Genomic DNA, 115,343 nt, shown 5'->3' on the forward strand with positions numbered 1-115,343 from the left:
AATACTTTCTTTTGAAACACCTTTACTTTGAAGAATAGAAGCCAATTGATTCGCTTTCTTATTCAATTCTCTATATGTCAAAGATTGATCATTACAAACAACAGCAATTTGATCTGGAGTTTTTAATACTTGCGCTTCAAACAAATCTTGAAATGATTGAAACAAGTCTATGCCCGTTTGAAAAGTATTCAATCCTTCTAACAACTCTTTTTCTTCTTCTGCAATAATACAAATATCTTTCAATGCCAAATTCGGATTTTGTGAAACTTGCTTTAAAACATAACAATACGAATTGGCAAACTGTTGCAAAGAAGAGAATGAACGGGACTTACAAGAAATTTGAAATTCAAATTCATTATGTATTTCATTCCATTTTCTTCGTATCCATAGGGCTAAATTATTCTCTGCGTATTCTTCTAGCGAATTTTCATTATGTAATCCTTCCATCCCGATTACAATTTGAAAAGGAGTTAAATTGTGTTTAACTAATAATTCAGAGAGCGGATACTCCTGATTTTCATACCCGAATAAAGTCGTTTGTTCAATCTCATTTACTAATTGTTTAAAGGTGTGATGCGGATGGATTTCACTTCCTAAAGGAATCAACTTATTAAGATTCTCACTTTGTTCAAGATTCTTTTCAATTATAGGAATACCAATAGTAATTCTTTCTTGATCTGTATAATGTGCCAAACAAACCCTTAAAGCGGCTTGAAACCAGCTAAATAATAATAAATCTTGAGACTTACTTATTTTTTGTATACTTTTACTAAATTCTACATTTACTATGACTTGAACGTACTCACAAGGTGTTTCTTTATTTAGTTGGTAATCGCTATTAAATTTAAATACAGAAAAATCGAGAATCTCGGAAGATAATTGCTCCTTCCAAAACGCTTCTACTTCTTTATTTTCATGAATTGAACTTCGATCTTTAATGTGCATTTTTATCTTTATCCCCCTAATATTCATTTCTTCTACTCGTTAATTTTTAAGCCAACTTCAAGCCCATGGAGAAACACTTGATGATTATCCAAACATAAAAATTGCTGAATATCTTCAAATTTCATATGACCAACTGAACAAACCCCTAAATTTAATGTTTCAGCAACCATATTTAAGGTAGCAGTGATAATGCCTGACTCAATACAAGCAAATAAATATCCATCTGAACCGTATTTCGGGATGGAAGCGTTCGCATTATAAACCAAATAAACTGAGAAGGCAGATTGAGTAAATAAATCCTGATTAATTAACTCATGATCACTTTTGATTACTTGATCAATGCTGTTTACAATCACAAGACTATTTTTTGATGGGTTATAATAATAAAATCCAGCTTTCATACCCTCTATACGTTTTGGTTTTACATAAACAAAGATATCAATGGGATAGAGCCCGCCTGCACTTGCGTAATGATAGTATATTTTTTCTTCCCTAACCTGTTTTAGAGTTGATAAGAATCGGGAAAATTCCGAAAAACTAATATGTTTTTCCATATCAAATTGACGACAAGATCTACGTTCCTTAATTATAGTAGGTAGCTCATTTGTTGTTTCAAGTTGAATTTCGGTCGACCGTGCAGCAACGTGCATGCGATTTAATTGTTCACTCATATACTTATCTAACTTTTCTTTAGAAAAGCGAATCTGGTTGCTATATGGATTTGAAAAAATCTTTTCTTGTGAAGAAAATACTTCTCTTGGGTGTAATATGTTACTTACTAACACACGATTTTTTATCATGAGCTCTATGTTTTTTTGTGTCTCTTCTACATTTCCTAATGAAAAGCGCTCTACTAGTTCACTGATTTTCACACCTTTTTGAGCCATAAAATAAAGATCAGGAAACCACTCAGACAGAATACCTGTAAATCTCATTTCCCCTATCAAAACTTCATTATGCAACTTCTCCCAATGCTTAATCGGAGACCAGTAATAAATTTTCTCGCTCATATAACCCTCCATAAACGTTTAACTTATTTTTGAAATGCAATTTTCTAATCTTCAAATTTTTTTAAAATTCCGTTCCTTGTCTCATAGTGATTATAAATACATGCACTTTAACGAAACTTGAAAATAATGAAATAACTTTTTCTTCATTAAAATTTTTTATTTCATCATAAAAAATGATTTTTTTTTGGATATTTCACATCCTTTCCCATAGTAATCCTATAAGGTATAAACCATTTATAACATTGAGAATATTCATGTATTTCCAATGTGAAATTATTGTAATGGATTGGAGAGCGGTTGAATATAGTTATTAAATCAAATAATGTTGAGAAAGTTTTATTTATTATATTGATAAAATTTTATGATGTAATTTATTACAAATAGATTAAGAAAAGAGTTTTAAATTTTTCTTAATCAGTTAGTGTGAAAATATCACATACTATTACATAGAATCGAGTTACTTACATTTCATATTCAAAATAGAGAAAAGACACCTTGAATGGTGTCTTTTCTCTATTTTAATTCCATATACTTTTTACGCCTTTGTTATTTTTAAACGATTTGTAGGAATTAATACAACTCGAACATCTAGTTCGTTATATGTTCGAATATATAATAAACATTATCTGAATTACGAATGTATTTCAGATAATTTTATAAATAAACTCAAAGATATCTTCTTCTCCTACTGCCACAAAAGAAATAATCTATTGCTTATTTCTTTTGTTAAATTGTAATATAATTACAGTATGTGAAATTATATTACATTAACTTTAAAAACGAAGTGAGAATAATCTTCACTTCGCTTTTTTCATTTGCAATCCTTATTAAATTTGCTCAATGCAGTATTTATTTCCACATTCTTCGCTTTTATTTAATCGGTTTCTCTGTTTTTAAGACAAATGAACTTAATGCAGGAACTTTAATTTTATTGTCATGGACAACATAAAGTGGTTTACTTCCCGCCTGCTTGCTGTCTACTAGTACTTTCCAAGGCCCTTTCGATGGAAGTGTTATTTCAACAGCTTCTCTATTTGCATTGTGAGCCACTGTAAAGTATTCATTTTTATTCCCCTCTATTGTATAAGCTACAGTATTTTTCGGAGCATCAATAAATGATACGTGTGTTTTTATTTGCTCTGCAGATGTCATTCGAAAAGCTGAGTACTTTTTGCGTAATTCTATTAAACCCTTCATATAATCTACTTCATTATTAAACGTTGCACGGCGCAGCCAATCCATCTGGTTAATTGAATCTGGAGATTTGTAACTATTATGATCACCGTATTTCGTCCGCATAAACTCTTGCCCTGCATGTAAAAATGGAATTCCTTGTGATGTTAATAAAATTGAAGAAGACAATTTGTGCATTTGTTTTCGCACTTCTTCACTGTCACCTGAATTAGTTAACTCAAGTTTATCCCATAATGTATGATTGTCATGTGCTTCCACATAAGTTAATACCTGTTCCGGATCTTGATAGGTAGACGAATTTGTATCGTAGTCAATACCTGCCGTAATACCTTTTTTAATACGATCTTCCATGTTTTCCTTTCCATTTATAAAACCATTTTCCTTTTCCTCAAATACACTACCTTTCAACCCATCACGTATATTATCGTTAAAATGAGCAATCCCTTTCATTTTCTCTGCATTTTTTTGATTTGCTTTCAGCTCAGCTGCAAGAGGTGTATTTAAATCCCATCCTTCTCCGTGTAGTATAATAGAAGGGTCAATTTGATTAACAGCTTTACGTATTTCATTCATCGTTTCATAATCATGAATACCCATTAAATCAAAACGGAATCCATCTAAATTGTATTCTTTTGCCCAATATGTGACGGAATCTATCATAAATTTCCTCATCATTTTTCTTTCTGAAGCAGTATCATTTCCTACTCCAGTTCCATTTGCAAATGTTCCATCTTCATTGTAACGATAATAATAACCTGGAACTAACTTATGGAAATTAGATTCAGCAGCGTTATACATATGGTTATATACTACATCCATTACCACACGAAGATTATTATCATGTAGTATTTGAACCATTTGCTTTAATTCAGTTATTCGAACAGTTGGCTCATAAGGATTTGTAGAATAGGAGCCTTCTGGAACGTTGAAATTTTTAGGGTCATATCCCCAGTTATATTGCGGTTCATTTAAAGTCTCTTCATTTACTGAAGCATAATCAAATATCGGTAAAAACTGAACGTGAGTAACACCTAGATCCTTTATATGATCAAGTCCTGTTTTTACACCTTCTGGCCCTTTTGTTCCTTTTTCTATTACACCTAAATACTTCCCTTTCTGTTTAATACCACTTTCAGGTTGGATGGAAAGATCACGTACATGTAACTCATAAATAATAGCATCTTCCGGATTTTTAAATTTTGGCTTTTTGTTTGCTTTCCATTTTTTCGGATTTGTTTCTTCTAAATCAACAACCGCACCTTTATCTCCATTTACAGAAGCAGCACGTGCATACGGATCAACTGCTTCAGTCCACTTATCACCAATTTTGACCTTATACGTATAAAAGAGCCCTTTTTGGTTCCCTTTTAGTTCTGCTGTCCAAGTTCCCTTTTCACCTTGTTGCATGTTTATTTCAGTACCTATTTTATCGTTCCATTTTTTATATGTAACTAACTTCGCTTCACTTGCAGTAGGAGCCCATACACGGAACTTTGTATGTTGCGCGGTATATGTATTCCCTAAATCGTTACCACTATAATAAAATAAATTATCAAATTCCTCGCTACGAATGACTTTACCAATTTCAGTATTCGTATCAGCTAAGTTTTCTATTTTAAGTTTGTATGTTTGTTTTAAATCAATTTTCTGTTCCGTAATTATTTTAACCTTATTAGTAATATCTCCACTGTTTGTATCATAAGGAGTAATATTTTTAATTTTAATGCCTTCAATTTCAATTTTCTTTTCCTTAATATTAAACGGGACATTAGTCGTTACAGTAATTTCATTGAAACTATCAATAGTTGCTTTTTGAATTGAGAGATCCGATGAAGGCTTAGAGTTATATACTTTTTCATCACCCGAAAGAATCCATACTTCAGCACGACCGTCCTTTATATTTTCAATCCAACGATCCCCACCATCTTTTTCCCATTCATTTGTTCGAACTATAAATCCTACACGATTATAGTCACCGTCTATTTTTATCTTAGCGTATTTTCCAAATTCATCTTCACCAGTAAATTCATAAGATGTACCATTTGCATTTTCTCCCCATAACCAAAGATTCCAGTCTTTTGTATTTCCAAGCTTTTCTTTGTAATGAATGATAATTTCAGTTGTTTTCGAATTTGAAACTGCCTTCACACTCTGAAAGGAGAAAACAGATGATAACATAATGATTAAAGTAAGTAATAAAACTGTTTTATTAATTAATCTTTTTGTAATTTGCACCACATACACCCTTTCTTCAAATATTACTAACGATTTATTATGCTTACACTGAATAACACTGCTTAAATTAATCTAGAAATCTCTTTTACTTCACCTCCATATTGGCTATTTTCACGTATGTATTTCAATGACCTTTTAATACGAAAGCGTTTGCATTAATGCTTAAAAAAATAGATTTGTTTATGCCTTCATATATTTGTAAATACTAAAAGATCAGGGAAATCATTTTAAAGCAATCGTTTGTTATCGCTTTCATTTTATAGACTTTCTATCAAGAGGTCAATATATTATTAATTTTCTGTTTTTATACACTTTAAACCTTATTTATTTGTCGCTACTTCTTAAAGAGAAAGCGCCTCATTATTGCTTAGTCAGTTTATTTTCAATAATACATTGCTACGTAAAAAAACAGCTAATATCCTTAAAATGATATTAGCTGTTTTTTCATAATGTATTAATATATGAATGAAAACTATATTTCTAAATTACTTAATTTTTGCTGCATCAAATGCTTTTTGAACTGCTTGAACTTCAGCTGTATTCGCACCATATTTATTAGTTGCCACTCGAATACATGCTGATTTCAATTCCTTGAAATTAGAAGTCATGTTTAACTCATCTGTATTTGCATAATAGAAAATATCAAACATTTTATCTTCACCAATTCCTTTAACAGTTACTCCGTTATGAGTTCCGCCTTTCGCAATGAGATACGCAACTTTATTAATAATACTTGAATTAAAATGAACACCGCCTTGATCCCATCCATTAAAATCGTTAAATTCACTGTAATCATCTGGATAAGGTACTCCTAGTGAAGATGGAACAGAAGCTGGGTTTTCCATATCACGGAAAACAGATCCCGTTTGTTCTCCCATTGTCCAGTTAAATTTTCCATTATTTACGTATTTCTCAATAGATGTTCCCATAATATCAGATAGCGCCTCATTAATCGCACCAGATTCCCCGAAATATTCAAGGTTAGATTCGCTAGAAGTAACAGCGTGTGTAAATTCATGTCCAGCTACGTCATATGCTTTAACAATAGGATCCCCATATACAAGCATACTTCCATTATTAGCACTTAATGCATTCTGCCAATTTTTCGGATCATTCGTCTCTTCAGAATCCCAAGCGTGTACAACTGAAACTACCTTTTGTCCCTTATTATCAAAGCTATTACGCTTGTATTTATCTTTATAAAAATCAAATACTTTTGTTGCTAAGTAATGAGCACTTACTGCTTTTGGATCGTTAAATGTTGCCGAAGTACTAGTCGCTAATGTACCAGGATAATAGCTTTCTTCTTTAGTAATATCTCTGTAATTCACATCATATGTTTCAATTCCTTGCCCTCTTGTATAATCAGCAAGAGCATATTTACCATTACTTTGTTTAGAGATACCAAATGAACGAGAAATACCTAAATCATCTTTTCCTGTTCCGGTTAATGATGTAAGACTGCTTTGTTTACTTTTCTTTAAAGCTCCAACTAGTTTGTCACTGGCTTTTAAGTTAGATTCTTGTACCATATTTTTTAACATATCACCATTTTGTGCATTTACTAAATAAGTACCAGAAACATAGTTTGGTGTTGCAGCTTCAAAGGTAACTTGGTATGCATTTTTTGCTTGTCCATTATTTTCATCAACAAAAATAACCTCTTTAACTTCTGGCTCAGTAATAAACTTGATATCGTTCCCGTACTTCGTATAAATAAATTGTTTTGCTTCATCTTTTGATAGATTAATAGGTTTTTTCAATTCTTCTTGTTTTAAATTTTGCGCGCTATCACCTGAAACACTTTTAATAACACCATTATTATCTACGTGTGCAGTTAATTGATGACCATATACTTCTTTTCCTTCGTATGTTTGCTGCATACGTACAAGTGTAGTTCCATCATACGAACCACGTTTTTGAAGGACTTTATAATCTACTCCTGCTTCTCCATTGACTTGTTTTTGGGACAGAGCTTGCTCTGTTTTCTCCTTAAGTGCATCCTTTACTACATTTTCTGGTGCCTTTTGTGACGGTTGTGTAAGTTCACCCGAACGGAACGATTCCTCCTGAATTTGAACTTGTAACTGATCTGTTTCCTCTGCATGACCTACCCCATATGGTGCCACAGCTGTTAAAGCTAATCCTGTTGTTAATGCTACCTTAGTTAATGTCTTTGTGTTTTTCATTATTTCACCTCGTATAATTTTTGAAATAGAAAGCTTGTACAAAGTATACTGTCTATTTCTGTCGGAAAAAAGAGAAAATACACAATTTATGTAACATTATGCAAAATTACATAAATTGTGGTCAATATTATAAATAATGAACGGAACACATATGAACATTAATTTGAATAAAAAAGAGTCCTTTTAGGCGCTCATCCAATTGGTTAATTATCTATATTCATTCTAATAAAAGTGCACTTACATCTAAATAACAACATAAAAACCCACTCTTTACTATTAAGAGTGGGTTTAATGTTATTAAAATAACAATTACTATAAGAAACCTTATAATTTATATTTTTTTAGTAATCCTACTAAGTTTTTTGTAAAATTCACCTTTTGTTTTTATATGCTTAAACTGATTTGGATTAATATTTGCTTTTTGTGAGAGTGCTACAATCTCTTCTTTTGTAATTGAATCTTTCGTATTTATAGATGCTATATTTGTGTATTTTCCGTCTTCTGTTTTTGGAATTTCTAAAATCCCTTTATTCACAAGATCAACTACAGCCTTATGCTCTGAAGAATGTAAATCTACACCAGTAATTTTCCAATTATGCATAACTTTCGGTGTGTATACACCGTTCTTTACCTCTTTTAAATATGTAATAGCAAGGTTACGAATGGTTCCACCTGTTTCTCCAAATGCATTCTCTTGTTTAGATGACCAAATTTGTTCAAACTTACGCCCCTCTAAAGCTCCCCCTTTTGCCTGAAGAGCCTCCATTCTATATGCATTCATTCCCAGCGTCATAACATCGCTCATTTTGATTGGTTTGTTTGTACGAATAGAGCGTAAATTTGTAATTCTGCTTCCGTATGGTTTTGTTAAGTCAATTTCGTATTTTACGCCTCCAAAGAAATCGTTCGTACTGTATTTAGATGCACGGCGGGTTTTATCAAAGCTAACGGTTACATCTCCGGCACGAGATGAGTTAAAATATCCTGCTGCCCATTCCATATAGTCTTTTAAATCTTTTCCAGAAATCTTATATACTGTAATTTCTCCCAAGGCATATTGGTAATTGTACGCAATATCTTTTTTCTTAATAGGACCTGTATCCAAACGGGCATAATCATTATCAATTTGATGGGCTACTACATCTGCTTTACTGTAGTAGAGCATGACTTCATGAAAGAAATCTGATAAAGGTGTTTCTTGAATCTGAACACTTGGAATACCCTTTATTTCATTTTCAGGAACAAGATTTCTATCCTTTAATTGAGCGACTACAACATTTGCATCTCCTCTCGCATATTCGTGAAAAGGTGTTAGTGTTTCTTCAAGTGTAGGATCAGATAATATCGTTGTTCCATCAGCATTTTTTACAGGTATAGCGGTAGCAGTTTTATCTTTTAAAACCAACTTCCCATCTTGCTTTGTAAAAGTAAGGTCAATACGTGAAATATGTGTTCCATATTTATCTGGCTCTGTAATAATTACGCCATTTACAACTTCTTTTTTTACAAGTTTATGCATGTGAGCCGCAAAAATAGCGCTTAGTTCCGGACAAGCATTTGCAATATCTTGAACACCAGTACCAGGGATACCATTCTCATTTTCTAATCCCATATGCATAACTCCTACCATTACATCTACTTTACCTTCTAATTCCTTAATTGCCTTTTTCGTCTCTTCTACCGGATTTTTCACCACTAAACCATCTAAGTGATCTGTCCCTTTTTCAAAATCACTAATCATTGGTGTATTCATACCAATAATCCCAACTCTAATTCCATCTTTTTCTACAATTGTATATGCAGGAAGAAAGCGCTCTCCATTTTGCTTGTAAATATTTCCTGCTAACGTTTTTCCCTTATATTGCTCACTAACTTTTTTCAATGTATCTAATCCAAAGTTGAATTCATGATTTCCAAATGCCCAGGCATCATACCCCATTGTATTCATCGCTACCATCATTGGCGATTGTGGCTTATCGTTGAATAATTCTACTGAGTTTCCTTGAATTGTATCCCCGGCATCTACTAATATGGTATTTGGATTTTCTTGACGGACCTTCTTTATAACCGTATAAAGCTGCGTCAAACTTCCACTCATATTTGCTCCATCAAGCGCATAATCCCAAGGCATAAATCTACCATGAATATCTGCAGTACCTAACAATGTAATATTAACTTCAGATTCCTCAGCCTTAGAGATAGATGGTTTGACTATTACTGCCGTTCCAAGCAGTAATAGAATTACAAAGTAACATACATAGTTCTTCCATTTCATTTTTTGCATAATAATAATATTTCTCCCCTTTTTGTACTTTCATAAAGTTGCTTGAACTTTAAAAATGTAACTTATTATTCAGGAAACTTCAACTACAAAAGATAATTTTGAAGGTGGTTCTGTTGCAAAAATAAAGAGAATAAATTGCATACATCCCCTAACAGAATTGTATTTTATCGTTTTCTGACAGAATACTCCTTCCTTAAGCGTGTGAAGTGTACTTTCAAAATAAGAACATATCATTTATCATTATTTCAATTTATTAAAACGGGCATATACAATATGTTATGATGATTAATTTTTTGAATTTCGTTGCTGATTTATTTCCTTCTAAATAAAACACTTTCAAAAAAAATAACCCCGCTCTTCATTTAAGACGGGGTTACACTTATACAGAAAATCGGATAGTTTCATATTTTCTTAAGCTTATTGGTCACTTTCAACTAATTTCATTCTATTTTTGTTTTCTTCTGAATCAATATGAATCAACCATTTTCCTTGTTTATAATACGTATCAATAACTAGGGAATAATTTTTACTTTTCAATTTCACAAAGCAATTTTATCTCTTTGATTTGTAACATATGACGCTGTTCATGCAAATAGATCAGTTCTATCCACTGATCAAGGGGCAATTCTCCAAGAGCTGGATGCATCACTGATTTTTTCGCTAATACAGACTCATCTTCTATTGTACTCAGGAAACGAATCAATTCTTTTCTTGATTCGTTTAGCATATTGAGCATTTGCTCCACTTCAAATGGTTCTATACTTGGTTCAATCATTTCTGGAGCTATAAACTTTTTCGTTCTATCTAATAAAATAGTATGAATTTCTTTACGCACATTTTGGGTACTATCTAACTTTTTTAACCCTGAGGAAATAACTGTTATCACTCTCTCATCTAATAAAACTAAATGATGACAAACTTGTGCAATACTCCATTTATCCTTATCTGGTTTCCTATTAAATTGAGCATCACTCAACAAAGAAATTTCCTCAACTAATTGATTTCTCGTTTCATAAAACTTTTCATTTACAAATGTATCCATGCGGATTCTCCTTTCATTGCAACCTACATACTTAAATTTCTACGCTAAAAATATTATCTTCGAAAACAGATTTTCTTTCACTACTATTCCAATTTCATTTTAAAGCCACAAATGAAGTTATTTGTTTTTTTGTATGTTTTTAATTGGCACAAATAAATCAACCTTTAACTTTCCTTCTAGATCTTCAGCAACATTATTTAAGCAAAACTCTAAATTATCTCTATCATAATCTGCACCATACTCACTATTTAGTAGCCACTCTGCATACATGTATTGATACGCTTCACTTAATTTATGAGGTTCATCATAGAACTGGTATAGACCATATGTACCTCCATCTAATCTTTTAAATTGCACGTCATGATACTTTTCTTTATCGAAGTTTTCAGGAATCGTAACACATGCATCATGCCGGCACTTATGACTTGCAACAAGTTCAGGATTATCTAATGATATTCCGATAAATGATTGCTCTGGTGGATACAGTTTATTTTCAATTGACCAGTTCAGTAACTTCCCCCAGTGATCTTGCGGTTCAAAGTAGCTACCAGTTCGTCTTATATACGCTACTTCTAATGGTGGTAATTTTTTTATAACAACTTTCATTTATATCTTCTCCCCTATAAATATGTACACTGTTTAATTAGCTTTTTTTTACATTTATTCCTTCTTAAATTAAAAGAATTCTCTAATCATATAAAGTGAAACTTTAATCAGCGGGAGATGAATTTTAATTGAAATATAATTGATTACTATTACTACTACTAAAGTAGTATGTACTTTCATACTTTTATTTGATTTTACATTCTTTTTAAATCGATATATTAATTGTAAGAAAATAAAAAGGTGGAGGATTTTAATTGATTAAAGGAATATACGAAGCGCATTTACCAGTATAATGTCCTATCAATTTATCATTAAATAAATGTAAAAAATGGCCCTATTTATTCATTTTTAATGCGTATGTATGTACATTTGTTAATTTATTCGATATATTATGGGTATTGAATGATTACGTAAAGTGTAAAGGTCGCTTATATAACACCTTATATTTTTATATCCGTGAAAACTACAAAGTGTATGAAAATCCATTTGTCAAATGAATTTAGTGCGGAAGGAGGTTTGTGGTTACTTCATAGGGTATAATAATCAGTTTTTACTGATAAAAATATAGGAGGCGACATAATGTTTCGTACGATTTCAAATTTCATGAGAGTAGCTGAGATAAGAAGGAAAATCCTTTTTACACTAGCGATGTTAATCGTTTTTCGAATTGGCACGTTTATTCCAGTTCCTCATACTAACGCAGAGGTATTAAAAGTACAAGATCAAGCTAACGTTCTAGGTATGTTAAACGTATTTGGTGGAGGAGCATTGCAACATTTCTCAATCTTTGCTGTAGGTATTACACCATATATTACAGCTTCCATCATAGTACAATTACTACAAATGGATGTTATACCTAAGTTTTCGGAATGGGCAAAGCAAGGAGAAATGGGCCGTAAGAAATCAGCTCAATTCACTCGATACTTTACAATCATTCTCGCATTCATACAGGCCATCGGAATGTCTTATGGCTTTAATAATATAGCAGGTGGACAATTAATAACAGATCAAAGCTGGACTACATACTTATTTATTGCGACAGTTTTAACTGCAGGTACTGCATTTTTACTTTGGTTAGGCGAACAAATTACCGCTAACGGAGTTGGTAATGGTATTTCGATGATTATCTTCGCAGGTCTCGTTGCCGCGATTCCAAATGTTGCAAATCAAATTTATTTACAACAATTCCAAAATGCTGGCGATCAGCTATTTATGCACATAATAAAAATTGTTTTAATTGGACTCGTAATTTTAGCGATAGTTGTTGGTGTTATTTACATTCAACAAGCTGTACGTAAAATACCGATCCAATATGCAAAAGCTGTTTCAGGAAACAATCAATATCAAGGAGCAAAAAACACTCATTTACCGCTTAAAGTAAATAGTGCTGGTGTTATACCAGTTATCTTTGCTTCTGCATTTTTAATGACGCCGCGTACAATTGCGCAGCTCTTCCCTGATTCAAGCGTATCAAAATGGTTAGTTGCAAATCTTGATTTCGCACATCCAATTGGAATGACACTTTATGTCGGTCTTATCGTTGCTTTCACATACTTCTACGCATTTATTCAAGTAAATCCTGAACAAATGGCTGAGAATTTGAAAAAGCAAAATGGATATGTTCCTGGTATTCGTCCTGGTAAAGCAACTGAACAATATGTAACTAAAATTTTATACCGTTTAACATTTATTGGTGCAATTTTCTTAGGTGCAATTTCTATATTACCGCTCGTATTCACGAAAATTGCTACGTTACCACCTTCTGCTCAAATTGGTGGTACAAGCTTACTTATCATTGTCGGTGTAGCACTAGAAACTATGAAGACGTTAGAAAGCCAGCTTGTAAAACGTCATTATAAAGGCTTTATTAAAAAAGTGAATTAATTATCAAAAACACAGTTGGTTATTTTTCCAACTGTGTTTTTGATTTTATCAGTCCTGTAATATACAGGGCTGTTGCTTTATTAAACTACATCTCCTTCTCTAATAACCGCCCTTTTTTGAAATAAGTCCGTAGTGTTGAACGATTGGCCAAAAATACACCAATCAATATAAGACAAGCTCCCATTCCCATTGTAGGATTTAAGGGTTCTCCTAATACGATATAACCTACGATAATTGCTATTAATGGTGATACATATAACCACGTCGATGGAAATACTGGGTTTGTTTTTGATAAGAGCCAGTAATATAATCCGTGTCCACCGATCGATCCGATAAATATGAGATATAAAATAGGCCATTGTACACTCCATGAAGTTAATACAGTTACATTTGGTTGTTCTACAATAATAGATGCGATTAATAGTAAAATCCCTCCATAAAACATTTGAATTCCGTTAATAAGAAATGGTGATACATTTGATAAATCTGAAAGTATTTCTTTCGAACGAATAGAGCCTATTCCGTAAAATAACTCTCCTATAACTAAAACAATACAAGCAATACTCCATATGAAACTTACTTGTTGATGCATTCCTGGTAAAGAAACAAATATAACACCTATTAGTGCAATAACTAAGGCAACGAGTTGTTCCTTTTGTAATTTCTCCCTATTCCTCTTTGCTTGTATTAATAAAATCATCATTGGTCCCGTAGCAGAAAGAACAGCAGCTAATCCCGAAGAAATATATTGTTCTGACCAATATAAACTTGCGAATGTCATAAATGTTAAACAAAATCCAGCATACATAATACGTTTTGAAAATATATGTGGCATAATTTCTTTTCGCTTTAATTTAAAAATAATCATAAGGATTATACCCGCTAAAAAGAAGCGAATTCCTGCTGAAAACAACGGTGGCGCCCCTGCTTCAATTCCAATTTTAATCGTTAAAAATGTTGTCCCGAAAATAATACATACTAAAATGTAATTAAAAATGACCATTTTACTTCCTCCTTTTTACTCTTAAAATGAGTATAGAGGCTATGGTGTATAACAGTGTATCGGTACATATAACAGTTACTTCAAGTTGTAGTTGATTCCCTATATATTTTTCGCTTTAATTAAATTAAAAAGAAAAATAGGTGAACCTATGAAGATTGTATTGCGTAAAGAATCAAACATACCGTATTACAAGCAAATATATATGCAAATTGTTGAAAGAGTACAAAGTGGTATGCTTTCACATGGTGAATCCCTTCCTTCTTTACGTTGTATGGCCACAGATTTACAAATCAATGTATTAACTGTTCGTAAAGCTTATAAACAGTTAGAAACAAAAGGGTATATACGCATCGAACAAGGAAAAGGTGCTTACATATATAAACGTGTAAAGAAAGATTTCAAACCGATACCGTATAAATGGCAACAATCAAGATCTATTAATGTTATGCGTTCTCAATATGCAATGAATAAACACCGTAAATATTATGATTTTTCACAAGCAATTCTGTATCCCCGTCTGTTACCAAATCCATTTTTGGCAGACGAAATGCATAAATTGCTAGATAAAAATCCGATGTTGTTAGCAACATATGGGCCAGTTCAAGGCGATTATGAATTGCGAGTTGAAATAGCAAATTACTTAAATGAACACCAGAAATTAGTGACGGACCCATCTCAATTATTAATTACAAGCGGAGCACAACAAGGAATTGATTTAATTGCTCAAACATTATTAAAACCTGGAGATACTGTATTAGTAGAAAGTCCGTGTTACAGTGCCGCGCTTGATGTTTTCATCAATAAAGGTGTTCAAATCATTCCTGTTTCTCTTGATAATCATGGAGTTCGCTCCGACTTAATTGATGATATTTGTCAAAGTAAAAATCCCGTTTTATTGTATACGAATCCGACCTTCCAAAACCCGACAGGTACAGTAATGAGTAAAGAACGAAGAATGGAACTTATAGAACTAGCGGAGCTATATCAATTTTTTATCATTGAAGATGATTCTTTCGGAGAAATATATTTTGAAGATGCTGTAGTACCACCTCCAATCAAAAGTTTTGATAAGGATGGCCACGTAATATATATAAAAGGATTTAGTAAAACGTTAGCACCAGGATTGCGTATTGCAGCACTTATTGCCGGTGGCCCTATTTTTGAATGGCTATATGCAGTGAAAGGTTCGATGGATATCGGTAGTCCTTTATTAACACAAAAGGCACTTCTACCGTTTTTACGTGCGGAACGTATGAAAAATCATTTAGAAAAATTACGAACAGCTTTACAAATGAGACGTGATTTAACAATTGATATATTATCGCCATTAAAAGAACTAAACTTTGAAATACCAAATGGCGGTTTTAATTTATGGGTGACACTGCCTGATTCGATAGATCCCTTTACCTTATTACAAAAAGCAAATGAAGTAGATGTCTCTTTTTTACCAGGAACAGCTTGTCTATTAAATTACGAAACAAATGATAACCAATTAAGAATTAGCTATTCAATGTTAAACGAGAAAGATATGGAAATTGGATTAGAGAAATTACACGATACAATACGAAACAGTATTTGTTAGAAGTAATATCACAATAGCCAACAATAAATAATACCCGCAAATGAAAATGTATAGTATGGGATATTATCTATTGTTGAGCTTTTTCGTTATTCAAATCTAGTTACTCTATAAGCTGTAATCTTTATTATCATTCCACTTTAACTACAATCTTTCCTCTAACATGTTGTCCTTCACTCAAAATATGAGCTTCTCGAACTCCTGCTTCATTAAATGGCACCACTTTACTTATGATTGGTTTGATTTTTCCGTTTACAATTAAAGCTGATAATTCTTCTAATTGTTTTCCATTTGGTTTTAGCCATAAAAATCCTGATTTTATTCCTTCTACTTTTTGTAGTGGTTCATGAACAATGGAAACTAGAACACCACCAGGTTTAATAATTCGAAAACTTTTTTCTTGCACTTCGCCACCTATTGTATCTAACACAATATCAAAATCTGATACTAGTTCTTCAAATTTATCTTTTTTATAATCAATAACGAGATCCGCTCCTAAAGACTGTAAAAATTCTTTATTTTTACTACTAGCAGTCGTGGCAACAAAAGCTCCAAATGATTTTGCGATTTGGATTGCCAAACTTCCAACGCCACCAGCTCCAGCATGAATGAATACACGGTCATTTTCTTTTATTTTTGCGTAATCTACAAGACTTTGCCACGCTGTAAGTCCTGCAAGAGGAATAGAAGCTGCTTCTTCGTAACTAATATTATTAGGCATATGTGATACTAAATCTAATTGTACTGCAATGAATTCAGCATAAGAGCCGCTTCCTATATTTTCAGGTTTCGTAAACACTTTATCTCCTATATTGAAGCACTCTACATCTTCTCCAACTTCTTCAATAACTCCAGCTACATCTAATCCTAAAGTGATTGGAAATGAAAAGCGTAACTGTACTTGTAAGTCACCTTTTCTTATTTTCCAATCAACTGGATTAACAGATGTTGCATGAATACGTATTAATACCTCATTATTCTTAACAATCGGTTTTAAAACTTGTCTTTCTTTTAATTCTTCAACACTACCATATTGATCAATAACAATTGCTTTCATTTCCTCTCCTCCTTGCTGTTTATTTTAATAACATACAATTATTTCTCAAAATTTTTTGCCTTGAATTACCATATACTTATTTTTGGGGGTAATTATGCAAAAAGCATTATAAATTAAAACTTTAATCATTCCTCACCAATCGGGCTCTTACTGCCCGGCAAATAGCGGGATGAATTTCAAAAAGAATCTTACACACATCTTAGAATTATTCAAAACTGTATTATTAATTAAATTCAAAAGAAATGGGGCTAACTTTATGAGTGAAAAGATATTTAAAATAAACGGTATTGATATATGTACAGAAAGCTTCGGTAACTCTAATGATCCCGCTATTTTATTAATTATGGGAGCTACTTGTTCAATGATATATTGGGATGAAGAATTTTGTGAACAGTTGGCGAACACAGGGAAATTTGTTATTCGCTTTGATAACCGCGATGTTGGACGCTCTGTTACATATGAACCTGGCACTTCAAATTATTCAGTAACAGATATGGCTGAAGATGCAATCGGGGTATTAGACGCTTATCATATTGATAAAGCCCATCTTTTTGGTATGTCATTAGGTGGTATGATTGCTCAAATTGCCGCTGTAAAACATCCCGAAAGAATTTTGACGCTAACTTTACTAGCGACTAGTGTAATAGGATCTGATAATAATACTCGCGATTTACCCCCAATGGATGAAAGGATTTTAACACATCATGTAAAGAGCGCAAGTATAGATTGGACAAATAAAAATGATGTGGCAGAATATTTAGTTTCAGGATCTCGTCTATTATGTGGATCAGAACGAATATTTGATGAAAATAGAGTTTATACACAAGTAAAACAAGAAATAGAACGCGCAAACAATTTATTAAGTATGTTTAATCACGCTTTACTTCAAGGTGATGATGCATATGAAGGTGTACTTCACTCCATACAAGCACCAACATTGGTTATTCACGGAACAGACGATACAGCACTCCCATTTGAACATGGCCTCGCACTAATTGATGAAATTCCAAACTCAGTACTATTAACTCTTAAAGGGGCAGGTCATGAAAATCATCCAAATGATTGGGAAAGCATAATTACTGCCGTTTCTAAACATACATCTGAAATTTAGACAAACAAATAATTAACAGAATGGGCACAAATTGCATTGTGCCCATTCCATTTACAAACAAAAACCCATCACTGTATTCGTATGTATAGTGATGGGACTTCTTATATTTTTCTATGTTTAAAAAAATGGACAATCTAATTGATCAACAGATTCCCATAATTTTTTTTTTGCATTTTCGGTGGATGTATTTGCTTCTAGTGTCATGTTTTTAAAAGGGTTTACTTCGACTTTTAATAAGGATGAAGGCTCCACATATAATGAGAAAACATGGCTGCTTGGTAAAGCTTTTGAAACGTCAATATCTCCTACTTGTTTAAATAATTGCTGCGCAGCAAAAAAGAAGAAATTAGTTGGATTTGATTGTTTATTCAGCCACGCAAGCATTTCAGGTGATACCGATTTATGAATATTGATTTTTACTCGATCACCACGTTTATATCGCCTAGATCGCATACTTCCACCAACTAACTTATCGTTAAGTTTGTAAATCCTAACTCTTTTTGCTTATGCTCTCTATATTTTGGCGAACAAGTATAAACTAATAATCCTCGTGCATTTGTAAATAACGGATTATCTACAAAGATTACATTTTTGAGTCGTCCTTTTTGCTTTAAAATCATTTTTAAACTGTTTTTAATAATTACTGCACCCCCGCCATAAATAAACACGTATGGATCGTCTTTCATATCATCAATTTTATTTATAATATCTGTTGCAACACGTGCTGCTAAACCTAATAGCGCTGGCTGTGATTCCTCAACTAATAAGGTATTTCTCGGATGCTTATCATTTAAATAAATTTGATTGAATTCTGTAATACTATCAATCGTCTTAGTTGGATACTTCCGGTTCCATCTCGTAATGATTTGTAGTAACGTCTCTTTTACACCATAAGATAAACCTTTACTTAGTTGCGGACGGAAATTTACCCCTAATGAAACGACTTCTTCTGTCGTCCCTGCACCAATATCAAAAGAGAGTAGAGTTTTATCTACAAAATCAATTTCAGAAACTTGATTTTGCTCACATTCTATTTTATGTTTCACAACATTTCCTTCTTCATCGTATACAATGCCCCACGTCCCAGAAGCACCCTCAGGCAGGCATTTACAATACTCAATTGAAACATTAATTGTCACATCGCGTCCGTTCGGATAATGGAAAATAACCTTATGATTTCCCATATAACGTTTTGCATTTTCAGCAGCTATTTCTTGTGTAATAAGCTGCATAGGAAGAGCGACAGATAAATCATATCGAATATTAATATGGCTAGAAGTTGGACTTTGACGCATAGCGCTTACCGCCAAACCTGATAGTATTGTAATAACCATTAACTCATCCGTTGACTTATTTGATTTCTTCTCTACCTCAGTACCTTTTAATTGATCTTGAATGACTTTTTCTCCAACGATGTATCGTACATTATTTAGCATTAACGATGGCGAACTTATAGTCACATCAATGTGGTTTTCTAATTCAGATAATGAAACATCTACCTCGTCTAAGAGTCCTGTAGGCTCACCTATATATAAAGAATAAATACTCGGAATAAAAATAGGGTCTTGCCCTTTCACCATTAACTTCAAACCGTTGTTTCCTGCATCTGCACCAGCTTTTAAAAGTATAGACATAACTACCCCCTAAATTAATCTGACATCCCTTCCAAATATATGCGAGCCCATTCTTTTACATTCAAATGTATTGTAATTTTTTATTTATCATAAAACCAAAATATTGCATACTTACATATTATATGTAAAAAGTATTTGACATGATGCTTTTCCAATTTTATACTTATATTTGTAAAGAGTTTTTTACAATCGAGGGGGGCAATTATTTATTGAATACTAAAAAAACTATTTTTATAATCATTGTTTTAGCATTAATTGCAATACTAGTACATGGCACATATAAATACATCACTGAAGGTTCTATTTTGGGTGGTACGATTTTTGCTATCTCGTTAATACTTAGTAATTTAATTAATCACATTACTTGGGGAGATCCCCACGGTGTATCAGAAGAAAGTCAAGATGAAATGGGCCAACAAATTACATATAAAAGCTTTAAAATTGCGTATTTTGTGCTTGTAGTTGTAATGTTCCTTTTATTAATCTTCTCCGAAGGATTTTCTATGGGGGCTAATTTAGATGGCGTTAAAAACCTCCCTCTGTTCATCGCAATTTGCTCTTCATTCTTTATTTATCCTATTGTCGAACTCATAGTTGCAAAACAATATAAGTAAAAAGATGAGGTTTTCTACATGTAGAAAACCTCATCTTTTTATATTTACATACTCTCTACAATTGCTTTTAATTTATTCACAGTACGCCAATTCCTAACTGTAGCTGGTGTATGTAACTTCTGAAACTGGTTCATTAATTTAGAATTTCGAATGCTATTTTTGAAAAACAAATAAGCAACCTTCTCATCTATATAGCAATCTTCAAGTTCACTTTTAAATGTAAGCAATTGACTACTTTCCTCTTCAGAAAGTACATTAGCTAAAAAAGCAACATGAACACTTTCTCCTTCTAACAATGAATGAACTTCATACGGACATTGTTTAATAATATTTATAAATTCACCATATGTTCTTAGCATGACTGGAACATCGAAATCAAATTCATTTTTTATTTCAGATTGTATTCGGTCCTTTAGAAAGTTTATATCTTCCTCAGATTCGAACACGATATTACCACTTTGTATATATGTTTTCACTTGTTTTAACCCTATTGATTCAAACACTCGTTTTAAATCAGCCATTTTGATTACTTTATGTCCACCGACATTGATTCCTCTTAGTAATGCAATATAAAGTGTCATATTATTCCCCTCACAATAAAATAAACTTATCAATTGAATCAATTTTCCCACTCATATTTCTCGGATATTTGTTTTAATTCTTCTAACATATCATGAATAGATAATACCTCAAATAAAATAATAGACTCACTTGAAAAATGGTGATGATAATGATTTGGTTTATAATCTTTTAAATCATTTTTATAACTCCAAAATTGCTTGTCTAATTCAGCAATAAGTTTCAAATGTTCCTCATCAATTTCATTACAACGTTTTCTCAATATAGCAATTATAGAATGAATTGTTCGTTGTAATATTTCCCTTTCACTTTGTGACCAGTCACAAGTCTCAATTGACACTCGAGCTAAATTATCTATATGGTAAATGATTTGCTGTAATATATGAAGTTGGTTCTGCATGGTTAAAAAGCTTCTCATTTCCTTCTTTGTATGTTGATGATATTTCCAATCTTTCTGCTCATATTGAACAAATTGTATCGCCTTATGCAATAATACAGTCAATTTAGATAAACCCTGAGCGGTCTCCTTTTTCATACCTTTTCCTGCAACTAATGCAGTAATCCATTCTTCCATAATATTTGCTGTTTTAGCAAATAGATCCTCTGTACATCCAAAAATCGTTTTCGTGTAGTGTGGTGGGAAAATGAAAAAATTCACTAAAGTAGATACTATAATACCAGTAGATGTAGTAGCTGAACGAATTAAAAATGCAGTGAAATAATGATCTGCCGTAATTGGAATCATAGCTACAGCAGTTAAAGTTGCGACTAATGTTCCCGCATGTAACCTTAGTTTTTGACATGTAACGATCGTAAACATCGCAGCTAATGCATAAGAAATTGCTTGATGACCTAAGAAAAATGTGAACGTCATGGCATATGCCGATCCAATTGTTGAGGCCGGAAAGCGAATAAGCCCTTTTTTTATTGAGTCTGTTGCAGTTGGTTCAATTGTAACAATTGCTGTTATTACAGCAAAAATAGTTGGAATGTTAAAAAATTCACAAACTAACACTGTAAGAAAAACTGCAATCCCAGTTTTAATGACTCTTCCCCCAACGATATTCCATTTTCTATCTTGATTCATTTTTTATATCCTTCATTTCTGTTTCATTTTATATACATATATTATATATTACTAAAATAAAAAAACCTACTACGTGAATATTCAAGAGTAAGTTTTCTATATCATTATTTCATTATAGGTAAATGCATTATTATTTGTTGGCCAATTGGTCCCATTCTTCTAAAACCTTTATCCTCGAAGCCCACTTTTGCATATAAATTTTGTGCAGGAATATTTCTTTCATTCACAGCAAGTACAACTTCATTTTTTATTGGAAAATAGCGTTTTACAAACTCTTCTAATAATAACAATGACTTTTTAGCGAATCCTTTTCTTTGTCTATTGTGATTAATAGAAAATGACGTTAAAAGTAAAGCATCCTCATTATCTGTGAACTCCTTTACTCTATCTCCCGTTTCCAATGCGAAAAGACCCACCGGTACGCCATTGTAATCTAAAATAACAATCACATTTTTTGTACGATCACTTTTTGCTTTTTCCAGTAATGCGCTTGGATCTGTTGTAAACTGAACTTGTTCACTTGGTAAAGTAAATGTTTGTATAACTTCTTTATATTTCTCCTTATACGGAACTAATTGAATTTCCCCTGTGTGTATGTTCATGCTAAACTCTCCCATTTTTTAGCTTATTAACTTATACCTTGCTGTGCTTTTGAATGCACTCTTCCATCTAAAAAGGTAATTTCAACAAATGAATTTGGATTGTTTCCTTTCCAAGCAAAAATTTGTTTAATTTGTGTAGAATGTTCTACCCCTTCTTCTATAAGTAAATCCCCTTCAAAACCAATTAAATCTTTCACTTCTGTATAAGTCATTCCTTCATTTATGTTCGAGAAATGATTTATATTGATAGATTCTTTCTGTTGCCTTTCCATCACAGTAGAAGAAGTTGCTGTTTGATTTTTCACTTCTTTTCTCTTTTCACACGCTGTCATACTGAAACCTAAGCATAAACTAAACAATATACATGCGCTTTTTTTCATCATAACAGTTGTCCCTCCCATCATAATTAAACCATATATTCCCTTAAAAATAAACTGAATATTTAATATTATAGTTAAAAACCTCGCACAATTAAGTACGAGGCTAATTTCATTTATTCAAATGATTATTTGATTGATCATCCTGTTCTTTTCTTAACTCTTGTTCTTCATCTTTTGGTAATTGTTTATCATTATCTTTAATTGGATTCGTTTCTCGATTTTCAATCATATCATTTGGAACTTGTGGCATTACTCGTCCCACAATAGCCGCTAATTCATCTAGTATACCTTCACCTGTTTTTCCTTTTTTAATTTGCTTTCCGATTTGTTTGAGGCGTTCATACGTATCAACATCTGCTACAACGACTGCATTAGCACCGTCAGGGTCATTTTTTAAACTTTCTGCAACAGAATATTTAATTGATTCAACACGAGTTCGATCAAGTTTTGCTTTTACGTCTATACCTACAATAGCATATTTTCCAACAACGACCGCTGTCGCATCATTCACACCTGGCACACTTGCTGCTAAAGATGCTAAATGATCTGCCGCTTTTTCATTTGGCTTATTTGATTTATTCGTATAATTAACATTTTTCATTGAAACATTTTTTTGTTCCGGCTTTTCGTTTGGGTTTTCTTTTGTTCCAATACTGCATCCAGTTATAACGAAGCAAAGCATTAATATATATATTAGAGTTTTCATTATTTTCACCACTTCACTTTTAAGGTTTAATCATAAATTTTTTCAACAGCTTGCATTTTCTTTACCTTTTCCTCGGCCCCGCTATTAGCATTAATGAATATTTGGTACGTATCTTTTCCTAAAGTACCTACAAATTCATAGCAAAGTACTTCATTATGCAAATCATTAACTACTACAGCTTTACGTTCTTCCATTACTTTTACATCCGGATTGATTTTCTTTCTTGCTTCTGCTGCAGTTAGCTTTGCCGATGGAACTGTTCGTTTTTGATGTGACGCTAAATATTCTTTTGCGGAGAACCCTACGATAGAACCGTCATCTAAAGCAATTTTCATTTGGATTGCTTCTGGATAAATTCGTACTCCATTTTCATTTACTACATACGTAAATACACCAACATTATCATATTGAGAGCTATCATAAAGCTCCATATTATTAAACTTATGGTCCTTTAAAAATTTTAAACCTTTACTACCTGCATCGTTTAAACTAACTTTCTGTTCTTTAATTTCGCGGTTATTCATAACCCAAATTGGATATCCGCCTTTTCCGGTAATATCCATATAGAACTCATTGTTCGTTGCTTCATCTTTAATTTTCACACTATAGAAGGATTCTTTCGCACCTTTTCCACTTTTCTCTACATCTACTTTTTCATTTCCTTTTAAATTTAAAAACGATTTGGCAATTTTCGCCGCTTCATCTTTAGAAATTGCCTTTCCTTCCGCTTCAAATCCGCCTTTTTTATTTTTTTGCGCACTTGTAAAGGTCGGTCCGAAGTTTGTAGAAGAATATGATGTTACGTTTTTCTCTACAGTTTTCAATCCATCAATAATTGTGTTATCTGCTGGATCACGATTTGATGCAAGTGCCATTTCTACATCCATCCAGCGTAAATTATTTTTCAAAACAAGATGTTGTACTTTTCTTAGTTCATCTTGTATATTTCCTGCATTTGAATATAAAGTTTGTAGCGTTTTATATTCTTGCTCATTTAACGGCTCTTTTTCTAAATCACGAATGGCTGCACGGTAACTGAAATCACCGATATTCGCTAAAAATTCTTCCGTTTTATTAAATGGCATTAATGTTAAAGGAAGTTGTCCAACATCTGAGCGAGCTTCAGATGTTAAACGCCATACATCCGCTAATGCAGGTGATAAAGATGATCGTGAATTCATCGCAAGTGTTGTGCCAATTTTATCGTGTAATAAATCGACTTCGTATGCTAAATCATGGAATGCACGTTGATAGCTATTTTCCGCTCGAATTAAAACCGCATTTTTCTCTTGGTGCTCTTTATAGCCCCAATAGCCTGTTCCTACTACACCGACTGTTAATAATACAATGATAATACCTCGTAACATTGTCCCACCTCCGCTCTATTTACAGAAAATATGTTTACCGATTTTTTTAATTTGTGGACGAGTCCAAATCCATTTACTAGTCGCAGTATCTGGATTGAAATAATATAAAGCATTTCCTGTTGGATCCCATCCGTTAATCGCATCTAAAACTGCTTTTTTTGCTGTTTCATTTGGCGTTAAATATATTTGTCCATCGGCTACTGCTGTAAATGCTCTAGGCTCAAAGATTACACCTGAAACAGTATTTGGGAATGACGCACTTGTAACACGATTCAAAATAACGGCAGCTACTGCAACTTGTCCTAAATACGGTTCACCACGTGATTCGCCGTATACTGCGTTTGCCATAAGCTGAATATCATTTTGAGAATAACCGTTCGGAACATTTGTCCCTTTATTTTGAGGTGGTTTATTCTCTTGTGCAGTTCCGCCGCTATTTCCTTTATTCGTTGTTGTCCCTTTATTAGCAGTTGACTTGTCATACTTCGTTGCCTTCACGAGCATTTGCTTCGTTTTAGCTCCAGCTAAACCATCAACGGGTAATCCGAATTTCTCTTGAAAATTCCGAAGTGCCCAGTATGTACCCCATCCGAAAACACCATCCACTTTTCCCGTATAAAATCCGTTATATTTCAAACGAGATTGCAGTTCAATGACATCTTCGCCAGATGCTCCTCTTTGAATAACTTGATTAGAAAAAGCTTCTACATTCTTTAGTTGTATACTACTGACCATTAAAGACAGTCCTATGAACGCAAGTAAAACTGCTATTTTAAAAATAGCTTTTTGGCGCATAATTTTCCCTCCTTAATTACGGAAATGATTTCTTGGTTATGTTTTGTAAAAGCCTCGCTTTTATGTAAAGAAGACAAAAAAATCCAAACTAATATCGTTGAAAAAATATGTAAACAATATAAAAAAAGGATGAAAGGAGTTCATCATGAAGAAATCGTTAAAACGTGTCGCACTCGTCATTCTGTTCCTAACAACATGTTCAAATATATATACAGACTCATCAATTGTTCATGCGCAGCCGCCGTATGCCAAATGGGGTAAACTTGCCGTAGAAAAGACGAAAGAACAATACCCAAAAGCAGAAATTATTGACTATCTTCATATAGGTAGAAAACCAAAAACAGTTCAAATAACTGTTGAAAAATTTAAATTGTGGTTACGTGAAGATGGAAAAGAATATGGTGTTTTTGTTGATGTAGAATTTGAAACGAAGACGGAGAAATTTATAAAGTTGTCGTTTCAGAAGACGAGTAGATAAAGTGAAACCCCACTGTTAAAAATGGAAACAGTGGGGTTCCTTGCATTTCTAAAATTCTTTCCTAAAGTTTCGATTCCCTAAAAATCTTACCAATATACAAATAGCGCCAATTACTACAGCTATCCCTATACTATATAAAAGTACTTTACCATATCCACCTATTCTCGGATCTAAAAACGGATATGGATACCAATTCACGATTGGACCACGTATTAAGCTATATACAACGTAAAAGCACGGGAATAAGAGCCAACTTGCAGCTTGTTTCCAAGTGATTTTCTTAATAGGTGGATTTAAAATCCAATCTAAAAGCATTGCAATCGGCATGATATAATGTAGCACAGTATTTACCCATGGTATTGCCGTTTGAAGTGACTCTTCTAACCCTCTTAGTAACAAAAAATAAACGAGTCCTGTCGTAAGTATGTATACCGTTGCCGCACCACGAAGTATACTAAACTGTTCTGAGCGACCAAATGTAGCTGTTCCGATACTGCTTAAAAGGAGAATACATGCAACTAAAATGTTACTTTCAATAGTGAAGAAACTAAAAAAGTTAACTGGATTAAACGGCTTCACTTGTGCCCTAATTATGAATTGCGTAATAATGGCGCTACACACTAGAAGACTTAAACATAATCTAAATAAAGATAAAATTTTTTCATCCTTCATACATTCCCTCCTTTTCTTATATATAATTAGAATTTCCCTGTACATGCTCAATAAATAGTTTTAATGGAACAAGCCCACGTTTTGGCATATGACTACTTATAATAGCTACTATTTCTAACTGAGGAATGATAACGATGTATTGTCCGCCGTATCCCATAGCAAAATATATACAATACGGTATGTGAAATCTTCCGTTATCTAATACCCACCAGTGATATCCATATGCACCGACATGTTCATATGTTTCAAATAGAGCCCTACTTGACTCTTCTAACCATTTCGCTGATACAATTTCTTTTTCATTCCAATATCCATTTTGCAAACATAACTTTCCTAATTTTAATAAATCGGTAGATTTCATTTTCATACCGAAGCCGCCGACATATATACCTTGCGGATCTTGTTGCCACTCGTATTCGTTAATTTCTAATGGATCAAATAAATATTTCTTTGCAAACCGCTCTGTCGACATTCCAGTAGCTTCTTGAATAATATAGCTCAGTAAATGAGAAGAACCTGAATTATAATTCATTTTTGTAGCAGGTTCTTCAATTATTGGCTTTTCTAATATGTACTGTACCCAGTTCTCTGATTCTACAAAGTCATTTGGGAATACTACTCCATTTCCAAACTCTTTCCAATCCTCACCAGTAGTCATTGTTAATAAGTGATAAAGCGTCAAATCATGTTTTTCCCCAGGTACATTTTCAATCCACTCTGTAATCGGTGTATGTATATCATTTATATAGCTCTTATCAAGAGCAATACCAATTAATAAAGATCCAATACTTTTTGTAATCGAATTTATTTTATATAATTTATTTGCACATTCAGGTGTTTTATAGTACTCAGTTGTTAATTCCCCTTTTTGATAAACAAGAAATGTATTCACTTTTTTCTTTTCGAATTTATTTTCTAGTTGCTTGAAATCCAAAAACTTTACCTCCATTTAAATAGTTACTCCATTTATTATATCTTGTTCCTTCATTTTAAACATAATTGTGCTCAAATAAAAATAAACCTGTCAGTCATAATGAACTGACAGGTTTATTTTTATAATTTCGTACGAACATTCCACAGCTCTGGGAAGAATTGTTGATCAAGTACTCGTTTTAAATAAGAAACACCGGAGGATCCACCTGTTCCCATTTTATGTCCAATAATTCGTTCTACTGTTTTCATATGACGAAAACGCCATTGTTGTAGCCAGTCTTCAATATCAATCAATTTTTCAGCAAGCTGATATAAATTCCAATATTTTTTCACATCCGCATATACTTCTAACCACGCTGCTTCTACTGTTGCATCTTCTTCATAAGGTTGCGTAATATCACGGTTTAACACATCTTTATGAATAGGGAATCCTTCTTTTACTAATGCTTGAATCGCGACATCATATAGACTTGGTGCATGTAGCGCTTTATGAAGTCGTGCATGTAATTCTGGATCCTTTTCATAAATTTTTAATGCGTGTGGCGTTTTATAGCCAAGTGCATACTCAATCATACGATATTGATACGATTGAAAACCTGAAGCTTGACCGAGTGAATCACGAAACTCAATATATTCTGATGGTGTTAATGTCGCAAGAATATCCCAAGATTGAATAATTTGAGACTGAATTTTTGATACACGTGCTAACATTTTAAAAGCTGGTTGTAATTTATCTTGTTTAATAGATTCAATCGCCGCATTTAGCTCATGTAAAATGAGCTTCATCCAAAGCTCACTTGCTTGGTGAATAACGATAAATAACATTTCATCATGATGGTCCGATAATCTTTTTTGAGAAGATAGTAAACTATCTAATTGTAAATACTCCCCATACGTCATATTCTCTTTAAAATCCGTATGAATCCCTTTTTCCATAATTACTTTTTCATTTTCTTTCATATTAGCCAAACGCCCCTTTTATATGATTCTACTTATATTGGTCTAATAACGGCTCGAACTGGACTTCCATCTGCATCAGTTAATGCAAGTGGTAATGCAATAAGTTCATAATCACCGTCTGCTACATGATCTAGTACGACATTTTCTAAAATATGAATTCCATGTTTAAATAATTGATGATGTGCTGCTAATTCTTTATCATCTAGCGGATCAACTGATGGTACATCTACTCCGATTAAACGAATACCTTTCTCTGAAAGAAAAGGTGCTATGTCTGCACGTAAATGAGGGATCACATCTGGAAATTCTTCAGCTTTTCCATGTGAAGATGTACGTAATAATAATCGTTCTACACCTTCTAAATGAAAGCTTTCTAATTCCTTTTTCCCGATGCTTTCAAAATTAGAAACGTCAATAATCCGTGCTGGACCAACATAAACTTGAACATCTAAATCTAATACTTTCTTTCCATCATTATCAAAATGAAATGGTGCATCAATATGAGTGCCTGTATGAATACTCATCGTTAACTTTCCGACATTTACCGAGCCACTTTCTTCTTTTGACCATGAAACTTCATACGAGAACGGTGTGTCTCCTGGCCACGTTGCAATATTATTATTTAGCGGTTGTGAAATATCAATCCACTCTGATGTTTTCATATTTATGCCACAACCTCTCGCTTATTTTCAAACTGCTTATACTCTTCATTTTTCATAATTTTCTTTAATATTTGTACAGATTTCCACACTTCTTCGTATGTGTTATATAAAGCGACCGGCGCAAGTCTCACCCCATTTGGCGCTCTAAAATCTGGAATTACTCCATTTGCTTTTAGTGCTTTACATATACGTGCTGCTTCTGCATGCTCTAAATAAATGTGCCCGCCTCGTTTTTCATCCTCTAATGGATTTCCAATTGTAAATTCGAAATCTTTTAATTCATGTTCAATTAAATTCAGCATGTACCTCGTAATATGTAAAGATTTCTCACGTAAACGCTCAATACCAGCATCTTTGAAAATTTCAAGTGAACCAATTAATGGTGCTGTACTTAAAACGTGAGGTGTACCAATTTGATAAGCACCTGCATGATCAGCGGCTGTTAATGTATGCTCCATATCAAACTGCTTATCTTTTCTAGAACTAAACCATCCAGACAACCCTGGTAGTCTATTAAAATGTTTATTATTTACATAAATTCCTGCAACGCCACCCGGTCCTGCATTTAAATATTTATAATTGCACCAAACAGCAAAATCGACATCCCAATCTTTGAAATGATGCGGAATAGATCCTATTGAATGGCATAAATCAAATCCAATGTGAATGCCGCGTTTATGAGCTTCCGTTGTTAAACGTTTCATATCCAGAATTTGACCACTTCTATATAAAACAGAAGGTAATAAAATTAAAGCGATATCATCTTCCATCGCATAAATAATATCTTCTTCTGAAAGTGTTCTACCATCTCGGCTTTTCACTCTTACTAAATGCTCCTCTGGATCTAATCCTTTTAAACGAATTTGACTTTGAAGTGCATAAATATCTGATGGGAAAGTTAATTCATCCGCAAGTATTTTTGTACGTATTCCTTTTGGTTCGTAAAACGTCGCAATAACTTGGTGTATATTTGTAGTTGTAGAACCGGTTACAATAGTTTCTTCCGGTAAAGCACCAATAAGAGGGGCTGTAAGTTTACCTAATTTCTCTGAAAGGAAAAACCACGGGTGCTCACCTTCTGTCCAGCCGTCAATGCCATACTCTTTCCACGAATCTAGCAACGTAAGTAATGATTTCTCTGCTCTTTTTGAAAGTAGTCCTAATGAGTTTCCATCTAAATATATCGTTCCTTCTTTTTTATAGAATTCAGTTTGAAAATCTTTCAGTTCATCATGTTTATCACATTCAAGCGCATATTCATAATTCGGTTGAAATGGTTCTTTATACATGGTGTCACCTTCTCTTAATTTTCTTTTTATTCTAACTAATTGAAATATATCACCTCAATTGATACGACGTCAATGATATTATGTCAGTTGACTTTATATATGAATTTCTTTTACAATACAGTTATATTTTCAGATATTTCAGTATAAAGAGGTGATTCTTTGAAAAACAGTACCCTTTCATCAAGAAAACACCGCTCCTTAGAAACGAAGAAAAAACTATTACACTCTGGTTACACTATTTTTATAAATAACGGATTTCAAAAAACGACAATTACACAAATTATTAAACATGCAGAAACTGGTTACGGAACAGCATATGTATACTTTAAAAACAAAGATGATCTCCTCACCGTTTTAATGGAAGATGTTATGAATCAATTTTATGATATTGCCAAGCGCTCCTTTTTGCCTCAAACGAAGGAAGAAGCACATAAAATGATTCAAAATCAAGTTAGAGCATTTCTACAACTAGCAAAGAAAGAACGAGCTATTTTACAAGTTGTAGAAGAAGCAATCGGATTATCAAAAGAGATACGTCAAAAATGGGACGAGATACGGGAACGCTTCATAAACAATATTACGCAGGATATTACATACTCTCAAGAAAGTGGATTAGCACAGCCTGAATTAAATAAAGAAATTGTAGCACGTGCTTGGTTCGCAATGAATGAGATGTTTCTTTGGGCAATTGTGAAAAATGATAAAAAATTTGAGTTAGAAGAGATAGTACATACATTGACGGAGATGTATACGACGGGGTTATATAAATAGCACACCTGCAATAAATACGGTGTGCTATTTTACATCTATAAAAATATATTATCTGGGTATGGTAGTGCTAAAGTAGGCTTTTCAGAAAATGAGAAATATTGTAGTTTTAAAGATTCACCATCTATCGATTTCAGTTTTCCACTAGTAATTTCACATTCAAACACAACAACAATATATTCTACTTGATTGCCATTCGGATATATATGACGGAACCTTTCCCCTCCAAATACCCCTTTTTGTTTTTTTACTTGCACTTTCAAACCCGTTTCTTCCCACACTTCACGAACTACCGCTTCTTCTGGAGTTTCTCCAGGCTCAATTGCTCCAGCTGGCAAACTCCAGTATTCTCCACCAGGATATTGAAATAAGATTTTCCCTTGCTCATTTTTAATAACAGCAGCTACACTCGGTATTAGAATTAGTTCATGGCCTAATTGCTCACGAATTTTTTTATAATATAGCGACATTGACATACAATTCTCTCCTAACCTATTAATAACTGTATTTTCTGATATTAATTGTATAATATTCTTAATACAAACTACTATATAGAAAGGATAAGAACATGTCACAAGAAAAACTTGTAAACAAGTTTCTATCGTTTTTAGGTGCTACAAAACAACCTACTAGCTTAAAGTTTTTAAATGAGCTTATTAAAGCTCATCAAGAAAAGGTAAAGTGGGAAACTCTTACTAAAATAATTGACTGGGAAAAAAGTAATGAAACAGAGGATTATTTTCCTTACATTGAGACATACATAAACCGTATTACAACAAAAGGTTTGGGCGGTACTTGTTGGACACACTCAATTGGATTCCATTGGTTACTATCCAATCTTGATTTTGATGTTCATTATATGTATGTATATGGATCCTGGACATTTATGTTTACGAGTTAATTTAGAGCAACCTTATTATGTCGATGTTGGTTACTGTGCGCCTTTATTCCAAGCTTATCCACTTTATGAAGCATTTCAAGTAAGTAATGTAAGAGAAACTTTCACTTGTGAAGTCTCAAATAATAGGATTAAAATTGCTAGAAATCCAGGTCCAGCAAAAATCTTACATACAGATCCAATACATTTATCAAGTATGAAAGAACTCATTACAAAGTCTAATGATTGGCGTATATCTCCTGTATTAAAGAAAATTCAGATTTTCGGTTATATCGATGGCATTCCGACTTCTATTAATAATAATGTTTTAAAACAATATTCCCAAGGTAAGAAAATAGAACAAAGCCTTACATTTTCTGAACTTAATTATTGGATAACAGAAAGATTTTGTATTAATTAAGAAATATGTGAAAGAGCTATTGAGATTTTCAATGAAAAATCTTCAAATAGAATATTACAAACAAGTTCTTTAATATCTTTAGGCTGAGGTAATTATCTTTTTAAAATATTTTAGTAGTGGCCATAAAGCATACTCCTTATGATCTACATAACTAACAACATCCCATTTTAACTTTTCATTAATTTCACTCATAAGTTGGGGTATTACTACTTCACCATATTTTTTAAAACATTCATGAGTTCCTTCGTAATTTTAAAATAAAGTTTGATTAAAAATATCGTGTTAACCCGTATTCTATGGTAAATAAAAAGAATCCATTTTGAAAAAGATTGATCAAAATGGATTCTTATCCAGCAGGTTTATGTTTTGGTTTTATAAAAAAGTTTGATCATTTTCTATCAATGAAAACAATTAATTGACTATTTTTATTATGAAAAGGTCGGAGCAGGAAATTCATCAATTTTGATACGAAGTAAACTATAAGGTTTCTGTCGTAAGTCTTTTCCATAATGAAATCTAGGCTGTCGATGTAATTGGTTCACAATGACATACAAATATTGATCCGGACCAATTGAAAAAGTATCCGGCCACAAAATTCTCGGATCATGTGCGATAGCTTCCATTATGCCATTTGGCAATATCTTACGGATACTGTTGTTTTCATAATCTCCAGCATAAACAGCTCCCTTTGCATCGGTGATCATTCCATCAGACGCACCTTTTTCTCCCCAATACTCCACATGATAAGGTAAATTCATGTCCGGTATCGTTCTGTCTCTCAAGGCTTCTGTTGAGATCGAGAACAAATGCCGACTGGTTAGTGGAGCAAAAAATAATATCTTTCCATCGGGAGAAATCGCAAGACTATCAGACGCCAACCTAAATGGAGAAGTTGAACCGTCTTTGTTTCGATTCATTAAAATTTGACCTTCTACTTTCGGTAAAAAATAGGGATCGGGTGAAGTTGAATTTGCTCCATTTAACCGTCTAAACGCGTTTCCATTTGATAAATCTACGACGATAATAGCTCCTGGTCCTCTTGAAGAAGAATCCGTTATATAGGCATAACCTGCTTTTCCAACACGAAAATCAAAACGGACATCATTCAGATAAGTTGTAGGCAGGACAACATCTTCTGTAAAGGTATATACTTTTCTTATTGTATTGGTTTCTAAATCAACAGCGACTAATTTTGCCCCCCCTTTAATAGGTTCAGAAAAATTGGGTGCCGCTGTATCTAATATCCAAAGCGTTCCCCTTCCATCAGCAACTACACTTTGGACACTGATGAAAGTCATTGGGATATTCTCGGGGTTAACCAAATTGGTTTGTAAATTAGGATAAGGCTGCAATTTATCCTCAAAAATTTCCGCCACCGTAAATTTAACATCGTCTCCCCATTTCGGAAAGCAAATGAAAATACGACCGGTTTCTGAAACAGTAACACCTGTAGGCATAGCCCCATAAAATGCATAAACTAGTTCTAAATTACCGAAATATTTTTCACTAGGTAACATAGGTTTCATAATATCCTCCTCAAGCATTCAAACGGGATATCTCCTATATATGATTTATATTTTTTCTAGTGCATGTTTCTTAATAAGTTTTTCTATACGAAAAGATGATTGAATTGATTGTTTTCGAAATTTAATAAGTCTGTCAGAAGAAAGGAAACATTTTAATTTAAAGGTCTCCAGATGAAGTAGAATTCAATTAGCAGGTAGCGAAGTTCAACATTCCCGAATCAACGTTAAGCTGGTATAAAAATGGGGAAATTTCCCCATTTAAATTTGTGAAAAAATGTACTTAAGCTAAACTGCCCGTTAGTTTAAGTGTAACACTTCACAAACAATCTTTTGAGTATTCTTATTATTCCTGTTTCCTCAACACTCTGGCCCTTTAATTGAACAATACAACTGAAATTTAAGGGGCAAAAGAAAAATCTTATATTAATACAGGGTTTTATCAATCTTTTTTATAAATTATCAAACTTTATTTCAAATCAATACCACACTTTATTCCATGTTCCATGAGTGACTAACGGGTGCTTTGAACAAGAAAATAAAGGTGAGTACATATTATACATGACTAATATGCGCTCACCTTTATTTTTTTAGGATTTTTAGCTTTTAGGTCTTGATAATAATTTTTAGTGGTTTTATTAACAATTTATATTTAGTAAAATTGCTTTTTATGAATTTAATATAAGTCCAAAGAATTTCCTGGTCAATATAATAACGTATATCAGCACACTTTTTCTTTATTTATTCTACTTACAATTCCAACTATAAATTTATATTCAATCCTCCTCTTCTTAGTTTTTTTAAACCCTTCTTTCGTATCAAAAATAAAACACGTTTTCCGAAACCAAATTCGTACATATAAAGACTCAAAATAAATAGGTTTTATAATTCCTCGTTCCTCAAATTCAGTTCCATCTTTATTTTCAGTTTCTGTTCGAACGAACCACCTATTTCCGAAGCCAATTTCAATATACTTCACATAAGTCCCCCTTTCGGAAATTAATTTCTAACTGTTCTATTATTTCCCCGGTAAGCGCACATTCCGACAGAACATGAGCCCACAAAGAAAAAGTAGATTACAAAAATCTACTTTATAACTTATATTTTTGCATTCGTTTATAAAATGTACTACGGGGTACATCTAATAGTTTTGCAGCTAATGAAACATTTCCGTTTGTCTTTTGTAATGCTTCAATCATGCTATCACGCTGTATTTTTTCACGAAAATTCAATGTATGTTCGGTTTTATTTTCAACTTGTAACTCAAGTTGTTGTTGATTTCCCATCATTGTTTGTATCAAAAGAGCGACTTGTTTTTCGCATATTTCCCGTCCTTGCGACAAAATGTAAATGCGTTCTAATGCATTTACTAGTTCTCGAATATTTCCGGGCCATGTATGTTGTAAAAATTGATTGCAAATACTCTTCGGAAATACAACATTCCAATTCTTCTGTTCGCAAAAGTGTTGTATAAAATATGGGATATCCTCTTTTCTTTCTATTAACGATGGAACATATAACGGATAAACGTGCAAACGATAATATAAATCTTGACGGAATTTCCCTTCTTCTACTAACCGTAGTAAATCTTTATGTGTGGCAGTAATAATACGAATATTTACTGGTACCTCTTTTGAACTTCCTATTGGAGTTATTGTACGTTCTTGTAAAACACGCAATAATGCTACTTGCATCTCTGGTGGTACTTCACCAATTTCATCTAAAAATAATGTTCCTCCATTCGCTTGTTCAAATTTCCCTTTATATCCTTGACGTCGCGCACCTGTAAATGCACCTTCAGCATAACCGAACAATTCACTTTCTATTAATTCTTTAGGCAAAGAACCGCAGTTAACAGCTATAAAGGGCCCGTCTTTTCTTGGACTATTTTCATGAATCGCTCTCGCGACATATTCCTTTCCCACTCCTGTCTCACCACATACATACACACTAGCATCAGTCGGTGAAACAAGCTTAATTTCTTCTAGTGTGTGTTGAAATGCTCTGCTTGTCCCAGTAACTCCTGGAAAAGTAATTCCTTTTATAAATGTGAGAGCAGAATATGTATTCATTTGTTCGTTTTCCTTTAAATACATACATTTCCCAATCATTCTTTCATTACTATATACTGGTATCTCTAATTTAGTTTCTAATCCATGGTGCATTAACTCTTCAAGTTTCATTCTTGACCAATCATTTATTCGTTCACGAACGCTCTTACTCGCAGAAACGATAACATCACGATGATTACAAATAACTACTTGTTCATCACTATCAATGACATCTAAAAAACGATGAATTAAGTGTAATTCATTTTGATGAACTCTTATGCTACATTCACGTTCTATCGCATGTGCAATTGAAGTTACCATACCGAGCATATATGGATGCGAAAATTCAATTGGACAGGAGAAATCTAGAACACCAATTAATTTCCCGTCATCATTATGAATGGGAGCAGCCGCACAACTCCAGCTATGAGATACCACGGAGTAATGTTCAGTACCACTTATCATAATAGCTTCTTCAATTTCTAGCGCTGTTCCTATTGCGTTTGTCCCCACAGCTGCTTCCGTCCATTTTACACCTTCAATAAAATTAATATGTTTCGCTCGCTTTAACGTTTGTTTATTTCCACTTAACGATAGAACATAACCATCTGGATCGATTAATAATGCCATCATTTGTAGTTCATCAATGGTTTTTCTCATATTTTGTATTTGAGGGATTGCGATATCTAGGAAGATTTCACTCTTTTTCTTTTGATCTTGAAAAAAAATAGAAGACAAAATTTTCTGACCTTTATTCATGTGAGGATTCACATTTGCTTGTTTACATCGATGCCATGACTCTGAAATTCTTTCGTTTATACGGTTCGAATCAAGGACTCCTTCATTAATAAACTTTTTCCATGTATGTAAGTAAAACGGTGAAGCTAACATTGTATCATCTCCCTATTCATTGTTTTGGAGATCTGTAAAAACATACTTTTATTATAAAACTGAATAAAAGCGTTTTCAATAAAACTAGAAAGACGACACAAATATGTTAATAATTTGAATATTTTAATGCACTTCTTTATTCTTTTTTAGTAGCACTATATTTTGTATAATGGAAGCAAAGAAAATACATAACCAAAACCACTTTTGTGGATTACCGTTTATAAAGAAAACAATCACGGCTATTGCAAATAAAATAGTGGATGCTAAACTAAAATATAATTTTGTTTTCATTCCTATTATCCCTCACCCCTCTATTACTTTACAGTACATACTAACTCTTCATTTTTCATCTCTACTATGTACTCCTGTAAAACATATTCTTTCCCGCCATGGTTTTCATACCATTCATGTATTCTTCTAATATGCCTCTCGTCACTTCTAATTTTCGATTCTATTTCTTTATACTGTTCATAACTATCATATTCCCATATGGCAAATACTTCAGACGTACCATTCTTATTATCTTTCATCCAGCGTCCTATTAGCTTAGAACCATGCTTTAATTGATTAGGTAAGTTCGTGTTATTGAAATGATCATTAAATACTTCTATGAATTCATTTTTCACTACATAGTACTTCCTTCTGTAAAACATACTTCTTCACCTCTTTTATGAAAAGTATCAGTAAACCTTCCCATCACTACCGTATTATAATACTTTCCGTCCGATAGTCTTTTGTCATTTTTCAAAACGCCTTCTACTTCAAAACCTAATTTTTTATAAAGATGAATAGCTTTCTCGTTTGTCTCTAATACTTGTAAAGATATTTTATTTACTGCATTTTCGTCAGCCCATTTAATAGATTGTTGTAATAGGCTCTTACCCATTTTATATCCCCAAAACTCTTTTAAAATGCAAACGCCAAACTCCACTTTATGAGATAATCTCTTAAAATTTGATCCTTCACACCTTGAAAATCCAACGATTCGATTGTGCACTTCTGCAACTAAAAAGAGATTCTTCGTCTCTTCACTATCTGTTTTTATTATTTTTTGAAATCCTAGATTATCTATAAATCCCTCTCCAGCATCTCTATCCATATTTTCAGTTTCTCCATCAATCTGAACTCTAATTTTCGATAACTGGTCAGCATCTTTCTCAGCTGCAGAACGAATTGTATAAGTTAATCCATTTATATGAAACTCTTGCTCTTTTACAATCATGTCAAACTCCTTTCAAATGAATATAATGGCGCTATTACAACTTGTTTACCTTGTTTCTCAAAGTCCTGAACAGTTTCTTTACTAGCCTCTTCGTCAGTTATAATAATGTCAATTTTTTTTAGAGACTCTCCTCTTATAAAACAATCTATTCCAAGTTTATTATGCGGAACTAAACAAATATTTCTTCTAGCAATTTCACTTACTCTTTTACTAAAATAAGCAACTTCAGGTGTTGCGGTACTAATACCTTGTAATGAAATGCCTCCACCTGTAGAAAAATACAGATCAATAGAAAATCTACTTATCAATTCAGAGGCAAGTGTATCAGTAATATTCCCTGAAGGTTTTACTTTTCCGCCAATTAAATACGTATCAATATTCTTATATTCTCGTAGATAACCAGCTATTTCTATAGAATTCGTAATAACCGTAAATGATACTTCCGGTAAATATTTCAGCATCGCATTATGAACGGAAGCCCCACCAATAAAAATTGAATCACCTTCTTGTATATAAGATACCGCAACTCTTGCAATTGTGTCCTCATATATTGAGCTATCACTATAACGTTTAGTTGGTTCCGCAGCTAAGTTTCTCACTCGCGTAAGCTCAATTGCACCTCCGTGCGTTCTTTTTAATAAACCATCCTTTTCCATAATAGACAAATCTCTTCTTATAGAATCAATAGACATATCAAATCTTTCCGCAAGATCCTTTGCTATTACTCTTCCATCTGTATTAAGTAGTTCTAAAATTTTCTCTCGACGTTCTTCAGTAAACATGTTATCACCACCGTTATTGAAGGTTCAGAAACTTAAACTTTATTTTAATTATATGCATGCCTCTTCCGTTTTACAATATTTTCAATTCTTATTTATTCTGTTTTATACAGTCTTCTCCCTCTTTCTATCCTGTTAACTTGACAACCAAATAAATGTATATCTGTATATTACGCAAAAATACTTCCATTTACCTTCCTATTGATGTAAAATTATTCCTATGTTTTACTTTTTAATACAGAAAGGGATTACTATGAAATCATTAATCAAAACGACATGTACAGCATTATTATTTACTGGAATATTAACAGGATGTAATAGTAATACTACATCAAAACAAGAAAAGAGCGCTCTCGAAAAGAATGCAATGCACTATGGAGAAATAGTTAAAAATGAATACTATAGAGCGACAGTTGAGAATGCAAAGTTTGAAAAAATAGACAAAGAGCGGCGCCTTACTACTCGTGTTATGATTAATAATGTTCGAGACGATGGACAAACTATTGATCTTTCGGAAATAAAATATTTCATACAAGATGAAAAAACTGGTGAGAAATATGAAGGTGAAGCTCATCCGATAGATGACGAGCACTATAAAAATGTTCCACACGAATTCTCTTTAACTACTGACATTGTGTTTGAACTGAAAACTTCACCAAAAGATTTAAATAATATGTATTTATACATAGATAGCAAAGCTGCGCCGTTAACAAATACATATTGGAAGCTTGATAATTTAGTATCTAAATAGAAAGACCAGTCTTATACGACTGGTCTTTTTACATTTATACATTTAACACTTTCATTAACACTTATATTAATTTTCTAATAACAACTTGAATAACATCAGCTAAACCAGTGTGCCCTTTCCCTTCAACTCGCTCTTGTTCTCCATTAAAGAAATGAATTACCTTATGTTCTTCACACCAAGTAAGGATATCAATTGGATCATACAGCATATCAACATCTTTTGGTCCACCAGTACTATAGTTTATTTGTTTTTTTGAGTAAACTTCAAACATAATTAATCCACCAGGTTTTATCGTTTGTATCATTTTATCTAATATCATTTTTTTATAATCATCATGAAAATGTCCAAATACCATAATTGCCGCATCATATTCATTTTCTGGCAAACTATCAGCTAATAAATCTACTTTTTTTGTATGCACGTTTACGTTATGCTTCTCTGCCAATTTTTTTGTCTTTTCTAATCCATCTTCCGAATAATCAATAGCTGTTACTTCGTTCCCTTGTCTTGCTAGAAATACAGCATTTCTACCTTCTCCCTCCGCAAATGCTATTACTTTATTGTGATTTGCTAAACGAAATGCTTGTTCTTTAATAAATGTATTAGGTTCTTCCCCGTAAAAATATTCATCTGATTTATATCGATCATTCCAAAAATTATTCATCATCTTCTCTCCTTCTTCATATCATTTTCTAACTACAATTAAAGATATTAAAGAGCCTTTTTATCCTTAATTAATTTAAAAATAAAAGCAGATTAAAAATCCACTTTTATTTTTTTCGCAAGATCTACGATTTTTTGATTTCTTAACTCTTCTTCCATTTTCTCTTCTGCTGCGAGCATTGCCTCATTAATTAAACATCCAGGTTTGTCATGTAAACAACAGTCAAACAATGATGTTTTGCCTTCAATTGCATGTATAATATCTAAAAATGAAATATCTTCCCAATTCTTACTAAGCGAGTAACCGCCCTTTGGACCAGATGATGAGTGTATCATCCCTTCCTTCGTCAACTTAGTTAGTATTTTAGACAAGTACGTTGGTGAAACATTTTGCATTTCTGCTAATTGGTGAACACTAACTAACTTATTTGGTGTGGCCTTTGCCAGAAAAAGCATTGTATGAAGAGCATAATTTGTAGCTTTAGAATATTTCATAGTACAGCTCCTATTGTAGACTTCATGTATCTACAATAACTTTATTTTTTTATTATGTCAAACGTTTGTAATACTCCATACAACATTATTTCTTCACAAGTAATACATCTGCTGCGCAAATCGTCACTTCTCTAAATGGAGAGTCAAATAAAACACCTAGTTCAAAACCATCTTCAGTAAGAGCTATTTCATGATATAGCCACCAAGAACTGTCAAAGCTTTCCTGCACAGAACACTTTGTTACTCCTATAAAGGTTACTTCAAGTTTATCAAATTCACTAAAAGTACCACTGCAATCTAATACGATAGACAAAGTATCTTCTGAATCTCTCTTTATTACTTTAATTACACTATCGTGTAGTGATGTCTTGTGTAACTGAGCGACATTTGACGGAAGTTTTTTCTCAATGGAATTAAAATATTCTACGTATGATTGATCTAATTGTGCCATTCTTTTCTCATAATCTGTTGTCCACTCTTGCATAAGTTTTTTCAGTTCACCTGATGGGTATTCTGAATTAATTTTTATGTTTTGTATAATTGAGTATATCGATTCAGGAAGGAATTTTAATAAATCTATTTTCCTTTCCTCTATTTCTTCCTTTAAACTTTGTATATCCATTTCCGACCATTCTTTTATAGACTCTATAAAACTTACAAATTCTAAAACTTGCATTTTTTTATACCATTCTCTTGTAAAATATTTCAATGACACCTCTCCTAAAATATCTTTACATCCAGTAAAAGCAATACATCCACTTATTATATCATTCCAATAACCATTTTTTCTAAAGAAATAATGTAAAAATGTAAATATTCCGCCTATTATTTCTAAAACTTCAGAATATTTACAAAAGTATAAAATTAGAATACATTTTAGCTGTACAAGATTCACCTGTACAAAAATTCAAACAAAAAGGGATGGTTATATGTTGAAGAAATTAGTAGCAGGGACATTAGTAGCTGGTTTTGCATTAACTGGAGGACTAGGTGCAGTAAGTGCTGAGGAAAAAAGTAACACAATTAAGTCATTTGATTATTTAAAAGTGGATGAACAAAATGTTAATTCATTTGCAAAATTAAGTGATCAGGATAAGAAAGATATCCAAATTACTATGGTATTACCAGAGCAAAATGAAAATGGAGATTGGCTAGCTTATGGTTTTACTAGCCGTGAAACATTGGATGCGTATATTGCAAAGGATAAAAAAGCAATTAAAAATAATATTAATCCTTTAGGTAGCGGTGCTGGTAGTACTGATTTTTACGAACATAAAGATAAAGGTGGTCAATATATTTACTGGAGCAGCGGCTTTAAAAACTTACCATCTAGCTGGAATGACAGAATTTCTTCTGTAAGTACAGCGTCACCTTCTGCAAGTTATTCAACGACACTTTGGGAGCACACTTCAACACAAGGATATGGAAAAGGTGTTATATTTAAACACGCTGATTGGTATGGTAAAACTGCTAATTTAGCTCCTGATTGGAACGATATTACTTCAGCGATTGAAATTAAAAAATAATAAGATATTCTATTAATAAAAAATCAAACCACTATTCTCTTATTTGTTTAGAGAATAGTGGTTTATTATATTTCCATTTAAGCATGTACAGCATGTCCTACCGCTTGCATTAACGCTTCATGAATTGCTTCTGATAAAGTAGGGTGTGCTGCAATATAATCTCTCATTATATCAGCGGTAACTTCTGTATGAATCATTATGGTTCCTTGACCAATAAGTTCAGTTGCATGAGGACCGATAATAGAAATCCCTACAATTTCTTGGTATTTAGGTTCTACAATGACTTTTACTTTACCTACTTGTTCTCCTAAAATAAGAGCTTTTCCGTTCGCTGTAAAAGGAAATTCTCCGATGAGAATATCACCATATTGTTCTCTTGCACCTTTTTCACTTAACCCGACACTAGCTATTTCTGGAGCTGTGTATATACAACGGGGCACAGCGTGATAATTTACTTTCACGTCTTCTCCGCTTGCGTGTAATGCTGCTGTCGTTCCTTCATGGAAGGCAACGTGAGCAAGCTGAATTCCACCGATCACATCACCAGCTGCGTAAATATGCGATACGTTCGTTTGCATATGTTCATTCACAGCAATCCCTTTATTTGAAAACTGAACCCCTGCCTTTTCTAATCCTAATTGTTGCACTCGTGGTTTTCTTCCTACAGAAACAAGAACAAATTCTGGAGTTACTTCGTGAGTAATTCCCTCGTATTCAAATGAAGCTTGCTTCTTATAGTTATTTAAACCTTTTAAAACTGCTCCCGTAAAAATTTTCACCCCATCTTTTTCTAATTTCTCTCTTAAAGTATTCGCGATATCTTCATCTTCACCAGGTATTAATTGCGGTGCCATTTCAACTATCGATACTTTTGTGCCAAGTCTACTATAAATGCTTGCAAACTCGCATCCTATTACACCACCACCAACGATTAACAATGAAGATGGTACACTCTCAAGAGACATGGCATGGCTACTATTTAAAATCCATTTTCCATCAAACGGAGCGAATAGTAATTCTGTAGGTTCGGAACCAGCTGCGATAATAAAGCTCTCTCCATCAACTACTTCTTCTTTATTTCCTTGTACAACTCGCATACGATGATCCGTTTCGAATTTCGCTGTTCCTTTTACAACTTTAATTTTATTTTTCTTCATTAAATATTGTATTCCTTGGACGAGTTGCATTACGATTTGTGATTTCCTCGCCTGTATTTGATCCCAATCAATTGATATACTTCCTGTATTAAGCGTAACCCCATAATCATTCGCTTTTCTCACAATGTCATGTACTTCAGCACTTTCTAACAGTGATTTCGTCGGCATACACCCAACATTTAAACATGTTCCGCCAAGGTCAGCTTCATCAATAAGAGTGACATCTTTGCCATTTTGAGCCGCGGTAATTGCTGCTACATAGCCAGCAGGTCCGCCCCCAATAACAACTAATTTACTCATTCTCTCACCTTCTCTTTATAAAAGAATTGTTATAGGTTCTTCTAAATAATGTTTAATTGTGCGTAAAAATGCAGCTGCTGGTGCACCGTCTAATACACGATGATCGAATGTTAAACTTAAAGGTAACATACTTCCTTTTCTTAATTTTTTCCCTTTAAATACAGGAACATGTTCAATTGCACCTACACCTAAAATACCAGTTTCAGGTGTATTTAATACCGGTGTGAAATATTCAATACCAAAGCTACCTAAATTACTAATTGTAAATGTCGTTCCGTGCATATCATCACTACTTAAGCTACCTGCTCGTGCCTTTTGTGCCACATTCTTAATCTCTTTAGACAACTCTACTAAAGATAAATTATTTGCAAAGCGAATAGCTGGAACGACTAACCCTTTTTCTAATGCGACTGCCATGCCTAAATGCACATGTTCAAATTGATGAATTGCATCATCTATATAAGCGCTGTTCATTTCTTTATGCTCTCCAAGTGCTAATACAACAGCATGCGAGACGAAATCCGTAATAGTTAATTTATTATCATATCTTTTTTGTACAACTTCCGCTATTTCTTTATGTAAAGCAACTAAATCTGTTACATCTACTTTCATCGTTAACGTTAATTGTGCGCTATTTTGTAAGCTTGCGTGCATACGATTTGCGATTGCTTTACGCATACCAGTAACAGGAATCGCTTTACTTTCTTCTCGTTCAGATATTTCCGGAACGTTTACTCTTACCTCAAGTGCTTTTAATACATCTGCCTTTGTAATCCTTCCGCCAGGACCTGTACCAACTAATGCCTTGATATTCAGATTTTCAGACTTTGCAATTTTCTTGGCTACAGGTGAAATTTTAATTCTTTGCTTCGATACTTCTTTCCCATTTGCTTCTTGATTTTGTACATTTTGTACTTCTATATTAGATGTTTTTTCTTCTACAACATGTGTGCTTTCCTGCATTTCTACCTTTTCATTCGGTTTACCGATGTAGCAAATTACAGTACCGGGCGGCACTCCTTCATCTTCACTTACAGCTATATCAAGTACCGTACCATCAGCTGGCGCTTCAATTTCCGTTTCAATTTTTTCTGAATTAATACTAGCAATTAGTTCTCCCTTTGCTACATTATCGCCTGCTTTAATATTCCAGCTCGTAATAATACCTTCTTTCATCGCCATACCTAACTTCGGCATTACAACTTCTACAGCCATGTCTCTCTCTCCCTTCTCATCGTTTTATTACACATGTAATAAAGATTGGTCTCCGATCATTTCTGATACAGTTTCAATTACTTTTTCTGGTGTTGGCAAATACAACTTTTCAAGTGGTGGTGAGAACGGAACAGGTGTATGTGGTGCTGTAATTCGTTTAATAGGTGCATCTAACAAATCAAAACCTTTATCCGCTACAATTGCCGCAATATCTGTTGCAATACTACATCTAGGATTCGCTTCGTCAATGACGATAAGACGATTTGTTTTTTCAACAGATGATAAAATAGTATCTTCATCAAGTGGTGATAAAGATCGTGGATCAATTACTTCTACTTCAAGCCCCTTTTTCGATAATTGCTTTGCAGCTGCAAGCGCTGTATGAACTTGCTTTCCGATTGCGACAATTGTTACATCAGAACCTTCCCGTTTAATATCTGCTTTTCCTAATGGAATTGTATAGTATCCTTCTGGCACTTCACCTTTCATATTGTAAAGTGTTTTATCCTCAAAGAAGATTACTGGATCATCATCTTCAATTGCCGCTAATAATAAGCCTTTTGCATCATACGGTGTGGAAGGAACAACAACTTTAATACCTGGTATGCTCGTAAATAATGCGTACAAACTTTGTGAATGTTGAGCTGCTGCACTAAAACCAGCGCCATGCATCGTACGTACTGTAACGGGTACTTTTGCTTTACCTCCAAACATATAACGGAATTTCGCACCTTGGTTTAATACTTGGTCAAGACAACTACCGATAAAATCATTAAACATTAACTCAGCTATCGGACGTAACCCAGTTGCAGCAGCTGCCATCGCAGCTCCCATATAACCCGCTTCAGAAATTGGTGTATCCAATATACGATTTCGGCCAAACTCTTGTACAAGTCCTTTCGTAACACCAAGAACACCACCCCAAGCTTCATCATCTTGCAGGTGATCAACTTGTGCACCGCCTGCAACATCTTCACCTATTAAAATTACATTTTCATCATGACGCATTGAGATTTTCATCGCTTCATTAATTGCAGTTGACATACTTACTGTTCTAGTCATAATTTTTCACCCTCCTCTTATTTGTAAGAAACGTATACATCTTTTAATAATTCTTCATCGTCTGGGTATGGACTATTTTCACTAAATTCAATGGATCTTTGTACTGCATCATCTACTGCTTTTTCCATATCAACAAGTTCAGATTCTGTTAATAAACCTTCATGAATTAAATGCTTACGGAAATTCACAATTGCATCTTTTTCGTTTAAATGTTCTTCTTTTTCTTCTGATGTTTTATATGTTTGCGCTTCACCTTCGAAATGACCATAATTACGATATGTCATACATTCAATAATTGTTGGACCATCACCATTACGCGCACGTTCAACTGCTTCTGCAGCAGCTTTATATACAGCTAGAAGATCTTTTCCATCTACTTGAACACCTGGAATATTATAAGCTTTTGCGCGATCAGCGATAGAATCACAACTTGAAGCATATTCAAATGTAGTTGCTTCACCGTAACCGTTATTTTCTGCAATAAAAATAACTGGTAACTTCCAAATCGCCGCTAAATTAACCCCTTCATGGAATGTTCCTTCATTATTTGCTCCGTCACCGAAGAAGCAAACACTTACATCTTTTGTTCCTTTATATTTAGCTGTTAATGCTGAACCGCAAGCAAGTGGGAAACCCCCGCCTACAATGCCATTCGCACCAAGCATTCCTTTATCCAAATCGGCAATATGCATGGAACCGCCTTTACCTTTACATAATCCTGTCGCTTTCCCGAAAAGTTCAGCCATCATACCATTTAAATCACAACCTTTTGCGATACAATGTCCATGACCTCTATGTGTACTTGTAATACTGTCACTATCCGTTAAGTGGGCACATACACCAACTGCTACCGCTTCTTCACCTGCGTATAAATGAACGAAACCTGGCAAAACGCCTTGCGCGAACAATTCATGCACCTTATCTTCAAACTTACGAATTTCTAACATTTTTTCGTACATCCAATGAGCTTGTTCTTTCGTAATTTCATTCCCTTTACTTTCAGTTGTTTTTAACATGTCCAGCCCTCCTATTTTCTTGTTCGTCTTTTATATTGCAAGTATTGTGCCAATTTCGAATCCTTGTTTTAATAGGTTTTCTCTATCTTTTAACAATAAAAAAGTGGACAAAATGAGACGTTTGTCTCGTTTTGTCCACCTTTGTTCCCTTAATAAGAGAATTGTTACTTTATTCATTATCAAAGCTCTTCTGTAATTTTCGGATGTAAATAATTTGACCAATATGATATGCATTATGAGTTGTTACATTCGCTAGCACTTCCCACCACTTTGCAGAAACAGGAAATCCCACTACATCACTTTCAACCTTTTCTTCATTTATGAGATTTTGCCATTGTAACAGTTTTTCTAGTAGTTTTTCCCGTAATTCATCGAAAGTTTGATTATCTGAGAGCATAAAACTTTTGTTATTATCTCCTATAGCGGGTACTGCATTCACATTTGATTCTTTATACCTAGTTTGCCACGTAGAGTTCCAATACAGTAAATGTTGTACGATTTCAGCTATACTATTACTCTCTTCATTCGGTTTCCAGAAAGCTTCCCTCTCAGATAAATCCTTAACTGCATCTGAAAATGGCATATACCAACTGGGATCATTTGCATTCGCTAATAGCTGATCTGCTAATACATCTTTTACATGGACCATTTTTCTTCCCTCATTTCATTATCATATTAATATACACTACTCTATATACGCTGATTCCCTATGATCCCCTTTTTTTACATACAAATTGATTTCATACTAAATGTAAGAATAATAGATTTTCTTATCATAACTCGTTATGATAAAAGAAAAAGAAAGCTGGCGGAAAATGAATAAAAAAATCGCAATAATTACAGGAGCCTCAAGTGGATTTGGACTATTAACTACACTCGAACTCGCAAAAAAAGATTATTTAGTTATCGCTACAATGCGAAACCTAGAAAAACAAGGAACCTTACTATCCCAAGTTACTCAACTTAACTTACAGCACAATATAAAAGTTCAACAATTAGATGTAACAGATCAAAATTCTATACATAATTTCCAATTGTTTTTAAAAGAAATTAATAGAATAGATCTCCTTATAAATAACGCAGGATATGCAAATGGGGGCTTTTTAGAAGAAATCCCAGTAGACGAATATCGAAAGCAATTTGAAACGAACCTTTTTGGAGCTATATCAATTACCCAGCTTGTTTTACCATATATGAGAAAACAAAGAAGTGGAAAAATCATTAATATAAGCAGCATTAGCGGCCAAGTTGGATTCCCTGGTTTATCTCCTTATGTATCTTCAAAATATGCATTAGAAGGCTGGAGTGAATCGCTTCGCTTAGAATTAAAACCTTTCGGAATAGATGTCGCTTTAATTGAACCTGGTTCTTACAATACAAATATATGGGAGGTTGGTAAACAACTAGCTGAAAACCAATCTGATACAACATCTCCTTACAAAGAATATATGGATAAAATACAAAAACATATTAATAGCGGTAGTGATACATTTGGTAATCCGATAGATGTTGCTAATAAAATCGTTGAAATTGCTGAAACAAAGCGTACTACTTTACGATATCCTATTGGAAAAGGTGTAAAATTTATGATCTTTACGAAGAAGATTCTTCCTTGGAGATTGTGGGAACACCTTGTTTTGAGAAGCTTTAAGAAGATGTAATAAACTTTTTGAAAACTATTTTGAAAGAGGTGCTAATTAAATGTTAGGTTTACCGTATGGGAAAGTGTTTTTAGTGCCGTGGACTGAAGAATGGGAAATTGAGTTTATGAAAGAGAAACAAATCATTGAGGAACAAATTGGCGAACATATTTTAGCGATACACCATATTGGTAGTACTTCTATTCCATATTTAAGTGCAAAGCCAATTATTGATATAGCAATTGAATTAGAAAATTATACGGACGGTATACATTTTATTAAAAAGTTAGAACTACTAAACTATAAATATAGAAAAGAAGTATTACCCGAAAGATACTATTTTAATAAAAGTGAACCAAGAACTCATCAAATTCATATATATGAACAAGGGAATACATATTTAATAGAACAATTACAATTTCGTGATTACTTAAAAGACAATAAAACTGCACGCATGCAGTATGAACAGTTAAAAATTCAACTTTCACAAGCTAATCCTACTGATAAACATAAGTATGCAGAGGATAAAACTAATTTCATTACATCTATATTAACTAAAATAAATGCTTAAATAAACAAGAAACCATTTAGTAGTAAATGGTTTCTTGCTTATTAGTTATTTCATTATTTGTACTATCAAATTTTTATTATACAGCAGGTGGAAAGAAGTAAAATAGTATCGAAGTCATAAAAATAAACGTGAATACCCCAATTACCGAAAATATATATTCTTTCGATTCTTTATCATACTTCCATTCCATCAATGCTCTTAAGATTAACGTCCCACCTAAATAAGTAAAAATGACATAAGCGATATTAACACTTTCAAATTTAAAGATAAATATAAAGCTAGTTATTAAATAAATAAAAAGTAGTCCTATTTCCAATTTTTTATGTAAACTATTTACATGTTTCTTATATCCCCAAAAACCACCCTTGGGCATATTCAATTTTTTTCTTAAAAACTTATCGAGAAAGTAGACAGCTATACAAAAAACAATAGTTATAATCCCAAAAGTAGAAGCTCCCATTTTCACCCCTCCTATTATTTCATTTAATTACTTGAAATAAATTGGACTATATTACGGTTATCCCCTTCTAAATAACTTATGATGCCTTCAGGATATGTCGGCTTCTCCTGTAATTCCTCTAGACTTTTCCAAATTAATATAATATCCTCATGCTCTTTATGCCTTATTTCATTTGTAATGATTTTTTCAACAGTCCCCCAATGTATCAATGTACAATGATGACCATTTTCGTTGCCCCACTCAAAAATATGTTCATTTACAATTGCTAACTCTTGAACATCAACTTTCAAATCGTATTCTTCTATTAACTCTCGAATTATTGCTTCTTTTGACGTTTCACCAAATTCAATAGAGCCACCTGGAAAACGATAAAATGATTCATTCTCATCACATTGTACTAGTACTTTTGAATGTTCGTCGTTTACAATCATTACTTCAGCCCGTAAACGTGGTCTTATCATTTTCTCACCCTTTATTTGTATGACCATTCATCACCAATACGTATTATAGAATACATTCAAAATAAAACCTGTAATTATTAGTAACGGAACAATTCCAAACGAAATAATATATTCTTTTGCTTTCCTATCATATTTCCACTGCATATATCCTTGAAAAATGTACAACGTCATAAAAAAGAAAATTGGTATATAAGTCATGTACATTGGATTCAAAATTGAACCTATCATCATAAGTACTACATAAGAAATAATGATAATCCATTGCCCCCATTTATGTGATTGGCTGACATATTTACTATTCCATCCAGTTTGTCTCGGTATATTTAACTTCTTCCTCACAATTTTTTCTAAAAAGAATAAAATTATAATCCATAACAATAAGACAATTAGTTTCAAAAGAAACAGAAAGGCCTCCTCCTTTACCTTTTCTCCGGCTGATCACTCGGATACGTAGCACTCTCTTTATTTTCAACGTCCCAACTAATTATAGTCGCACTATCGCGTCCGAATTGATGATGAACGTGCTCTAATACATGATGAACACTTTCTTCAAGTTTTTTATTATTTCTATTCATATTATTATACAGATTTACTGGCGTTTCATATCGGCGTTCCCCGCATTCTAATACTCCATCTGTCACCATTACAATTCGGTTCTTTCCAGTACGTAATTCACGAATACCTGATGAATAACAAGGAACAGGTAAATCAAATGTGTTTACATTTCCAATCCATTCGTAAAAATGACGTTGATTTAATGCATATTGTCCTAACTTATGTAACTCTTCATGAAATACATACACTAAACAATCACCAATAGAAAGCCACCATATATAATTTTCTTTTCTTACACATAGTAAGCAAGCTGTTTCACCTTGTATTCTTTTACACTTTTCCTTAAATGAAGATGACTGAAAAATTGTCAGTATATGATTTTCAATAGATTGAAACACTGTATTAATTGGTTCATTCAAAATTACTTTTATATTTTCATATTCTTTTTCGATTGTATTTACTACTAAATCAACACTTTCTGCACTATTATGTCCATCTAATATAGCTGCAAATTCCCATTCACCATTTGACCAAACTAATACACCATCTTCATTCTTTTTCGCTCCAGCACTTATATTCCCGCCATATTTACCAAGTACAATATCACCATATTGCTTAACTGAAATTTCTCCTAAACACATTTCTATATTTCCAACCCATGAATATTGTGTATTATTTGTTGTATGCATACTCATTTACCATATACTTACGTATTCTTTCGCATAGTTTTTTTATTTTCTCTTCATCACCATATGGTGCACCAGTCCATTTCGCTACTTCGGTTGGTGACCAAAATTCTTTTGGTGTATTTGGATAACGTGGAATAATGTGCATATGCATATGTGGTACACCATTTCCTGAAATAAAAGTGTAAATATGCTCTGCACCTTCGCTTTCTTTTAGCGCTTTACTTACTCTACTTGTTATAAGTCCGAACGCTTTCGCTTCTTCATCTGTTAGTTCAGCAAGGCCAGGTACATGTCTTTTTATATCTATCATTACATAACCTAGGTATGTTTCTTCACTATCCCAGTAGACATGTCCAACGTAAACGAGTTCATCTTCGTAAATAGCTCCACCTGGAACTATAATATTTCCTTTATGTTTTTCGCAAATGAAGCAGTTTTGTTCTACTTGATTGTTTGTTGACATATCCATCACCATCCTTTTCATATATAATATCACAAAAAAAGGAAAAATAAGTTTCGTATTCCGAATTTTCATTCTCTTTATACAGCAATTTTTGAAATGAATTTACACCTCATTATTTCTTCAAAAACGCAATCCCAATTATAATCCCAATCACAATTCCGATTACTAAATTATTTGTAAAGTGCCCTTGAAATACACCGATTACAACCCCTATACCGACACCTATTGCCAAAGCATCATTTCTTTTTTTATTTTTAGCCAAAATTGCATCTCCTCCCATCATTTCTCCCTAAACAACATGCATTCACTTAAATGTATTAATATACGCACTATCTCGCTTGAATCTTTTCAAAAAATGCACTTTAACTTCATATATAATATTTTCCATTTTCTGTACATACTCCTTTTATAATGAAAAAATTTCAAGTAACCATTAAATATATATAGGCATTTACTATAAGAAAGATTCGTAATTTATTGAAGGAGGAACGATTCAAATGCATCCTCATTGGAATCCAAATATAAATCAACAGTATGTTTATTCCCCCATCCTGTAAGGAATACATTGCATCATGATTCACAATATATGATGCAGCGCATCGCAAGTCTTGAAAGTCAGTTAGCTAAATTAATCTCATTAATTGAAGAAAATAATCAATTAATTAAATCCATGGAACAACAGCAAAACCAAGTTTGTGCACCAGCTGGAGGTTCTGTTATCGTTCGTATGTAAACTGGATGCAATAAAAAACACACTTTGTAGTATAAAAGTGTGTTTTTTGGTCATTATTTTCTTTTCGTATGGAACCCTTGTGTAATTCGGTCTAATATAATTGCGATTACTACGATAGCTAATCCAGCTTCAAATCCCATTCCGATATTAACTTGTGTTACCGAGCGATATACATCAACTCCAAGTCCAGGAGCTCCTACAAGTGACGCTGTTACAACCATTGATAACGAAAGCATAATACTTTGGTTCACACCAGCCATAATCGTTCCGGTTGCAAGTGGTAATTGTACTTTAAATAGTTTTTGTGATGCAGTGGATCCAAATGCATTCGCTGCTTCAATTAAATCTTCTGGAACTTGTCTAATTCCTAAGTCAGTAAAACGAATTGTCGGTGGCATTGCAAAGATTACTGATGCAATAATTCCAGGTACTACACCTACTCCGAAAAATGTGATCGCTGGAATAAGGTATACGAATGCAGGCATTGTTTGCATAAAATCTAATGTTGGTTTTAAAAATTTTGAGAAACGTTCATTTTGAGATGCTAATATACCAATTGGAATTCCGACAATAATTGAAATAATAACTGACGTAAGTACGAGTGCTAATGTTTGCATCGTTTGTGCCCAGTAGTTAATATTCAAAATAAATAATAATCCAATAAGCGTAAAAATGACTAAAGATAGTTTTCTCGTTGTGTACCAAATGAGGAAACATAAGATAATAATCATCAATATGGCAGGAATTATTATTAAAAAATTAGTGAGTAAATCAACGAATCCACCAATAATATAAGAGAATCCTCGGAATAAGCCTTCAAAGTGCTCATATAAACTTACAACAAATGAGTCGACCCATTCCCCTAACGGAATACGCGGTATACTATTCATCGTCTTTCACCTCTTCCTCAATGTTTCCTGCAAGAGCTTGAATGACACTTTCACGTTTAATAATTCCTCTTAGCCTTTTCTTCTCATCGATTACTGGTAACGGATATTTCATCTCCGCCATTTTTGCATACGTCTCTTCCAGTAAAGTATCTAAATACACATGCGGAATATCATTAAGTAATAAATCAGCAATCGGCCACTGTTTTTGTACTGCCTTACTCGCATCATCCGCAGTTAATATACCTAAAAACTCATACTTTTTGTTTACAACATATACAGTTGAAACACCAGCATTCCTCATAATTTGAAGGGCTACACGAGGTCCACGATCAATTAATAAAGTTTCTGGTCGTTTTAAAATAGACTCCGCCGTAATTACTTTTCCTAAATTCACGTCCGCAACAAACTTTTCTACAAATTCATTAGCGGGGCTCATCATAATTTCTTCTGGCGTTCCAATTTGAACGATTTCTCCATCTTTCATTAATGCGATACGATCTCCAATTCGAAGCGCTTCATCTAAATCATGCGTAATAAATATAATCGTTTTTTCCATTTTATCTTGCAACTCTAACAATTCATCTTGCATTTCTTTTCGAATAAGTGGATCTAATGCACTGAATGACTCGTCCATTAGTAATACATCTGGATTATTCGTTAGCGCCCTTGCGATTCCAACGCGCTGCTGCATACCGCCACTAAGTTGACTTGGATAATTATCTTTATGATGATCGAGTCCTACTAACTGTAGCGATTCTAACGCTTTTTTCTCTCGCTCTTCAACCGGAACTCCTTGTATTTCTAACCCATATGCAACATTTTGTATAACTGTACGATGCGGAAATAGAGCGAATTTCTGAAATACCATACTCATTTTCGTTCTTCTTACTCTTCGTAACTCTTCTTTTCCCATCGTTGCGATGTCTTCACCATCTATGTATATATGACCTGCAGTTGGTTTAATCAATTGATTTAACATACGAACTAGCGTAGATTTCCCGCTACCAGACAAACCCATAATAACGAAAATTTCTCCAGAGTATACTTCAAACGTTGCTTTTTTCACCCCAACGTTCATTCCTGTCTCTTTTAAAATTTCCGATTTACTTTTTCCTTCTTTTAATAAGGAAAGGGCTCTTTGCGGATGTTTCCCGAATACTTTTGTTACGTTTTCAACACGCACCTTTGTATTATCCATGTCACTACTCCTTTTCTACCCATCTATTCACATAGTGTTGCGATTTTACAAAGAAATATTACATAAAAATGACATTCATAAGATTTCTTTAAAATTCTCGTTTCCGTTCATAATAAGAATGCTTACTTATACATTTATTTTATAAGGCAAACGTTACTTAGGAGGTTTTCAATGCGAAAGAAAATTTGGTTTATATGCCTTGCATTATTTATTACTATGATTTTCACTTCATGTAATGCAACAAATGCAAATTCGAAAGGGAAAATTAAACTTGGTGTAACAAGTTGGAAAGAAAATATTGCAACTGCAAACATGTGGAAAGTTTTATTAGAAGAAAAAGGCTACAAAGTTGAGCTCATGTATTTAGAAAAAGCCGCAATTTGGACTGGTGTTGCTCGTGGCGATGTTGATGCGAATTTAGAAGTATGGCTACCAGTTACAGATAAACCGCTAAACGATCGTTATAAAGATGATATTGTCTTAAAATCAAAATGGTACGAAGGTACTGGACTAGGTTTAGTCGTCCCTTCTTATATGAAAAATATAAACAGTATCGAAGATTTAAATGCTCATAAAGATGAACTAGATAATAAAATTGTCGGTATCGAACCCGGTAGTAGTCTTATGAATTTAACGAATAAAGCAATGAAAGAATATGATATAAAACTAAAACTTGTCCAATCCTCTGAAGCTGCGATGATGAGTGAACTAAAGAAAGCATATACAAAAAAGAAACCAATCGCTGTTACGCTTTGGAATCCGCATTGGGGGTTTTCAGAATTTGACTTGAAATATTTAAAAGACCCTAAGAAAGTATATGGTGAAAAAGATGACATTTATTACTCCGTTCGTAAAGGTTTCGAAAAAGATCACCCAGATGTTATAAAATACTTTGATAAATGGAAAATGAACGATGAACAGCTCGGTACGTTAATGGTCATGTTAAATAAAACAAAAGATCCTGAAGAAGCTGCGCGAAAATGGATTAAAAAAAATCAAGCATTAGTTGATGAATGGGTAAAGGATTAATAAAAAGGCTAGAGAATTAATATATCCTCTAGCCTTTTTCATCTTATTTTTTCGTAACAACATCATCTACAATCCCATATTCCTTCGCTTCTTCTGCAGTCATAAAATAATCTCTTTCTGTATCATGTGCTACTCTTTCAATCGGTTGGCCTGTTTTTTCTGCAATCATTTTATTAATATCATGCTTTAACTTTAATATTCTTTTCGCAGTTATTTCAATTTCTGTTGCTTGCCCTTGTGCACCACCAAGCGGCTGATGAATCATAATTTCACTGTTAGGGAGCGCAAACCGTTTTCCTTTTGCTCCAGATAATAATAGCAATGCACCAAATGATGCCGCAAAGCCCATGCACAGCGTTTGCACATCTGGTTTAATTAAATTCATCGTATCTAATATTGCAAAACCTGCTGTCGTTGAACCGCCGGGGCTATTGATGTATAAGAATATATCTTTCTCTGCATCTTCTGCTTCTAAAAATAATAATTGAGCTACGACACTACTCGCTACTTGATCATTAATTTCTGAACCGATAATAATAATGCGGTCTTTTAATAACCTTGAATATATATCATAGGAACGTTCTCCTAATTTTGTTTGTTCTACTACATATGGAATTGCATTCATTTTAAATCCCTCCAATACTTGTTATGCTGCGCAAAGCATACAACTGTAGGAAGAAGGTTGTTTCACATTAAATAATAAGACTGGCTGTTTAGATGGTAACTTAGTAAAATCTATTGACGGAAGCAGTTTCGTTAATAATTCCGGTCTCTCTTCTCGAATAGACGTTACTACAACTTCCATATCATCTGTGAATTCGACTATCTCGACCCCTTCTTCACTTACAGTTTTCAGCCTATTTCTACTCCGGAATAAAGAAGCTTTCACTGCACCTTCTGATACAGAACACACTTTAGCAATATCAGCGATACTATATTGAAAAACATCTTTTAATAATAAAATTGCGGATTGCTGTACATTTAATGAAGACAATACTTTCCCTACCATTTCATGCAAATCTGCAATGTTCTCATGTGGTTCTTCAGAAGTGATTTGTTCTCTTATTTTTTCATGAACAGACTTAGACTTCATCTGATCTAACCAACGATTTCTTGCTATTTTATAGACGAGTGTCATACAAATATCTTTATTTCTATATTTTTGAAGTACTTTACACACTGTTTCTTGGGCGAGATCTTCCCCATCCCATTTGTTTTTCGTTAAAAAAGTACAGTATCTTTTTAACTCTCCATATTGTTCAATTAAAAAGTTTATATTTGAATGATTCATATCGATACGGTTCTTTAAAACATGAGTTACTTTTGTGCACAAAATAACCACTCCTTTTCAGCGCTTACTTAATAAACGATTCAACATTAAAAAAAGTTACGGGGATATAAAAAAATAATGTTTATGTTCAATAATTCGCGGTCATAAATATGTTATGTACAATTTTACATGAGGAGGAACAAATTTGCCAAAATTAACAATTGAAGGTGCGGGAACATTTGATGTAAAAGAAGGAACGAAGTTAGTATTAGCAATTGAAGATAGCGGTGTCAACATTCTTCATCGTTGCGGCGGGAATGCACGTTGCACAACTTGTAGAGTAGAAATACTAGCAGGTGATTTCTGTGAAGCGAGTGCGAATGAGAAACATGCAATGACGGAAAAAGGGATTGAAGATCATTTACGATTATCTTGTCAAATGCGTGTACATAAAGATATAGTCGTTCGTCCGGTACTTACAGTTGAAAATTCAGGTCTTGATGCTGGACCGCGTCCGGCGGAGTAAAGCGATGAATTTAAAACAGCTCGCTGGCGAATATGCCGCTAACTTTGTAAATGATGGCATGAAGATTGGGCTTGGTACAGGTTCTACTGTATATTGGACAATACAAAAATTAGGTGAGCGTGTAAAAGAAGGATTATCATTTCAAGCTGTACCGACATCAAAGGAAACTGAAGCATTAGCACATCAACTAAATATCCCCCTAATTTCGTTAAACGACGTACAAAGTCTTGATCTTACAATTGATGGAGCGGATGAAATTGATTCAAATTTACAACTTATAAAAGGCGGTGGCGGTGCATTACTTCGTGAAAAAATCGTTGCCTCTTCCTCTAAAGAACTAATTATCATTGCTGATGAATCGAAACTTGTAACACATTTAGGTACTTTTCCATTACCTATTGAAATCATCCCTTTTTCATGGAAACAAACCGAAAATAAAATTCAGTCTCTAGGATGTCAAACAACATTACGTTTGAAAAATAATGAAACCTATATAACCGATAACAATAACATGATTATCGATTGTATATTCCCTAATCATATTTCTAATCCTGCCCATTTACACACTCAATTAAAAATGATTACTGGTGTAGTTGAAACAGGGTTGTTTATAAGTATGACGAGTAAAGTAATTATCGGCGCTAAAAATGGGATAAAGGAATTGTAATAAAAGCTAACTTTTTAAAGTTGGCTTTTTAGTATGTTCTTCTCTTAATAGCGCTTTATTATGATATACTATGAAAACACAAGCTGATTACACTAGAAAGGACTGAACATTTTGCAATCCAAACTTATAACAGAACTTGCTGATTTAGAAACTGCCTTTCATATTCGAAAAGAAGTATTTGTAAAAGAACAAGGTGTCCCTCTTGCAGATGAATTCGATACATTCGATGAAATCGGAGAGCAATGTAAACATATTTTAGTTTATTATAATGAGCTTCCTGTAGGTACAGGGCGTATACGATTTGTTGATGGCGTCGGAAAATTAGAACGTATTTGCATTTTAAAAGATTATCGTACATACGGATTAGGTAAAGTCATCATTCAAACGTTAGAAGAAATTGCTCGTAACGAACAAGCTACAAAAGTGAAACTACACGGGCAAACACAAGCTGAAGGATTTTATAAAAAATTAGGTTATGAAACTTCTTCTGATATATTTATGGAAGATGGCATTCCGCATATACTTATGACGAAAATGTTATCATAATAAAAAGGGTAGTGTATGAATCTTATGTATTCATACACTACCCTTTATTATTAATAGAAAAGTGAATTCTCAAGATTCTCTTTTGAAATCAAAGCCCATCATCTCTTAGTTCATATCTAGGTAAAGCTTACACTGTTTTCCATAATGATAATGCATAAATCCAGTTCGGATCACCATTTCCTTGATAACTCTGGACTGCTTCATATACTTTTCCTTCGTGTAGAACTCTATCTCCCTTTTTATATGCTTTTTTTGCATCCCACGCTTCATGTGAAGCGCTTTCAGTTTTTGTAGTAATTGTGAATATATCACTCTGTACGGATTCATTTCCAGCTACATCAACAGCTTTCACTACATATTTATAAGTAGTATTAGCGAGCAGATTTTTATCCATATAAGAAGTTGTATTGGATGTTGCAATCTTTTTCATTGACCCTTCTGTTTCTCTATAAATATCATAATGGTCTACACCAATATTATCGTCAGATGGACTCCACATTAAATCCACACTTGACGCTGTCGTTCCCATACTATGTAATCCTTTTGGTTGTGTTGGTGCTTCTGTATCAGGAGTCTCAACTGTCGTTTTTACTGTAAGCGCTGTACTTTCTTTCGATACATTGCCAGCTGCGTCAATTGCTTTTACAGTATAAGAGTATTCTGTACTTGGTTGTAACTTCTTATCAATAAAATGAGTCCCTGGTACTGTATCAATCATCTCTCCGTTACGGAAGATTTGATATCCTTTTACCCCTACATTATCCGTAGAAGCGTTCCATGTTAGTTCTACACTATTTGCTGTTACTTTTTGCGTCTGAAGTCCATTTGGAATACTTGGCGCTTCTATGTCTGGTTTCACATCATTAATAAGATTAACATCAATTACATTATAGAATGCATTTGCTGTATCAGCTACATCCCATACTGCTAAAATCACATGATATCCACTACGATCAGTAGGTACATTGATTTTATGAGTTAAATTATTTGAAGCTGCAGAACCATCATGTTGTACAGTTCCAATTGGTTCGAAATCTGCTCTTGTTAGCGCTTTATTTGGATTCCATCCTTTTTTAGTAATATAGTAATGCCACTTACTCGTTAAGTGAGGCGCAGTATACTTCCAAGTAAATGTATTTTCCCCACCAGTGATTGTATTTTTAAACCAACGATTTGCTGTTTGTTGATCTAAAATACCACCAAATTTTCCGCCTGCTGAAGCAATTTGTCCATCTACTGGACCACCTTGTGGGAAACCTTTTGGAGCTTCTAAACTTTGTGGTTCATACATAACACTTCCACAGTTTACATTTAGCGCACCATAAGTTGAACTACATAAAGCGGATCGGCTACCGGGCTTTTCAACAAAACCGTGCGCATAAGCATTTTGAGGAATAAGTGTCGTACTAATAATTCCAGCTGTTAATGCTACAGCTCCTAAACTTTTTTTGTTCATTTTCATATTTTGTAGTTGTTTTAAAAATCGATTATTCATGTTCATGTCTCCTTCTTGTTATACTTTGTAGTGGAATGTGGGCTTTGATGTAAAAGAATAACAAGAGACAAACTTGTACCGATGTATGTGTTAATTATGCATACACCGCAGTGAAATTATATTTTTCTTGTGAAACATTTCACTTTATGAATATATCATGACATAGAAATCACCTAAGTATGTGCAGAAGTTGTGCAGAAACAGTGAAATTATTACTAACATGTAAAACTAAGTCCTAACATTTTAAAATAAAATTTGAATATATTTATCTATCATCTTTACTTCATAATTGACAATACATTTAACTGGTTAACTTTTATTCTTATACTTATATCTCTCAGTGCCTTAGTTTTAACCATACTAGATATTAAAAATAAGAATTATAAAGTTAAATAAAAAGCATCCTATTTAGATGCTTTTCTAATGTATAATTTCATTTTTTCACTGACCTACAAATATAAAAATTTCATCAACAGCTTCCTTATATCCACCTGATTTTTGGAAAGATTTCTTCAAATTCAAAGCAACTTCTTTAAATGACGGATTATTTAATACCATTTCTACACTTTCACTTAGTTGATCCGCAGTTAATCCTTGCATTTGTAATTTTATTCCTGCTCCAAGACTCTCCACTTGCTTTGCGACTACTGGCTGATCTGCACTTTGCGGTATTACAACGAGCGGAACCCCGTTATACAGTCCTTCATGCGCACTGTTCATCCCGCCGTGTGTAATAAATAGTTTCGTATATGTAAGCAGCTCAGTTTGGGGTACATAGTTTTTCACAATGAAGTTTTTAGGAATTTCGCCTAGATCCCTTATTTTTGTTTTACTACCAATAGACATAACAATTGTATGCTCACTATTCTCAAAGGCCTTCATACACAGTTTATAAAAGTCAATCGCTTCATTAAAAACAGTACCTAATGAAATATAAATCGGACTTTTTTCTTCAATTGAAGTAAAATCAACGTCTCTGTTTTTCATTTGTGCAGAGATAGATGGTCCTACAAATTTATATGTTTCATCAAACGTATCACCAAAAGGCTGGAACTCCTTAATTGTATACACAATAGTAAGGGGTGCAGGATTACAGAAAACTTCATACGATGATTTTATTTCAACACCATATTTTTCAGCAATTCCCTTCGTTAAGTTTTGAAAATCATTCTGTATTTTATCATGAATTTCTACTGGGATATTTTTTGACAGATGACCTAACATTTGCTCAAAAGATTTTTCATCCTGCGCAAAAGATGTACATGAATTTATGGATGGCAATTTAAGAATTTGAGCAATTAAGTGCCCACAGCCAAACATAGAATCATGAATTATGTAATCAAAATGTTCACCTTCAATTTGTTCTAGAACACTAGGTATAACAACATCTGCTGTATGTAGAAGACCGTTTATTCTTTCCTGTAAATAATTTCTGCCTCCAGATAGAAACGCTTTTATAAATTTTTGATCGTCAATCGTTCGTACAGTAGCACCTGTCTTCTCAATTCGTTCCCTAAAAGCTTCTATTGAAAAATAAACGACCTCTTCACCGCGAGAAATCAACTCTTCTACAACTGGCAAAGTTGGATTTATATGTCCTTCTGATCCAGCGTTAATAAATAAAACACGCGCCATTATAAACACTCCTTACGTTAAATCATTCCTATGTTGGCAAGAGTATAGATCCCCTTCGTATCATGTTCCTGCTAAATTGACCTAGCAAGTCTAAAACCGAGATCTTCTATATGAAATGTAGGATGGCTTCGGCGACGACAAGTAGCGCCGCAACCTCTCGCTACCTCCGCCCAACTACCTCCACGAAAAATGCGGTATGATCCATACACTTTTTCATCATACAAATCATAGCACCATTCCCAAACGTTCCCTAACATATCATAGAGTCCCCATGCATTCGGTTCCTTTTGGCCAACGTCATGAATATGTCCATTTGAATTTTCATTATACCATGCTATATCATGAAGTTTCCCGTATGTATATCCGGTTGTACCTGCTTTACATGCATATTGCCACTCTGCCTCAGATGGCAATCGGTAGCCATTTGAATCTAACTTACATCTAACAATTTGACCACCATCACTAATAGAATAATATTCTTTTAATCCCGCTTTTTTTGAAAGTACATTACAAAACGTAATGGCATCGTTCCATGAAATATTGACAACTGGTTTATGATTTTTAACAAAATTATTTAATGTACTATTTGTAATAGCATCATATAGTTCCGTTGTTACAGCATACTTTGCAAGAAGAAATGGTTGAATTTGTACTAGCCATTCTTTTTTTATTCGATCATCTCTTAATACTACCTCTCCAGCTGGAATATTGACCATTAATGAATCGATTAGTTGAATTAAATCGTTAGTCATTTTCTATTCCTCCAAACGTTCATTTTATATGAACTTATAGTCATATACTCATTACAAAATACAATTTTCAAAAAGCGTTAAATTTTTCATAATAAAAAACGATTAGTTTTATTAAACTAATCGGTAAGATCTACAAAGAATTGTTTTGTTACATTCTATTATTATATGTGCTCTAAAAATTTCCGAACCTCATTTGGAGATTTTAAAACAATAACCTTTTTCTCTTCGGGCAATTGCTCTAACCCTTTTAAAATTGTAGGTCGTTTAGCATTAGGATATTCCCATATCCATTTAAAAAATTGCAAATCAAATCTTTCTTCACATCCCGCGCCCATATCTGGTCTTGTTTTATTTCGGTATTTTACAATTCTTTTAAAAGCCCTATAAACACAAATTGTTCTATGAATATCAAGGAAGATAATTGTATCAGCTGCATTCAGTCTTATACCCATCGTCCCGCCATAATTCCCATCAATAATCCATTTCTCATCTTTAATTAAGTTATTTTGAACTGTTATTTGTTCTTCTCTCGGAACACCTTCCCAATTCGGTTTCCAAAATAATGCATCAAGATGATGCACCTTAATATTTAATTTATTCCCTAACTGCCTTGCTAATGTAGATTTTCCTGAACCACCAGAACCAATTAATATTATTTTTTTCATAAAGGGCTCCTTTTTAAAATCGATTATTTCCTCCGTAACATAAACTCACAAAGTATTCCCACTCCAACACCAATTGTATAAGCCACTACATCACTCCACAAAAAACCGTATCCCAACACGAGTCCCCCCAAAGTCGTTGCACGAATGCTATCTATCCATTCCGCATGATACAATTGGCTCGCTTCAATCCCGTAGCAAAACATTAAACTAATAAAAGCCAACTTCTTCGTCTCTGTTTTAGGAAACAAAAATCCAAAGCCAGTGAAAATCATTAATGCCCATAATGCATCACCTAAATAATCATTTAATAGATGTGGTAGTGCAAAAGCAAACTTTCTTGAGCTAAGACCTAAAATAATAACAACTATAGTAAATAGTGCATATACTACTCTATTTCGTTTCGTATTCATTTTAAAGTCTCCTAATATGTAATGTAAAACTGTAAATAGCTAGTAAAACAAAGTTATTTTACTAGCTATTTATTGATTGCTTTTATGATAAGAAAATGTGGATTCATATTTAAATAATGATATGATTTTTCGCTTACTTCTTTCATTTTTTCAATTGCCTTCGGTTCCACTATCTCTTCTAATACAAAATAATTTGTAGTTTCATTTAGTATGTCTTGTAATGATCTTCTAAAAAACTTGACTTCAATAGTAATATTCGGTTTAACCCAAGTATCTATTAATAACTGTTTTTCAAAATAATTTTCACATGGAAACTTTGTGAAATCCATAAAAGGATGATGAATAGAATAAATAAGTTCTCCACCCGGCTTCAATACGCGACGAAATTCTTGAAATACTTGATTCCAATTTTCTAAGTAATGAAGAGTTAACGAACTTACAATCACATCATACGTATTATTTTCAAATGGCAATGGTTCTTGCAGATCATGACAAAGGAACGTCGCTTCTTCTCCTATATTTTCTTTTGCTGCTTTTACCATTTCAGGACTTACGTCAATTGCTGTAACATTTGCTCCTCTTCCTATGAATTGAGAAGTATACCATCCAGCTGCACATCCAGCATCTAGTATCTTTTTTCCTTCTAGTTCCTTTGAAATAAGCTCCATCATCGCCGGTCTTTCATAATAACTGTTATATGGATTTGCGAAATCTAGATTTTCTTTATATGTACTCGCTAATTTATCATACGTATCTTTAATCGAATCTTTCATTACACACACTCCTAATACATATTAATTCATTAACTCCTGCTGCTTTTTCTTTGAAAATGATTGTAGTACTAAATCATACGACCAATCAATCATTTTATTTATTTGCTCCTGTTCTATACCCTTATGAATATAAATAGTATTCCAATGTTTTTTATTCATATGATAGCCTGGAATAATTGTTTCTGGATAATCTTCTCTTATTCTTAATGCGACTTCTGGGTCACACTTCAATGTAATCGCAGCTTTTTCACCTTCTTCATGATTTACTATCGCAAATATTTTATTATTAAGCCTCATACATGTTGCACTCCAGCCATCTGGAGAATCTTCTTTCGCTTTTCTTTTCGATAAACAGTACGCTCTTGTTGCATTCATTTTAATTGGCACCTCTTATTCTTTCCCTGTTTGATTACGATGCATCACAATTTGCTTCGTTGTTTGAAATTGTTGCTCACCATAAAACTTTATTAGCTTCTCTCCGCAAAATAGACTAACAATATCAATATGAGATATTTCTCGAAGTAATATTGTTAGCATCTTCTCTCCAATACCATTATTTCTTACACTCTCATGTACGACAACATCTTCAATGTATGCTCGAAAAATACCATCAGAAACGACTCTAGCAAATCCAACTAATTCATTTTCTTCCCATACTCCAATGGCTATGCTATTCTTTAACATTTTTTCAATATCGACTTCTTTTCTTTCTGGCCACCAACTGACAGAATCATAAAGTTTTTTTATTTTTTCTGCACAGATTGGTTGTTCTTGTTGCAATTTATACGTGTACATATTCTTTCTCCCATCAAACAGTATACATAATATTATTATAATCTCTTTTCAAAAAAGTGCTGACTATGACCTTTCGGGTGATCTTCAACAATACCATACTCCCTGTAACCGTGCTTTTTATAAAATTCTGGTGCTTGAAAACTAAATGAATCTAGCAATATTAATCTACACCCTTTTTCCTTCGCAATACCCTCAATTTCATGTAAAAGTTGGCTGCCATAACCGTCATGACGAACTGATTCATCAACCCATAAAAAGTCGATATGAAGGTGATAAAAATACATCGTACCTGTTACGCCACCAAAAATTTTTCCTTCTTCATTTTTTACTACGAGGCGTACTTCTTCCATCGTCTGTCTTGCCTCATCTGTTAAGATGGACATATTATATTGAATAACTTTATTTTTAATATATTCTCCTTCAGTGCGTGTACCGTTCTTTATATGTTTCATTTATATTGCTTCCTTTCAGCTTAGTAATCTACATTTTATTTTTTCTCTTTAAAATACTAATACATACGAATCCACCATATGTAACAAAGCATGAAAAGCCAATTATCCCTGGTACAGAGACATATCCTACCCTTATGTAACTTATAACCGCAAAACAAACAATAGACAATAAAATAGATGGCCAAAATATAAGAACTGTTTTTCTTCTTCCTCGTTTCGATGTACTTTCTTTCTCTCCAGAAACACGTGTGCCAAAAAGCAATACAATACAAATAAGGATCGCTGTAAAGTAAATTGTATCTAATGACAAATCGTGATCATATAGTGCGATTCCAACTTCAAGAGCAATAATCGTTAAAATTAAAATAATGATTGTTGAAGTCTTTAAGTTTCTTTTCAACCGTTCACTCCTAGCATGTTTTCACTATATTCTTTGTATATGTACTTTAAAACTACTGCAAAAGCTTCATCTACCTCTTTATTTTCACGGCGATTCGGTAAATCTTTTCCCCTCATCACATAAAGAAGCGGAAATTCGTTAAACATTCCTATTATACCAATAAATTCAATATCGAATATAAAAAAACTTTTCGGCAGCTCATATCAGCTATTTAAATAAGAAAAAGGTAGCATGAATTTTTTCTTGCTACCGAAAAATATTTATTCTTCTATAGGATTTTCAGGACCGTTAAGTTCCAGCTGATAAAAAGCTAAATCTAGCCATTTATTAAACTTATAACCAGCTTTTTTTATTGTCCCTGCATGAACAAATCCATAGTTTTGATGCAAGGCAATACTTTTTTCATTCTCTGCATCAATTCCAGCAATTAAGGTCATATACTCTCTTTCCTTCGCAATTTTGATTAATTCTTTCATTAATGAAGACCCAATGCCATTTTTTCTATATGCCTTATCTACATACACAGAATGTTCAACTGAATATTTATAAGCAGGCCACGCTCTAAATGGGCCGAATGTCGCAAACCCTACTACTTTATTATCTAATTCATATACGAAAATGGGATACCCTTCAGCCTTTTTTTGTTCATACCAATCTATTCTATTTTCAAGGGTTACAGGTTTATACGCATATACAGCTGTTGTATAAAGTATCGCATCGTTATAAATATCTAAAATGTATGCTAAATCTCTTTTCGTTGCTTCCCTTATCATTATTTTCTTCCTTTCATCATGTTCATCTTATTTCACTATCTTTTTAATAGTTTTATTTTATCGAAATTTCCGATTTTTATCTACATACGAATACTAGCTTTTCGGAAACCATCAAATATATTTATTGCAGCAGATAACATATAAAAGAAAATTCCTCCCCCAATGAGCCACGTTTTAAACTCCTCTGGGGAAATAGTAAATGCATTTGCCAAATACGTAATAAATCCTGCGTTAAATAAATGTGGATTTACTACAATTACAATGAATACTATCGTCCCAGCTACTTGAAGAATAGCATTCCCAATCGCCAATCTTTGAGTCCATTGTCCCTGCACCAATTTATAAAGGGATATACATATTTCAAAAACAATCATAATTACAACGATTGGCCAGTACTGCAATAAAACATCTTGATTAAAAGTTGGCGAAACAAACTTCAGTCCATTTGCCGTACCGTTATATACGCCAACAAGATGATTCGCATAAAAGTAAAGTGTAGCCCAAACTGCTGTCCACATTAAACCTGCAAAAACTTCAAACTTCGAGATTGCTTTTTTCTTTGGGATATACGAGATGTTTTTCAAATCATCTGGTGTCCATTTTTTTAAACTTGTCGTCAACGGCTCGATACCTTTGTCTTTATCTGTTCTTTCTAAAATAACAAACACAAGTGTCAACCAGAAAAATACATGGAGGCCCACTTCAAAAATTTCCCCAATGCCTTTACCTATCAATTGTAAAATAACATTTAATACCGCTTGATCACCACTATAGCCTATAAAATTTTCTGCAACCATTGATATGAGTGCAATGACAGCTGCGATTGGTATAATCATTTTTAACAACGTTGTATATACATCAAAATAACGTGGTCCAATTAAATGCATCGGTCTATCCAAATAACCATTAGCCAATGAAACCGGACTCCCCAATTTTTCGAGAACGCTCTTTACATCTTCCTCATTATAATCTTCAGGTAACATATCATCTATAGTTGACCTTAGTTCAAGTGTAATATCTTCACGATTTTTTTCAGGTAATCTCTTCGCAACCTCTTGGATATAGAGATCAATTAAATTCATTCCCTTCCTCCTCCTTTAATAAGTTATAAAGTTCTTTCGAATCTTTTATCCATTCTTTTTTCAACTGCAAAAATATTTCTAATCCATAATCACTTAAAACATAATACTTACGAGGTCTACTCTCCGTTTTATCCCAACTACTCGTCACTAATTCCTGCTTTTCTAATCGGCGAAGTAGTGGATATAAAGTACTTTGATCAATTGTAACCCCTGATTGCTCCAATAACTGGACAAGTGAATATCCGTACTGTGGCGTTCTTAATTGGCTTAAAACAGCTAACGTTAATGTCCCTCTTCTTAACTCAGTAATTAACGAGTTTAATAAAGTATCCATTCACTCACCTCATTTCCATTACTATATGTCATACAGTATGTGTTTTATACTATGTATCGTACAGTATTAGTGTGACAAAAACTGTGCTTTTTTTACCAAAAACAGATAATGAAAAGCGCAAATTATATGATTTGTGCTTTTTTAGCTAAGTTATATATATCTATAACACTCTAAAAGGTAGCAACCTTAACTACTAATTTTGAAATTCCAGTAATGCTATATTAAGTTACAAGTATCGTACACATATGATGTGACCATAACATATCACTATAGGAAGCTAATAAAACGGAAAATTACCATGGTTGAATGATTCCTGTTTTATTCTTTAGGCACTGTTGATTTCACACTGTTTTCAGCACCTAATCAACGTTATTTCCTTCATAAACTTCATCTTGTTCAAAATCTCTATTTTTATTTGGTTTATTAAAGTAAAATAAAAAAACAATTAAATTAGGTTAATTGTTTTTCAAATGCAAAATCTTTATTTTTTTAAATAACCTATGATATTCGAAAAGACAAACTCTCCAAATGCAAGTGGTATATAAATAAACCATAACTTTAATATTGCCTTTGTTTCTTTGTGATCAGAACCCCCCATTAAAACCAGCCCAATCCTTTTTCTTCTAATATTTTCATTTTAATTCCAATAACAAGGAAATTATACCATTTATTAATGTTATAGTCTATGTTTTCTAAAAATTAGATAAATAAAATTTTTGTATTCCCTCAATATTCAGATAAACGTAACAATTTTTTTACGTTTCATCTTCAAAGTCTATAATGAGTCCTGTTAGAACTGCTTCATTACCAATCGATTGGATCCCGTGACCAATAAAATCCATCTTAAATTCTTCCCACTCTAACTGCTCTTTTGTGATTCATCGTCACATTATGATGAATCACTCATACATTATCTAGAAGTAAAAACCCTAATTCACTTTTCTCTTAAAGAGCACTATTCAAATGTGCTCTTTTTAAGTCTGTTCGAATAAAATTAAAAATCCTACTGATAAACAAAAAATCTCGTTTATCAATAGGATTCATTAGCTATATATAGAAATTATAGCGAACTCCATCGCCTATTACTAAAGTCGAACTGATTTAAGTAATATAAATTCCCCTTTTTCTTTAGAAAATGGAACAACCTCTACAATCGCCTCAACATTAATTACTCCGTAAACATGCGGATATTCTTGACCGTTTGAAGCAAGTTCATATTTTACTTCTGCTTTTAATAGGGCTGGATCAATTGTAAGTAATAAAACATCTTCTTCATGCTTGAAATATTTTTCTGCAACTCTTAAAGCTTGATCTACTAATGAACAATGAATAAATCCCTCTTCTATAAGGGAATCTTCATTAATTTTTCCAATTATTTTTGCGATTTCCCAATTACTTTTCGTAATTACTTTTGTAATCATAGTAACTCTCCCTTTTTAATTTATGTAATGATATAATAACACTAAATTTTCAACACGTTCTTAATAGATTGGGGACTTATAATGGATAAACCTCTCACTACATTACAAACTATTATTATACATATGAATACAAATGAGCATTGGCATGATTTTATTTGTTACTGTCAGCATCGCGAAGCGGGACTTCGAAAATTAGCTTATAAACATTTAGAGACATTTATTTCCAATGCAAAAACATGGGAATCAAAAGATCAAGAAGAGTTTGCCATTTCGCTGTTTACTATTTTAGATGCATTAAACGAAAAAGATGAGGGCTTAACTTTCTCACTAAATAGTTTTCTAATTGACATTCTATATAGATGGACAGAAAACAACCCGATTGATTCAAGACCTTTTAGATGGATAGGAATTTATATGGACTCTAGCAATAAAGAAGACGATTTAGAAAAATCCCTTCGAAAAGCGATTGAATTAGGTGGTGATACCGAACAAAAAGCCATGATATACCTAGTTTCTAATTACATCAATACTTTAGAATTTGGTACACATGAATTCCCTTCAGGTTATTGCGGAGATTTAAGCGAATGTATAGAAAAACTTCCCTATATGCTTCAATTAACTAATAGAATTCAGAATAAGAACATAAAGGAGCAAAACATTGGTCAAATACAAGAACAACTACACCTTATTCTAGATTGGTTAAAACATACACAAACTCCAGTAGATGCTGTTCGTACATGGGAAAAAGAACAAACTAAGGAATTAGAAAAAAGCATCGTATATCATTTAAACAACAGCTCAAGTCATTAATTCGTCTACCATTTTAATATAAAAAAGAGGATCTTCATACTGTACTAGAAAATCCTCTTTTTATATTTATCCCACATTAGCTTGCAGTAAAACTCCCCACTGATTATAGTTTCACTTTATTTTAATCCTTTAATTAAAGGTGACGCTTCCCCACTATGGAAAATCCATAAGTCATGAAGTGATCTCGTACATCCAACATATAGTAACTTTGCATCATGTTTTGTATTTTTGTAATGTTCCTCATCCACATCAATTAAAAGCACCGCATCAAATTCTAAACCTTTCGCTAAATAGACAGGTACTACTGATATACCACCTTCATATTTACTTTGGTTTGCTTCAATTACGTTTACCGTTAATCCTGCATTTGTTAATTTCACATATATATCACGGCATTCATCTTCTGTTCTTCCGATTACCGCAATTGTTTTCACATCTTCATTTTGCAAATGTTTTACCGTCTTCACAATTTCAGTAAATTGATTTTCTGTATGAATTACTTTCACATCTTCTCCACTGCGGAAGACTGGTGTTGCGAGTCCTACTGGGATTTCTGCATTTTTAATTATTTCATTTGCAAATTCAATAATTTCTTTTGTAGAACGATAACTTCTTGTTAATTCATAATAACCGGTTTCTTGGAATACTTCCTTAAAAGCATTCCAATCTTCAATTCCTTGATAATCATAAATCGCTTGCGATAAATCACCTAATATAGTGAAAGAATTACCTAATGTAATTTCTTTTAATACATAAACTTGGAAAGGCGAAAAATCTTGCGCTTCATCAATAACAACGTGATGAAACTTCTGCCCTATTTCAATCCCTGTTATACGATGATGTATGTATATTAAAGCTGGTAAATCTTCTACATACATTTCTTTTTTACGACAACTCTTTTCTGTTTCTTGAACAAGTTCTTCAGGTAATACCTCAAGTATTTCTTTACTTTTTACTATTGAACTATACAGTGTTAGAGCACTCATTTTCGGCCAAAACTTCATATATGCGTTCAGTCTCTTAGTCGCTTCTTTTTTTAGTAATTTTTTCTCGTTTGTTTCCCCGAATTTTTTAAGTTCAATTTCAATCCAGCGCTTCATTCGTCCTACTAATCGTTCTCTTCTTTTCTTTAAAGGATAATGTTTATATTCAACTTGCATCCATTTTTTAATATCTTCTACTGGAATAATCGCTCTATCCCACGCCTCAAAATCTTTTGTCGGAACTAACTCATTTTCAAATTGGATCATTCTCTCTTCAATATACGTCTTAAATTCCAACGTACCCTTTAATTTACCTAGCATTACCTTCTTTTCATCACGATTAATTGAAAATGCTTCTTTCAATTTTTCTTCTGTCTGCTTTAGTATAACTGAATCATCTAACGTACGTAATGCCCAATCCGAAAACGTTGTTTGACTAATATTCCCTACACCTAATTCAGGAAGTACACTCGAAATATAGTCTAAAAACAGACTATTCGGCGCAAATACGATCATTCTCTCAGCTTCTAGCTGCTCACGATATTCATAAATCAAAAAAGCAAGGCGATGTAAAGCGATTGTTGTCTTTCCGCTCCCTGCAACCCCTTGAATAAGTAATGGTAAATTTCTTTCCGCTCGAATAATATCATTTTGTTCCGATTGAATCGTTGAAACAATATCCTTTAGCTTATTATCTTTATTCTCACCTAATCGATATAGAAGAAAATCATCGGCATGCGATACATCTTCATTTCCTTTTACATATGTATCAACAACACGTTCAAGTTCTCTTTTTCGAATAGAAATGTTTCGTTTTAAATACACATCACCTTCTACTAACCCATCTGGTGATTGATAAAATGCTAATTCTTCTCCACCGGTAAATGAATAAAACATACTTGCGACAGGTGCTCGCCAATCAATAATGATTGGTTTCATCGTGTCCATATCCGAAACCCCTACTTTTCCAATATAAATCGGCATAACTGCTTCTTTACCATCTTCCTGAAAATCTAACCTTCCAAAGTACGGCTCTTGCACACCAATACGTAAATTTTGTCTATTAGACTCTCTCATACTTTCAAGAATTTGCTCTTTAAAATCTTCTCCATAATAAACTGGGATTTTTTCAAGCTTATCCAATTGCTCATCCATCGTATGTAAAGTATCCTTCATTTTTTGTAACTCATCTTCAAATATGTTGCTCATTTCGACGATTCCCTCCTGTCCGTTCTAATTTTTCAGTCGAAGTATTATTGTATTAAAAATCCAATCATAAAGTCAATAGTTTCCATTTGAATTTTTCGAAAAAACTTACTTTTCATCTTTCTAATTTAAAAAGAATATGCAACATCTAAATCACACAAATACACATATAGTATAGTGATGCATGCAAAAGATACTACTTTCTATTTGTCTCCTATTTAATTTATTTATTAAAAAACATTGTAAAAATTAAAGACTTTAATCAATGGGCGTTTTACTGCCCATAAATAGTAGGATAAACAAAAGTAAAGGAGGCTCTTCAAATGAATGTCGCGAAAAAGAAATCACTAAAGTTATATTTACTTATTTTTGTATTAACTGTTTTGGCCAGTGGATGGATTGGGGTATTTCTAGATTCTCTTCTAACAAATCAACCTGAAGGAAATACTTTAGGTATGGGGTTATGGCTAATATTACCTTTCCTCGTAAGCATTTTACTTAGAGTTATTAGCCGAGATTGGAATGATTTTGGCATCAAGCCAAATTTGAAAGGAAACTTTATATGGTATTTCACTGCACTACTTATTTATCCATTCGTTACAGTAATAACGATAAGCATATCGCTCATTTTTGGAGTAGCTCATATTGCTAGTTTTGATATATCCACGTTATTGTCACTCATAGTCATGTCTACTATTGGTAACTTTATTAAAAATATTTTTGAAGAGTTTTCTTGGCGTGGTTATTTAACTCCAAAGTTGATTGAACTAAATCTAAATGATTGGTACATTTATATTATTTCTGGTTTAATTTGGGCACTTTGGCATGCTGCATATTATATAGTCTTTTTGCCAAATGAATATTTTGAATCTATCTCAAGATTAAATATGCTTTTATCTGGCTGTATCCTTATGGTTTGTTGGTCAATTATGTATGTTGAAATATATAGACTTACAAAATCCGTCTGGCCATGCGTTATCATGCATGCGATCGAGGATGCTGTTCCTACTGTTTTAGTTACCATAACAGGGATTATTACCCTTACAAACAGTAGTGATTTTTGGTTAAATCCTATTAGCGGGGTCGCTGCTACTGTTTTATTTCTCGGAATTGGAATCGTACTAAGAACTATAAGAATAAAAAGAGAACGACAATTATTCACACAATAAAAAGCAGATAATGAATTCGTCATTATCTGCTTTCCAATTTTTAAAACTACCTTATTATATTTTTTGATACATAAGCCAGTCACCAGATTCTATCACTTTCTTTAACATCTTTTTATTCTGAGCGATATACACATATGCCTCAATTTCTCTATCAGCAACATATACTGTTTGCGTGATTCGATCATATAAATCAGTCTCCGCATTACCTGTATATTCTTCTAGTTCATCTAACTTACACAATATCTCATCATTTACTACATAAACTTCTCCATACACCTGTTCTTCAATCGAATAAGTCATGGCCGGATATCCTTCATTCGTATCAAATAATTTTCCATATGTCCAAGCTCTGTCTGCGATGCATGTTGCACCTTGCATATAATGAGCATTCGTTTGTCCTCTTCTTAACGTGCCATAAACGAAAACATGATACATAAATTCTTATCCCCTTTATATGTCTCTACTTTCTTATTTGTAAATAAGCACGAATCATAAAGTAACTCACTTCATTCGGAAGCTGTTCTTTAATAGATTTCAGACCACCCTCTGCATTTTGAACGGCAGTTTCAATAAGAGATTCATACTCTGCTGGAACAAAACTTTGCCACTCTACTTCCATTCCATCCTCGTAGCAGCGAATTAAATGGTTTTCGATTGTTTGTCTTGATAAGTTGCGTTCTTTTGCAATCTCATTCAAATCAATACCTTGTTTATACATTTCATACGTTTCTAAATGAGAATTTGCGGACGCTTTTCCTGACTTTTTACGCTCTGAAACTACTTCTGTCTTAATCGTTTCAGCATAATTTGGATTTTCTTCAATAAAATGCTGAACTGCTTGTAAGAAGTGCGAGCCATATTTCACAAGTTTGTGTTCTCCGATACCTTTTACCGTCAACAATTCGGAATCACTTTGCGGCATTTTCACGCACATATCTTTCAATGTTTGGTCAGAGAAAATAACGAACGGAGGTACACCTTCTCCTTGTGCAATTTCTTTACGTACTTCACGAAGCACTTCAAATAAAGGATGGTCTTGAACAATTTGTCTTGTCTCTACTCGTTCTTTTCGTAAAACATTCTCTTTACCAAGTAATACTTCTTTCCCTTTTTCAGTTACTTTTAACGTCGGATAAGTGCCATGTTCAACTGCAATTAACTCGTCTGAAATTAAAAACTCAATAAACTCACTGACCTCTTTTACACTACGGTTCGATAAAAGCCCATACGTTGGTAAAGTATGAAAATTAAATTCAATAACTTTCTTATTCTTCGCCCCCGTTAATACTTGCGCTATCATTTGCTTTCCAAAGCGTTGGTTCGTTCTAATCATGCATGATAAAACCATTTGTGATTCCCTTGTCACATCGATGCTCTCGCGATTGTCTGTACAATTACCACAGCGTCCACAATCTTCTTTCGGTTCTTCTCCAAAGTATTGCAAAATGAATGATTGTAAACATTGTTCTGTATGACAGTAATCGGTCATATTTTGCAATTTTTCAAGTTCATTTGAAAAACGTGATTCTCCAGTTGATTGATCAATTAAAAAACGCTGTACTTGTACATCTTGAGAAGAATATAACAATATACATGTACTATCTAATCCGTCACGACCAGCACGTCCTGCTTCTTGATAGTAACTTTCCATATTTTTTGGAAGCTGATAATGAATTACGTAACGAATATTCGATTTATCAATACCCATCCCGAATGCAGATGTTGCTACCATTACACTTACTTCATCTCGTAAAAAGAGTTCTTGTTGCTCATTTCGATCACTATCACTCATACCAGCATGATATTTTGATACAGAAACACCTGCCTTCATCAAATCTTCATATAACTGATCGACTACTTTTCTAGTAGCTGCATATATAATCCCGGATTCCTTTTGATTTTGACGAATATAATCCGCCAAATATGCATTTCGATCTTGCCCTTTAATGACAGAAAACGATAAGTTCTCACGCTCAAACGTTGTCATAATTGTATTTTCTTGATTAATTTCAAGTGTGTTACAAATATCATCACGTACTTGCGGTGTTGCTGTTGCTGTTAATGCTAATACGAGCGGCTTTTCTGGAAGATAATCTAATATGCGATGTATATGTAAATAACTTGGACGGAAATCATGTCCCCACTGTGAAATACAGTGTGCTTCATCAATCGCAATCATAGGGATTTTCATATCGATAAGTTGATCAACAAACTCCATCGAATCAAGACGCTCAGGCGCCACATAAAGTAACTTGTAATGTCCTTGTTTCGCTAATTGAATTCGCTGATTTGCTTCTGCAATAGATATAGAACTATTAATATATGTAGCTGAAATGCCATTCTGTACCAATGTATCTACTTGATCCTTCATAAGTGATATTAGAGGCGATATAACCAACGTCGTTCCTTCAAATACTAATGCCGGAATTTGATAACAAATCGACTTACCACCACCCGTTGGCATAATACAAACCGTATCTTTCCCATCTAGTACATTTTTAATTGTTTCATCTTGTCCTCTTCGAAACGAAGAATAACCAAAGTAGGACGCTAAAAGTTCTTGTGCTTTAGTAAACAAAAAAGAGTCACCTGCTTTTCTTTATCTTTCATCTACTCCTATTATATCATCTCTTATGCATCATGAAAGTGATGAATACATGACTAACAGCCTGCTTTTTCATTATTTTATGCTTCTTTACGTTTTTGAGAATGATTAGCAATTATAACGAATTTCAAAATAAATACACATTTTATTAATTCTCCTTGAATACTACTAATCTTATACATATGAATTCAGGGGGTTACTATATGAAGCACCGTAATATTAGTTCCATCAAACAGAAAACGGTATCGAACCAACTCCAATTCTCAAATAATGAAGCGTGGAAATATGAATCATACTATAAGTACCAGCCATTACTCTCTTATAAAAAGCTTTTACATTTTCTTTCTCAACTTTTTAGACGTTAATATATGCGCAAAAAATATATCATTCACAGAAGTTTTCTCAATATTAAACGTATAGACTTACTACAATTCAGTTGTTACCATATATAATAATCTGTTGGATAAATCCCTTAAGTTGACCTGCTTATATTAGCAGGTCTTTTTCATGATTACATACTTCTGTGCACTTCAATCCCACTTCCAAGCCTTTTCTCCATTTTATAACTATATTTAAATCCCAACAATTAATGATAATCATAAATTGTTGGGATTTAAATTGTTCACATATAATTATGCAATTCTTCTTTCTCAATACACAAAACACATTTTACTTGTTACTATAAAAGTACTCCAGATGAGTTTTTGCTCATCGACATTATCTAGTTAATGGGGCCTGCCGCGGGAAGCAGGTCCCTTTGACTTTATGACGGTACCAATTTCATTTGGACACATTTACCAGGTTTTTTCAAAAGAATTTTATGATAACATTACGTAGTCGAGTCCGACATCTCGGCAATACCCTTTTGAGGGTCTGTAACTTCCCTTGCAGACCCTCTTTTACTTTATATTCATTTTATTCATATATACCACAACATCATTCGTTGAATTTCTCCATTTCAAATTCCCTAAAAATAATCTAGGACACGTAACTAAAAATAAATATTTATCATACTTTGAGTTATACATGTTCAAAGGAGTGTTACTATTTATGTATTCTTATTGGCAATCGTATTACTCCCCCTACCATAACCCTTATGTAAACTATGATTTATCCGTACGTAACTACCGAATTAGTAAAAATGAGAATTTTTTAAAAGGGTATATGCGTTCTTTATGGGAACAACACGTCGCTTGGACGAGATTGGCTATTATAAGTATAGTATTTAATTTACCAGATGTTAATGTTACTGTTGGACGACTTCTACAAAACGCAACACATATGGGACTATCACTTGAACCATTTTACGGTGAGGATGCAGTGAAAAAATATAGTGCATTAATTAAAGATCACTTAGTAATTGCAGCGGATCTTGTTAAAGCCGCAAAAGCTGGTAATCAAAATGCAGCGGCCGCTATAGAGAAAAAATGGTACGCTAATGGTGACGCAATTATTGAATTTCTTAACAGTATCAACCCATATATAGATAAAGAAGAATTTAGAAAAATGTTTTATGAACATTTAGCACTAACGAAAGCAGAAGCACTTGCCTTCCTAAATAAAGATTATGAAGCAGGAGTAAAACTTTACGATAAAATTGAAAAAAAAGCATTAGAAATGGCTGACATGATAACAAACGCAATCGTAAAACAATTCCCGCAAGTCTTTCAATAAAGTGAAACTTTAATCAGTGAGGGGTTTGTTCATCCCCCACTGATTATCAGCTCTCACCAATCGGCTTATTTAGTTTTCTCTCCATGATATTTCACCTCTCCTCTTTACATTTAGCTTATATCGATATATTTTATTAATATCCGTTTTTTATAGGAGGAAATAGTTTGATTAACGCGATTGGTCTCGTTTTTATACTTACAAATAAACACGAGAAAAAAAAGAAAGTTTACTTAAATGAAAAATTTGCACTAATAGATATTATTGATTCTAAAGAAGTATTTGATGATGAAGGGAATCCTTTAGTAGAACTAACATGTAAATACAGTATATATTTAGATGAAAAATATTACTGTAAATCTCTCGATGATTATACCGGACAAGTCTTTCCTTTCTTAAGTGCAAAAATAGGAAAAGGTCTTCTAAGAAACTTAAACTACTACTTTTCTTACGTTGATGCCTATGATAAGAAACCACCAGTTAAAGAAATAAGACCACTTATGAAACAAGTAACTAACAGATAGCCAAAAATACAAAAAAAAGAAAGCATCTAACCCTGGATGTTTTCTTTTTTATTAAAAACTCATTAACTTTCATCCTCTTCTAAAAGTATGTATCCAAGCATATTTTAAATTAAAAACATTGGAGGATTAGAGTGAATGAAATACTCAGAAACAATTATAAGCAAACGACTTCGAATACTTAAAATGACGGGTATGTTTTTCATGCTAGTGTTAATAGCATGGATTGGCTATACAAAATTACTTTATGAAAACGGCTTTCTTCAAGAAAAAAAGAATTCAGTAGAAGTAATGAATACTAGCATTACAGGAGAAATAGAGCAGCTTTTTCATATAAACTTGCAAGGTTATCGAAAAACAAGCCTTGATGCTGTTATAGAAGCAAGCAAAACCGATCCAAGCGAACTATCCCTAATTGAATTGGTCAACAAATCCTGCTCGCGAGATTGCATAGGCGAACCAGTAACATATGTAAACTCAAACAATGGATATATCTTTTATAAGGAATCTAATGGAACTAATGTAGCTATAACGGTTAAAAAGAAAGACACATGGGTAATTGTAAAGAAATCTGTTCAAGATGGATTATAATTCCCCCCCAAAAAAAGAGTACGTATCGTACTCTTTTTTATTATTAATCCCCTTCCTCTTCATCCCTACAATGGCATTTCGGTTTTGTTTTACAATGACATTTTTCACACTCACATTTCGGTTTCTCTTTGCAACAACATTCGTGAAAATCTCTGCGTTTACATCTACATCTCCCAAACATTAAATCATCCCAAAATTTATTACAATTTCGGGAATGCCCACAATGACAAGTATTCCTCATGAATATACTTCCTCCTAAATAGAATTCATCATATTCTATGTTTGAAAGTATACAAAGGCTTGTATATTAGTCTATTTTCTCCATATCATAAGTAGAGTTAGAAGATTATATAATAATTAGTCTTATCTCACATACTCATAGTACCACTTACGTGAATCTAACCAAGCTGTAAATTTATCGATATTTCCAGCCGGGTAACCATTCGTTATAGCATAACCAATGCCATCTTTCTGAACGACAATTTGTCCATCAATACCCGCATCAACCATCGCTTGAGCCAAAGCTTGTAAATTACTAAATGCTACACCGCCAGTTTTTACTTTGAGCAAATCCACTGCACCTCCTCCAGTTTGTCCTGTAAGAGCAAATACAATAGAATTAGCGATTTTATCAACATTCCATTTTGCCATGTCGGATTCATTGTCAATAAATCCTAATTCTATAAGAATAGCAGGTGCTTTCGTCCCATTTAATACCGCTAAATCTGTACGCTGTTTCGCACCTCGATCACGCCATCCAATATCTTTTGCTAGTTGAGCTGAGATTTTAGCCGCCAAGTCTTTCTGATCATAATACAGAACCTCAACACCCTGTCCATTTCCATTGCTCGCATTAAGATGAAAAGAAATAACTAAATCCACAGCATGGGAATTGCTTTTACGAATAATATTATTTAAATTTTGTGATTGAGTTGTCCCTACCTCGTCCGTATCGTCATAAACCGTGTGTCCCAAGGCTCTTAACTTAGCCGCCACAGCATCTTTAACTTGCCTATCCAGAACGTGTTCTCTCCGATTCCCAAAATTAGCACCTTGAACAATACTATTGTGTCCTCCGTGCAAACTATATCTGGCCATTATTCATCAACATCTCCTTTCTTAATATCCTATTCAAAACTTGTCTCATTGCTATTCCCACTTACAATCTTAACTGCACCAATACGTCATACATTTTCTAAAAGTGAAGGCAATTCGTTTTCGATTAAAAAAGAGATGTCACTTCACAAATCGGATTCTTTATTCTCTAAATTGTATTAACTTGAATGGTAACACGAACAAAAAAGCATCACCTTTTTGGCGATGCTTAAAAACTCTATTTTACTTTTAAGTTTCCTAAATAAAGTTTAAGATCATGGTGACCGAAACTATACCTATATTTCCGCCTCCTCCTTCACTGCCTCTTTTAACCTCTGCAACATATACCCAATTCCTTTACACCCCTCTAGCGGATATGTAATCATTTCTTCTGGATATAACTTTGTCACTACTTTTTTATGCTTCTTCCCTGCTAGTAAGACGATTTCGTCAAACTGTAGTAAACTTTTATCTACCATCTGTTTTTGTAATTTCTCTATACTTATTACCTCATCGCTTTTTGAATCAAATGCAAGATCATAGTTTTTTAATACAATATCATTTGGCCTTAAAAATCCATGTTTCGCTGATAATATAACCCAGTTTTCGAAAAACATGGATGCGTACGCCTGACATGCTTTTCCGAACGGACTAATATATACATCTTTTGCTTCCATCGGTCCGTAGTTTGAATGCTTATCCCAAATTTTCTTTTTTCCACATGGAATTATACATAGCCTTTTCATATATATTTCTACTCCCTTTACTTCAATAAATAAAATCCATTATTTTGTACATTTTTCTCTCGAAATACTATATAATAATTCTGAAAGTTTTAATTACACATTTTACCATATAAGTGCTATGGATCACTCTCAATGCAAATATTATAATACCATAAAAATTTTTCTTTTTTTCTTCAAAATAATAAAAACAAATCGCAATATTATGATGTACGAATAAAAATTAAAAAGGAGGTTCGTAAAAATGAAAAATATTATCCCTGCACTATTAGTCTATTTTATCGTTTGCGTTATTTCCGTTATCATCCCAGCATCTGAAGGCTACAATTATGTCGGCTGGAAGTTATTTGTTGGGCAAGTGTATGCGATACCTATTTTCTTCATTACTGCGATAATCACATTTTATATAAACAAGAAAAAATCTTACGAATAAACAATTGTAAGGATAGCTAACGCTATCCTTATTTTAATTCGTTAATCAAATCTAAAATAGCCCTTGCAGTACTTTGTATCCTTTCTTCCGAAAAGTCAAACGCAACACCTGTATTTTTATATATTTCCTGTATAGATAAATTCCAATCTGAACTCGCTCCCTCTTTAAAGAAAGTAATCGCTTGTTCCGGATTCTCTCGATAAATTTGAAACAATTGAATCGCTCCTATTTGTGCAATTGCATATTCAATTTTATAAAAAGGAAACTGAACAAAGTGAAATGACTCGAACCAACTAGAACCAATTTCATTCTCTACTCCTGCAATATCAACTGATGAATATTGATACCTTTTACATAGTTCAATATATTTCTCATCTCGCTCTTCTGGTGAATGATTTGGATTTGTATAAAGCCAGTGCTGGAATACATCTCCTGAAACTGACGATATTAATAACGATAAAGTACGATATAATTGAACTCGCTGTACTTCTTTATAATCATCCTCTTGCGTATAAAAAATAGTAAGCTTATCCATTAATAATAACTCCAGGCTAAGGGAATAAAGTTCCGCCACCTCTTCACGAAGGTATCTTTCCTGCATACTACTTTCATTGTTAAATTGTTTATGAAAATGTAATGCATGCCCCAATTCATGTATTAATGCATGAATTGCATAAAATGACGGACTAAAATTAGAATAAATAAAAACGTCTTTACTATGAGGTAAGGTAAAGCAAGCAGCTCCTGATGCTTTATTTTTCCGTTCTTGTACGTCAATTAATCCCGCTTCCCTTATATGAGTAAATTCCTCATGAAAACATGAATCTGTCTTCCGAAACATTTCTTCAACCCCATCCAATAAATCAATGTAATTTTCAAATGAAGATTTTTGCAAATTACAAGGAGCAAGATCCCAAGGACGATACGTTTTTACATCAAGATTCTTTTTAAAAAGACTTCCTAACTGTTTCCAAATTGGTACAACACACTTTTCTATCGACTCATGAAACTTATAACAATCTTCAATACTGTAATCTCTATTTTTTTGTTTAAAGGCATACTCACTATAATTATTAAACCCTGCATTTAAAGCCATCTGATTCCGCAATTGTACGAGTTCCTTCATAATACAATCTATTTCTATTTTTACTATACTTCTTGCTTCGCATAAAGCGTACCAAGCTTTTTCACGAATAGCTCTATTTGGGTTATCTATCCTTGCTTTTACGTATGCATACGTCTTTTGCTCGCCTTCCCAATTAATAGATATGTTAGACATTATTTCTCTATATTTCGTAATAAGTTCTTGCTCTTTAACGGAAAGCGCTATGTTCTTTTCATTAAACATTTCACTCTTCACAAATCTTGCTTTTTTCATAAATCCATATTTCTGCTCATCTAATAAATCAGAAAACGGACAATCTCTAAATTTCTGGTCAAATTTTGCATTGTATCTTTTTAAAAGTGGCTGAATTTCATTTTGGTTATACATATGTATATCACGTATATTACTATCTTTTGTATCTCTATACATAGCGATTAAATTGATCGTTAACTCTTCTTCTATTTCTGCGTTTAAACGCAGCTCCTCCGAAAGCCAGCTCTCTAATTCTGAAACCGACGTAATATTTCGCTCTAAAAGTGACTGTAATTTACTCTCCAAATCATTCAACATACACAATCCTCCCGTTTTTAATTTTCTGTTTTTTAGAGATAAAAAAGGACAAGTAGCCAATCTGACTACTTGTCCTTGCTGTTTATGTGTACTCAATAAAATTAAGCTTGGAATGCTTCTGTTAATACTGGTACGATTTGTTTTTTACGAGATACAACACCTTTTAAAGTAGCTGTGTTGTTTTCTAGTGATACGTTGTATGCTTTCTCAACAACGTTTGCTGCTTTACCGATCGCAAGACCGACAGAATCGTTAGTTAAGATATCAGTTACAACGAATAAGAATAGGTCTAAACCTTTTTCTTCTACTACTGCAGAGATTACTTTTTCAAGTTCCGCTTGGTGTACAAGAACGTCGTTTGTATCAACAGCGTTTACTTGTGCGATTTCAACTTTCGCATTACCCATTTGGAATTCTTTAGCGTCAAGAGAGATTAATTGCTCCATTGTTTTTCCGCTTAAGTCAGCACCAGCTTTTAACATTTCTAAGCCGTAGCTATCAGCATCTACACCAGCGATTTCCGCTAATTCACGAGCAGCTGCTACGTCTTGTTCTGTGCAAGTTGGAGATTTGAATAGTAAAGAATCTGAAATAATTGCAGATAACATTAAACCTGCAACTTCTTTACGAATTGTAACGCCATTTTCTTTGTACATTTTGTTTAAGATTGTAGCTGTACATCCAACTGGCTCACAACGATAGTATATAGGATCGCTTGTTTCAAAGTTAGCAATACGGTGATGGTCAATAACTTCTAACACACGAACTGATTCGATATCGTTAGCACTTTGTTGACGCTCGTTATGGTCAACTAAAATAACGTTGTCCACTTCGCTTGCTACTGTCTCAACAAAACGCGGTCCTTCTACTTTAAAATAGTCTAACGCAAATTGAGTTTCACCGCTGATTTCGCCTAAACGTACAGGCTCAGCATTCATTCCTAATTCTTTTTTCAATTCTGCATAAGCAATTGCAGAACAAATTGCATCTGTATCTGGGTTTTTATGCCCGAAAACTAGTACTTTTTCCATGTTTTCCACCTCTTCATGAAAAGGATATCTTAAAGAAGCAAATATGACAATATTTAAAGCATATTTTTTTATAAATAATTGCACTTTCTTCTATATTTTTCATCATTTTCATAAAAAAATCATCTAAAATAAATTAGATGATCGAAATATATGTTTCAATTAAAATAGTGTAGGAGTTTGCACTACGTTGTTAAAAGCGAAATTTGAAGCTAAGCCATTATTCAAAAGGTTTACATCTATAACTTGATAAAACGCATTTCCAGTGTCTGCAATTTCCCAAACAGCTAAAATAAGATGGTATCCACTACGGTCAGTTGGTACATTTGCTTCGTGCGTTACTGTTGTCCCTGGTCTAGCTCCACCGTCATTTTTCACATAGAATGGCACTAAATCTAAATCTGATCGCGTTAAAGGTTTATTTGGATTCCAACCTTTTTTCGTAATATAATATTTCCACTCTTTTGTACTATGAGGAGCCGTAAGTTTCCACTTGAATGTATTCGTTCCGCCATTTAACGTAACTTTCTTCCACCTATCTACAGTTTGAACATCTAACGCAGGAAAATGACCAGCCCCTGCAATTTGTCCATCAGAAGGTCCTAGTTGCGGAAATCCACCTATCCCTTCTACACTTTGTGGTTCATATTGAATCGGTCCACAATTTACATTTACCCCTTGCTTACATAAATAAGATCGGCTCGCTGGTGATTCTACATATCCATGAGCTGAAGCCTTTTCTGAAAATCCAAATGTTAATAATCCCGTAAGTAATACGCCACCACTTAAAATAACTTTCTTCATCTTTTGTAAACTATTCTTTTTCATTCTTTCATCCCCTTCCAATAATAAAGCGAAAATAACTATAGTTGCCTAGTCATCTTCTCTACATTTATTATAAGACGAGAATCATTACTAAAAGAACCCTCTAAAAACTTTCTCAAATTCATTTAGTGCGTTAATTAGATTATAATTAACTATTTTAACACCGCCAGAAAAATATAGACTGTGTTAAAAATAGTCGTTTATTATTCACTTACTAATAATTAAGCACTCTCCCCGTTTGATTATACCTTAAATGTTTTTATAATAAATAACCGTAGCATCTAACTTTCCATTCGGAGAAATTGCATACCCTGGTATTGTTCCAACTTCTTGGTAGTCTAGTGATTTGTACAATTTATTGGAAGGATCTCCTTCTCTAGTATCTAATACTAAAAGAGACCTGTTTTCTTGCTTTGCTCGTTCCTCTGCTTTTTGCATAAGCGATCGTCCAATACCGTTACGTCTAAAGTTTGGATGAGTCATTAATTTACAAATCTCGGCTCTATGAATTCCGTTAGGCTTTGTAACTAATTGTAATTGAATACTCCCTGCTACTTCGTTGTTTATTTTAGCCACATACAATATCACTTCTGGCGCTAATACTGTTTGCCAATACTTTGTTGCGTCTTTTTGTTCCAGTGGAGGCAAAAAACCAATTGATGCCCCATCATTTACAACCATTTTCAAAAGTTTCGAAAGTTCTTCCATATCATTTTCTAGTTTCTTAATTTCTTCAATTACTAAATTTCGCATTACTTTTCCCCCTTTTGTTTCATTGTAACAATTTTTAAAGAAGGAATAATGAAATAATAAGATGAATTTATATTAAGATATGATTTTTTTTGAAAGGATAACGATATGAAATATATATTAGATAGAACGTACGCAAAAGAATTACTCAAATGGGCATATGAACAAAACCCGGGCCCTTGGTTTGAACATTCACTACATGTTGCTCATGCAACTGAAAACATAATTATAGAACTTATAAAAAAAGGGTACAAGCTAGATGCTGACATAGCATATAACGCTGCCCTTTTGCATGATATCGGAAGATACAAAGGTTTTACCAAATCGGTCATTCATTCCTATGATGGTTATATGTATATGAATGATTTAGGATATACAGGAAACGCCATTATTTGTGTGACACACTCATTTCCCTGTAAAAATGAACATATAGATATCGCAGCGGAATGGAGTCTCGTTCCTGACCATATGAAAAGCCGATTAGTTGCAATATTGAATGAACATAGTAACTACGACTTATATAATAAAGTAATTACTCTTTGTGACGCTCTTGCTGACGCAGATGGCTTTACTACGCTGGAAAGAAGATTAATTTCCGTTGGTTTGCGTCATGGTACAACATCTTATACATCTTTACATTGGAAAGGGTTTTATGCGATTAAGAAAGAATTAGAAGCTTTAATCGGTAAGAGTATATACACAATTCTTCCTGATGTAGGAAAATCTATTTATGAAGATATAGAATATTAAATTGAATACAAATTGAAAACGATAAAAATTGAACCCATCCTAGATAATGTTTATACTCAAATTTAATTTCACATAAAAAACGTTTTAAACATAAAGTTTAAAACGTTTTTTATTCAATGCTTTTGATTTTTCAGTTCTGTTAAACACTCTTGCACTAAAGTTACCGCTTGACTCATCGCAGCTCCGCCAGCAAATGCTGCTGAAACACCACATGCTTCCAGAATCTCTTTATCCGAACATCCTTGATCAAGACAACCTTTTGTATGATAAATTGTACAATACTCATCTTGCGTTGCTAAACTAATTCCTAATGCAATAAGTTGTTTTTCTCTTTTTGTTAAAGCACCCTCTTGAAAACAAGCTTGCGTGAACGCATTATATGTCTCAGCGATTTCAGGAATTTGATTTGTAAAACTACCTATACCTTCTTTATAATGATGTAGAATATCATTTATCGAACTATGTTGCTCATGTTCCATCTTATTCCCTCCAGTCATATTATCCATACCTATTGTAGTATGCGATGAAATGGAGGCAATATACCTTCTTTTGAATTAATAATTTTCAGTTAATTTACGTTATAATTTTAAATTATCATCTACAATAACTTTTTCTTTCAACCTCTTTACTTCTTTCTTCCCAAAATGTTAATCCTTCAATCCCCACATTTTTAGGATTAAATACTGGATCTTTCCCTTCTTTTTTCTGCCTTTCATAGTCTTTTAACACTTTTAATGCGATTTTACTTAATAATAGAATCGCGATTAAGTTTAACCATGCCATACTACCGATTCCTAAATCTCCGAGATTCCATAAAAGCGACGCTGATTCAACACTACCGATGTAAACCATAATTAAAAATCCAAATTTTAAAACTGGTTTTAACCAGCCATACTTCAATTGACGATCTAAATAAGTAAGTGTCGTTTCAGCGATATAGTAATAAGCGAGTAACGTTGTAAATGCAAAAAAGAAAATTGCAATTGAAATAAATATTGGACCAAACCCTGTCATCACAGTTTCAACTGCTTGTTGCGTATAAATTGGACCTGCTTCCACATTTCCTATGTTTTTTACAATAGCGCTTTTCCCTTCAGGTATAACATTATACATACCTGTAATTAATATCATAAGAGCTGTCGCTGTACATACGACAATTGTATCGATATATACGGAAAACGCTTGAACTAATCCTTGTTTTGCAGGATGCGATACTTCAGCAGCAGCCGAACTATACGTCGCTTCTCCGACACCAGCAACGTTTGAAAATACAGCACGTTTTACACCCCATGCAATAGCTGCACCAACAATTCCACCAAACATTTCATTTACACCAAATGCGCTAGAGAAAATTAAAGCAAACATACTTGGGATCTCCGTTACATTCGCAATTAATATGATACATGTAACAATTACATAACCAATTGCCATAAATGGAACAAGCATTTGAGAAACGCCAGCAATTCTCTTTACACCACCAAAAATAATTGCCGCTAGTAACACGACTAAAAATATACCAGTTATATATTTGTTAATACCATTAGAGTTTTCGAATCCAACTGCGATACTACTAGATTGAATACCTGGTAATAACATGCCATATGAAAGTGTTACAACTACCGCTACAATGACTGCAAACCATTTCATTTTTAAACCTTTCTCAATGAAATATGGAGTACCGCCGCGATATTCATTCCCTACTTTACTTTTGTATACTTGAGATAATGTTGATTCAACAAACGCACTCGCTGCCCCTAACAAAGCCATTACCCACATCCAAAATACAGCTCCAGGCCCGCCGAAAGCGATCGCTGTCGCTACCCCTGCAATATTACCAATTCCAACTCTTCCTGATAAGGCTAAACAAAATGCCTGAAAAGATGATATTCCCGTCTCGGAACTCTTTCCTTCAAATAATAGTTTAATCATCTCTTTAAAATAACGAATTTGCAAAAAACGTGTTGCAATCGTGAAATATACGCCTGCCCCTAATGCAAAAACAACTAAACCGATACTCCACACTTGCCCTACTAACCATTCTACTAAATTCTCCATCCAAATCCCCCTTATCATTCTTTTGAAAAGCAATTTTGTATATAAGAAAACGGACAACTATTATCAAACTTTCTAGTTGTCCGCATCTTTCATTATTTCATCCCTCAATTTTTGTCAGTAAAACACCCTATTACTTTATATTTACCCAAACACTTTTCACTTCTGTATAATTATCAAGCGCATATGAACCTAATTCGCGGCCAATACCAGATTGTTTGTATCCACCAAATGGTGCAGCTGCATTTTCTAAGTTATAATCATTAATCCACACTGTTCCTGCTTTTAATTTATTTGCCACTTGATGACCCGTTTTGATATTTTGCGTCCATACACCCGCAGCAAGGCCATAGGATGAGTTGTTCGCTCGTTCAATTACTTCTTCTGTCGAATCAAATGGAAGTACAACAACAACTGGTCCAAATATTTCTTCCTTAACGATTGTCATATCGTCTGTAACATCTGTGAATACAGTTGGTTTAACGAAATAACCTTTTTCAAGCGCACGTTCGCCACCAGCCGCAACTGTAGCACCTTCTTTCTTCCCTTGCTCAATGTAATGTAACACACGCTCTTGTTGTTTCTTAGATACGAGTGGACCCATTTCCGTTCCTTTCTCCATACCTGCTCCAAGTTTTACGTTGTTCGCCATTTTCACAAGTGCATCTACTACAGTTTCATAATGTTTACGATGAACAAATACACGTGATCCTGCGCTACAATTTTGACCATGATTATACATAATACCTTGGAATGCACCATTAATTGCTTCTTCCAAGTCCGCATCTTCTAAAATGATGTTTGGTGATTTGCCGCCAAGCTCTAACGTTACATGCTTAATCATTTCTGCAGACTGACGCATAATATACTTTCCTGTAACAGTAGATCCTGTAAAAGCAACTTTATCAATGTCATGATGATTTACAATTGCTGCTCCTGCTTCAGGACCAAAGCCTGGTACAAAGTTTACAACACCGTTTGGAAATCCAGCCTCTTTAAAGAGTTTTGCTGTATATAGTAAGGATAAAGGTGTTTGCTCTGCTGGTTTTAATACGATCGTACAACCTGTCGCCAGTGCAGCTCCCATTTTCCAAGAAGACATAACGAGCGGAAAGTTCCACGGAATAATCTGACCTACAACACCTACAGGTTCATGTCTCGTGTAATTTAAGTAATCTTTTGAAATTGGGATTGTTTGCCCAATAATTTTTGTAGCCCATCCTGCGTAATAACGATAATTTTCTACAGTCGCTGAAATATCATCATCAAGTGCTACTTGATATGGCTTTCCATTATCTAAAGCTTCTAGTTGCGCTAATTCTTCTCTATGTTCTTCAATTAAATCTGCTAACTTATAAATAAGATGCGCTCTTTCAGCAGTAGTCATTTCTGCCCACGGACCAGATTTAAATGCAGATCTTGCTGCTTTTACTGCAGCATCAATATCCTCTTCTTGCGCTTCACATACGACTGCTAGAACATCTTCTGTTGCTGGATTGTATGTTTCAAACGTCTTTCCGCCAATAGCAGAAACAAATTCGCCATTAATAAACATTTTAATTTCTTCATTTAAAAACGCTTCCACTTTTGGTTTCAGCTCAATATTTGTCTTTAACATTATGTTCTCCTCCTTATTTAAACAGCTGCATGAGCTGCAATATTTGATAAAATCGTTTGAAGCTTTTGATCTTCGTCAACAGTTAATCCTAGTCTTGGATAGCGAGAAGGTCCTCCCGCTTGCCCATGTAATTCCATGGAACGTTTAACGATTTGAACATATTTCCCTGATCCTTCAAGAAACTCGCAAAGTGGTAAAATAGCATCGTTTATTTCCCACGCCTTTTCTAATTCACCATTTTGAAAATGCTCATACATTTTTGTAACGAGACCGGGAACGATATTTCCTGCTACTGAAACCCATCCCGAAGCACCAACTAAATATGATTCCATAACTAAATCTTCAGAACCACAGAAGACTTGGAAAGCCCCTTCACTTTGTCTTACTAAATCTCTCGCTTTTCGAATATCTCCGCTAGATTCTTTAATATGTGTAACATTTTCACACTCTTTTCCAATACGGAGCATTAGCTCTGTACTCATATCGACACCAGAAGTAAATGGGTTATTGTATAGCATAATTGGTATATTTACAGAGTTTGAGATTTCTTTAAAATGAAAATAAATCTCCTCTTCCTTCGGTTTACAATAGTAAGAGTTTATAATTAATGCACAATCCGCTCCGTGCGCTTCTGCATGTTTCGTATATTCAATTGCTTCTTTTGTGGTCTCTGCTGCAGTTCCAACAATGACTGGAATACGGCCATCAATTTCTTTCAACACAGTTTCTACCATTTTAAATCGTTCTTCTTTTGATAAACTTACAAACTCTCCTGTACTTCCATTAATGATAATACCTGCAACCTTTTGTTCGATAAAGTAATTTACATTTTGTTTTACCCCATCCCAATTAATTTCCTGAAATTCATCCATCGGTGTTATTAATACTGGAAATGCCCCTTTAATTTTTTGCATATTTATCTCTCCCTATCACATTTTATTTTAATAAGAATCCTGCCGGAAACGGATCCGTAGGGTCTAATAGAAACGTCTGCATCCCTGTAATAAATCCTCTACTTTCAAAACGGAAAATGTATCCTAGTTCCTCCTTCTTCACTTTTTCCACAGTTATAAAACTATTAAATATACTTTCATTTTTAAAAGGTTTATCCGCCATATAATCATTTTTAAATAATGCATGAACATAGGAAACGATAGTAGAAACAAAACCTGGCGAACGTACGATAAAGTTATCTTCATGAAATGTAATCGACTTTATATGGTTCTTTTCTTTTTGCGAAGGATCTACTAAAATAAGCCTTTTTATTAGCGACTGTTTTTGTATAGCCTGCAGTGTAGCTTCTCCCCATCTTTTCAATTCTGAAATGTTTTCAACACGAATTTCTGGCGAATACGCACCTTTTTCTACAACTGCATATACTTTATCTGCTTGTATGAGAGAATAACTTACATTACCAACCTGTAAATTTTCCTCAATCAAATAGCAAAGTTTGCTTTCAAACGAAACAGATATAACTTCATCATTCTCTACATACGCATGAACTAAAAATATTCCAGATAACGTTTCAATTTTGTATTGATTGGACTCTCTCTTTTTTAAATACCCACTTTCGAGTAACATCGTTATTACCGCAACAATGCCCCCATAATGAAGCGGAATCGAACCTTCATGATTAAAAAATAATACAGCTGCATCCACTTCATTATGGATAGATGGAACGACAATACACCCATTCAAACCGATAAAACCACGTGGTTCATTTAATAAAAGCTTCATCTCTTCTGCTAATTCACCTGAAAATTGTTCATTTAATTGCTCCAAACTGTAGTAGTATTTGCATGGTACGTCTTTCATTACACGAAATGCCTCGCCATTTACATGTACGTCTACTGCTGTATACATTTTTTGAATGTTCATTTTATATCCTCCGTTTCATGTTCCATCGGCGGAATTAGCAAAAATCCTTCTTTGAGTGGATCCATTTCATTGTAAAAAAATTTATGCATACCCATAAGCCAAGCTGATCCCGTAATTTTCGTTATGACAGCTTCAATATTTTCAACATGTGTCGTATTCACGACATATCCTTTAAATAAAGAACCAACGATACTCTCATGAATGAACTCTTCACCAATTTTGATTTCTTTCTGAGCGTATAATACAGCTAGCTTCGCAGATGTTCCTGTACCGCATGGGGATCGATCTATTCCGCCTGGTGGTACAACAACTGTATTTTTCACATGCGCACATTCATGAGTAGCATCTGTATAAAATTCAACATGTGTTAATCCTCTAATAAACGAATACTCTGGATGAATGATTTCAAACTTCTCATTAATTGTGTTTCTTATATGAATCGCCTTATCGATGATTGTAGATGCATTTTCTGGTACTAATTCTAGGCCTACTGACTTCGCATCAATAATGGCATAAAAATTCCCTCCATACGCAATATCAGCCTCTACAGTTCCAATGTCTTTGACGTGTACAGTAATATTTTTCAATAAAAAAGCTGGTATGTTACAGAAAGATACCTCTTTTGCTTTTCCATCTTGAACAGCAATATCTACTTCCACTAAGCCAGCCGGGGTATCTAGTTTTAAAGAAGTAATCGGTTCAACTACTGGAATTAAACCTGATTCAACTAACGCTGTACATACACCGATTGTATCGTGACCGCACATCGGTAAGTATCCACCTGTCTCTATGTATATAACACCTATATCAGCCTCAGGATGACATGGGTCTGTTAATAATGCCCCTGACATTACATCATGACCACGCGGTTCATTCATTAACAATTTTCGAATCCAATCATATTCCTTTTTCATATGTAACATCTTCTCTGCCATCGTCTCTCCAATCAACTTTGGAAGTCCGCTAATTAATGTCCTCGTTGGATTCCCGCCCGTATGTGTATCAATAGTCGTAAAGACTCTTTGTGACCTCATCCGTTTAACACCCTTTCTGTAAAACGACTCAAACGAAGTGGTTCAATAGGAATAATTGTCTCTTTTTCATTTAATAACTCTTCAATTACTTTCCCAGTAACTGCTGCAAGACTAATCCCATCCCCTTCATGTCCAGCGGCAATGAAATAATTCGGAATATGTTCCACTCGTGAAATAATCGGCAAATGATCTTCTGTCCACGGACGTAAACCAGCGTAAGAACGAATTACCATCATATCTGCCATTTTCGGATAAAAGCGAATCGCTCTATTTGCGATACATTTAATGACTTCATTGTTTATTCTCGTATGAAACCCTACAAATTCACGACTACTTCCAATTAAGAAATTTTGACTTTCAGTAGGCTCAAATACGAGCGCAACCCCGTATTTTTCAGTTAAAACATCTACTTTTCTTTTTCCGCCAAATTTAGAAATTAAATAACCGAATTCCATTACTTTACGGCATCCTACATGTTGTTGCCTTGATGCTACTATAATATGCCCTTTTCTCGGTTCAATTGGTATATTTACATTTAACATCTGACCAATCTTAGGAGCCCACACACCGGCTGCATTTACAACTTGTTTTGCTGTAAAAGTACCATTCGTAGTTTCTACAACAAATGAACCATTCGTCTCTATTTTCATACTCTTTACTTCGGTCTGCTTAAAGGCTTTTGCGCCAAACTTTTGTGCCTCTGACAGAAGCGAGAAAGCAAGGAGATATGGATTCACAGTTGAATCCGTCGCACATTCTAAACCGCCTAATAAATCATCAGCAAAAAAAGGCGACTCTTCTCTTATATCTTGCCTATCAAGCATTCGAAACGGTAATCCAGCTTCTTTTTGCCGATCTACCCATTGTTGCGCAGCTTCCATCTCTTCGTCTGACTCACATACGAGAATACTTCCTGGTGCCCTATATTCAAATGAATGCTCTAATTTTTCACTTAAATCAGTTACTAATTTTTGACTTACTAAAGACATTTGACTATCAAATCCCGGATCTTTATCAATGGCCAAAATATTCCCATCACACCGTGAAGACGTCCCGCTGACAAATTCTCCTTTTTCAATGATTGTTACGTCTCTTCCGTATTTTGAAGTGTAATAAGCGATAGAACACCCTATTATTCCACCACCTATAATTAAAACGTCGCAGTGCCTCACAATATACTCCTCCTTTCCCTAAACCTCTCACTTTCTTTTATGCAATTGACGTGCCAATTCTTCATATATACAATTTCCATAAACAATATTTTTATTTGTAAAAATAATTTAAATTTACAGTAAATAGGTGTATTATTTTTTTATCACTGTCAAAATTTTTATACATAACAGGAGGGCATTATGGCATTTTCATTTCCGACTATACAAGAGTTTTTGGAACGTGTTTTAATCGATCATACATGTAGCCTTAATCACATTAAGCAAGTAAACGAAAGGTTTTATTATCTCCCTTCTACTACAGATGAATATAATTGCGCCATTATTTATGTAGATGACTCATTCACTGCACTAATTGACGCTTTTTCTTATGAATTAGCTGTTATCATCCTTAACGAAAACGATGAGCCGATATGCTGTATAACTTCTCAGCAAATGATTCCATTTCTTTATAAGTCCTACAATGAACTACAGGCATTTTATGACACCGTAATACAAACAACTGACTCTTCTGTTACAGTCATTGATAGTAAAGAATGCGTTCGAACTTGGACAGATGGTGCTGAAAAAATATTTTCAGTCAACCATAATGAAATTATTGGGCAACCGATTACTCGTTTTTTTGATTATAAAGACTTGGAAATTTTACAATCTTTACATGATGGAAAAAACATAGTCGCTCAGTTCCATCAGCCTCGTCCCGATTTATTCGTATTAATTAATTCAAATCCAGTTTATTATAATGATGAAATTATAGGAGCAGTCGTTTCAGAAACAGATGTTACAAATCAAGTCGCTTTAAATGAAAAACTATTTAATATGTCACATGAAATGCACCGTTTAGAACAAGAAGTGGCAAAGTATAAAGATGAATCCGATCCATTCCTTGCGATGAATGGGAAAAGTCCTGTTATACAAAGAACGATACAATTAGCTAGAAAAGTTTGTTCGGTGAAATCAACTGTTTTAATACTTGGGGAAAGCGGAGTTGGAAAAGAAGTATTTGCGAAAGCAATTCATGAAGCAAGTGAGGCAGCGAAGGCGCCTTTCATTTCGATTAACTGCGGGGCAATTCCAGAAGCGTTATTTGAAAGTGAATTATTCGGTTACGAGCGTGGGGCGTTTTCTGGAGCAAATAGTAAAGGAAAAAAAGGTAAAATTGAACTCGCGCAAGGCGGTACTTTATTCCTCGATGAGATTGGCGAAATGCCGCTCGATATGCAAGTAAAACTGTTACGTGTACTACAAGAACGAAAGTATTACCGAGTTGGCGGAGAAAAAGAAATTAATATTGATTTCCGCATTATCGCTGCTACAAATCGGGATTTACAAGAAGAAATGAGAAAAGGAACTTTCCGAGAAGATTTATATTATCGTTTAAATGTAGTTAGCCTGCATATTCCACCGCTGCGTGAAAGACGAGAGGATATTATCGAACTCACATACTCATTCTTAAACGATTTTTCAATCAACTATAACAGACCAATTCGTGACTTACCTTCAAGCATTATGCATGAACTGCTTCATTACAATTGGCCAGGTAATATTCGCGAACTTCGAAACGTTGTTGAACGACTTGTGGTATTTGCGACAGACGGAATTATAAAACAAGAATATTTACCATTTCATACAACCGAAAATTTAGACAATCATACAGCTCATTCCTTATTACTCAGCAACAATAATACAATCCTTTCTTTACAAGAAGAGATGGATGAGCATGAGAAAAAAGTTATTGAAAGGGCTTTACGAATTTTAAATGGGAATAAATTAGAATGTGCAAAACAACTTGGCGTAACAAGGGCTACTTTATATAACCGTTTAAAAAAACTTGGACTTCAATAAAGAAGCAGTATGCACCGATTAGGCGTTTACAGGTAGCTCTCTCTCCTTCCTCTATATTGGCATGATTTTTGCATATATAATTTGTGCAAACCGAACTAGAGGAGGAATACACATGACCAATAAAAACAACTTAATCGTTTGTCGTTGTGAAGAGGTTACATACGGACAACTTCAATCGACAATTGCTGAATATAACTGCTCGGCAAGAGAATTAAAACTAAGAACACGTGCTGGCATGGGATTTTGCGGTGGTCGTACATGCAGAATAATGATAGATCGAATGATTGAAAATGCGAATCCTGACGTAACTCTTAATGAACTACCGTTAAAATATCAACCACCAATACGTGCAGTTACTTTTGGATCGGTAGGTGAAAGTAAATGAGTAGAATTACACATCACCCTATTTTAGGTACTTTACAAAGTAGTGAGCGTATTACTTTTCAATTTAACGGTCATCAATACGAAGCATATGAACATGAAACGATAGCTGCTGCCCTGTTAGCAAATGAAATACGGACATTAAGAGTTCATGAAGATAGCGGGACACCGCGAGGTATTTATTGTAATATTGGGCACTGTTCTGAATGCCGCGTGACAGTAAATAATCAAACAAATGTACGCGCATGCTTAACTGTTGTAGAAGAAAACATGGTTGTTGAAAGCGGGAAACAGCATCCGAATATCGTGAGAGAGATGGTGAAAAAACGATGAGTGATGTAATTATCATTGGTGCAGGACCAGCGGGATTATCTGCTTCTATCTCTTGTGCTCGTTTCGGACTAAAAGTGCTCGTTATTGATGAATTTATGAAGCCGGGTGGGAGATTGTTAGGACAGTTGCATCAAGAGCCTACTGGAGAATGGTGGAACGGAATAGAGGAATCGAAGCGACTTCATGAAGAAGCAGAATCACTTTCAGTACATATCAGGTGCGGTGTTTCGGTCTATAATTTAGATAAAGATGAAAATAATTGGTTTGTACATACTAATATCGGTACGTTAGAAGCACCTTTCGTACTACTTGCTACTGGTGCTGCGGAATATTCTATTCCCCTTCCAGGCTGGACACTTCCAGGAGTGATGTCAATTGGAGCAGCTCAAGTTATGACAAATGTTCATCGCGTGCAAGTTGGAAAAAAAGGAATCATTATTGGTGCTAACATTTTGTCTTTCGCCATTTTAAGTGAATTGCAATTAGCGGGAATTAAAGTAGATCATATTGTACTCCCTGAAAAAAGCGAGTTAAGTCAAAAAGCTGGTGAACCTGAAGAAGTTTTAAACTCTCTTTTAAATGCAGCACATCTCGCTCCTTCTGCTATTTTACGAATAGGTAGCCACTTTATGAAATATGATTGGATTCGAAAAGCTGGATTAACATTCTATCCAAACAGCGGAATGAAAATAAACGGAACGCCACTTCACCTTCGGAAAGCAGCTCTTGAAATTATCGGAACAGATCAAGTTGAAGGTGTACGCATTGCTAATATTGACTCTAAAGGAAATGTTATTAATGGATCAGAGAAAATATATGAAGCAGATTTTGTTTGTATTGCTGGGGGATTATACCCACTTGCCGAACTTGCAGCTGTAGCTGGTTGTCCCTTCCATTACATTTCAGAATTAGGTGGACACGTTCCTCTCCATTCCGAAACAATGGAAACCCCTCTTCCTGGTTTATTTGTAGCTGGCAATATTACAGGCATTGAAAGCGGAAAAATTGCGATGGCGCAAGGAACTGTTGCAGGTCTATCTATTGCTAAATATGCAGGTGAACAACATGATATAGTCGACCAACAATTATATCACGCCATTCAAAACGTTCACTCTGTTCGTCAGAAAGCTGCAATTCAGTTTAATCCGATGGTAGATATCGGTAGACGAAAGATGAATGATTTATGGCATAAATTCCAAACAAATGATAAAGATTTCTATAAACAACAAGAAATTATTTAATAAGACTTATTTGTCAAAAAGCTCCCCTTATCAAAAACATAAGGAGAGCTTTTCAAATTATTTCACTTCGATTGTCCAATCACCATCAGCTTGAATAGTGAATATATGTATACCATTTTCTTTTACAGGTACTTTTTTCGTAGTATCGGCAGCACCAATTTCATTAAATATCATGCTATCGTTTAAATCCACTACAAAATTACTTTCACCATTCTTATGTACACCATGCAATTCTTTCAAACCTTTTTCAAGTTTCACAAAAACAACATCAGATCCGTGACCACTAATTGTTCCTGGAGCTGTTACTACTTTATCTATTGGAATAGACTGAGACATATTCACTTTCCAGTGACCATCTGCCATTGGATTAATAAAATATTTTCCACTCTTGTTTAATAAAACTACACGTTTTTCTTTTCCATTACCAATAAAATTCGAAAGTGAACCAGAGTCATTACCTTGTTCATCTTTTAACTCTAGAATTGCATTACTTTCTCCTGTATGTTCTACTTCCGCAATAACAAATCCGGATTTTAACTCAAAAAAATCAGAAGAATTCGCACCATCACCTTCTAACGAAACACTATGATCTTGTGATAATCTCTCCACTGCACTTTTTTCTTTTATCTCTTTAGCTTTCGGGCTAGTTGTTGCTGTTTGCTGTTCAGTATTCTTATCTTTTTTTTCATTCGCTTGTACATCTTTTGTTTGCTCCGTTGAATTACAAGCAGTTAAAGATAAACATACCGCAGCAATTGTTGCTAATAATTTCTTTTTCATAATATCCTTCTATTAACATAAAACATTCTTAATAAGAATAACATATTTTTACCAATTCATCAGTTTATTAAAAATTGAATTTTATCCTAAAATAGGAAACATACTAAAAATATAAATTAAAATAAAAAACTGCTAGAGCATAAAGCCCTAACAGTCTTATTGTTCATCACTATTAAATTTCGCTAATGCGTAAATACCTTCTTCATCATCTAATTCAAGTTGTAATCTCGCTGCGAATGAATTGACATTATATTCTCTGTCAAGCAATAAGCGTAATGCTTCGATTAAGTTTGCTTGAATTAAAATTTGCTGGCGACCATTTACCTCTACTTCCGCAGAGAAACCGTAGTCATCGTCATACATGAGTTCAACTAACACTTCTTCTGGACCCACTTGTCTTTTTTCAGCTATATATACGCAAAGCGCATTTATTAATTCTTGTTCAGAAATTTTTATTGTTTCCATGCTACTTCATCTGCCTTCTTTTTACGTTGGTCTTTGAAGTATTTAAATGCACGAACTGCTAACATTACGATACCAGCCATTACTAACATATTTACCATAAATGCTAATACAGAACCAAGAGCTCCCATATTTGCAAATAAGCTACCCATTAGTAAACCACCAAGACCACCTAGTAATAAACCTTTCATAAAGCTTCCTTTATTACTTTTTGGTGCTGTGTTTGTTGCTTTCGTTTTTGAATCTGGAGTCGTTTTTTGAGAATTTACATTTGAGTCTTTTTTGTTTAAATCAACTTTTGACTTTTGACCTGAACTTGGTGTAAATGATTTTTTACCAGATTTGTAACTTTTCGCTGCTGCATGATCTACGAACATAAAGCTGCTAGCCCCAAAGATAACCATGAATGCTGTCATTACTGCTACAAGTTTTTTCAACATATTATATCCATTCTCCTTTTATATAGATATATGTGAAATCTATCTTTCTAGTAAATTCAGAATGATAGATTTATTTTTAAGAACATTTTAAAGGTTCTTATGAACTTATTATATGAACTTTTGTCGAAATATGCAAGTATTATTTACTTCCGACAGTTTGGTGACAAAGGAAAAATTAAGCAAAACAGAATTGACTTTAAATGAAACAAAACATATTATAAGTTCATAAGAACTTTTTATTATTTTGGAGGTGAAAAGATGGAAACATTTCATCTCACACGAAACGAAATGGCTACCCTTCTTCTATCACTAAGAGGATGGAATACGAAAAAGCCTCTCGGTATTTTACAAGAAGCTTGGGCAAAGTCACATAAAAAAGATATTGAAAGCGGACAAAGCGTTACAGCTTTTATTACTACCGCACTTTCACCTATTTTTGAAAAGCTGATTAAAATTGACGATACTGATGTCGGTTTTTCTTTAAATGAAATAGTTGCGCTTGGCAATCAGATTGAAAACACAAGTTTCTCTGTAACTGCTATGCAAAACTGGGTGAAACGAGATATAAAAGAAATGATTGGCTCTCCTCAAAAAGGGAAAAAATATTCGATTGAACAAGCAGCCTTACTATTTATTGTCGAAGATTTAAAAACAGCACTTGATTTTGAATCAATTCGTAAGCTATTACGCCTTATCGTTAATGACCCAGCCGATCGAAGTGATGATTTAATCAATCCTGTTCATTTATATGTAGCATACTCTTCTCTATTTGAAGAACTCAATCAAGGGAATTGCTTACAACTAAATGCAACAGATACAGTTCATACAATTGAAAACATCGTAAAAGAAAAAGCTGATAAAATCGCAAGCAAGTTCGATCAAATTAATAACGAACAACGCGAAGCAATTCGTAACGCTATTATCATTGCGACCCTTTCTGTACATACCGCTTATGTACAAATGTTAGCAAAGCGTTACGTAACAGCAACTTTATTTTTACAGAACTTAGATGTGAAGCCTTAAAAAATAGGAGCAGAAATGCTTCTATTTTTTTATGAGAAATTTTTAATAACCTTTTCATTAACCCTTCATAAAAACCCGGCTTATATCCTTTACTATAATACTTATGAGAGACATAAAAGAATTGAAATAGCAATCCCCTATGTAAATAAGGTATAATCTACATATAGTGAACCTTTTATGTGATTAAATAAAAGGTTCTTATACTCAAAAATTCATAAACTAGAAGGTGCAACAATGTTAAGTAGTTTTATTCATTCAGTATTAACGTTTTTTGAAGGATTAGGTTATTGGGGCATTATGCTTGGACTTATGATTGAGATTATCCCAAGTGAAATTGTCCTTGCTTATGCAGGATACTTAGTATTCAATGGAAGTATCTCATTTGTAGGCGCAGTTGTATTCGGTACAATTGGCGGTGTTATTGCCCAAATCTTTATTTATTGGCTTGGACGATACGGCGGACGCCCTATATTAGAACGTTATGGAAAATATATTTTCATACATAAAAAACAAATAGATGCTGCAGAAGATTGGTTTAATCGTTACGGAACTGGCGTCATTTTTACAGCACGCTTCATTCCAGTAGTGCGTCATGCGATTTCAATTCCTGCTGGTATTACAAAAATGCCTTTACTACGTTTCACTACATTAACAGCACTTGCGATTATCCCTTGGTCTATTATTTTCATTTATTTAGGTGAAAAACTAGGTGAAAATTGGGAAAATATTAACGATATTGCTAGTCCTTATGTGAAATCATTCGCAATTGGTGGCGTCGTACTTATACTTTTATACTTCGTTATAAAAAAATGGACAAAAAAGCGTAAAAATCTTGCTTAAGTATATAACAAAAACCGCTATAAATTCATTCGGAGTTATAGCGGTTTTTTATTTATATATGAATTAATCTCCAGGAATTATATAACACCTTTCCATCTACATTTACATGGATAAGCAACCGTTTGATCATTTCTTTCGTATATTATCTCAAAAAGGAGTGATTCCCCTATGCATTGGCAGCAAAAAATACCATACTTAATCAGACGCCCTATCGGTATTTCCTTCATAAATGGGCAAGGAACTTCTGGTGTATTATGTTCAGCTCATGATGGTCAATTATATGTGTATGAATACCTTTATCAATCCCAGTTCGCAATGAAACATTATGATTATAGACAGATTCAAGATATACATGCATTCCCAAATTGTCCTCACCAAAATCCTCTATACTAAAAAAATCGGAACGGCTCATAGCCATTCCGATTTCTATACTTTATTTCTCAGAATTAAATTTATGCACTGCTTCATCAAAATAAATCCAACCTTTCCAGCCCAAATGAATCGTATCTTTTAAGAAATACTTATCATATTCATGACCAGAGAAATCAACTACTGGATATCCTGCTTTCTCAACCTGTTCTCGAACTTTTTTATAATACACTTCACGGCGTTCTTTCGGGAATCCAGTATAATCATACCAAGGCCCATTTACAGGTACAGAAATAAAGAGTGGTTTGACATTTTTCTCTTTAAATAAATCTAAAATAATTTGTAAATCATCATATTCTGGTGATTCATCATATGTTTCATTTGCTCTAAAGTTTTTTAAACCTTTTAGTTTTTTCTTCAGATTATTCTTATGATAATACGGATTTTCAATTCCGAATGTATTTGTAGTAGACTCAGCTTTCCCTTCTTGTTCCGCGTGTTTACGTGCATCTTCCCAAGAAATTGAACGAAGTCCGATATTTGTTTTCTCTTTCATCGGTTCGATTTTAAATAAAGAGTTAAATAAATCTCTATGATCTAAAATATTTCGATGCATATAAGCAAGTGGTTTAGCTAAACCTGCTTTTATGTTATGTTTTGTATCATTATATACAATACCTTCTAATGAATTTTTTAATATATCATCTTCTTGAACAACTTTATAATCTAATAGCCGTTTCGCGATTTGCTTCTTCATTTCTGGATTTATCTCATCATTAAAAATAAAATGATATGCTTGTTGTTTGGAGAAATTATTAGTGAAATCCCCTTGTGAGACACCAGTCTTTGTAAACCATTGTGGTGAAAGAACAAAGACTACTTTTTTACCTTCTAATTCATCCATAGTAGATGTCATATTTAAAATATGAGCTAAGCTTTGTGTACCGCCAGTTCCAATTAAAAACGGTGTAAAACCAGCTGGATTTACTTTGAAATAATTAGACGGATGATATGCATCCATTCGTAAAAATTCTGATGAACCGTACATCGGTAAATACTGTGAATTCTCTAACATTTTTTGCTGTAAGAAAACACTTTGTAATTTCTCTTTTTGTAAAGAAGTTGCCGCATCTTCTACCTTCTTATCACTAATAAGCGATACTAAACTTTTCGATGGGATTAGAATGATAATGAAAAAAAGCACACACGCTAAAATTATAGGACCAAAAGCATGCTTCATTTTCATCTTCTGTCCCTCTTTCTATCGTTATTAAATTGTAACCCTTGTTTTTGACACGTCATCTTTTCTCTCCTTTGTCTCTATACATGTTCCATTCTATTTATCTATTATATACATGTATGTATTTCCTTCCTTGTTCTATTAAGCCCTATATAAATAGCGCAAGAAAATGTTTCCATAGAAACATGTTAATTATACAAGATTCTACATAAATTTCACACTGGAATTTTAGTAATAATTTTATTTTTTAACAATGAAAAAATATATGAAATGTCTAGAATTCTTTGGATGATGTATGGAGTTCAAAATATGATAATAAGCGCCCGCTATGATCAACTTCATGAGTATATATAAACCCGAGCTTTCGTAAAAGTTTTTTCGAGCTCTCATTTGCTACTTTAACTCTAGCAATTATTCTTGTTATATTCAAAGTCTCTATTGCATATTTAATGGAAGCCTCTGCTGCTTCTAATGCATACCCATTCCTCCAATGTTCTGGGTCAAGAAGATACATAATTTCTATTTCACCTGTTTCATCTACCTTTCTTAAACCACAATGTCCTAAAAGCTTTCCTGTTTCACTATTAAATAACAACCATACCCCGAAGTCATACTGTTCCCAATGTAAGATAAGTTGCCCAATATAATCATTTGTTTCTTCCTTCGACATTCCTCTTGATTTAGCCAGCCATTTGCCAACAGTATCTTTTTTTAATATGTTATAAAACTGATCAATATCTTCTACAATTGGTTTCCTCATAAATAATCTTTTTGTATAAATTACTTTCTCTTCTTCAAACATAGACATCATTTTCCCTCCAAATACTGTTTACAGACTAATAAATTATACCATGAACTATTTTTCTAACTTTAAATAAGAAAAAACAGACTATCACATACGTGAAGTCTGTTTCCCCATTCTTTTATTTTTGTAAATCTGCCCATTTTAAACTTGTAGCTGGACCAAATTGATGTACATATAAATCTTTCACATATGGTTTTTGTAAGTAAGATAATCCGCGCTGGAATACCGGTGCAATTACTGCATCATCAAGTAGCATTTTTTCAGCTTCTTGCATTGCTTTCCAGCGAGCTTTTTCATCATTACCTAATTCTGTTTTAATCTTCTTAATTAACGCATCATATTCTGGGTTTGCATATTCTGTATTATTAACACTGCTTCCAGAAAGGAATACTTCTAAGTAAGTCATTGGATCTGGATAATCCGGTAACCAGCGTGATAACGACATTTCATATTCTTTCTTCTTCTCTAGTGCTAATTTTTGCGTATGTGGTTGCAATTTCACATTCACTTTTAAACCTGGTAAATTTTTCTCAAGCTGCTCTTTAATGTACTCTCCAACTTTTTTAAAGTTTTCTAAGTCATAATTTAATAGTTCTAACGTCACTTCATCTGTACCTGTTTCTTGCTTTGCCTTTTCCCAATATTCTTTCGCTTTTTTTACATCAGTTTTATTAAACTCACCTGCCGTACTTCTAAAATCTTTTTTATCTGGTCCCTTTAAAAATCCTTTTGGTACGTAATAGTTTGCAGCAACCGAACCATCATTTAAAAATGAATCCGCAAGTCCTTTCTTATCAAAAACTGTACTTAGCGCAAGACGTGCATTTTTATTTTTAAGAATCGGTACATTTTCATTAAATCGGAAGAAGTACATAACTGGATCTGTATATTGTTTTAGCTCTTTATTATTTTTATATTTATCCACGAATTCTGTAGAAATAACAGCTCTATCAACTTTATCTGTTTCATATAAATTTACCGCAGTTGAAATTTCTTTTACAATTTGATAGTTTACTTCATCTAACTTCACTTCTTTTTTATCCCAATACTTATCGTTTTTCTTCATTGTAAAGCTAGCTTCATGCTTCCACTCTGATAATGTAAATGGTCCATTATATACCGCTTTATTTGCTTCTAATCCGTATTTATCACCTTGCTCTTTCGCATATTTTTCGTTAATTGGATAGAAGGATGGTAAAATTAATAATTTCGTAAAATACGGTACAGGATGTTCTAGCTCTACGACGAACGTTTTATCATCCTTCGCTTTTACTCCTAATTCATCTAGACCTAGTTGTTTTTTATTTATCTTCTCAGCGTTTTTCACATCGTACGCAATGTATGCATATTGAGAAGCGGTATCTGGATTAATCAATTGCTTCCAAGCGTATACGTAATCATGAGCGGTTACTGGATCTCCGTTTGACCATTTCGCATCACGCAAATGAAATGTATATATCTTTCCATCTTTACTCACTTCATATTTTTGTGCGCCTGCCTCAATTACTTCATCATTTTTCGATAGACGGAATAGTCCTTCCATTACGTTATTCAAAACGTTAAACGAGACTGCATCTGTGACTTTCACTGAGTTTAACGACGGAATTTCACCCGTTTCTAGTAACTGTAATACTTTCTTTTCATCTTTCGGCTTTGTTGTAGTTTTTTCTTTTGCGCAGCCAACTAAAAATGAAGAAACTAATAGAGTACTAACTAATGAGTAACGAACAACTTTTTTCATTTAAAAACCCCCTCTATTTTTAAGGTAAGTAACGACGAGCACCAGCGTATTCTTCTATATATCCTGGTGTATTTAGTGGTATAATCTCTACCGACCTTTCAGCTCTTGGTGAGTGAATCATATTGCCATCACCAATATACATTGCAACGTGATGGACACTACCTTTCCCTTGATCATGTGCAAAGAAGATTAAATCTCCCTTTTGTAAGTTTTCTTTATCAACTGCAATTCCTGCTCTTGATTGCGGTCCAGAATCTCGCGGAATTGTAATGCCGTGCGATTTATAGATCGTATGCGTGAAGCCAGAGCAATCAAATCCAAAACCACTTGTACCAGCCCATATATACGGTAAACCTAAAAACATTTTCCCTGTGTTAATTAAATCATCAGCTGTCGGTTTTGGAATATCAGTTTGAGAACGGTAAACTGTTCCATCATTTTTTCGTAGCCATGCTTTCTTACCATTTGGCAACAATACACGGTATGAAATTGTGTCTTCACTTAATAGCGGCAGTCTTGTATTATAACTGACTTCAAGTGATTTATGTTTTTCAGAAGGATTTATATATAAAATCGCAGTTGGCTTTGTTATTAACACAAAAGGTTCATTTGTTTTATCTACAAATTCTTGATTATATGTTAATTGCTTTTCAGGCATCCAGCCCGGATAACCTTCTTCATTTCGTGGTGTTGGCTGTCCATGCACTAATACCTTCACCCACTCGCCTTTCTTATCAATAACGGTTACTTCTTGACCGAGTAACGCTTGTGTTTCTAATTTATTTGCATTTGTTAACCATAGTTTCTCGTCAAGTGTCATTGATTTCGTCCATTTCCATAGATCCACTGGATTTGTTGCACTCGGTGTATCGATTGACCTTAATGAATCAGGTGCTGTCCATAACGTTGCAGCAGATACATCTATAAATGCTTTATTATCCTTCTTTTCTTCAGCATTTGCCGATGTAAACGATGAAAATATAAATAAAGTTGTTAAAAATGCAGTTCCTACTTTTTTCATATATATCCCCCTTAAAAAAATAGTTTACTAGTCTCTTTTCCTAAGACTTACTATTCATTGTCGATTGAAGGTTTACCTTTGATCCAGAATAAGTCATTCCTTCTGGCTCTTCCATTAACCAAAGCGGTGCATCAAGATCAAAATAATGTATATTAGGATGTGCTGCCGCTAAATGTGCAACAGCGCTAACGGAAAGTGAAGATTCCATCATGCTTCCCACCATACACTTCACACCAGCCGTTTCTGCGATATCTGCAATACGCCATGCTTCACGTATGCCACCACATTTCATTAATTTAATATTAATTAAGTCTGCGTATCTTCCTTGAACGAGCTTTAATGCATCACTTGCTGAAAATATACTTTCATCGGCCATAATTGGCGTTTGCACACGATCTTTGACGTACTTTAACCCATCCCAATCTTTCGCGTGTACTGGTTGTTCAATAAATTCTATATTTAAATTACGATTTTCCATCTCTTGAATGATAGAGATCGCTTCTTTTGGACTCCAACCTTGATTCGCATCTAAACGTAATGTCGTATTTCTTGGTACCACATTTCGAATTGCCTCAATACGTTCCAAATCTAAATGCGCCTCTTTACCCACTTTAATCTTTAATGTTTGAAATCCTTTTTCTATATGTTTCTTCGCTTCTTTTGCCATTAATACAGGCTCATCCACACTCACTGTAATATCGGTATAAATTTCTTTCTTCCCGCCTAACAATGCATATAACGGCACATTTTGATATTGGCAATATACATCATATAAAGCGATATCTACCGCTGCTTTCGCACTTGAATTTCCAATACAACTCATTTGAATGCGCTGTAGTAACTGCTGAAACTGAATGATATCTTGACCAATTAAACATGAACGCATCGGTCCTAAAATCGCTTCTTCCATTCCACTGGTGAAATCACCCGTAATAACTGGCGTTGCGGCTGCAGCCCCCTTACCAATCAATCCTTCGTCTGTATGAATATAAACATCTATACTTTCAATTTCTGTTACAGTGCGAAGTGCGGTTTTAAACGGTGTATGCAGTTTTATACGTCTACGATTTACTTTTACGTCTGTAATTTTCATTTTGTTCATCCTTTCTTCTTCCAATGAAGTGAAATCTTAATCCACTGGAAATTTATACCCACAGATTATTAGGTAAACCTATTGAGCATTTACTCTCCTATCTCTCTACTTTGTTTTCGTTTACTTTTGGTGTAGGATGATAATGTGAAATAAAAAAATCCAGCCATAAGAATGATTCTTACGGCTGGATTTTGTCTATGATTGAGTAGACAAAGCAGCAATCTGATTATATTTTTTCTGTGCATCTTTTAGCGCTACAAGTAACGCTTTTTGAGAAGAGCCGAAATATCGGTTCTTTACTTCCATTACTAACGCCGGGTCATTTATATTTTTATGTAGAAATAAATATTTAACAAATTGAGATGTTAATGCAATTGTCGCTGAGCAGTCTGCATCTACAATTTCCCCTGTATCCTTAACAAGTACAAATGCTACGAAATAGCTTTTAAACTTTTCAGTAATGGGATTATTTTGAGGTGCTTTCGCATCCCCTACGATATAAATTGTATTTGAAGCGTACACAGCTATCTTCCTTTCTTATACGAGGATAACGGGTTTCTTAATAGTCGTATGAGCGAGGAACTCAACGTTGATTAAAAAATGTATCCGCTTACCTTGTATTATAATATAATTAACAGAATTTTAACAACATTTATTTTAGTGCATATTCCATATTTATGCAAATAGCTTAAACTCTTCATTTTTACAATATGTGATTGTTCCTTGTACCATGACATTCATACATAAAAAACTGCACCTCCAATTGTTAGACGGTGTCTAACAATTGGAGGTGCAGTTCAATGGCTAGCTGTTTTTTATTACTTTGGCATCACAAATATAGTTTCATTTGACTTAGAAAATTGATACTCTTTTCTCGCAAACTTCAAAATTTCTTCTTCATCGTCTGTTAAATTTTCTATGTTAGTCTTTAAAGAACCTTTATCTTTCTTTAAAGATACTAATTGTTTCTTTTGATCCGTAATCGTATCTTTCTTTTTATCAATTACTTCTTGTTGTTTCGTTAAAATATATTGAACATACAGAGTAGTTGCCGCAATAAAAAGGACCATTAAAATAAGACGCCTTAACTTCTTTTTATTTATCTTACGCTTGTCACTAGGTTGTGATGATTGCTCTGGTATATTAGGAACATTTACTCGTTTGAGTTTCCTCATTCAAATCCCCCTAACCCATATTTTTCACTATCATCGGCACGTTTTCTTACTAAACTAAATTCTATTCTTATAAAATAAACTCCTTCACAAAAATATCCCATAAATTAACCAATTAAAGATAGCATTCGACGACATTTCTACATTTACACCGTTTTTTTTTATACATGCTGCTATAAAATAGTAGTTTCTGTAATTCTTTTTCTACTATTGTAGAAGAGTTTTTTCACACACAAAATTCTTACCTCACATATCCATGTTATAACATGCTTACAAGGAGGGGAAATATGCATTACCGCACATTAGGTAAAACTGGAATAACTGTTTCTGAAATAGGTTTTGGTGCATGGGCAATCGGTGGTGATGAATGAGGACCTGTTAACGATAAACAATCTATAACTGCTATAAAAAAAGCAATTGAGTGTGGTGTGAATTTTATTGATACTGCGGATGTGTATGGTTTAGGACATAGTGAAAAGTTGGTGGCTACCGCGATTAAAGGACATCGTAATGATATTATCCTATCAACGAAAGGTGGTTTAATCGGACACCACTACGACCCTAATGGAGTTCCTGTATATGATACTCCCGAAAAAATCATCGCCGTATTTGAAACAAGTTTACAACGTCTTCAAACAGATTATATTGATCTTTATTTTTGTCATATTTGGTGGCATAATCGTAGAGAAACAGAAGCATTTCTACGTGCATTTGACATATTAAAACGTGATGGCAAAGTAAGAGCAGTCGGTGTTTCGACTCATGATTTACAATACATTCATCATTTCAATAAAAACAACGAAATTGATATCGTACAACTTGATTACAATATATTAAATCGAAAACCTGAAAAAGATATATTACCATTCTTACAAGAGAAAAATCTAGGAACTATTATTCGTGGTCCATTAAAAATGGGCATTTTAACTGGAAAATTCACAAATAAAACAATTTTTCCAGATGGAGATTTACGCAAAGAATGGCCAAATGAAACTTGGTTTCAAGAAGACTTACAAACCGTAGAAAAACTTAGGTTGCTCTCAAATAAAAATCAGACCCTAGGGCAACTTGCACTTCGCTATGTACTCTCTCATCCGGCAGTAAGTGTTGTAATTCCTGGTGCCAAAACCGGAATGCAAGCACAAGAAAATGCAAATGCATCTGTTCGCCCTATTTTGAGTGATGAAGAGCTTAACTATATTCATTCAATATAAAAAGCCTAATCCGGGCTTTTTAATTTGGCAAACTAATATCATACTCCATTCGCTTCGCTGTGTCCTCCGCAACATGCATACCTAACAAGTTTTTCACAATATGAAATGCCATATTAATTCCAGCTGAAATTCCGGCAGATGTTATAATATGTCCTTCATCTACAAACTTTACATTTTCTATAACTTCAACATTTTGAAACTCATTTTTAAACTTTTCAATACTAGCCCAATGTGTTGTTGCTTTTAAACCTTCCAGTAAACCTGCTTTCGCCAGTAATAGCGCTCCTGTACAAACTGAAGTCATCAGCTTTACTTCTTTCATTTGTTGGCGAATCCATTTTATTACTATTTCATTTTTTATTTCATATTCTCTAGCACCTAGCCCACCCGGAATTATTAAAATATCCACTGGTGGTAAATTTTCAATACTATAATCTGGCTGTACCTTCAATCCGTTCCTTGCTGTAATCATTTCCCCATTCTCGCTAACGGTATAAACAGTAAATGGTTTTTCTTCATTCACCTCAGTTACAGAAAAAACTTCAAATGGCCCTGCAAAGTCTAACACTTCTACTTCATTAAATAAAAATATACCAACACTCCATTTATTCATCATAAGTTCACTTCCTGTTTCAAATGATGTAATAGATGATCATATCCTTTTTCTAATGCAATATCATACGCTGTTTTCCCATCATTTTTCTTTATCATCTTATTAGCTCCATTTTTAAGGAGTAACATAATTATTTCTTCATTTCCTAATAATGCCGCTTCGTGAAGTCCTGTCCAGCCACCACTTTGCATAATATTTACATCTGATCCTTTTTCAATTAAGAAAGCAACAAGTTCACTTTGCTTGTTCGCAATTGCTGCTTGCAAAGGCGTATTTTCATTTTCGTTTTTCGCTCTACTATGTATATCTGCACCGCTTTCTAAAAGAAAACTCGCTATTTCTTTCTGTCCAAAATAAGCTGCTAAATGAAGTGGTGTCCATCCATCTTCACTACATTCGTTAACAATACTTGGACTCGCCTTTATATACTCCACTACTTTTTCCTTATGACCACTTAAAACAGCTTGTACTATTGATTGTAAATGCTCCATAATAATCTCCTATCCTTCAAAATATTTAAGCATCCCCTTCTACATGTTCTATTAATTATTACATTTTCCTTTTAAAAACTTAAGTTTACATAATAATATTATAAATTACTTTTGTACTTAATGTTGAATAGCAATAATGTTTAAAATAATACCTTTAAACAATAAAGACTATGATTTCATTAGAGTTACTGAAAAAAGCAATAAAAAAAACTATACACATAGTTTTCATCGTATTCGTTCAGTTGCATGAACTAAAACAGGTAATGTTTATTCTGCTATTCATGCTTTCAACATATCAAATAATATTATTCCAATAAAAAAACAATCCATTTTTAAAATGGATTGTTTTTTTATTTCTGTTTTATGCGGTTTATTTTATTTTTGTATTTTCAATGACGAAATAATTACACTTACAAAAATGAAATACTACTATCTTAGCCCCTCTTATAGTAAGTTTTTCGTTTGAAAACCAAAAACACATTTTCGCCTTACGATTAAAAAACATATGTAAAAATCTCTAAAACAGCTGCCTTATCATACTAATCTATAGCAATTCTGTCTTCTTCCCTTACCTGTTTCCTTTAACACATACGATTTTAAAACAAGCGCCGTTAATGAATCTGTTAATGTTTTATATGATAAATTTGATAATGCCAATAGATCGTTCGTATATAACATTCTATGCTTCTCTAATAATAATAGTACTAATCGTTCAGACGGTTTTAATGCCTCATCACTTTCTAGTATAAAGTCTATATTTTTCATTTCTCTAATTACTACTCCTTATATAAAAAAATACTTTAGGTGCTAATTTAATATAAAAATAATACATAACAAAATTTGAAATATATTAAAATAACATTGTTTTAAAACACTATTATACTATAACATATATAATTCTTCAAAAACTACATTTAAAAACGGTTAGTCATTCTCTAAATATGAATGACTAACCGTCTTTCAGCTTCTTCTCAATTAACATGTTTTACCTTAAATATTTCTTGCAATATGCGGCTTACTGTAATGACTTGTTCCACCGCCACCTACTACTACTTTACCGCCTTTTTCGAAAATTAATAATTTACTTGAACCATCTGCAAGAAGTACTATTACTTCAGCATTATTACTTGTTGCTACATAAATTACATAACCACTCTTTGATATACAAGTTTCCCAATTCGCATCAAATTCTGATCTTACTACACGATTTGAATACACTTGATTTTCAATTCTATCTTGTTCTATATTTTCCAAATTGATTCCTCCCACTTCACTAAAATAGCATTTATAGGAAAATAGCAGCCCTATATAAAATAGTAGCTGACTTTAACATAAATAGTATATGTAGTAAGTAGCAGAATGCTTGGACAATGAAAACCTAATAACATGTAAGCGATATACAATTAAAATAAGGCAATCGATATTATATCAATTGCCTTATTTTCATAGATAGTTCTTTTATTTCTCGTTTCGCACAGCTTCAAAAGTAATCATTTGATTTGCATTTGACGGTTCTTTTTCATAAACATATTCAGCAGAGCAAGTAATGTTAGAGAAACCTATACTTTCTAAAAGGAGTTTAAACTCTACTATTCCATACCAGCGCAGCGCAAAACGTTGTAACTCTGTTTGTACTAGCTGTCCTTTACTCCACTTTTCATATTTCAAATATGATACAGTAACTTGGTTCAGCCAATCTATTTCAATTGATTTATTTTCTAATGTGATTCCGTCTCCACTCGGCAAAGAAAAAGTCGATGTATGAATTTCCCCAGTCTTCCAGTCATGCGGAAGCATAATATCTACGATTAATCGTCCGCCTGGATTAAGATGTTCATAAAAACATTTCAATGCGTTTATAGAATCCACACGATTTTCAATTAAACAAAAAGATCCAGTAGGAATGATAATTGCCTCATATTTATGCGGAATTGAAAATTGTTGCAAGCTTCCTTCATACAAATTAGGATGTAAGCCTCTCTCTTTACACCGCTTACGGCAAGAATCAAGCATTTCAGGTGAAAAATCTATCCCATCCACTTTAAAACCAGCCTCTAGAAGCGGAATGATGACACGCCCTGAACCTACTGCAGCTTCGAGAATTCTACCTCTACAATCTTTTAAACGTTCTTTGTAATACTCAATATCACCATTTAAAGAATAACCGACTGGTTTTGTGTAATCATACAGTTCCGTACAAAGTGTACTATAAAAACTAAACATTTATTTTCTCCTCCGTTTTTACGTACGGAAGATTCCAATTCAACTAATCTTCCTGTACCTCTAAATTTAATGCGCTTTCGAAAGAGCTGACTGTCATAATATATCACTCACTTTCCATAGAATATAATGATATTGTATTACATAACCTTCCAATTTGAAATATAAAATTAAAAATTCAGACTATAAAACAAAAAGCTTACTTTAGTAAGCTCTTTGGAAAAAATATTTATTTCACAATCGGCAATGTCACTTCACTTAATTTCACTGTAAGTTTCGTGCCCGCTTTCGGTCTAATTGTATAATCATAGTCGCTAGCAATTAAAACGACCCCTATTTGATGTCCAGCTTTAAAGACATAATCATCTGGCTGCATGTCCCATGTGAATGTATAATCTTTGCCCGGTTGAATCACTGTTGAATTTTCTATACTCTTTAAGTTTTGTGGATCCATCCAGCCTCGTGTTACGATTTCCGGCTTCGTTCCTCCATAGTCAACAAGTAATGCTGTTAAATTTGATACAGATCGATCAATATTTCCTGTAATTGAAATCTTTGGTGTACCACTTATGCGTGTATCTTTTTGCAGTACAGGCATTGTATATACTAATCGATTGGCTACTTCTAATTCTGGGTTTGCTACTAATTGATTTGATTTTATTTGTGCATCATCTACGAATGAGAAAACTTTATTAACCGATCCCATACTTAGTGGCAAATTGACTGATTTATTACTTAAATACATACGGATTTTTGAAGGTACAGCCGCTGGATCTGGCCAATTTTTTATCTTTTGCCACGATTTATTTTCTCTTTGCACATCAACCATTGGTTCATCCATAATTCCATTTTCAATTCCGTACAACCAATAATCTAACCATTTATTTTGTGTTTGCTGCCAGTTATTACTTGATGTCCCACCATGACCACCTTGGTGTAGCCACATTTTACGAGGAACATTATTTTCTCCGAGTGCATCCCACCATTGCGCGAACTGCTTCGTCTTAACATTCCAATCATTTAAACCATGAACAACAAATACGCTTGCTTTTACATTTTTAGCATCTTTTACATAATTGCGTTTATCCCAAAAATCATTATAATTACCTGTTTT

Annotated in this window: 124 protein-coding genes, 4 pseudogenes and 1 riboswitch (2 of these 129 cut by a window edge); of the genes and pseudogenes, 31 read left to right on the forward strand and 97 right to left on the reverse strand. The window is 33.6% G+C overall.

From position 1 onward, the window contains the following. From OXT04_RS03610 to OXT04_RS03640, 7 genes are all read right to left on the reverse strand, one after another. On the reverse strand, positions 1-945 hold the 5' end (the start) of the coding sequence (locus OXT04_RS03610) for a non-ribosomal peptide synthetase (RefSeq protein WP_267413126.1). 6,072 nt of this gene lie to the left of the window's left edge; 945 of the gene's 7,017 nt are visible here — the first part of the coding sequence; its start codon is at positions 943-945; its stop codon lies beyond the left edge, outside the window. A gap of 32 nt (positions 946-977) precedes the next feature. Then, positions 978-1,955, reverse strand: coding sequence for a SagB/ThcOx family dehydrogenase (locus tag OXT04_RS03615; protein WP_016512704.1), 978 nt, complete (start codon positions 1,953-1,955; stop codon positions 978-980). A gap of 870 nt (positions 1,956-2,825) precedes the next feature. Then, a complete protein-coding gene (gene pulA, locus OXT04_RS03620; protein WP_097923859.1) occupies positions 2,826-5,384 on the reverse strand; it encodes a type I pullulanase in 2,559 nt (852 codons plus the stop codon). Positions 5,385-5,869: 485 nt separating this feature from the next. Continuing rightward, complete coding sequence (locus OXT04_RS03625) at positions 5,870-7,573, reverse strand: M4 family metallopeptidase (protein WP_097821832.1); 1,704 nt, start codon at positions 7,571-7,573, stop codon at positions 5,870-5,872. 331 nt (positions 7,574-7,904) lie between these two features. After that, a complete protein-coding gene (locus OXT04_RS03630; protein WP_001171091.1) occupies positions 7,905-9,857 on the reverse strand; it encodes a bifunctional metallophosphatase/5'-nucleotidase in 1,953 nt (650 codons plus the stop codon). 526 nt (positions 9,858-10,383) lie between these two features. Further along, positions 10,384-10,899: a DinB family protein gene (locus OXT04_RS03635; RefSeq protein WP_267413132.1), complete on the reverse strand. Its 516-nt coding sequence runs from the start codon at positions 10,897-10,899 to the stop codon at positions 10,384-10,386. A 117-nt stretch (positions 10,900-11,016) separates the two neighbouring features. Further along, positions 11,017-11,505 carry an AraC family transcriptional regulator gene (locus tag OXT04_RS03640; protein ID WP_000869614.1) on the reverse strand — a complete coding sequence of 163 codons (489 nt, stop codon included), beginning with the start codon at positions 11,503-11,505 and terminating at the stop codon, positions 11,017-11,019. Positions 11,506-12,084: 579 nt separating this feature from the next. Here OXT04_RS03640 and secY point away from each other — a divergent pair. Then, positions 12,085-13,389: a preprotein translocase subunit SecY gene (gene secY / locus OXT04_RS03645; protein WP_000490135.1), complete on the forward strand. Its 1,305-nt coding sequence runs from the start codon at positions 12,085-12,087 to the stop codon at positions 13,387-13,389. Positions 13,390-13,474: 85 nt separating this feature from the next. Here secY and OXT04_RS03650 read toward each other — a convergent pair whose 3' ends face one another. Next, complete coding sequence (locus OXT04_RS03650) at positions 13,475-14,392, reverse strand: DMT family transporter (protein ID WP_000234339.1); 918 nt, start codon at positions 14,390-14,392, stop codon at positions 13,475-13,477. Positions 14,393-14,540: 148 nt separating this feature from the next. Here OXT04_RS03650 and pdxR point away from each other — a divergent pair, with 148 nt between their 5' ends. Further along, positions 14,541-15,974, forward strand: a complete 1,434-nt coding sequence (gene pdxR / locus OXT04_RS03655) for a MocR-like pyridoxine biosynthesis transcription factor PdxR (protein ID WP_000706779.1) — start codon at positions 14,541-14,543, stop codon at positions 15,972-15,974. Between the two features lie 127 nt (positions 15,975-16,101). Here pdxR and OXT04_RS03660 read toward each other — a convergent pair whose 3' ends face one another. Then, the gene (locus tag OXT04_RS03660; RefSeq protein ID WP_267413139.1) at positions 16,102-17,028 is read right to left on the reverse strand and encodes an NADP-dependent oxidoreductase; all 927 of its coding nucleotides are present in this window, start codon (positions 17,026-17,028) and stop codon (positions 16,102-16,104) included. A 256-nt stretch (positions 17,029-17,284) separates the two neighbouring features. Between OXT04_RS03660 and mleBCA the strand changes: the two genes are divergently transcribed. Continuing rightward, the gene (gene mleBCA / locus OXT04_RS03665; RefSeq protein WP_063547478.1) at positions 17,285-18,139 is read left to right on the forward strand and encodes a BCA family alpha/beta fold macrolide esterase; all 855 of its coding nucleotides are present in this window, start codon (positions 17,285-17,287) and stop codon (positions 18,137-18,139) included. Between the two features lie 117 nt (positions 18,140-18,256). Here mleBCA and OXT04_RS03670 read toward each other — a convergent pair whose 3' ends face one another. Together OXT04_RS03670 and OXT04_RS03675 are read right to left on the reverse strand one after the other, a co-directional pair. After that, complete coding sequence (locus tag OXT04_RS03670; RefSeq protein ID WP_001257761.1) at positions 18,257-18,592, reverse strand: hypothetical protein; 336 nt, start codon at positions 18,590-18,592, stop codon at positions 18,257-18,259. A gap of 11 nt (positions 18,593-18,603) precedes the next feature. Continuing rightward, positions 18,604-19,773, reverse strand: a complete 1,170-nt coding sequence (locus OXT04_RS03675) for a ParM/StbA family protein (protein ID WP_000025622.1) — start codon at positions 19,771-19,773, stop codon at positions 18,604-18,606. A 209-nt stretch (positions 19,774-19,982) separates the two neighbouring features. On the opposite strand from OXT04_RS03675, the gene OXT04_RS03680 reads away from it, so the two are divergent. Then, positions 19,983-20,387, forward strand: coding sequence for a hypothetical protein (locus OXT04_RS03680; RefSeq protein ID WP_001093141.1), 405 nt, complete (start codon positions 19,983-19,985; stop codon positions 20,385-20,387). 44 nt (positions 20,388-20,431) lie between these two features. Here the strand turns inward: OXT04_RS03680 and OXT04_RS03685 are convergent, their stop codons facing one another. The 7 genes from OXT04_RS03685 to sleB form a co-directional block, all read right to left on the reverse strand. Then, positions 20,432-20,968: a DUF1697 domain-containing protein gene (locus OXT04_RS03685; protein WP_000177384.1), complete on the reverse strand. Its 537-nt coding sequence runs from the start codon at positions 20,966-20,968 to the stop codon at positions 20,432-20,434. A 38-nt stretch (positions 20,969-21,006) separates the two neighbouring features. Beyond that, the gene (locus OXT04_RS03690; protein WP_267413149.1) at positions 21,007-22,053 is read right to left on the reverse strand and encodes an aromatic acid exporter family protein; all 1,047 of its coding nucleotides are present in this window, start codon (positions 22,051-22,053) and stop codon (positions 21,007-21,009) included. Positions 22,054-22,157: 104 nt separating this feature from the next. Then, positions 22,158-22,670 (reverse strand): GNAT family N-acetyltransferase, encoded by a 513-nt coding sequence (locus OXT04_RS03695; protein ID WP_141526240.1) that lies wholly within the window; start codon positions 22,668-22,670, stop codon positions 22,158-22,160. Positions 22,671-22,681: 11 nt separating this feature from the next. Then, on the reverse strand, positions 22,682-23,038 hold the full coding sequence (locus OXT04_RS03700; RefSeq protein ID WP_016512697.1) for a hypothetical protein: 357 nt from the start codon (positions 23,036-23,038) through the stop codon (positions 22,682-22,684). A gap of 106 nt (positions 23,039-23,144) precedes the next feature. Then, positions 23,145-23,741: a YhcN/YlaJ family sporulation lipoprotein gene (locus OXT04_RS03705; protein WP_000854060.1), complete on the reverse strand. Its 597-nt coding sequence runs from the start codon at positions 23,739-23,741 to the stop codon at positions 23,145-23,147. Between the two features lie 26 nt (positions 23,742-23,767). Next, positions 23,768-25,108 carry a germination protein YpeB gene (gene ypeB / locus OXT04_RS03710; RefSeq protein WP_016081334.1) on the reverse strand — a complete coding sequence of 447 codons (1,341 nt, stop codon included), beginning with the start codon at positions 25,106-25,108 and terminating at the stop codon, positions 23,768-23,770. A 15-nt stretch (positions 25,109-25,123) separates the two neighbouring features. Continuing rightward, complete coding sequence (gene sleB / locus OXT04_RS03715) at positions 25,124-25,903, reverse strand: spore cortex-lytic enzyme (RefSeq protein ID WP_001249053.1); 780 nt, start codon at positions 25,901-25,903, stop codon at positions 25,124-25,126. 145 nt (positions 25,904-26,048) lie between these two features. Here sleB and OXT04_RS03720 point away from each other — a divergent pair, with 145 nt between their 5' ends. After that, the gene (locus OXT04_RS03720) at positions 26,049-26,381 is read left to right on the forward strand and encodes a DUF3889 domain-containing protein (protein ID WP_016512695.1); all 333 of its coding nucleotides are present in this window, start codon (positions 26,049-26,051) and stop codon (positions 26,379-26,381) included. A gap of 48 nt (positions 26,382-26,429) precedes the next feature. Here the strand turns inward: OXT04_RS03720 and OXT04_RS03725 are convergent, their stop codons facing one another. From OXT04_RS03725 to kynU, 5 genes are all read right to left on the reverse strand, one after another. Next, the gene (locus tag OXT04_RS03725) at positions 26,430-27,053 is read right to left on the reverse strand and encodes a Pr6Pr family membrane protein (RefSeq protein WP_000650960.1); all 624 of its coding nucleotides are present in this window, start codon (positions 27,051-27,053) and stop codon (positions 26,430-26,432) included. A 16-nt stretch (positions 27,054-27,069) separates the two neighbouring features. Further along, on the reverse strand, positions 27,070-27,987 hold the full coding sequence (locus OXT04_RS03730; protein ID WP_267413158.1) for a serine hydrolase domain-containing protein: 918 nt from the start codon (positions 27,985-27,987) through the stop codon (positions 27,070-27,072). A 119-nt stretch (positions 27,988-28,106) separates the two neighbouring features. After that, the gene (gene kynA / locus OXT04_RS03735; RefSeq protein ID WP_000661957.1) at positions 28,107-28,946 is read right to left on the reverse strand and encodes a tryptophan 2,3-dioxygenase; all 840 of its coding nucleotides are present in this window, start codon (positions 28,944-28,946) and stop codon (positions 28,107-28,109) included. A gap of 32 nt (positions 28,947-28,978) precedes the next feature. Next, positions 28,979-29,608 carry an arylformamidase gene (gene kynB, locus OXT04_RS03740; protein ID WP_000858069.1) on the reverse strand — a complete coding sequence of 210 codons (630 nt, stop codon included), beginning with the start codon at positions 29,606-29,608 and terminating at the stop codon, positions 28,979-28,981. A 2-nt stretch (positions 29,609-29,610) separates the two neighbouring features. Then, a complete protein-coding gene (gene kynU, locus OXT04_RS03745) occupies positions 29,611-30,897 on the reverse strand; it encodes a kynureninase (protein ID WP_000276261.1) in 1,287 nt (428 codons plus the stop codon). Between the two features lie 159 nt (positions 30,898-31,056). Between kynU and OXT04_RS03750 the strand changes: the two genes are divergently transcribed. Beyond that, complete coding sequence (locus OXT04_RS03750) at positions 31,057-31,668, forward strand: TetR/AcrR family transcriptional regulator (protein ID WP_000798544.1); 612 nt, start codon at positions 31,057-31,059, stop codon at positions 31,666-31,668. 35 nt (positions 31,669-31,703) lie between these two features. On the opposite strand, the gene OXT04_RS03755 is transcribed toward OXT04_RS03750, so the two are convergent. Then, positions 31,704-32,141 carry an NUDIX hydrolase gene (locus OXT04_RS03755; RefSeq protein WP_000062935.1) on the reverse strand — a complete coding sequence of 146 codons (438 nt, stop codon included), beginning with the start codon at positions 32,139-32,141 and terminating at the stop codon, positions 31,704-31,706. A 92-nt stretch (positions 32,142-32,233) separates the two neighbouring features. Here OXT04_RS03755 and OXT04_RS03760 point away from each other — a divergent pair. Next, positions 32,234-32,963, forward strand: a pseudogene (locus tag OXT04_RS03760) (arylamine N-acetyltransferase family protein). Between the two features lie 428 nt (positions 32,964-33,391). Here the strand turns inward: OXT04_RS03760 and OXT04_RS03765 are convergent. From OXT04_RS03765 to OXT04_RS03790, 6 genes are all read right to left on the reverse strand, one after another. Further along, positions 33,392-34,489, reverse strand: coding sequence for an L-dopachrome tautomerase-related protein (locus OXT04_RS03765; RefSeq protein ID WP_033657518.1), 1,098 nt, complete (start codon positions 34,487-34,489; stop codon positions 33,392-33,394). A 718-nt stretch (positions 34,490-35,207) separates the two neighbouring features. Further along, positions 35,208-35,465, reverse strand: a complete 258-nt coding sequence (locus OXT04_RS03770; protein ID WP_000873825.1) for a DUF3977 family protein — start codon at positions 35,463-35,465, stop codon at positions 35,208-35,210. Between the two features lie 112 nt (positions 35,466-35,577). Next, a complete protein-coding gene (locus OXT04_RS03775; protein WP_267413162.1) occupies positions 35,578-37,428 on the reverse strand; it encodes a sigma-54-dependent Fis family transcriptional regulator in 1,851 nt (616 codons plus the stop codon). A 314-nt stretch (positions 37,429-37,742) separates the two neighbouring features. Then, the gene (locus tag OXT04_RS03780; protein ID WP_000499988.1) at positions 37,743-38,081 is read right to left on the reverse strand and encodes an NIPSNAP family protein; all 339 of its coding nucleotides are present in this window, start codon (positions 38,079-38,081) and stop codon (positions 37,743-37,745) included. After that, positions 38,054-38,650, reverse strand: coding sequence for a GNAT family N-acetyltransferase (locus tag OXT04_RS03785; RefSeq protein ID WP_000635672.1), 597 nt, complete (start codon positions 38,648-38,650; stop codon positions 38,054-38,056). The genes OXT04_RS03780 and OXT04_RS03785 overlap by 28 nt, the downstream gene beginning before the upstream one ends. Beyond that, on the reverse strand, positions 38,647-39,432 hold the full coding sequence (locus tag OXT04_RS03790; protein ID WP_000493642.1) for a DeoR/GlpR family DNA-binding transcription regulator: 786 nt from the start codon (positions 39,430-39,432) through the stop codon (positions 38,647-38,649). The genes OXT04_RS03785 and OXT04_RS03790 overlap by 4 nt, the downstream gene beginning before the upstream one ends. 250 nt (positions 39,433-39,682) lie before the next feature. Here OXT04_RS03790 and OXT04_RS03795 point away from each other — a divergent pair, with 250 nt between their 5' ends. Further along, entirely contained in the window at positions 39,683-40,180 is a 498-nt protein-coding gene (locus OXT04_RS03795; protein ID WP_000838465.1) for a hypothetical protein, read from the forward strand. Between the two features lie 61 nt (positions 40,181-40,241). Here the strand turns inward: OXT04_RS03795 and OXT04_RS03800 are convergent, their stop codons facing one another. The 3 genes from OXT04_RS03800 to OXT04_RS03810 all read right to left on the reverse strand — a co-directional run bounded on the left by OXT04_RS03800 (position 40,242) and on the right by OXT04_RS03810 (position 42,047). Further along, complete coding sequence (locus OXT04_RS03800) at positions 40,242-40,847, reverse strand: class I SAM-dependent methyltransferase (protein WP_002094049.1); 606 nt, start codon at positions 40,845-40,847, stop codon at positions 40,242-40,244. Positions 40,848-40,936: 89 nt separating this feature from the next. After that, a complete protein-coding gene (locus OXT04_RS03805; RefSeq protein ID WP_000877649.1) occupies positions 40,937-41,338 on the reverse strand; it encodes an Rrf2 family transcriptional regulator in 402 nt (133 codons plus the stop codon). A gap of 85 nt (positions 41,339-41,423) precedes the next feature. After that, complete coding sequence (locus tag OXT04_RS03810; RefSeq protein WP_267413163.1) at positions 41,424-42,047, reverse strand: DUF4085 domain-containing protein; 624 nt, start codon at positions 42,045-42,047, stop codon at positions 41,424-41,426. Positions 42,048-42,267: 220 nt separating this feature from the next. Here OXT04_RS03810 and OXT04_RS03815 point away from each other — a divergent pair, with 220 nt between their 5' ends. After that, positions 42,268-42,864: a hypothetical protein gene (locus OXT04_RS03815; RefSeq protein ID WP_000914433.1), complete on the forward strand. Its 597-nt coding sequence runs from the start codon at positions 42,268-42,270 to the stop codon at positions 42,862-42,864. Positions 42,865-42,941: 77 nt separating this feature from the next. On the opposite strand, the gene lpdA is transcribed toward OXT04_RS03815, so the two are convergent. From lpdA to OXT04_RS03845, 6 genes are read right to left on the reverse strand one after another with little or no spacing between them, the layout of a single operon-like run. Further along, complete coding sequence (gene lpdA, locus OXT04_RS03820) at positions 42,942-44,321, reverse strand: dihydrolipoyl dehydrogenase (protein WP_000041188.1); 1,380 nt, start codon at positions 44,319-44,321, stop codon at positions 42,942-42,944. 15 nt (positions 44,322-44,336) lie between these two features. Further along, positions 44,337-45,536: a dihydrolipoamide acetyltransferase family protein gene (locus OXT04_RS03825; protein ID WP_000257778.1), complete on the reverse strand. Its 1,200-nt coding sequence runs from the start codon at positions 45,534-45,536 to the stop codon at positions 44,337-44,339. 27 nt (positions 45,537-45,563) lie between these two features. Next, complete coding sequence (gene acoB, locus OXT04_RS03830) at positions 45,564-46,598, reverse strand: acetoin:2,6-dichlorophenolindophenol oxidoreductase subunit beta (RefSeq protein WP_098508473.1); 1,035 nt, start codon at positions 46,596-46,598, stop codon at positions 45,564-45,566. Between the two features lie 17 nt (positions 46,599-46,615). Beyond that, positions 46,616-47,614, reverse strand: a complete 999-nt coding sequence (acoA, locus tag OXT04_RS03835; RefSeq protein ID WP_000921262.1) for an acetoin:2,6-dichlorophenolindophenol oxidoreductase subunit alpha — start codon at positions 47,612-47,614, stop codon at positions 46,616-46,618. Between the two features lie 30 nt (positions 47,615-47,644). Continuing rightward, entirely contained in the window at positions 47,645-47,791 is a 147-nt protein-coding gene (locus tag OXT04_RS03840) for a hypothetical protein (protein ID WP_001045415.1), read from the reverse strand. Further along, complete coding sequence (locus OXT04_RS03845; protein ID WP_000233794.1) at positions 47,784-48,263, reverse strand: DinB family protein; 480 nt, start codon at positions 48,261-48,263, stop codon at positions 47,784-47,786. The genes OXT04_RS03840 and OXT04_RS03845 overlap by 8 nt, the downstream gene beginning before the upstream one ends. Before the next feature lie 166 nt (positions 48,264-48,429). Between OXT04_RS03845 and OXT04_RS03850 the strand changes: the two genes are divergently transcribed. Both OXT04_RS03850 and OXT04_RS03855 read left to right on the forward strand, forming a co-directional pair. Further along, positions 48,430-49,275, forward strand: coding sequence for an oxidoreductase (locus tag OXT04_RS03850; protein ID WP_267413164.1), 846 nt, complete (start codon positions 48,430-48,432; stop codon positions 49,273-49,275). A gap of 40 nt (positions 49,276-49,315) precedes the next feature. Further along, positions 49,316-49,825 (forward strand): GrpB family protein, encoded by a 510-nt coding sequence (locus tag OXT04_RS03855; RefSeq protein WP_000901209.1) that lies wholly within the window; start codon positions 49,316-49,318, stop codon positions 49,823-49,825. Between the two features lie 76 nt (positions 49,826-49,901). Here OXT04_RS03855 and OXT04_RS03860 read toward each other — a convergent pair whose 3' ends face one another. The 6 genes from OXT04_RS03860 to OXT04_RS03885 all read right to left on the reverse strand — a co-directional run bounded on the left by OXT04_RS03860 (position 49,902) and on the right by OXT04_RS03885 (position 52,733). Continuing rightward, positions 49,902-50,285 carry a DUF4181 domain-containing protein gene (locus tag OXT04_RS03860; RefSeq protein WP_000501282.1) on the reverse strand — a complete coding sequence of 128 codons (384 nt, stop codon included), beginning with the start codon at positions 50,283-50,285 and terminating at the stop codon, positions 49,902-49,904. Between the two features lie 23 nt (positions 50,286-50,308). Then, positions 50,309-50,746 carry an NUDIX domain-containing protein gene (locus OXT04_RS03865; protein WP_000620919.1) on the reverse strand — a complete coding sequence of 146 codons (438 nt, stop codon included), beginning with the start codon at positions 50,744-50,746 and terminating at the stop codon, positions 50,309-50,311. A 30-nt stretch (positions 50,747-50,776) separates the two neighbouring features. Then, positions 50,777-51,142 (reverse strand): DUF4181 domain-containing protein, encoded by a 366-nt coding sequence (locus OXT04_RS03870; RefSeq protein WP_098661942.1) that lies wholly within the window; start codon positions 51,140-51,142, stop codon positions 50,777-50,779. Positions 51,143-51,165: 23 nt separating this feature from the next. Continuing rightward, positions 51,166-51,990 (reverse strand): PP2C family serine/threonine-protein phosphatase, encoded by an 825-nt coding sequence (locus OXT04_RS03875; RefSeq protein ID WP_000557601.1) that lies wholly within the window; start codon positions 51,988-51,990, stop codon positions 51,166-51,168. After that, the gene (locus tag OXT04_RS03880; protein WP_267413180.1) at positions 51,974-52,474 is read right to left on the reverse strand and encodes an HIT family protein; all 501 of its coding nucleotides are present in this window, start codon (positions 52,472-52,474) and stop codon (positions 51,974-51,976) included. Before OXT04_RS03880 ends, OXT04_RS03875 begins: the two co-directional genes overlap by 17 nt. A 91-nt stretch (positions 52,475-52,565) precedes the next feature. After that, positions 52,566-52,733 (reverse strand): glycine zipper domain-containing protein, encoded by a 168-nt coding sequence (locus OXT04_RS03885; protein WP_000508401.1) that lies wholly within the window; start codon positions 52,731-52,733, stop codon positions 52,566-52,568. A gap of 217 nt (positions 52,734-52,950) precedes the next feature. Between OXT04_RS03885 and OXT04_RS03890 the strand changes: the two are divergent. Further along, a pseudogene (locus OXT04_RS03890) lies at positions 52,951-53,186 on the forward strand (hypothetical protein). Positions 53,187-53,239: 53 nt separating this feature from the next. On the opposite strand, the gene OXT04_RS03895 reads toward OXT04_RS03890, so the two are convergent. Then, positions 53,240-54,076 carry an ABC transporter permease gene (locus OXT04_RS03895; RefSeq protein ID WP_001084773.1) on the reverse strand — a complete coding sequence of 279 codons (837 nt, stop codon included), beginning with the start codon at positions 54,074-54,076 and terminating at the stop codon, positions 53,240-53,242. Continuing rightward, positions 54,069-55,274, reverse strand: coding sequence for a quaternary amine ABC transporter ATP-binding protein (locus OXT04_RS03900; protein ID WP_000370606.1), 1,206 nt, complete (start codon positions 55,272-55,274; stop codon positions 54,069-54,071). Before OXT04_RS03900 ends, OXT04_RS03895 begins: the two co-directional genes overlap by 8 nt. A 171-nt stretch (positions 55,275-55,445) precedes the next feature. Between OXT04_RS03900 and OXT04_RS03905 the strand changes: the two genes are divergently transcribed. Beyond that, entirely contained in the window at positions 55,446-56,303 is an 858-nt protein-coding gene (locus tag OXT04_RS03905) for a glycine betaine ABC transporter substrate-binding protein (protein WP_001227615.1), read from the forward strand. A 43-nt stretch (positions 56,304-56,346) separates the two neighbouring features. Here the strand turns inward: OXT04_RS03905 and clpP are convergent, their stop codons facing one another. Together clpP and OXT04_RS03915 are read right to left on the reverse strand one after the other, a co-directional pair. After that, positions 56,347-56,928 (reverse strand): ATP-dependent Clp endopeptidase proteolytic subunit ClpP, encoded by a 582-nt coding sequence (clpP, locus tag OXT04_RS03910; protein WP_000991612.1) that lies wholly within the window; start codon positions 56,926-56,928, stop codon positions 56,347-56,349. A gap of 21 nt (positions 56,929-56,949) precedes the next feature. After that, positions 56,950-57,636, reverse strand: coding sequence for an RNA polymerase subunit sigma-70 (locus OXT04_RS03915; RefSeq protein ID WP_016512688.1), 687 nt, complete (start codon positions 57,634-57,636; stop codon positions 56,950-56,952). A gap of 142 nt (positions 57,637-57,778) precedes the next feature. Between OXT04_RS03915 and OXT04_RS03920 the strand changes: the two genes are divergently transcribed. The 3 genes from OXT04_RS03920 to OXT04_RS03930 all read left to right on the forward strand — a co-directional run bounded on the left by OXT04_RS03920 (position 57,779) and on the right by OXT04_RS03930 (position 59,312). Next, on the forward strand, positions 57,779-58,099 hold the full coding sequence (locus OXT04_RS03920; RefSeq protein ID WP_001125388.1) for a 2Fe-2S iron-sulfur cluster-binding protein: 321 nt from the start codon (positions 57,779-57,781) through the stop codon (positions 58,097-58,099). Between the two features lie 4 nt (positions 58,100-58,103). After that, a complete protein-coding gene (gene rpiA, locus OXT04_RS03925; RefSeq protein ID WP_001049982.1) occupies positions 58,104-58,766 on the forward strand; it encodes a ribose 5-phosphate isomerase A in 663 nt (220 codons plus the stop codon). Positions 58,767-58,877: 111 nt separating this feature from the next. Beyond that, the gene (locus OXT04_RS03930; RefSeq protein ID WP_001190868.1) at positions 58,878-59,312 is read left to right on the forward strand and encodes a GNAT family N-acetyltransferase; all 435 of its coding nucleotides are present in this window, start codon (positions 58,878-58,880) and stop codon (positions 59,310-59,312) included. Between the two features lie 127 nt (positions 59,313-59,439). Here OXT04_RS03930 and OXT04_RS03935 read toward each other — a convergent pair whose 3' ends face one another. From OXT04_RS03935 to OXT04_RS04005, 15 genes and pseudogenes are all read right to left on the reverse strand, one after another. Continuing rightward, positions 59,440-60,807 carry a lytic polysaccharide monooxygenase gene (locus OXT04_RS03935; protein ID WP_001065161.1) on the reverse strand — a complete coding sequence of 456 codons (1,368 nt, stop codon included), beginning with the start codon at positions 60,805-60,807 and terminating at the stop codon, positions 59,440-59,442. 441 nt (positions 60,808-61,248) lie between these two features. Beyond that, complete coding sequence (locus tag OXT04_RS03940; protein WP_000124876.1) at positions 61,249-62,442, reverse strand: macrolide family glycosyltransferase; 1,194 nt, start codon at positions 62,440-62,442, stop codon at positions 61,249-61,251. A gap of 71 nt (positions 62,443-62,513) precedes the next feature. Continuing rightward, the gene (locus OXT04_RS03945; protein ID WP_078384587.1) at positions 62,514-63,194 is read right to left on the reverse strand and encodes a formylglycine-generating enzyme family protein; all 681 of its coding nucleotides are present in this window, start codon (positions 63,192-63,194) and stop codon (positions 62,514-62,516) included. A 161-nt stretch (positions 63,195-63,355) separates the two neighbouring features. Continuing rightward, entirely contained in the window at positions 63,356-63,859 is a 504-nt protein-coding gene (locus OXT04_RS03950; RefSeq protein WP_000720562.1) for a DNA topology modulation protein, read from the reverse strand. 23 nt (positions 63,860-63,882) lie between these two features. Further along, positions 63,883-64,269, reverse strand: coding sequence for a ribosomal maturation YjgA family protein (locus OXT04_RS03955; protein ID WP_001093460.1), 387 nt, complete (start codon positions 64,267-64,269; stop codon positions 63,883-63,885). A 65-nt stretch (positions 64,270-64,334) separates the two neighbouring features. Then, a complete protein-coding gene (locus tag OXT04_RS03960) occupies positions 64,335-65,042 on the reverse strand; it encodes a class I SAM-dependent methyltransferase (RefSeq protein ID WP_098014960.1) in 708 nt (235 codons plus the stop codon). Between the two features lie 21 nt (positions 65,043-65,063). Further along, positions 65,064-65,417, reverse strand: a complete 354-nt coding sequence (locus OXT04_RS03965) for an MmcQ/YjbR family DNA-binding protein (protein WP_000994614.1) — start codon at positions 65,415-65,417, stop codon at positions 65,064-65,066. 15 nt (positions 65,418-65,432) lie between these two features. Beyond that, positions 65,433-65,837 (reverse strand): GNAT family N-acetyltransferase, encoded by a 405-nt coding sequence (locus tag OXT04_RS03970; protein WP_000288977.1) that lies wholly within the window; start codon positions 65,835-65,837, stop codon positions 65,433-65,435. 35 nt (positions 65,838-65,872) lie between these two features. Beyond that, entirely contained in the window at positions 65,873-66,289 is a 417-nt protein-coding gene (locus tag OXT04_RS03975; RefSeq protein ID WP_000680536.1) for a GNAT family N-acetyltransferase, read from the reverse strand. 28 nt (positions 66,290-66,317) lie between these two features. Beyond that, positions 66,318-66,689 carry a hypothetical protein gene (locus OXT04_RS03980; RefSeq protein ID WP_000827991.1) on the reverse strand — a complete coding sequence of 124 codons (372 nt, stop codon included), beginning with the start codon at positions 66,687-66,689 and terminating at the stop codon, positions 66,318-66,320. After that, positions 66,686-66,850, reverse strand: a pseudogene (locus tag OXT04_RS03985) (serine hydrolase); the annotation flags it as partial. The gene OXT04_RS03980 and the pseudogene OXT04_RS03985, both read right to left, overlap by 4 nt. A 99-nt stretch (positions 66,851-66,949) precedes the next feature. Beyond that, positions 66,950-67,462 carry a GNAT family N-acetyltransferase gene (locus OXT04_RS03990; RefSeq protein WP_000617523.1) on the reverse strand — a complete coding sequence of 171 codons (513 nt, stop codon included), beginning with the start codon at positions 67,460-67,462 and terminating at the stop codon, positions 66,950-66,952. Between the two features lie 80 nt (positions 67,463-67,542). Next, positions 67,543-68,544 carry an HAAS signaling domain-containing protein gene (locus tag OXT04_RS03995; protein ID WP_001048872.1) on the reverse strand — a complete coding sequence of 334 codons (1,002 nt, stop codon included), beginning with the start codon at positions 68,542-68,544 and terminating at the stop codon, positions 67,543-67,545. Further along, positions 68,531-68,878, reverse strand: coding sequence for a PadR family transcriptional regulator (locus tag OXT04_RS04000; protein ID WP_000380302.1), 348 nt, complete (start codon positions 68,876-68,878; stop codon positions 68,531-68,533). The genes OXT04_RS03995 and OXT04_RS04000 overlap by 14 nt, the downstream gene beginning before the upstream one ends. A gap of 1,027 nt (positions 68,879-69,905) precedes the next feature. Further along, positions 69,906-69,967: riboswitch (Fluoride riboswitch) on the reverse strand. Continuing rightward, the gene (locus OXT04_RS04005) at positions 69,964-70,299 is read right to left on the reverse strand and encodes a DUF952 domain-containing protein (RefSeq protein WP_000629080.1); all 336 of its coding nucleotides are present in this window, start codon (positions 70,297-70,299) and stop codon (positions 69,964-69,966) included. (Overlaps the previous riboswitch by 4 nt.) A gap of 81 nt (positions 70,300-70,380) precedes the next feature. Between OXT04_RS04005 and OXT04_RS04010 the strand changes: the two genes are divergently transcribed. Beyond that, on the forward strand, positions 70,381-71,109 hold the full coding sequence (locus OXT04_RS04010; RefSeq protein ID WP_000360509.1) for a hypothetical protein: 729 nt from the start codon (positions 70,381-70,383) through the stop codon (positions 71,107-71,109). A 116-nt stretch (positions 71,110-71,225) separates the two neighbouring features. On the opposite strand, the gene OXT04_RS04015 is transcribed toward OXT04_RS04010, so the two are convergent. Further along, entirely contained in the window at positions 71,226-73,301 is a 2,076-nt protein-coding gene (locus OXT04_RS04015; protein ID WP_097923874.1) for a HelD family protein, read from the reverse strand. Positions 73,302-73,621: 320 nt separating this feature from the next. Between OXT04_RS04015 and OXT04_RS04020 the strand changes: the two genes are divergently transcribed. Further along, positions 73,622-74,467, forward strand: a complete 846-nt coding sequence (locus OXT04_RS04020) for a CPBP family glutamic-type intramembrane protease (protein WP_001099770.1) — start codon at positions 73,622-73,624, stop codon at positions 74,465-74,467. A 54-nt stretch (positions 74,468-74,521) separates the two neighbouring features. Here OXT04_RS04020 and OXT04_RS04025 read toward each other — a convergent pair whose 3' ends face one another. Both OXT04_RS04025 and recQ read right to left on the reverse strand, forming a co-directional pair. Continuing rightward, positions 74,522-74,902 (reverse strand): gamma-glutamylcyclotransferase family protein, encoded by a 381-nt coding sequence (locus tag OXT04_RS04025; protein WP_097923875.1) that lies wholly within the window; start codon positions 74,900-74,902, stop codon positions 74,522-74,524. Between the two features lie 25 nt (positions 74,903-74,927). Next, positions 74,928-77,045 (reverse strand): DNA helicase RecQ, encoded by a 2,118-nt coding sequence (gene recQ / locus OXT04_RS04030; RefSeq protein ID WP_267413236.1) that lies wholly within the window; start codon positions 77,043-77,045, stop codon positions 74,928-74,930. 1,077 nt (positions 77,046-78,122) lie between these two features. Here recQ and OXT04_RS04035 point away from each other — a divergent pair. From OXT04_RS04035 to OXT04_RS04045, 3 genes are all read left to right on the forward strand, one after another. After that, positions 78,123-78,746: an acetylglutamate kinase gene (locus OXT04_RS04035; protein WP_267413239.1), complete on the forward strand. Its 624-nt coding sequence runs from the start codon at positions 78,123-78,125 to the stop codon at positions 78,744-78,746. 164 nt (positions 78,747-78,910) lie between these two features. Then, positions 78,911-79,267 carry a hypothetical protein gene (locus OXT04_RS04040; protein WP_000606231.1) on the forward strand — a complete coding sequence of 119 codons (357 nt, stop codon included), beginning with the start codon at positions 78,911-78,913 and terminating at the stop codon, positions 79,265-79,267. Positions 79,268-79,402: 135 nt separating this feature from the next. Then, the gene (locus tag OXT04_RS04045) at positions 79,403-79,855 is read left to right on the forward strand and encodes a hypothetical protein (RefSeq protein WP_000877573.1); all 453 of its coding nucleotides are present in this window, start codon (positions 79,403-79,405) and stop codon (positions 79,853-79,855) included. Here OXT04_RS04045 and OXT04_RS04050 read toward each other — a convergent pair. From OXT04_RS04050 to OXT04_RS04060, 3 genes are all read right to left on the reverse strand, one after another. Continuing rightward, positions 79,850-80,032 carry a hypothetical protein gene (locus OXT04_RS04050; protein ID WP_000502997.1) on the reverse strand — a complete coding sequence of 61 codons (183 nt, stop codon included), beginning with the start codon at positions 80,030-80,032 and terminating at the stop codon, positions 79,850-79,852. The genes OXT04_RS04045 and OXT04_RS04050 overlap by 6 nt on opposite strands. 186 nt (positions 80,033-80,218) lie before the next feature. Then, positions 80,219-80,953: an N-acetylmuramoyl-L-alanine amidase gene (locus tag OXT04_RS04055; RefSeq protein ID WP_000135300.1), complete on the reverse strand. Its 735-nt coding sequence runs from the start codon at positions 80,951-80,953 to the stop codon at positions 80,219-80,221. Positions 80,954-81,246: 293 nt separating this feature from the next. Continuing rightward, a complete protein-coding gene (locus OXT04_RS04060) occupies positions 81,247-81,696 on the reverse strand; it encodes a DUF6884 domain-containing protein (protein ID WP_000824876.1) in 450 nt (149 codons plus the stop codon). Between the two features lie 241 nt (positions 81,697-81,937). Here OXT04_RS04060 and OXT04_RS04065 point away from each other — a divergent pair, with 241 nt between their 5' ends. Next, positions 81,938-82,126 (forward strand): DUF4017 family protein, encoded by a 189-nt coding sequence (locus OXT04_RS04065; RefSeq protein WP_000789485.1) that lies wholly within the window; start codon positions 81,938-81,940, stop codon positions 82,124-82,126. Between the two features lie 28 nt (positions 82,127-82,154). Here OXT04_RS04065 and OXT04_RS04070 read toward each other — a convergent pair whose 3' ends face one another. The 4 genes from OXT04_RS04070 to OXT04_RS04085 all read right to left on the reverse strand — a co-directional run bounded on the left by OXT04_RS04070 (position 82,155) and on the right by OXT04_RS04085 (position 86,407). Next, on the reverse strand, positions 82,155-83,801 hold the full coding sequence (locus OXT04_RS04070) for a M3 family oligoendopeptidase (RefSeq protein WP_086387399.1): 1,647 nt from the start codon (positions 83,799-83,801) through the stop codon (positions 82,155-82,157). A 101-nt stretch (positions 83,802-83,902) separates the two neighbouring features. Continuing rightward, complete coding sequence (gene ppaC / locus OXT04_RS04075; RefSeq protein WP_000416871.1) at positions 83,903-84,832, reverse strand: manganese-dependent inorganic pyrophosphatase; 930 nt, start codon at positions 84,830-84,832, stop codon at positions 83,903-83,905. Positions 84,833-84,991: 159 nt separating this feature from the next. Continuing rightward, positions 84,992-85,657 (reverse strand): lytic polysaccharide monooxygenase, encoded by a 666-nt coding sequence (locus OXT04_RS04080; RefSeq protein ID WP_000742277.1) that lies wholly within the window; start codon positions 85,655-85,657, stop codon positions 84,992-84,994. A gap of 246 nt (positions 85,658-85,903) precedes the next feature. Further along, the gene (locus OXT04_RS04085) at positions 85,904-86,407 is read right to left on the reverse strand and encodes a GNAT family N-acetyltransferase (protein ID WP_001245255.1); all 504 of its coding nucleotides are present in this window, start codon (positions 86,405-86,407) and stop codon (positions 85,904-85,906) included. A 105-nt stretch (positions 86,408-86,512) separates the two neighbouring features. On the opposite strand from OXT04_RS04085, the gene OXT04_RS04090 reads away from it, so the two are divergent. Next, positions 86,513-87,154, forward strand: coding sequence for an HD domain-containing protein (locus OXT04_RS04090; RefSeq protein WP_097821847.1), 642 nt, complete (start codon positions 86,513-86,515; stop codon positions 87,152-87,154). A gap of 113 nt (positions 87,155-87,267) precedes the next feature. Here the strand turns inward: OXT04_RS04090 and OXT04_RS04095 are convergent, their stop codons facing one another. From OXT04_RS04095 to OXT04_RS04125, 7 genes are all read right to left on the reverse strand, one after another. Continuing rightward, positions 87,268-87,660, reverse strand: coding sequence for a carboxymuconolactone decarboxylase family protein (locus OXT04_RS04095; RefSeq protein ID WP_001999958.1), 393 nt, complete (start codon positions 87,658-87,660; stop codon positions 87,268-87,270). 88 nt (positions 87,661-87,748) lie between these two features. Continuing rightward, positions 87,749-89,209, reverse strand: coding sequence for an alanine/glycine:cation symporter family protein (locus OXT04_RS04100; protein WP_374693282.1), 1,461 nt, complete (start codon positions 89,207-89,209; stop codon positions 87,749-87,751). Between the two features lie 130 nt (positions 89,210-89,339). Further along, positions 89,340-90,824, reverse strand: coding sequence for an aldehyde dehydrogenase family protein (locus tag OXT04_RS04105; RefSeq protein ID WP_000920978.1), 1,485 nt, complete (start codon positions 90,822-90,824; stop codon positions 89,340-89,342). A 17-nt stretch (positions 90,825-90,841) separates the two neighbouring features. Continuing rightward, a complete protein-coding gene (dapA, locus tag OXT04_RS04110) occupies positions 90,842-91,738 on the reverse strand; it encodes a 4-hydroxy-tetrahydrodipicolinate synthase (RefSeq protein ID WP_097821848.1) in 897 nt (298 codons plus the stop codon). Positions 91,739-91,760: 22 nt separating this feature from the next. After that, positions 91,761-92,702 carry a proline racemase family protein gene (locus OXT04_RS04115; protein ID WP_001025560.1) on the reverse strand — a complete coding sequence of 314 codons (942 nt, stop codon included), beginning with the start codon at positions 92,700-92,702 and terminating at the stop codon, positions 91,761-91,763. Next, positions 92,699-93,736: a proline racemase family protein gene (locus OXT04_RS04120; RefSeq protein WP_001257537.1), complete on the reverse strand. Its 1,038-nt coding sequence runs from the start codon at positions 93,734-93,736 to the stop codon at positions 92,699-92,701. The genes OXT04_RS04115 and OXT04_RS04120 overlap by 4 nt, the downstream gene beginning before the upstream one ends. Beyond that, positions 93,733-94,908, reverse strand: a complete 1,176-nt coding sequence (locus OXT04_RS04125; protein WP_001215274.1) for an NAD(P)/FAD-dependent oxidoreductase — start codon at positions 94,906-94,908, stop codon at positions 93,733-93,735. The genes OXT04_RS04120 and OXT04_RS04125 overlap by 4 nt, the downstream gene beginning before the upstream one ends. Before the next feature lie 180 nt (positions 94,909-95,088). Here OXT04_RS04125 and OXT04_RS04130 point away from each other — a divergent pair, with 180 nt between their 5' ends. The 4 genes from OXT04_RS04130 (at position 95,089) to OXT04_RS04145 (ending at position 98,705) form a co-directional block, all read left to right on the forward strand. Beyond that, positions 95,089-96,750 carry a sigma-54 interaction domain-containing protein gene (locus OXT04_RS04130; protein WP_097821849.1) on the forward strand — a complete coding sequence of 554 codons (1,662 nt, stop codon included), beginning with the start codon at positions 95,089-95,091 and terminating at the stop codon, positions 96,748-96,750. Between the two features lie 112 nt (positions 96,751-96,862). Beyond that, entirely contained in the window at positions 96,863-97,135 is a 273-nt protein-coding gene (locus OXT04_RS04135) for a (2Fe-2S)-binding protein (protein ID WP_000182619.1), read from the forward strand. After that, positions 97,132-97,464 carry a (2Fe-2S)-binding protein gene (locus OXT04_RS04140; RefSeq protein ID WP_000087063.1) on the forward strand — a complete coding sequence of 111 codons (333 nt, stop codon included), beginning with the start codon at positions 97,132-97,134 and terminating at the stop codon, positions 97,462-97,464. Before OXT04_RS04135 ends, OXT04_RS04140 begins: the two co-directional genes overlap by 4 nt. After that, complete coding sequence (locus OXT04_RS04145; protein ID WP_001286084.1) at positions 97,461-98,705, forward strand: NAD(P)/FAD-dependent oxidoreductase; 1,245 nt, start codon at positions 97,461-97,463, stop codon at positions 98,703-98,705. The genes OXT04_RS04140 and OXT04_RS04145 overlap by 4 nt, the downstream gene beginning before the upstream one ends. Before the next feature lie 57 nt (positions 98,706-98,762). On the opposite strand, the gene OXT04_RS04150 is transcribed toward OXT04_RS04145, so the two are convergent. The 3 genes from OXT04_RS04150 to OXT04_RS04160 form a co-directional block, all read right to left on the reverse strand. Beyond that, positions 98,763-99,485: a hypothetical protein gene (locus OXT04_RS04150; protein WP_000727976.1), complete on the reverse strand. Its 723-nt coding sequence runs from the start codon at positions 99,483-99,485 to the stop codon at positions 98,763-98,765. Positions 99,486-99,641: 156 nt separating this feature from the next. Further along, entirely contained in the window at positions 99,642-99,950 is a 309-nt protein-coding gene (locus tag OXT04_RS04155; RefSeq protein WP_000447760.1) for a YxcD family protein, read from the reverse strand. Continuing rightward, positions 99,938-100,387: a hypothetical protein gene (locus OXT04_RS04160; RefSeq protein ID WP_000914478.1), complete on the reverse strand. Its 450-nt coding sequence runs from the start codon at positions 100,385-100,387 to the stop codon at positions 99,938-99,940. Before OXT04_RS04160 ends, OXT04_RS04155 begins: the two co-directional genes overlap by 13 nt. Before the next feature lie 258 nt (positions 100,388-100,645). On the opposite strand from OXT04_RS04160, the gene OXT04_RS04165 reads away from it, so the two are divergent. The 3 genes from OXT04_RS04165 to OXT04_RS04175 all read left to right on the forward strand — a co-directional run bounded on the left by OXT04_RS04165 (position 100,646) and on the right by OXT04_RS04175 (position 102,643). Beyond that, positions 100,646-101,410, forward strand: coding sequence for a DUF1836 domain-containing protein (locus OXT04_RS04165; RefSeq protein ID WP_000447231.1), 765 nt, complete (start codon positions 100,646-100,648; stop codon positions 101,408-101,410). A 234-nt stretch (positions 101,411-101,644) separates the two neighbouring features. Continuing rightward, positions 101,645-102,250 carry an undecaprenyl phosphate transporter UptA gene (gene uptA, locus OXT04_RS04170; protein ID WP_000952916.1) on the forward strand — a complete coding sequence of 202 codons (606 nt, stop codon included), beginning with the start codon at positions 101,645-101,647 and terminating at the stop codon, positions 102,248-102,250. A gap of 168 nt (positions 102,251-102,418) precedes the next feature. Then, on the forward strand, positions 102,419-102,643 hold the full coding sequence (locus tag OXT04_RS04175; protein WP_000558699.1) for a hypothetical protein: 225 nt from the start codon (positions 102,419-102,421) through the stop codon (positions 102,641-102,643). 40 nt (positions 102,644-102,683) lie between these two features. On the opposite strand, the gene dltD is transcribed toward OXT04_RS04175, so the two are convergent. From dltD to OXT04_RS04210, 7 genes are all read right to left on the reverse strand, one after another. After that, on the reverse strand, positions 102,684-103,865 hold the full coding sequence (gene dltD / locus OXT04_RS04180) for a D-alanyl-lipoteichoic acid biosynthesis protein DltD (RefSeq protein ID WP_000782299.1): 1,182 nt from the start codon (positions 103,863-103,865) through the stop codon (positions 102,684-102,686). 268 nt (positions 103,866-104,133) lie between these two features. Next, on the reverse strand, positions 104,134-104,667 hold the full coding sequence (locus OXT04_RS04185) for a GNAT family N-acetyltransferase (protein WP_142306385.1): 534 nt from the start codon (positions 104,665-104,667) through the stop codon (positions 104,134-104,136). Between the two features lie 115 nt (positions 104,668-104,782). After that, positions 104,783-106,405 (reverse strand): peptide ABC transporter substrate-binding protein, encoded by a 1,623-nt coding sequence (locus OXT04_RS04190; protein ID WP_097821850.1) that lies wholly within the window; start codon positions 106,403-106,405, stop codon positions 104,783-104,785. A gap of 19 nt (positions 106,406-106,424) precedes the next feature. Further along, entirely contained in the window at positions 106,425-107,426 is a 1,002-nt protein-coding gene (locus OXT04_RS04195) for a C40 family peptidase (RefSeq protein ID WP_267413305.1), read from the reverse strand. 40 nt (positions 107,427-107,466) lie between these two features. Continuing rightward, a complete protein-coding gene (locus tag OXT04_RS04200) occupies positions 107,467-108,528 on the reverse strand; it encodes a dipeptide epimerase (protein ID WP_140158900.1) in 1,062 nt (353 codons plus the stop codon). 186 nt (positions 108,529-108,714) lie between these two features. Continuing rightward, positions 108,715-109,041, reverse strand: a complete 327-nt coding sequence (locus tag OXT04_RS04205; protein ID WP_000271314.1) for a DUF3870 domain-containing protein — start codon at positions 109,039-109,041, stop codon at positions 108,715-108,717. 296 nt (positions 109,042-109,337) lie between these two features. Then, positions 109,338-109,694, reverse strand: coding sequence for an FtsB family cell division protein (locus OXT04_RS04210; RefSeq protein ID WP_001228739.1), 357 nt, complete (start codon positions 109,692-109,694; stop codon positions 109,338-109,340). Positions 109,695-109,978: 284 nt separating this feature from the next. On the opposite strand from OXT04_RS04210, the pseudogene OXT04_RS04215 reads away from it, so the two are divergent. Beyond that, a pseudogene (locus OXT04_RS04215) lies at positions 109,979-110,905 on the forward strand (aldo/keto reductase). A gap of 19 nt (positions 110,906-110,924) precedes the next feature. On the opposite strand, the gene OXT04_RS04220 reads toward OXT04_RS04215, so the two are convergent. The 6 genes from OXT04_RS04220 to OXT04_RS04245 all read right to left on the reverse strand — a co-directional run. Continuing rightward, positions 110,925-111,521: a DJ-1/PfpI family protein gene (locus tag OXT04_RS04220; protein WP_000981422.1), complete on the reverse strand. Its 597-nt coding sequence runs from the start codon at positions 111,519-111,521 to the stop codon at positions 110,925-110,927. Then, entirely contained in the window at positions 111,518-112,009 is a 492-nt protein-coding gene (locus OXT04_RS04225) for an ankyrin repeat domain-containing protein (protein WP_267413311.1), read from the reverse strand. The genes OXT04_RS04220 and OXT04_RS04225 overlap by 4 nt, the downstream gene beginning before the upstream one ends. 534 nt (positions 112,010-112,543) lie before the next feature. Beyond that, the gene (locus OXT04_RS04230; protein ID WP_000789031.1) at positions 112,544-112,774 is read right to left on the reverse strand and encodes a hypothetical protein; all 231 of its coding nucleotides are present in this window, start codon (positions 112,772-112,774) and stop codon (positions 112,544-112,546) included. Positions 112,775-112,999: 225 nt separating this feature from the next. Then, a complete protein-coding gene (locus tag OXT04_RS04235) occupies positions 113,000-113,263 on the reverse strand; it encodes a hypothetical protein (RefSeq protein ID WP_016081250.1) in 264 nt (87 codons plus the stop codon). Positions 113,264-113,467: 204 nt separating this feature from the next. Beyond that, positions 113,468-114,232: a class I SAM-dependent methyltransferase gene (locus tag OXT04_RS04240; RefSeq protein WP_098235399.1), complete on the reverse strand. Its 765-nt coding sequence runs from the start codon at positions 114,230-114,232 to the stop codon at positions 113,468-113,470. 226 nt (positions 114,233-114,458) lie between these two features. Further along, a protein-coding gene (locus OXT04_RS04245; RefSeq protein WP_090977808.1) for a Xaa-Pro dipeptidyl-peptidase crosses the window boundary here: on the reverse strand, positions 114,459-115,343 show its 3' portion. The gene runs 855 nt beyond the window's last position; 885 of the gene's 1,740 nt are visible here — the last part of the coding sequence; the start codon falls outside the window, past its right edge; it ends in the stop codon at positions 114,459-114,461.

It is taken from the genome of Bacillus sp. GC_Bacil_1 (genome assembly GCF_026540675.1).
Lineage (GTDB): Bacteria > Bacillota > Bacilli > Bacillales > Bacillaceae_G > Bacillus_A > Bacillus_A cereus.

Excerpts from the sequence above, each read along its gene's own strand:
- OXT04_RS04080 (WP_000742277.1), bottom strand. The coding sequence starts at position 85,657 with ATGAAAAAGAATAGTTTACAAAAGATGAAGAAAGTTATTTTAAGTGGT.
- OXT04_RS04135 (WP_000182619.1), top strand. The coding sequence starts at position 96,863 with ATGACCAATAAAAACAACTTAATCGTTTGTCGTTGTGAAGAGGTTACA.
- dltD (WP_000782299.1), bottom strand. The coding sequence starts at position 103,865 with ATGAAAATGAAGCATGCTTTTGGTCCTATAATTTTAGCGTGTGTGCTT.
- OXT04_RS04220 (WP_000981422.1), bottom strand. The coding sequence starts at position 111,521 with ATGATGAATAAATGGAGTGTTGGTATATTTTTATTTAATGAAGTAGAA.
- OXT04_RS04020 (WP_001099770.1), top strand. The coding sequence starts at position 73,622 with ATGAATGTCGCGAAAAAGAAATCACTAAAGTTATATTTACTTATTTTT.
- OXT04_RS04160 (WP_000914478.1), bottom strand. The coding sequence starts at position 100,387 with ATGTTGAAAAAACTTGTAGCAGTAATGACAGCATTCATGGTTATCTTT.
- OXT04_RS03825 (WP_000257778.1), bottom strand. The coding sequence starts at position 45,536 with ATGGCTGTAGAAGTTGTAATGCCGAAGTTAGGTATGGCGATGAAAGAA.
- OXT04_RS04005 (WP_000629080.1), bottom strand. The coding sequence starts at position 70,299 with ATGATTACAAAAGTAATTACGAAAAGTAATTGGGAAATCGCAAAAATA.
- OXT04_RS04140 (WP_000087063.1), top strand. The coding sequence starts at position 97,132 with ATGAGTAGAATTACACATCACCCTATTTTAGGTACTTTACAAAGTAGT.
- OXT04_RS04035 (WP_267413239.1), top strand. The coding sequence starts at position 78,123 with ATGTATTCTTATTGGCAATCGTATTACTCCCCCTACCATAACCCTTAT.
- sleB (WP_001249053.1), bottom strand. The coding sequence starts at position 25,903 with ATGCGCCAAAAAGCTATTTTTAAAATAGCAGTTTTACTTGCGTTCATA.
- OXT04_RS03900 (WP_000370606.1), bottom strand. The coding sequence starts at position 55,274 with ATGGATAATACAAAGGTGCGTGTTGAAAACGTAACAAAAGTATTCGGG.
- OXT04_RS04115 (WP_001025560.1), bottom strand. The coding sequence starts at position 92,702 with ATGAACATTCAAAAAATGTATACAGCAGTAGACGTACATGTAAATGGC.
- OXT04_RS04165 (WP_000447231.1), top strand. The coding sequence starts at position 100,646 with ATGGAAACATTTCATCTCACACGAAACGAAATGGCTACCCTTCTTCTA.
- OXT04_RS03955 (WP_001093460.1), bottom strand. The coding sequence starts at position 64,269 with ATGAATACGAAACGAAATAGAGTAGTATATGCACTATTTACTATAGTT.
- OXT04_RS04010 (WP_000360509.1), top strand. The coding sequence starts at position 70,381 with ATGGATAAACCTCTCACTACATTACAAACTATTATTATACATATGAAT.
- OXT04_RS03630 (WP_001171091.1), bottom strand. The coding sequence starts at position 9,857 with ATGCAAAAAATGAAATGGAAGAACTATGTATGTTACTTTGTAATTCTA.
- OXT04_RS04175 (WP_000558699.1), top strand. The coding sequence starts at position 102,419 with ATGCATTGGCAGCAAAAAATACCATACTTAATCAGACGCCCTATCGGT.
- OXT04_RS03725 (WP_000650960.1), bottom strand. The coding sequence starts at position 27,053 with ATGAAGGATGAAAAAATTTTATCTTTATTTAGATTATGTTTAAGTCTT.
- OXT04_RS04085 (WP_001245255.1), bottom strand. The coding sequence starts at position 86,407 with ATGCGAAATTTAGTAATTGAAGAAATTAAGAAACTAGAAAATGATATG.
- OXT04_RS03895 (WP_001084773.1), bottom strand. The coding sequence starts at position 54,076 with ATGAATAGTATACCGCGTATTCCGTTAGGGGAATGGGTCGACTCATTT.
- OXT04_RS03670 (WP_001257761.1), bottom strand. The coding sequence starts at position 18,592 with ATGCGATCTAGGCGATATAAACGTGGTGATCGAGTAAAAATCAATATT.
- OXT04_RS03945 (WP_078384587.1), bottom strand. The coding sequence starts at position 63,194 with ATGACTAACGATTTAATTCAACTAATCGATTCATTAATGGTCAATATT.
- OXT04_RS04045 (WP_000877573.1), top strand. The coding sequence starts at position 79,403 with ATGAAATACTCAGAAACAATTATAAGCAAACGACTTCGAATACTTAAA.
- OXT04_RS04230 (WP_000789031.1), bottom strand. The coding sequence starts at position 112,774 with ATGAAAAATATAGACTTTATACTAGAAAGTGATGAGGCATTAAAACCG.
- OXT04_RS04210 (WP_001228739.1), bottom strand. The coding sequence starts at position 109,694 with ATGAGGAAACTCAAACGAGTAAATGTTCCTAATATACCAGAGCAATCA.
- lpdA (WP_000041188.1), bottom strand. The coding sequence starts at position 44,321 with ATGAGTAAATTAGTTGTTATTGGGGGCGGACCTGCTGGCTATGTAGCA.
- OXT04_RS03625 (WP_097821832.1), bottom strand. The coding sequence starts at position 7,573 with ATGAAAAACACAAAGACATTAACTAAGGTAGCATTAACAACAGGATTA.
- OXT04_RS03905 (WP_001227615.1), top strand. The coding sequence starts at position 55,446 with ATGCGAAAGAAAATTTGGTTTATATGCCTTGCATTATTTATTACTATG.
- OXT04_RS03790 (WP_000493642.1), bottom strand. The coding sequence starts at position 39,432 with ATGTTTACTGAAGAACGTCGAGAGAAAATTTTAGAACTACTTAATACA.
- OXT04_RS03685 (WP_000177384.1), bottom strand. The coding sequence starts at position 20,968 with ATGACACTTTATATTGCATTACTAAGAGGAATCAATGTCGGTGGACAT.
- OXT04_RS03990 (WP_000617523.1), bottom strand. The coding sequence starts at position 67,462 with ATGATAAGGGAAGCAACGAAAAGAGATTTAGCATACATTTTAGATATT.
- OXT04_RS03850 (WP_267413164.1), top strand. The coding sequence starts at position 48,430 with ATGAATAAAAAAATCGCAATAATTACAGGAGCCTCAAGTGGATTTGGA.
- OXT04_RS03885 (WP_000508401.1), bottom strand. The coding sequence starts at position 52,733 with ATGGGAGGAGATGCAATTTTGGCTAAAAATAAAAAAAGAAATGATGCT.
- OXT04_RS04055 (WP_000135300.1), bottom strand. The coding sequence starts at position 80,953 with ATGGCCAGATATAGTTTGCACGGAGGACACAATAGTATTGTTCAAGGT.
- OXT04_RS03640 (WP_000869614.1), bottom strand. The coding sequence starts at position 11,505 with ATGAAAGTTGTTATAAAAAAATTACCACCATTAGAAGTAGCGTATATA.
- OXT04_RS04190 (WP_097821850.1), bottom strand. The coding sequence starts at position 106,405 with ATGAAAAAAGTTGTTCGTTACTCATTAGTTAGTACTCTATTAGTTTCT.
- OXT04_RS03700 (WP_016512697.1), bottom strand. The coding sequence starts at position 23,038 with ATGATGAAAAAAAGCGCATGTATATTGTTTAGTTTATGCTTAGGTTTC.
- OXT04_RS04065 (WP_000789485.1), top strand. The coding sequence starts at position 81,938 with ATGAAAAATATTATCCCTGCACTATTAGTCTATTTTATCGTTTGCGTT.
- OXT04_RS03720 (WP_016512695.1), top strand. The coding sequence starts at position 26,049 with ATGAAGAAATCGTTAAAACGTGTCGCACTCGTCATTCTGTTCCTAACA.
- OXT04_RS04225 (WP_267413311.1), bottom strand. The coding sequence starts at position 112,009 with ATGGAGCATTTACAATCAATAGTACAAGCTGTTTTAAGTGGTCATAAG.
- OXT04_RS03960 (WP_098014960.1), bottom strand. The coding sequence starts at position 65,042 with ATGAAAGATTCGATTAAAGATACGTATGATAAATTAGCGAGTACATAT.
- clpP (WP_000991612.1), bottom strand. The coding sequence starts at position 56,928 with ATGAATGCAATTCCATATGTAGTAGAACAAACAAAATTAGGAGAACGT.
- ppaC (WP_000416871.1), bottom strand. The coding sequence starts at position 84,832 with ATGGAAAAAGTACTAGTTTTCGGGCATAAAAACCCAGATACAGATGCA.
- OXT04_RS03845 (WP_000233794.1), bottom strand. The coding sequence starts at position 48,263 with ATGGTCCATGTAAAAGATGTATTAGCAGATCAGCTATTAGCGAATGCA.
- OXT04_RS03965 (WP_000994614.1), bottom strand. The coding sequence starts at position 65,417 with ATGAATGCAACAAGAGCGTACTGTTTATCGAAAAGAAAAGCGAAAGAA.
- OXT04_RS04240 (WP_098235399.1), bottom strand. The coding sequence starts at position 114,232 with ATGTTTAGTTTTTATAGTACACTTTGTACGGAACTGTATGATTACACA.
- OXT04_RS04185 (WP_142306385.1), bottom strand. The coding sequence starts at position 104,667 with ATGTCTATGTTTGAAGAAGAGAAAGTAATTTATACAAAAAGATTATTT.
- OXT04_RS03660 (WP_267413139.1), bottom strand. The coding sequence starts at position 17,028 with ATGAAAGCAATTGTTATTGATCAATATGGTAGTGTTGAAGAATTAAAA.
- OXT04_RS03705 (WP_000854060.1), bottom strand. The coding sequence starts at position 23,741 with ATGAAAACTCTAATATATATATTAATGCTTTGCTTCGTTATAACTGGA.
- OXT04_RS04120 (WP_001257537.1), bottom strand. The coding sequence starts at position 93,736 with ATGAGGTCACAAAGAGTCTTTACGACTATTGATACACATACGGGCGGG.
- mleBCA (WP_063547478.1), top strand. The coding sequence starts at position 17,285 with ATGAGTGAAAAGATATTTAAAATAAACGGTATTGATATATGTACAGAA.
- OXT04_RS03800 (WP_002094049.1), bottom strand. The coding sequence starts at position 40,847 with ATGATGAATAATTTTTGGAATGATCGATATAAATCAGATGAATATTTT.
- kynB (WP_000858069.1), bottom strand. The coding sequence starts at position 29,608 with ATGAAAACATCAGAGTGGATTGATATTTCACAACCGCTAAATAATAAT.
- OXT04_RS03940 (WP_000124876.1), bottom strand. The coding sequence starts at position 62,442 with ATGGCGCGTGTTTTATTTATTAACGCTGGATCAGAAGGACATATAAAT.
- OXT04_RS04025 (WP_097923875.1), bottom strand. The coding sequence starts at position 74,902 with ATGTATCATGTTTTCGTTTATGGCACGTTAAGAAGAGGACAAACGAAT.
- kynU (WP_000276261.1), bottom strand. The coding sequence starts at position 30,897 with ATGTATAAAGAACCATTTCAACCGAATTATGAATATGCGCTTGAATGT.
- OXT04_RS03675 (WP_000025622.1), bottom strand. The coding sequence starts at position 19,773 with ATGTCTATACTTTTAAAAGCTGGTGCAGATGCAGGAAACAACGGTTTG.
- OXT04_RS03995 (WP_001048872.1), bottom strand. The coding sequence starts at position 68,544 with ATGAATTTAATTGATCTCTATATCCAAGAGGTTGCGAAGAGATTACCT.
- uptA (WP_000952916.1), top strand. The coding sequence starts at position 101,645 with ATGTTAAGTAGTTTTATTCATTCAGTATTAACGTTTTTTGAAGGATTA.
- OXT04_RS04130 (WP_097821849.1), top strand. The coding sequence starts at position 95,089 with ATGGCATTTTCATTTCCGACTATACAAGAGTTTTTGGAACGTGTTTTA.
- OXT04_RS03840 (WP_001045415.1), bottom strand. The coding sequence starts at position 47,791 with ATGAATAAAGTAACAATTCTCTTATTAAGGGAACAAAGGTGGACAAAA.
- OXT04_RS04015 (WP_097923874.1), bottom strand. The coding sequence starts at position 73,301 with ATGAGCAACATATTTGAAGATGAGTTACAAAAAATGAAGGATACTTTA.
- OXT04_RS04150 (WP_000727976.1), bottom strand. The coding sequence starts at position 99,485 with ATGAAAAAGAAATTATTAGCAACAATTGCTGCGGTATGTTTATCTTTA.
- OXT04_RS03690 (WP_267413149.1), bottom strand. The coding sequence starts at position 22,053 with ATGAATCAAGATAGAAAATGGAATATCGTTGGGGGAAGAGTCATTAAA.
- OXT04_RS03795 (WP_000838465.1), top strand. The coding sequence starts at position 39,683 with ATGAAATCATTAATCAAAACGACATGTACAGCATTATTATTTACTGGA.
- OXT04_RS04090 (WP_097821847.1), top strand. The coding sequence starts at position 86,513 with ATGAAATATATATTAGATAGAACGTACGCAAAAGAATTACTCAAATGG.
- OXT04_RS03935 (WP_001065161.1), bottom strand. The coding sequence starts at position 60,807 with ATGAATAATCGATTTTTAAAACAACTACAAAATATGAAAATGAACAAA.
- OXT04_RS03970 (WP_000288977.1), bottom strand. The coding sequence starts at position 65,837 with ATGTACACGTATAAATTGCAACAAGAACAACCAATCTGTGCAGAAAAA.
- OXT04_RS03875 (WP_000557601.1), bottom strand. The coding sequence starts at position 51,990 with ATGCATACAACAAATAATACACAATATTCATGGGTTGGAAATATAGAA.
- OXT04_RS03780 (WP_000499988.1), bottom strand. The coding sequence starts at position 38,081 with ATGTTTTACAGAAGGAAGTACTATGTAGTGAAAAATGAATTCATAGAA.
- OXT04_RS04095 (WP_001999958.1), bottom strand. The coding sequence starts at position 87,660 with ATGGATAATATGACTGGAGGGAATAAGATGGAACATGAGCAACATAGT.
- OXT04_RS03855 (WP_000901209.1), top strand. The coding sequence starts at position 49,316 with ATGTTAGGTTTACCGTATGGGAAAGTGTTTTTAGTGCCGTGGACTGAA.
- OXT04_RS03815 (WP_000914433.1), top strand. The coding sequence starts at position 42,268 with ATGTTGAAGAAATTAGTAGCAGGGACATTAGTAGCTGGTTTTGCATTA.
- OXT04_RS03765 (WP_033657518.1), bottom strand. The coding sequence starts at position 34,489 with ATGAAACCTATGTTACCTAGTGAAAAATATTTCGGTAATTTAGAACTA.
- secY (WP_000490135.1), top strand. The coding sequence starts at position 12,085 with ATGTTTCGTACGATTTCAAATTTCATGAGAGTAGCTGAGATAAGAAGG.
- acoB (WP_098508473.1), bottom strand. The coding sequence starts at position 46,598 with ATGACTAGAACAGTAAGTATGTCAACTGCAATTAATGAAGCGATGAAA.
- OXT04_RS03635 (WP_267413132.1), bottom strand. The coding sequence starts at position 10,899 with ATGGATACATTTGTAAATGAAAAGTTTTATGAAACGAGAAATCAATTA.
- OXT04_RS04000 (WP_000380302.1), bottom strand. The coding sequence starts at position 68,878 with ATGGATACTTTATTAAACTCGTTAATTACTGAGTTAAGAAGAGGGACA.
- OXT04_RS04200 (WP_140158900.1), bottom strand. The coding sequence starts at position 108,528 with ATGAACAAAATGAAAATTACAGACGTAAAAGTAAATCGTAGACGTATA.
- OXT04_RS03650 (WP_000234339.1), bottom strand. The coding sequence starts at position 14,392 with ATGGTCATTTTTAATTACATTTTAGTATGTATTATTTTCGGGACAACA.
- OXT04_RS04100 (WP_374693282.1), bottom strand. The coding sequence starts at position 89,209 with ATGGAGAATTTAGTAGAATGGTTAGTAGGGCAAGTGTGGAGTATCGGT.
- dapA (WP_097821848.1), bottom strand. The coding sequence starts at position 91,738 with ATGCAAAAAATTAAAGGGGCATTTCCAGTATTAATAACACCGATGGAT.
- rpiA (WP_001049982.1), top strand. The coding sequence starts at position 58,104 with ATGAATTTAAAACAGCTCGCTGGCGAATATGCCGCTAACTTTGTAAAT.
- OXT04_RS03860 (WP_000501282.1), bottom strand. The coding sequence starts at position 50,285 with ATGGGAGCTTCTACTTTTGGGATTATAACTATTGTTTTTTGTATAGCT.
- kynA (WP_000661957.1), bottom strand. The coding sequence starts at position 28,946 with ATGAAAGAAAATGAAAAAGTAATTATGGAAAAAGGGATTCATACGGAT.
- OXT04_RS03805 (WP_000877649.1), bottom strand. The coding sequence starts at position 41,338 with ATGAAATATTCTAAAGCTACAAATTATGCTCTTCATACAATGCTTTTT.
- OXT04_RS03695 (WP_141526240.1), bottom strand. The coding sequence starts at position 22,670 with ATGGGAGAGTTTAGCATGAACATACACACAGGGGAAATTCAATTAGTT.
- OXT04_RS04145 (WP_001286084.1), top strand. The coding sequence starts at position 97,461 with ATGAGTGATGTAATTATCATTGGTGCAGGACCAGCGGGATTATCTGCT.
- pdxR (WP_000706779.1), top strand. The coding sequence starts at position 14,541 with ATGAAGATTGTATTGCGTAAAGAATCAAACATACCGTATTACAAGCAA.
- OXT04_RS03880 (WP_267413180.1), bottom strand. The coding sequence starts at position 52,474 with ATGAAAAGGATGGTGATGGATATGTCAACAAACAATCAAGTAGAACAA.
- OXT04_RS03615 (WP_016512704.1), bottom strand. The coding sequence starts at position 1,955 with ATGAGCGAGAAAATTTATTACTGGTCTCCGATTAAGCATTGGGAGAAG.
- OXT04_RS04155 (WP_000447760.1), bottom strand. The coding sequence starts at position 99,950 with ATGGAAACAATAAAAATTTCTGAACAAGAATTAATAAATGCGCTTTGC.
- OXT04_RS03785 (WP_000635672.1), bottom strand. The coding sequence starts at position 38,650 with ATGATTGTAAAAGAGCAAGAGTTTCATATAAATGGATTAACTTATACA.
- ypeB (WP_016081334.1), bottom strand. The coding sequence starts at position 25,108 with ATGTTACGAGGTATTATCATTGTATTATTAACAGTCGGTGTAGTAGGA.
- OXT04_RS03865 (WP_000620919.1), bottom strand. The coding sequence starts at position 50,746 with ATGATAAGACCACGTTTACGGGCTGAAGTAATGATTGTAAACGACGAA.
- OXT04_RS04195 (WP_267413305.1), bottom strand. The coding sequence starts at position 107,426 with ATGAAAAAAGTAGGAACTGCATTTTTAACAACTTTATTTATATTTTCA.
- OXT04_RS04060 (WP_000824876.1), bottom strand. The coding sequence starts at position 81,696 with ATGAAAAGGCTATGTATAATTCCATGTGGAAAAAAGAAAATTTGGGAT.
- OXT04_RS03755 (WP_000062935.1), bottom strand. The coding sequence starts at position 32,141 with ATGTCAATGTCGCTATATTATAAAAAAATTCGTGAGCAATTAGGCCAT.
- OXT04_RS03775 (WP_267413162.1), bottom strand. The coding sequence starts at position 37,428 with ATGTTAGCTTCACCGTTTTACTTACATACATGGAAAAAGTTTATTAAT.
- OXT04_RS03950 (WP_000720562.1), bottom strand. The coding sequence starts at position 63,859 with ATGAAAAAAATAATATTAATTGGTTCTGGTGGTTCAGGAAAATCTACA.
- OXT04_RS03975 (WP_000680536.1), bottom strand. The coding sequence starts at position 66,289 with ATGAAACATATAAAGAACGGTACACGCACTGAAGGAGAATATATTAAA.
- OXT04_RS04070 (WP_086387399.1), bottom strand. The coding sequence starts at position 83,801 with ATGTTGAATGATTTGGAGAGTAAATTACAGTCACTTTTAGAGCGAAAT.
- acoA (WP_000921262.1), bottom strand. The coding sequence starts at position 47,614 with ATGTTAAAAACAACTGAAAGTAAAGGGAATGAAATTACGAAAGAACAA.
- OXT04_RS04105 (WP_000920978.1), bottom strand. The coding sequence starts at position 90,824 with ATGTTAAAGACAAATATTGAGCTGAAACCAAAAGTGGAAGCGTTTTTA.